Origin of the sequence: Noviherbaspirillum galbum (genome assembly GCF_010974945.1) — a bacterium.
GTDB classification, from domain to species: Bacteria; Pseudomonadota; Gammaproteobacteria; order Burkholderiales; family Burkholderiaceae_D; genus Noviherbaspirillum; species Noviherbaspirillum galbum.
In genome coordinates, this window is record NZ_JAAIVB010000008.1 from 1 (window position 1) to 115343 (window position 115343).

Sequence of the window (115343 nt, forward strand, 5' to 3'; positions counted from 1 at the left end):
CATCGTGATCAGTCCATGGTTCGCCATGGCGGAACTCCTTGAAAGGAAAGGAAGTTCCAGCTTGACCTAGCCAGAAAATGGACATTTGAATCTGGCTAGATTGAGACATTTTAAAATGGCTCCCACACGCAATGTTGCAACCATTTTCAGATGTCCCACCTGCAGCCGTTTTCAAATGTCCCGGTTATGCATCGGGGTTTCCAGCAAGCAGCCGCGACAGCGGAATGGGCGTAAGGGCAGGGTAGGGTTTCCCTACCTCGACCACCAGCAAGATCGCGGCGGACGGTACAATTCAATGCAGCAAGTTGCTATGGAGCGCCCGTTCCAGATCCTCGGCACCGAGCTGCCGTTGCCGCTTCTTTCCCGCCGCTGCTTTCACCCGGGATGACGGCTGCCCGCGGTTCGTCCGTACCGGTACATCGCCGCGACTACGCCGGTCATCACGCTGTTGCTGCACAGCCTCGACCACTTCCAGTACGTGTCCAAGCCGCTTGTTCTCCACGATCGCACCTTGATCAATTTGTGGCAGGCGATCATAGGTTTCATACGGAACCACGACGCCCGCGGCACGGATTTCAATGTGCCCGTCCGGGTATTCATAGAAATCGATGTACTTGCCAATCAGCTTGCGGTTGGCCTTGGAGTCTGCAATCAGATAGATCGTCTTATCGTATTGCAACGTCAGCACGTGCGACACCTTGCGTTGCTCGCGCCAGGTAAAGATCGTGTTCAGGTCTTCGCCTTGCAGCAGTGGCCGATGCGCGTCCCAGTCGTTGCGCGGTGGTTTGGCGAAGCGCTTGTTGTGGTCAGCGACGTAAGAGGGCGCATACGCGTTGGCGGCCTCCATCGACGAGATGCCCTGCAATCGCAATTCCTTCACCAGCCGGTCCTGCAGTGTTAGATTGGCCCGTTCTACGCGCCCCTTGGCCTGGCTGCTGTTGGCGCAAATGCTCTCGATGTTGAGCTCATAAAGCGCGCGTCCGAACTGCGTATGACCATCCCCGGAGGTCGCGTGTTTGGCGTTGCAGCGGAAGACGCTGGCCTGGTCACTGTAGAACGCCTGTGGTTTGCCATGCAGTTCAATGTAGCGCCGCGTCGCTTCGTAATAACTGAACGTGGACTCCGACGGCGTAAAGTGCAGGTGCATCAACCGACTGGTGGCGTCGTCGATATAAACGAGAAGCGTGCAGGCCGGTGCCCGGTCCTCAAACCAGCGATGGTCGCTGCCGTCGATCTGAATCAGCTCGCCAACACAGTTGCGGCGGTTCCTTGGTTGATAGATCGACCCAGAACGCAGAGCACGAGGAATCCAGAGGCCAGCGTCGCTCATCAGCCTGCGCACCGTTTCCTTACCAAGAACGATTCCGTGCACTTCACGCAGCTTCTCGCAAGCCAAGGTCGGTCCAAAATCAGCGTACCGTTCGCGGATAATGTTCAGCGCCATCTGCGCCAGACCTGACGCCAGCTGCCGGTGGCCACGCTGACCGCGCTGTCGGTTCACCAGTCCAACGACGCCATGTTCTCGGTACCGCTGTAAAAGCCGGTTGACTTGGCGTTTGGTGAGCCCGAGTCGCTGCGCAGCCGTCGCTGCCCGAAGATTGCCGTCGATCACTGCCTGCAGTGTCTTGAGCCGGTCGACTTCGCGCATACTCATGGTGATGACTCCGGAACTGGCCATGGCGTCTCCTGGATCGCTGTGGGAACAGCTTCCAGCCTAGGTCGCCAGGCAGGCTATCATTTGTGCCAACCGGGACATTCTGATTGGGCCCGTTCGGGACATTCTAATTCGGGCGCTACACGCAAATTACGCATAATTATTCTTATGTAAAATAGCCAGTGTTATCCAAGCCACTAAAGCAGTTTCCGCCATGTCATGGATCGAACAAAGCTTATCCACTAACCTGTATATTATTTTTACCTTCTGGCCTTGCAGTTGCCACCCGCCGGCGAACCGGACAAACCTCCGGCTGTGTAGGCCGGAAGGTTTGGAAGACATTGTCGCTTCAGGTTCGATCCATGAAAGGAGCGCGAGATGAAACTGCAGGATACGGATGCCAGGCTGAAACTCATGCTGGAGGCATTGAGCCTGGACTTGCAAGGTGAACTCGAACAGATCGATGCTCGGCTCAGGACAGCCGCCTGCCCGCTGGCCGAGTTGACAAGGCGCGACGCGATGAAGCGCGCCTACATACAAGGATTCGCATGTCTTGCCCTCGGGCGCTGCGACGTCGATGAGGTGATGGAATGGCTTCGCGGCCTGCATGAATCGTTTCCCGCCCCACCTCCACGGCATCTTCACTAGAACCCATATTCAACCTGTTCTCAGCCCGGCTGTTTCGGCACGTCGATCCTGGTAACGCCGCCTGTCACTGCAAGCGGATCGCTAGCGGGAAAGGTCAGCTCGACTGCATCGTCGAGCGAGTCTTCCTGCCTCTGGTCCGGGTCGCCCGATGCGAGGTCGCGCTGGGTGAGATCCCGGTAGGCCGCGTCGTCAGGCGTAAGATCCTTCGGCGTTTCCACCACCGGATTGTCGCCCGGTGATGATGTCTCTGGCGCCTGGTCCTGGCCGGCGCGGCGCGTGTGACTGGACATGGTTTCTGCTCCTTGGTTGATCATTCCACGTAGGCCGGCGCCGCGATCCGCTTGCCGACGAGGAAGGCGTCGGCCACGATGCGCAGCGGCGAGAAGTCCGCGTCCGAACGCCCCTGAACCACCAGTTCGCGGAAGTGCGCGTAGAGTCCGGGATATTCGGCTTCCTTCTCCTGGCGCACCACCTTGCCATCCACCTCGAGAATGGTGCCGCCCATGTGCAGGGCCAGTCGTTCGCCTTTTGCCGATTCGACGGCGATGCTCCAGGTCTGCTGGTTCTCCTGCAGGAAATCGTATTCGGCGCGGATCGGCACGCCCTCTTCCGTAACCATGTCAAGTTCCGCCTGGATCGGCGCATCGCGGTTCTCGGGAACATGCAGGTCGGCCTTGCTGACGATGATGGTGCCGCCGAGGATACGGGTCAGGATGGAGAGCGAGTTGATTCCCGGATCGAACACGCCCATGCCGCCCGGCGCAAAGATCCAGTTCTGGCCGGGATGCCATTGCCGCACGTTTTCCTTCCAGGTGATCGTTACCTGGCGAAGCTGCCGGTGCATGATCCAGTCGCGGGCGGCTTCGACGACCGGCGCGAAGCGCGAATGCCAGCTTGCCAGCAGGCTTACCCCATGCCGCTCCGCGAGCAGACGGATGGACTCGGCTTCGCCCAGCGTGGCGGCCGGCGGCTTTTCGAGAAAGACGTGCCGGCCCGCCGCGATCGCTTCGCAGGCGATCTCCCGCCGGACTTGCGGCGGCGTGCAGATCGAGATCGCCTCGATTTCCGGATGGGCGGTCAGCATCTCGCCCAGGCTTGGATAAGCCTCGATGCCTTCGGGCCTGCCGCGCGGCGAACTGCCGGCGACGAGTTCGAGGCCCGGGTTGGCCCGCACGGCGGGAATGTGCTGGTCAATGGCAATCTTGCCGAGGCCGACGATGCCTATCTTCAGCGGTTGATCGGGGTTTCTGCGCGCTTGGCGCGTCGTTGTCGTTGCCATGATGGTTGGATTGCGGCCCTGGTTGATGTCGCGATGGAAGGAACAGGCGTGCCAGTGAGACGAGCATGCCGATTTGACAGTTCCCTTGATCGGCTCGATGCCGCCGACCGTACGACCAGATCAGCTTTCCGGGAGATGGCTGTATTGCGCCGAGAACTAAACGCGCTTTCATTGTCGAACCAACCAGAAGCAATCTTAACGAAATGCATATCCGAGGGGATGGCGATGGCAATCATCCGGCTTTATCCTGCGCTGGCCTTGCTGTTCGGCGCCATGTTGCTGTGCAATTCCGCCGGGGCGGCGCTCGGGGAAAGGCTGTCGCCGGAGGCGCGAGGATCGACGGTACAGCGCGCCGTCCAGCCTGGGTTGCGGTCGTCGTCGGGTGCTTATTCCTTGAATGAATACGTGAACGCGGCCGGCACCACCATCCGTGAATACGCCGGCGCCGACGGCACGGTCTTCGCGGTGAGCTGGGACGGACCGGCAAAACCCAACCTGCGGACCCTGCTGGGCGCGCACTTCGCGGAATTCACCAAAGCGGCGAGCAGTGGCGGCGGACATCACCGCGCCAGCGTGGACAATGACCGCCTGGTCGTTCGTTCCACCGCGCATGCGCGCAATTTCTCCGGGCTGGCTTATCTTCCTTCGGCGGTTCCCGAAGGCATCACCGTGGAGGACCTGCAATGAGGCCGATGGATCTGGCAATGCGCGCCCTGGCGCGTGCTTGGCGTGTCTTGCTTGGCGGCGTGCTGGCGGCCAGCCTTCTTGCCGGTTGCGGCGGGGGCGGCTCGTCCAATCCGGCGCCATCGGCCCCGGCGGCGGGAACCACGCCGGCTGCCACTGGCGGCAATGGCGCCGCCGCGACCCAGGCCGCGGGCGGCAACGTTGTTCCGGTCACGATCAGCAGCAGCCTCAGTTCCAGCCCCAACCTTCCCTTCGTGAACGTCACCATCTGCGTTCCCGGCACCGCGACATGCCAGACCATTGACAGGATCCTGGTCGATACCGGCTCGATCGGACTGCGGGTATTCGCCTCTGCGCTCAACCCTGCCCTCGCCTTGCCCGCGCAGCTCAGCGCGAACGGCCTGGCGCTGGGCGAATGCACGCAGTTCGCGGACGGCTTCACCTGGGGACCGGTGCGCCAGGCGGACTTCCGCATCGGCGGCGAACAGGCGTCCAACCTGCCGGTGAACATCCTTGCCGACCCGGCCTTCAACGAGGTCCCCGTCGCCTGCTCATCGGGCGGCAGCGACATCAACAGCGTGTCTAGCTTCGGCGCGAACGGCGTGCTGGGCGTGGGTTTGTTTGTTGAGGATTGCGGCCCGGGCTGCGAGCGCAGCGCCGATTTCGAGACCTACTACGCGTGTGGCACGAATTGCGAATCGGTGGCTCTCGCGCTCGCGAATCAGGTCCGCAACCCGGTGGCCTCGTTCGCGCGCAACAACAACGGCGTGATCCTGAGCTTTCCCTCCGTGCCCTACCCCGGCACCGCGTCGGTCACCGGGGCGATGACCTTCGGCATCGGGACGCAGCCCAACAACGGACTCGGGGCCGCCACGGTGATCACCGTGAGTCCGAATACCGGGTACTTCACGACCGTTTACAAGGGGCGCAGCTTCTCGCGCGGCTTCATCGACAGCGGTTCCAATGGGATCTTCTTCCGCGATACGACCATCGCTCGCTGCCGCACCAGCTTCTACTGTCCACCGCAGACGCTGAACCTCAGCGCCGTCAACCAGGGGACCAACGGACAGCAGAGCACGGTCACCTTCGACGTGGTCAATACCGATGCGGTATTCAGCCAGGATGCAAGCATCGGCGTGGTGCCGGGACTGGCGAGTTCCCTGTCGAGCACGACGACCTTCGACTGGGGCCTCCCCTTCTTCCTCGGACGGAACGTTACCACGGCGATCGATGGCCGCGCCACGCCGGCAGGGAACGGTCCGTACTACGCCTACTGAGAGGCGATCCGGCAGCGAGTGTGCAACTGTCAGGTACGGAAAGTCTGCGCCATGTCGGCCAGCTTGCCGGCCTGTTCGCGCAGCGCCTGCGCGGTTGCCGCGGCCTCCTCGACCAGCGCGGCGTTCTGCTGGGTAGCCTGCTCCATCTGCGACACCGCCTGGTTCACCTGTTCGATGCCGGACGCCTGCTCCTGGCTGGCATTGGCGATGTCGCCGATCAGGTCGCGCACCTGCTGCACGCTGTTCACCACCTCCTGCATCGTGGCGCCGGCATTGGAAACCAGCTTGGTGCCGGCATCCACCTTGTCGACCGAATCCGAGATCAGCGCCTTGATTTCCTTGGCAGCGCCCGCGGAACGCTGGGCGAGGTTGCGGACCTCGGCCGCCACCACCGCGAAACCACGTCCCTGCTCTCCTGCCCGGGCCGCTTCCACCGCGGCATTCAGGGCGAGGATGTTGGTCTGGAAGGCGATGCCGTCGATCACGCTGATGATGTCCACCACCTTGCGAGACGATTCATTGATCGAATCCATGGTCAGTACCACGTCGCCGACCACCTCCCCGCCCCTGCGCGCCACGTCGGACGCTTCCGACGCCAGGTTATTGGCCGACATGGCGTGTTCGGCATTGTTGCGGACGGTGGAAATGAGTTCTTCCATCGACGAGGCCGTTTCCTCGAGGGCGCTGGCTTGCTGTTCGGTGCGGGAGGAAAGATCGAGATTGCCGTCGGCGATCTGGGTCGCCTCGGAAACGATGGTCGTGGAGGCGGTCTTGATCTCGCCGATGATCTTGTGCAGGCTCTGCGTCATGTCGCTCAGGGCGCGCATGAGTTCGGCCGTCTCGTCCTTGCCGCGCGGGATGATCTTGCGCGACAGGTCGCCGCTGGCGACTTCCTGGGCGAAGCGTACCGCGTGCCCCAGCGGATGCGTGATGCCGAAGACCATGAACCGGGTCAGCAAGCCGCCGATGACCAGGGCCGCGACGGCGACGATCACCAGGATGGTGCTCGCACGGGAGTAGTTGGCATCGTCGTCGGCCATTTGCGCGGCGCTCGCGGCGCGGGCATGGTCGGCGACCGACTGCACGATGTCATCGAGCTGCTTCGTGGGTTCGCGGTCCATGCCTTTCACGAGCTTGTCGACGACCTGGGCGCTGTCCGGCTTGGCCGGGTCGAACTGTCTTAGTGCCTCGAGGTATTTCGCCTGGAGATCGGTCAGCGATTTTTGCGCCGCGACGATAGCCTTGGGATCGAAACCGCCTGCCACGGCCTGTTCCTGGAGTTTCGCGAGGCTTTGCTGCGCCACCTTGCCTTCGGCGACGAAAGCGTCCTGGTATTTCTTGAACTGCGCCTCGTCATTGCCGCGCAGGAGGATGTTCTTCCATTCCTGGATCTGCACCTTGAATTGCACTTGCGCGTGGCGCGACGTGTCGATCATTCCGGTGAGGGTGCCGGCCTGCGCCAGCGACTTGCCCATGCCCTCGTGGGAATGGCGCAAGGCTATCCAGCCGACGCTGCCGATGATGATCATGAAGACGAACAGGATCGATGAAAGGAACGCGAGACGCGTCCCGATGCGGTAATTGGTCAAGGCAGGCCCCCCGGCGATTTTTCTCGTGTATGACAACCATCATCAATACCGAATTTATAGCACGGTGGCAACTGATTCCGAAGATTTTTCTGTGATTGTTATGGGCGGCTAATTGTTATTCCGCCGCCAGGCACGTATTCGCACCCTGCGAGGTTGCCGGGATGCGATGAGGCTCAAGCACGGCGGATGAGCCGAAGCAGGAGTACGAGAAGGATGGCGCCGACAGTGGCGACGACGATGCTGCCAAGCATCCCGCCGTCCGCGGAAAAGCCGACGGCCCGGAACAGGAAGCCGCCGATGAAGGCGCCGACCACGCCCACGACGATGTCGCCGACGACCCCGAAGCCGCCGCCCACGATGGCGCCGGCCAGCCAGCCGGCAATCAAGCCCACGAGGATGAACCAGGCGAATTCCATCTTCCCTCCTTGAGTCCTGAATTGTGAAGCGAGCCAATCCGGCGGAATGGTGCTCGCCGCTTCAGGTTGGGATGCGGAAGATGGCGTGTGGTTCTTGCATTGTTACTACGAATTGCGACGTCGCAATCCGAGCCATGTCACTGATCAAATTCCACCGGGACACAGGCAAGGCGTCCCGGATGTGCCTGCCTGTCGGCTTCCTCGCGGCTGGAATGCTGGGTCAGGATGAACCGTTCGCGCCCCATGGGATCGGGGTTCCGATAGACGTTCACGTACAGCCGCTGCTGGTGCGGAACATTCTCGAGGAAAGGCAGGCCATGCTCGGATATGCGGCCGTCCACCGTGAACAAGGTCACGACCTGGTCGTCGCCGATGTAGCCGTGCACCTTGTACACCGGATGGCGCGCGCGGATGGTGATGATTTCCACCGGTTGCTTCGTCGTGATGGTGCGGACCGGCTTGCTGAGGTCCAGCGCGGGCAGGTCGGACTCGCCATGCTCCTCGGCCGGCGCATCGGAAAAATGGGGGCGGGGATGGCGCGGCGCGTCTTCTCGCACCGCCTCGTGCCCACCATCGAAAGCCGGTTCGATGTCGGGTGCGGGCCGTCTCTCGGTGGCGCGCAGGGTCGGCGTCTCGTCCAGGCCGGGATCCGGATCCGCGGCGAATTCCATGCGGAAGGCGTCATCGAGGCGCGGTTCGGCGCGCGTACGCGTCGCGTCATTGCGCATCGTGGCCGGTTCCTGCGGCGGGATCTCGATCCGGCGCCCGCCGCTGGGCCGCATGCGCTCCCGTTCCCGTGCCGGGCGTGCCGACACCGGGGGCTTGTCGAAAGTGCGTTTCTGGACGCCGAAAGCCACTTCGTAGTTGTAGAGCTGTGCGTCCGTCATGTCCGGGTAGGGCGCGGGATGCCCGCCATCGATCGTTTTGTATTTCATCGTTGGTTCGCGCCGTCCCAGGACCGAATCAAGAATGCCCACGGCAACCTCCTGAATGCGTTCAATCTCTTGCCAGCAATTTGACCCTGCGGCCTGGGCACGGTTCGTGCGGTAGTGGGTGGGTTTGTGGCTGAGGGTTGATCAATAGCGATAAGCGGCGTTGTTGTCGACGCGCACGCGGCTGCCGACCTGCAAGCCGGCGATGTCCGACTGGCGCAGCGTGCGGTATCCGCCGTTATCGAGGCGGACGTCGAGCAGGTAGGCGCCCGCCTGCTGGCCGTTGCGCTGTTCCATCTGCGCCCCGAGCATGGCGCCGCCGGCAACGCCGGCCACCGTCGCCGCCGCGCGGCCCCGGCCATTGCCGACCTGGTTGCCCAGCAGTCCGCCGACGACGGCGCCAAGGATCGCGCCGCCTGCGCCGTTGCTGGCGCTCGGCTGGTCCATGCGTATCGCCTCCACCGTGCCGAGGGTGGCATAGGCGGAAGAGGCGTTATAGACGGGAATGGAAGATGGGACGGTAGCGGCGCTGCCCTGGGTGGCGGGATAGCCGTAAGGCTGGGTGGCGCAGGCGCTCAGGACGAGCGCGGAAACGAGAATCGGGATGAAGAAAGTCGGCGTTTTCATGGGAGCCTCGTGGTGTAAAGGTGTCCATGTAACGCCTCTATCGCAAGCCCGTCGACGGCGATTTGGTAAGGGATGAAACAAGGTGTTTCATCCCTCCGCCATTTTATTGAGCCTCGGCAATGCGTTGCTTGATGTGGGCAAGCGCCTCTTCCACCTGATCCACCAGGATGAGGCAAAGGTCGCCCGGCTGCAGGGCGGCCAGCGCGGTGTCGATCGCCAGGAACTCGCCCATGATTTCATGGATGTCGGCGGCTCGCTTCGCGCCGTTCAAGCCTTGGCGCAGCAAGGACAGGACCTCGCCGTCCGCGCGTCCGCGCTGGCAGGCATCCTCGTACAGCACCACCTGGTCGAAGGCGCCGCCGAGGATCTCGGTCTGCCGGCGGATGTCTTCGTCGCGCCGGTCGCCGGCGCCGCTGATGACGACCGAGCGGCGCTTGGCGGGAATGCTGTCGACCGCGTTCACCAGCGCCTGGATGGCGTCGGGATTGTGGCCGTAGTCGGCGATCAGGGTCGCGCCCTTGTAGTTGAAGAGGTTGAAGCGTCCGGGCGCGGTATCGGCATCGCTGACGAAGCTCGCGAGGCCTTGCCGGATGATTTCCCAGTCGATGCCCAGGGCCCAGACCGCGCCGATGGCGGCCATCGCGTTTTCCACCTGGAAGCCGATGAGTCCCTGGCGCGTCAGCGGAATGCCGGCCAGGGGCAGGCGCTGCTGGAACGTGCCCTCGAGCGCGACGATGTCGTTGCCGTCGCGGTAAACCACGCGTCGGCCCTTGGCGCGATGCGTCGCCATGATGGGCAGGTGCCGGTCGTTGGCGAAGAAGGTGACCGAGCCCGGGCAGGTCTTGGCCATCCTGGATACGTGCGGATCGGCCGCGTTCAGCACCGCGGTGCCGTGCTTCGCGACGTTCTGCACGATCACGCGCTTGACCACGGCGAGGTCCTCGACGGTGCTGATGAAGCTCAGGCCGAGGTGGTCGCCGACGCCGATGTTGGTCACCACCGCGACGTCGCAGCGGTCGAAGCCGAGACCTTCGCGCAGGATGCCGCCGCGTGCGGTTTCGAACACGGCAGCGTCGACGTCCGGGTGCATCAGCACGTTGCGCGCGCTGCGCGGGCCGCTGCAATCGCCGGTATCGATGCGGCGATGCTGGATGTACACGCCATCGGTCCCGGTCATGCCGACGCGCAGCTTGTTGCAGGTGAGGATGTGGGCGATCAGGCGGGTGGTGGTGGTCTTCCCGTTGGTGCCGGACACGGCGACCACCGGGATGCGGCCGTCGTCGCCTTCCGCATACATGTTTGAAATGATGGCGTCGCCGACCGCGCGGCCCTTGCCGAAGGATGGCTGCAGGTGCATGCGCAGGCCGGGCGCGGCGTTGACCTCGACGATGCCGCCGCCCTGCTCTTCCAGCGGCTGGATGACGTTGTCGCACACCACGTCGACGCCGCAGATGTCGAGCCCGACCATCTGCGCCGCCTCGACGGCGCGCGCCGCGACTTCGGGATGAACGTCGTCGGTGACGTCGGTGGCGGTGCCGCCGGTGCTCAGGTTGGCATTGTTGCGCAGGATGACGTGGGCGCCCTTGTGCGGCACGCTGTCGGCATCGAAGCCGTGCCTGGCGAGCACCGACAAGGCGATCGCGTCGAGGCGGATCTTGGTCAGGGAGGTGGCATGGCCGTCGCCGCGCAGCGGGTCGCGGTTGACCTGCTCGACCAGTTCGCGCACGGTATGCACGCCGTCGCCGATCACTTGCGGCGGCGCGCGGCGCGCGGCCGCGACCAGCTTGTCGCCGACTACCAGCATGCGGAAGTCATGGCCCGGCAGGTAGCGTTCCACGATCACGTCGGAGCTGATGTCGGACGCGGCGGCGTAGGCGGTCAGCACTTCGTCGCGCGTGCTGATGTTGACCGCGACGCCCTTGCCCTGGTTGCCGTCGCGAGGCTTGACGACGACGCGTCCGCCAAGCTCGCTCGCGACCTTCCAGGCGTCTTCCGCGCTGGTGACGGAACGGCCCTTCGGCACGGGCACGCCGGCCGCGTCCAGCAAGGCCTTGGTGAGTTCCTTGTCCTGCGCGATGGCTTCGGAAATGGCGCTGGTCATGTCGGTTTCGGCGGCCTGGATGCGGCGCTGCTTGCTGCCCCATCCGAACTGCACCATGCTGCCTTCCGTGAGGCGGCGGTACGGGATGCCGCGCTTGACGGCGGCGTCCACGATGGAGCCGGTGCTCGGGCCGAGGCGGATGTCCTCGTCGAGTTCGCGCAGTTCCGCCAGGGCGGCCTGCAGGTCGAAGGGGGTGTCTTCGAGCGCGCTGCGGCACAGGGCTTCGGCGGTCTCGAAGGCGAGGCGGCCGACGGCTTCCTCTGTGTATTCGACGATCACCTGGTAGACGCCGTCCTCGACGGTCTTGACCGTGCGGCTGAAGGCGACCTTGCAGCCGGCCTGGGCCTGCAGGCCGAGGGCCGCGCTTTCCAGCACGTGCGCCAGGGTGATGCCGGCCGGATCCTGCGCCGGCTGCAGGAATTCGATTTCCGGGAAGCGGGCGCGCAGCCGGGCTTCGAAGCCGGGGAGCTGCGCGATCGATCGCTCTTCCGGCGTACAGGCAACGATGCCTTCAATGGCGGTGTGGCGGCTCCACAGATTGGGGCCGCGCAGGGCGCGGATGCGCGAAATTTCCATTGGCGATTTCCTCTGTTCCCGTTGCGTGCCGCGACCCTTCGGCGGGCCTGCGTGCCAAGGCGCAACGGGTTATCCCGTGATGATTGTTATTATCTGGCCGTTGCCGGCGCAAAGTCGTCGTCGAAGGTCTCCAGCCCGGTCCGGATGAGATCGGGCGGAACGCCGGCGGCCCACGCGGCGCCAACCGCCGCGAGGATGTTTTCGAGCCGGTCCGGCCAGACGTTGGACGCCGCCAGCGGAATGTCCGCCAGCTCGCAGATCGCGGATTCTTCCGCGCCCACCGACAGCACCACCTGCTCGCCGCGCACGTACACCGCGCGTCCGCCCTGCTCGCGCTGCGCGGCGAGCACAGGCAACTCCGGATCCATCGCGAAATACACGACCTCGCCGTCGCACAGCGGGGCCAGCGCAACCACGTTGGGGTCGGCGGCATTCAGCACCGCCGCGCCTTCGGGCAGCACCACGTCCACTTGCGTGCGCATGACCTTGATCAGGCGCTCGAGGTCGTCGACATGGAACTCCGGCAGCAATTCGGCGGTATCGATGTTGGTGACCACGCCGACGAGGCAGCGGTCGTAGGCCAGGCCTTCGGCCAGGATGGAGCGCGGCCCGTTCTCGAACACGCCGCCCTCGACCGCGCGGTTGATCAGCACGCGGTGGCCCGATTCCCAGTTGGCGCAGTCGTTCCTGTCGATCAGGCGTTCGTTGAAGTACAGGCCGTCGCTGCAGGCCACGCCGGCGTAGAGGCCATGCAGGTTCATCAGGCGCCCGACGAGGCGCGCCACCATGGTCTTGCCGCGGCTGCCGCCGACGCCGACCACCGGGATGCGGCCGCTCTCGCTGGCGTCGAACAGGTGGTTGACAATGGCCCGGCCGACAGGGCGCGGCTCGCCGCTCGCCGGCTTGAGGTGCATGAGCAATCCGGGGCCGGCATTGATTTCCACGATCGCGCCCTGCTGTTCATCCAGCGGACGCGAAATGTCGCGCGCGACGAGGTCGACGCCGGCGATGTCCAGGCCGACGATGCGCGCGGCCAGCGAGACCAGCGCCGCGACCTCGGGGTGCACCCGGTCGGTAACGTCGAAGGCGACGTTGCCGTTGCGCTGGATGAGCACTGTGCGGCCCTTCTCGGGAACGGCATCGCCGGTCAATCCCTGGCGGCCCAATTCGAGCACCACGGCGGGATCATCCTCGAGGCGAATGACGTTGAGCGGAAAATCCTCGGTCGTGCCGCGGCGCGGATCGGTATTGATCTGGGAATCGATGAGCTGGACGATAGTGGAGACGCCGTCGCCGGTGACGGTCGCGAGTTCCCCTTTCGCGGCGGCAACCACTTCGCCGCCCACCACCAGGAGTCGATGCTCGTCGCCGGGAATGAAACGCTCGACCAGCACGTCGCTGCCCTCGGCATCGGCCAGATGGTAGGCGGCTTCGATTTCCGCGCGTACGCGCAGGTCGGTCGAGACGCCACGCCCGTGGTTGCCGTCGGAAGGCTTCACCACCACCGGCAGGCCGATGTCTTCGGCGGCGTCCCAGGCGTCTTCCGGGCTGTTCACCATGCGGCCCTCGGGCACCGGTACGCCGCAGGAGGCCAGCAGGCGCTTCGTCAGGTCCTTGTCGCTGGAAATGCTTTCGGCGATGGCCGGGGTGCGGTCGGTCTCGGCGGTCCAGATGCGGCGCTGGCAGGCGCCGTAGCCAAGCTGGACGAGGTTGCCGTCATTGAGGCGGATGGAGGGAATGCGGCGATCGGTCGCAGCATCGACGATGCAGGCGGTGCTGGGACCGAGGCAGAGGGAATCGACCATGTCGCGCAGGGCGGCGACCGCGGCGTCGACGTCGAAGGGCGTATCGTCGATTGCCGCCATGACGAGGTCGCGGGCCGACTGGAGCGCGGTGCGGCTGACCTGTTCGTGGCGGGCGCGGACCGCCATCTTGTACACGCCGCGGGTGCTGGTGCTGCGGGTCTGGCCGAATCCGGTCTGCATGCCGGCCAGGTTCTGCAGCTCGATCATGACGTGTTCCATGACATGCCCGGCCCACGTGCCCTCGCGCAGGCGCTGCAGGAAGCCGCCGCGCTCGCCGACGCCGCAATGGTGTTCCATCAAGCCGGGCAGCCAGGCGGTGAGTCGTTCGTAGAATCCGGGAATGGTGTTGGACGGGGCATCTTCGAGTTCGCCGATGTCGAGCCAGGCTTCGATGACCGGCCTGTACGTCCAGATGTTGGGGCCCCGCAGCGGTATCACATTGATAATGTCAATGTTTCGTTTATTCATGGTTGGTGCATGCAGCGTCGTGGGCGCCTGAGAAAATCACAAGTCCAGATAACGCAATGCAAGGTGATTGGTTTACGTGGAGCCGAAAGAAAATGCCAGTCGGTAATATACTACGGCCACCGTGTTTCAGTTGTTGACAGTCATGGGCAAACGCCCCTATAAGTCTCCGTTTGTCCACACTTGCCGCGCCAGGCCGGCGGCAGTTGCGCAACGAGCCACATTATCCGCCACATCGATCAACCGGCCAACGCCGGCCGGCGTTGTTGTCGGGTCACGCCTGACACTCCTGTCGAATCGAGAAAGAACACAACCGCATGTCGTCACCCAGCATTATCCTTCCCGATCCCTGGAATTCCGAGATCCGTGCCCGCCTCGGGGACGGTGAGCAGCTCCTCGGGTTCGTCGAGATCGACCTCGACGCCCACCTGCACTTCAGGCAGGGGCTGGTCGCCGCCACCAACCGGCGCCTGATGGCGAAGGCTCCCGGCGCCGCCCAGTGGGAGGACTGGCCCTACCGCAAGGGGCTGGAGCTGGTCCATCATGACCATGCCGGTGTCGGCACCCTCGAACTTCATGACGAGCATGCGCGCCTGGGCACCTGGCGCTACACGCTGGGACACAATCCGTCCGCCCTGCGCCTCATCGAACACGTCGAATCGCACCGCGACGCGCTGGTCGCGGGCCAGGCCGTCAGGCCGCCGGAAAAGCCGGTGTGCGCGAGCTGCAAGGCGACGCTGCCCGACGACTCCGACGACTGCCCGGTGTGCACCAAGGAAATCTACACGCCGCCTTCGACCTGGACCCTGTTTCGCCTGTGGCGCTTCGCCCGGCCCTATCGCGGCCAGCTGCTGGCCGGATTCCTGCTCACCCTGATCAGTACCGCCGCCCACCTGATTCCGCCCTACCTGACCATGCCGCTGATGGACAACGTGCTGATTCCTTACCAGAACGGCCAGCCCATCAACGTCCAGCTCGCCGGCCTCTATCTTTCCGGCCTTCTTGGATCCTCCCTGCTGGCCTGGGCCCTGGGATGGGCCAAGACCTACATCCTCGCCTTGGTCAGCGAACGCATCGGCGCCGACCTGCGCACCAGCACCTACGATCACCTGCTGCGCCTCTCGCTGGAATATTTCGGCGGCAAGCGCACCGGCGACCTCATGGCCCGCATCGGCTCGGAGTCCGACCGCATCTGCGTCTTCCTCTCGCTCCACCTGCTGGACTTCGCCACCGACGTGCTCATGATCTTCATGACCGCGGCCATCCTGGTGTCGATCAATCCCTGGCTGGCGCTGGTCACCCTGCTGCCCCTGCCCTTCATCGCCTGGATGATCCACGTCGTGCGCGACAAGCTGCGGCATGGCTTCGAAAAGATCGACCGCATCTGGGGCGAAGTGACCAACGTGCTCGCCGACACCATTCCCGGCATCCGCGTGGTGAAGGCTTTCGCCCAGGAAAAACGCGAGTCGGCCCGCTTCAAGGAAGCCAACGCCCACAACCTCGCTGTGAACGACCGGGTAAACAAGGTCTGGTCGCTGTTCTCGCCGACAGTGAGCCTGCTGACCGAGATCGGCTTGCTGGTGGTGTGGGGCGTGGGCATCTTCCAGGTGTCGCGCGGCGAGATCACGGTCGGCGTGCTGACCGCCTTCATCGCCTACATCAGCCGCTTCTACACGCGGCTCGATTCCATGAGCCGGATCGTTTCCGTCACGCAAAAGGCGGCGGCAGGCGCGAAGCGCATCTTCGACATCCTCGACCACGTCTCGAACGTGCCCGAGCCCGCCAATCCGGTGAAGCTTGAAAAGATCGAAGGCCGCATTGAACTGCGCAGCGTCGGCTTCCGCTACGGCAACCGCGCGGTGATCCGCGGCGTGGACCTGGCGATCGAGCCGGGCGAAATGATCGGCCTGGTGGGCCACAGCGGTTCCGGCAAGAGCACCCTGGTCAACCTGATCTGCCGCTTCTACGACGTTTCGGAGGGATCGATCCGCGTCGACGGCGTCGATACCCGCTCGTTCGCGGTGTCGGATTACCGCCGCAACATCGGCATGGTGCTGCAGGAGCCCTTCCTGTTCTTCGGCACCATCGCGGAAAACATCGCCTACGGCAAGCCGCACGCGACCAGAGAGGAAATCGTTGCCGCCGCGCGGGCCGCGCACGCCCATGAATTCATCCTGCGCCTGCCGCATGGCTACGATTCCCTGGTGGGCGAACGCGGCCAGACGCTGTCCGGCGGCGAGCGCCAGCGCATCTCGATTGCCCGCGCACTGCTGATCGATCCGCACATCCTCATCCTCGACGAGGCGACCTCGTCGGTCGATACCACCACCGAGCGCGAGATCCAGAAGGCGCTGGACAACCTCGTCCGGGGCAGGACCACCATCGCCATCGCGCACCGCCTGTCCACCCTGCGGCGGGCAAGCCGGCTGGTGGTGCTGGACAAGGGCCAGATCGTGGAGGTCGGGCAGCATGAGGATCTCCTGGAGCGCAAGGGCCATTACTATCGGCTGCACCAGGCGCAGGCGAGGCTGGCGGAGAACGAAGCCGCCGGCCAGGAAACCATGTCCGACGAGGTGGCAGCATGAGCGCATTCACGCTTTACCGGAACAGCTTCGGCCGCCTGGTGCTGGAAACGCCGGATGGCGAACGCCACGAAGGCGTGGTGCCGGTGCGCGCCTTCCCGATCGCCGCGCCGCACGAGGGCCTGTCGCTGGTCAATGCCGACGGCAGTGAACTGGCCTGGCTGAATTCCCTGCAAGATCTCGGCCCCGAGGCGCGCGCGCTGGTGGAAGAAGAACTCGCCAGCCGCGAGTTCCTGCCCCAGATCTCGCGCATCGCACACGTGTCGAGCTTCGCGACGCCCAGCACCTGGGACGTGGAGACCGATCGCGGCCCCGCGCGCTTCGTGCTGAAGGGTGAGGAAGACATCCGCCGCGTCGGCCAAGGCAGCCTGCTCATCGCCGACAACCATGGCGTGCAGTTCCTGATCAAAGACCTGACCGCGCTCGACAAGGGCAGCCGGAAAATCCTCGACCGTTTCCTCTGACAGGACAAGGCCGCTGGCCGGCCTGCCCTTGCCTCAGGACTTCTGCGCGAGCGCCTTCTCGATCGCGCCGAGCAGCTTCTTGTCGTCCGGCGTGACCAGGCTGGAGTAGCTGTCGACCACCTTGCCGTTGCGGTCGATCAGGTACTTGTAGAAATTCCACTTCGGCGCGGTCCCGGTGATCTGGGCAAGGCGGGCGTGCAGCGGGTTGGCGGCCTTGCCGGCGACCGATGACTTGGAGAACATCGGAAACTTCACGCCATAGGTGTTGTAGCAGAAGTCCGCGATCTGCTTGCTGTCGCCCGGCTCCTGGCCACCAAAGTCATTCGACGGAAATCCCAGCACCACCAAACCCTTGGGGGCGTAGTCCGCGTAGAGTTTTTCCAGCCCCTCGTACTGGCTGGTGAAGCCGCAATAGCTCGCGGTATTCACGACCAGCACCACCTTTCCGGCGTAGTTGCACAGGTTTTGCGGCGCATCATCCTGCAGCCGATTGAAACGGTAATTCAGGATGGCCGGGCAAGCATTGCTCGTGCCGCCGCCCGCTGCCGCTGGTGCAGGCGTCGGCGCGGGCGATGCCCCCTGGGGGGCGTTCCCCTGGGCCTGGGCCGCATGGAATGACAGGGTGCATGACAGGGCTGCCGCCAGCAGGATCGGTCGCATCGATGGCTCCATGGTGAATGAAAGGGAATGACTGGATTGTAGGTCAGCCCCGGCCATCCTGCAGGGGCCGCCCAATCCGGAATCACACAGCCCGCCGCCCGCATCCTGCAAACGGGTTGCTTGATTTGCCCTAACGCCGGGCCGGGCGCTTCATGCGAGAGTTGCAAGATGCGGCGACCTTGCGCATCATGCACGCATTTTCACCAGCCCAGCAACGGATACGGATGGCACCGCCTGTACGACGCCAGCATCTCGCAACCCCAGACACCCCGCCTGCCCCGGACTCCCGGCGTTCCAGCCAGGCGCGGCATGCGCTGGCGGCGTTCCTGCTGACCCTCCTTTTCCTGCAGGCCGGTCCGGCGCTCGGCGCGGCCTACCAGGTGGAGCTGGAAGGACTGGATGGCTTCCGCGCCCTGTCCAGCCTCCTGAACCAGCACGTCGCCCTGCTCCGCCGCCAGGAAGACGCCATCATCTCCGACGAGGAACTGACGCGACTCATGAACGCGGCGCCCGACGACGTGCGCGAACTCCTGGCGACCCAGGGCTATTTTTCGCCGGCCATCACCTCCAGCCTCGACCTTTCCGGCGGCGAGCGTGTGGCCCGGCTGAAGGTGGATCCGGGGCCGCCCACTACCATCACCCGCGTCGACCTGCGCTTCAAGGGAGAGATCGTCGACGGGCCGCGCGCCGACCCGCGGCGCGTCGAGCGCCTCAAGCGGCGCTGGAGTCTCGACCCCGGCGACCGGTTCACCCAGCAAGCCTGGGTGAACGCCAAGAACGAGCTGCTGAAGGGACTGCTGGCCGCGGATTTCGCGGCCGCCGGGATCGTGCACAGCGAAGCCCTGATCCAGCGCGAAAACCATGGCGCGGTGCTCAGCATCGATGTTGATTCCGGCCCTGCCTTCACCTTCGGCACCCTCGAGGTCCATGGCTTGCAGCGCTATTCACGCGACCTCATCGACCTGCTCAACCCGATCAGCCCCGGCGATGCCTATTCGCTGGAAAAGCTCAACGAATTCCAGTCGCGCCTGGAAGACACCGGTTATTTCCGCACCGCGTTCACCACCGTCGAAGCCGACGTCAACCACCCTAAAAACTCCCCGGTGCGGGTCGACCTCGTCGAAAACACCAGCAAGCGGCTGTCCTTCGGCGTGGGCTACTCCACCGATACCGGCGCCCGCCTGCAAGCCAAGTGGCTGGACCGCAACTTTCTCATGCGAAACTGGCGCCTGGAATCCGAGCTTCGCATCGACCGCGACACCCGCCTGCTCGGCTCGGAACTGTTCTTCCCGGCAATCCAGAACGGCTGGCAGCCCAGCGTCGGCGCCCATCTCGAACGCACCGTCGCCGCCGGCGAGACCGACGACAAGCTGCGCCTCGTCAGCCGGCTGTCGAGCGCCAACAAGGCGGATGAAAAGGTCTGGTCGGTGGGCTATTACGGCGACCAGCAGCGCATCGGCGATTTCGAGGCCACGCGGCAGGCGGTGCTCCTGTCCTTCAACTACACCCAGCGCCGGCTGGACCATCCGCTGACGCCCCGGCGCGGTTATCTGCTGGCCGCCGAAATCGGCGCGGGCCCGAAAGGGCTGGTCAATGAAACCAACATCCTGCGCACCGTCGTTCGCGGCACCACGCTGATTCCGTTCGCGCCGCGATGGCAAGCCATCTTCCGCGGCTTCGCCGGCCAGGTTTTCGGCGGCAGCCGGCTCACGGTGCCGGGCGACCTGCTGTTCCGCGCGGGCGGCGACCAGAGCGTGCGAGGCTACGGCTACAACACACTGGGTCCGGCGCAGAACGACGCGATCGTCGGCGGCCCGGTCAGCGCCGTCCTGAGCGCGGAAGTGGTGTACTTCTTCAAGCCGCCCTGGGGTGTGGCCGCGTTCACCGACGCCGGAAATGCCGCCGATTCGTGGCGCGAATTCCGTTTCGCCCATGGCACGGGCGTGGGCGCGCGCTGGCGCAGCCCGATCGGCCCGGTCAACGTCGACCTCGCGTACAACCACGAGACGCATCGGCCGCGCCTGCATTTCTCGGTGGGCTATGGATTCTGAACGCGGCCAGTCGGTCCGGGACACGTCGACGGCGCCGTCCGGCAAACCCGTTCGCCGGCACAGCCGCACGGCGGCGACGGTCATTGCGATTCTCTTGTTGCTCCTGCTACTGCTCGCGCTTGCCGGCTACTGGCTGGTCGGCACATCGTCCGGCGCGCGTTTCGTGCTGCGGCAGGCCGCTCCCGGCGTGCAGGCGGAAGGCGTCGAGGGCAGCCTCCTCGGACCGCTCAAGCTCGCGCAATTGTCCATCGTCCAGCCGGATCGGCGCGTCGTACTGAAGGATGTTCGCCTCGACTGGGATCCCGCCGCGCTTTTGCAGCGCCGGCTGCATGTGCGCAGCGCCGGCGCGGCGCGGATCGACATCGTCAACCAGCCGGACGCGATTCCCAAGCCGCCCAGCCTGCCCGATCGTATCGGCCTGCCCCTGCAACTGCAGATCGACGCCCTGAACGTCGGCCAAGGCGTGGTGTCGCGCGGACCGGTGCCGCTGGCAACGTTCGGGCCGCTGGCCGCCGCCCTCTCCTTCGATGGCCGGCAGTACCGCCTGCGTCTCGACAAGGCCCAGGCCGGCAGCCCCGAGGCGCAAAGCGGCGCGCGCGCGCTCCTGCAGGGCGACGCCGACCTCGGCGTGGAAAAGCCTTACGCGCTGCGCGGCCGCTTCGTGGCGGACGTCAGCGGCAAGCTCGACGACCAGCTCATCCAGGGCAACGGCGAACTCGTGCTCGGCGGCTCGCTCGCCGTTGCGAGCGCCGGATTGCAATTCCGTTCCGGCGAGGCGGTCATCAATGGCAGCGCGCTGCTCCATCCGTTTTCGATGCAGCCGCTGGCCAATGCCGACGTCGTCGCCGACAAGCTCGACCTGCGCGAATTCAACCCGCGCCTGCCGCATACCGTCCTGCATCTCGACCTCAAGTCCGGAGCCGACAGCACGGGCACGCTGCGTGTGCAGAACCAGGAGGCGGGACCGCTCGGCAAGCAGCTCTTGCCGCTGCGCGCGCTTTCGCTCGCGTTCGCGCAGAAGAAAGACGGCGTGGATATCGACGACATCATCGCCGAGCCCGGCACCGCGACTGCAGCGGCCGGCCGCATCGAGGGCAAGGGACGCGTGGCACCTGCCGAGGCCAGCCTGCATCTCGACATCCGCGGCCTCAACCTCAAGCTTCTCGATCCGGCCTGGCGCCGGACGGCGCTGAGCGGCAGCGCGGACCTGCGCCAGGCAGGCAGCCGGCGCAAGGTCGACCTCTCCCTGCGGGAACCCGACGGCGTCGCGCCCGGCGGACAACCGCTCGAACTCGCGGCAAGCGCCGAACTGGCCGGCCAGGAGGTGCGCGTGACCGCGGCCACGGTACGCACCGGCACCAGCCGCCTCGATGCCAGCGGAACCCTGTCCTTTGCTGGAGAGCAGCCATTCCAGCTGCAGGGGAAGATGCAAGCCTTCCGGCTGCAAGACCTCGGCAAGTTCGCGCAATGGCCGGAGCTGACGCTCAATGGCGAGATCGGGCTGCGCGGCAAGCGCGCGCCTAGGCTGGAGGCGGATCTCAAGCTTGACATCGCCGACAGCCGCCTGGCCGGCCAGCCGCTGGCCGGCCAGGGACAAGTCCGGCTGCGCGGCGACAAGCTCGAGATTCCGGTGCTGCGCCTCGCCTCAGGCCTGAACCGCCTCGATGCCAGCGGCAGCCTGACGGAGAGCGGCGGCGAAGTGCAGTTCCAGCTTGCCGCAAACCAGCTGGCGCAGCTCGGCCCTGCCTTCGGCGGCAGCCTGCAGGCCAGCGGCACCGCGCGCGGGACGCTGGACCTGCCGCGCATCGATGCGACCTGGACAGCCTCGCAGCTCAAGCTCCCGGGCGGCGTGCGCGCCGACAGCATGCAGGGCAAGGCCGACGTGCAGGTCGACCGGCGCCAGCCGGTGCCGCTCAGGGAGGGCAACGTCACCCTCGACGCCAGCCGCGTGGCATGGGCCGAGTACCGGCTCAATACGGCGTCGGTCCAGGCGCGGATCGGCACCGCGGCCGATGCCCCTCTTTCGCTTGCCCTGCGCATGGAAGGCATCGAAACGCCTCAGCTTCGCGCGAACAAGCTCGACGCCGACGCCAATGGCACCACCGGCCGCCACGTCGTGAATTTGCGCCTCGAGGAAGCCAGGCAGGTGTGGATGGCCACCGCGAACGGCGGCTTGAGCAATGCGGCTTCCGCGCCGCGCTGGGAAGGAGAGATCAGCCGCTTTGACAGCGACGGCCGGTTCAAGTCGCATCTTGCGGCGCCGGCGTCGCTCGCGCTGGATGCGCGCAACCTCCGCCTCGAGCGCTTCGTCCTGGAAACACCGGCGGGCCGGGTGGCGGTCGACGAATTCCGGCGCGATCCCGACGGCGTCAGCAGCAAGGGCCATGCGGACAACATCCAGGTGGCGGAACTGATTCGCCAGCTGCAGCCTTCCGCGCCGGTACGCACCGACCTGCAGCTCGCGGCAGACTGGGATTTCCGCATGCAGGATACCGTCGACGGCCGCCTGTCGGTCCGGCGCGAACGCGGCGACATGACCATCGTAGCCGGCAGCCCGGTCGCGCTCGGGATCGGCACCCTGGCCGCCAGCGCACGCGCGGAAAACGGCCGGCTGGAGCTGGAACTCGAGGCGGAAGGATCCCGCCTCGGCAAGATACAGGTCTCCGGGCGCGGCGCGACCGGGCGCGGCGCGGAAAAGCTGCTGATCCCTGCCGACGCGCCGGTATCGGCCACCGCCCGCATCGACGTGCCTTCCATCGCCTGGGCCGCCAGCCTGCTCTCGCCGGCATGGACGCTCGAGGGCCGCCTGCGCGGCGACGTGGCGCTGGCGGGCACGCGCGCCGATCCCCAGCTTTCGGGCAAGGTGGAAGGCGCCGACCTGCGGGTGGCGATGTCGAACCTCGGACTCGACCTGCGCCAAGGCGTCCTTCAGGGTGAATTCCGTGACAACCTGCTGCAGCTGAAGCAGCTGACATTCCGCGGCGGCGACGGCGAGGTCGCCCTGTCGGGACCGATCGAGCTGGGCACCGCGCTGTCGGCGAAGCTCCAGCTGGACGCGAAGCGGTTCACGGCGGTCAACCGCAGCGACCGGCGGATCGTGGTCAGCGGCGGCACCGCCATCGTCCTGGCCGAGAAACGGCTCACGGTCAATGGCGGATTCCGGGTGGATGAGGGCTTCGTCGACCTCGGCCTGCCCGACCGGCCGCGGCTTTCGGAGGACGTGGTCATCGACGGCCAGCCGCGCCGGCAGCCCACGGCGGTGCCGGCCGCGCTCGACGTCAACGTCGACCTCGGCAAGGGCGTCAAGGTCACGGGCCGCGGACTCGACGGTTTGGTGGTCGGCGCGGTCCACGTGACCAACGATCCGGGTGGGAGCCTGCAGGGCACGGGAACCTTCAACATCGCAGAGGGCAGCTTCAGCGCCTATGGACGCACCCTCAAGATCGAGCAGGGCGTGCTGCGTTTCGCGGGGCCGATCGGCAATCCCTCGCTCGACATCCTCGCGATGCGGCGCGGCCAGGAGGTGGAGGCCGGCGTGTCGGTGCGCGGCAACGTGCTCGCACCGCGCGTGACCCTCGTGTCGGAGCCGACCGTTCCGGATGCGGAGAAGCTGTCCTGGCTGGTGCTGGGACGCGGCCTTTCCAGCGCCGGGGAAGGAGACATCAGCGCCCTGCAGAGCGCGGCCGGCACGCTGCTGTCCAAGGGCGCGGCTGCGGGCGTGGAGTCGCGCCTCGCCAGCGCTTTCGGGCTGGACACCTTCAGCGTGGGCAAGAGCGCGGATAATTTGCAGCAGCGAATCATTACCATCGGCAAGCAGATCAATTCCCGGCTCTACGTCAGCTACCAGCAAGGCTTGGAAAACGCGGGCAGCGTGCTGCAACTCCGGTTCACGCTGACGCCGCGCCTGTCGCTGGAGGCGGAAGCCGGTAGCCGCAGCGCCATCTCCCTGTTCTACAACATCGCCTTCGACTGACACCCTCACCGCAGCGGTATCCGGTCTCGACGGCATGGAAGAAGACGGGAGGCAACGGGAACGATCCGCTGCCGCCCGTACCAAACTCCCTCGAACCACTTCTCCGCTCCTCTCATGTCCTCCGTCAATACCACGCCGGAACTTTCCATGGCGTCTTACTTCAGCAGCGTCCGCTGGTGCTTCGAAGCCATGGACCAGGCTCGCCGCCGCCGCGGCATCGCGATGGAACGCGCCGGACTCGGGCCGGCGCAAACCCCTGGCACCGTGGTGCTCGAACAACCCGGCGCACGCCTGCACCGCTTCGCCGCCGCGAAGTCGGCAAGCGGCGCGCCGGCCGCGCTCATCGTCCCGGCACCGATCAAGCGGCATTACATCTGGGACCTCTCGCCCGGACGCAGCGTAGTGCAGCGCCTGATGCAGCATGGCATGCAGGTCTATCTCGTCGAATGGACCGATCCGCCGTCCGGCCCGCTGCTCGGCCTGGACGACTACGGTTTTCGCCTGCTCGATGCCTGCGTGCAGGCCATCGGCGGCAAGGTGGCCCTGTTCGGGCATTCGCTCGGCGGGATCTTCGCGGCCATTTATGCCGCGATGCGTCCGGACAAGGTGCGCGCGCTGGTCACCGTCGAGTCGCCGCTGCACTTTGGCACCTCCTCCGGATCTTTCCAGCCGCTGCTTGCCTTCGGTCCGCAGGCCCGGCAGGTGACGCGCAGCCATGCGACCGTGCCGGGCTCGGTGCTCAACCTTGCCAGCATGTCCGCTTCGCCGACCTCGTTCGGCGCGGAACGGATCGCGGACTTCTTCAACAGCCTGCGTTCGCCGGACGACATGCTGGGACACCTGCTGGTGGAGCGCTGGACGCTGGACGAGGCGCCGATGTCATCGCGCCTGTTCGAGGAAGTGGTGGAACTGCTTTACCGGCAGGACCGCCTGATGCTCGGGCAACTCGACATCCAGGGCAAGACCATCGGACCAGCCAGCATCGTGTCTCCGTTTCTCACGGTGATCGACCCGCGCAGCCTCATCATCCCGCCGGAATCGGTCACCGTCTTCCAGGACGCGGCAAGCAGCCGGGACAAGCACCGGCTGGCGTATGACGGCGACACCGGCATCGGCCTCGCGCACGTTGGGGCGCTGGTCGGCAGCAACGCGCATCGCCTGCTCTGGCCCGCCATTCTCGGCTGGCTGGACAGCATCCCGGCCCGTTAACTGAAAATCCCGGCGCGGCTTGCGCCGGACCGGGATGGCGGCAGGACAGGATTGCAGGAAAAGCCGTGTTACTTCGACTCGGTGGCCGCGCCGTCCTGGGTTTTCGCGGGCTGGTTGCGGTTCTTCATCATCTTGCCGTGATGGCGGCGGTGATGCTTGCCCGAGGCGCTGCTGCCCTGGGTACTGCTCGCGCCGGACGTATCGCCGTTCATCTGCTGGGCGGCGGCGATGTCACGTGCGCGCTGTTCAACCGCGGCAGCCTTGTCGGGATCGGTGCTTTCGCGGATTTCCGACGAGGGATCGGCTGCCAGCGCTGCGCCGGATACCAGCAGCAGCGATGCCAGCGAAGCCATTAAGCGTTTTTTCATCAAGACCTCCATGGGTGTTTTGGGAATGATGCGGCACGCCTGCGTTCCTGGCGACAAGACCGTCCGGCGTTGCCTCGTTCGATAGACATGCCAGATTCTCAACGGGTTCAATGCTGTCCAGGCATTGGAGATATCTCAATAGTTGTTCGCGTCGAGCGAGGAGGTGCCGGTGACACGGCGGGTATCGATGTCGAAATGCACGTTGAACAGGCGCGGCTCGGTGCCGCTCAGGTAGCGCCAGTCCCAGACTTCTTCGTTCTTGCGCTTGAATTGCACCACCGACCGCGGACGGCCCAGCAGGTCGCGCACCTCTTCCTGGGTCATGCCCTGGGTGATGCGCGCGAAATTCTTTTCGTTCAGCACCTGCTGGTAATCAACCAGCTTGCCATCGCTGCCAATCAGGAAGAACCACGTCCGCGCGCCTTCCGGTCCCTTCGGATATTCGAGGATCTTCGCGCCCTGCGGGTCGGTGCGCACATGGTCGGGTTCGCCCATCACCATGCGCACCTCCGATTCGGTCGATACGCCCTTGGCCAGCTTGTCGAGGCCGAATTCTTCGACCGGCCTGCCCTGCCGGTCGCAGCCGACGAGGGCAAGCAGGGAAAACAGCAAGGTTAGCAAGCGTCGCACGTGAGCCGTCTCCTTTCGTGTTGTCAGAAGCCGATCTTCCGGCGCGCCGGTTCATGCTTGATGCGGATGTCTTCCGGCACGAGCGCCTGCCGTCCGGCGGCGACGGCGAAACCGAGCCCGTCGAGCAGCGCCTTGCGCATTTCGCGCGGCGACACGCCGGCCAGCTTGTCGAGCACGTTCTGCGCCAGCTCGGCGTCCACCTGGGTCAGCTTGAGCTCGCGCACCAGGCCCGCGTAGACGCGCTGCGCAATGCCGGCAGCCTGTTCCTGTGTCGGGGCCGGCACTTCGTACACCGCCATCCGGCTGAGCAGCGCCGCCGGAATGCCTTCCAGGCTGTTGGCGGTCAGCACCCAGAACACCTGGCTCGCATCGAGGTCGATGTCGATGAATTCATCATGGAAGGCGCGGGAAGTTTCGGGTTCGAGCAACTGGTAGAGCGCGGCCATCGGATCCGACTGGGTCGAGCCGCTCGCCTTCTCGACTTCATCGAGCAGCACCACCGGATTGGCGAACTTGCCGCGCACGAGACGCTCCGCAACCTTGCCGCATTTCGCCCCCTTCCAGGTAGACGAACTGCCGGTGATGACGAAGCCGGCGGACAGCGCATTCATGCTGATGAATTCGAATTCGGTGCCGAGCGACGCGGCGAGGCGCTTGCCGAAATGCGTCTTGCCCACGCCGGGGTCGCCGAGCAGCAGCACCGGCATCATGTTGACGCCGGAACCGCCGGCCAGCGCGAGTCCGAGATAACGCGACAGGTCATCCAGCACTTCATCGAAATTGGGGCAGTCTTCATACAGGGGATCGAGCGCGTCGCGCGAGGACGGCGTCGTCACGAAGCGCTCGCCGCCCAATGCGAGCATGTTGTCGTAAAAGGCTTCGAGTTCAGGCGACTTGAGCGTCCGCGCCCTCTCCTGCGCGGCTTCCACGTCGCGGGTCGAATACACGGCATGCGGACGGGCAAGGGTAATCGTCATCGATCGGGCTCCTTCAACTAACACTACTGCGCAGCCGAGGCTGCGCGGACGGTACTGCGCGAACGGTAATGTGAATACGCAATGTAACTTTCACCAAGCCGATGCACGTATCTACCGATGGTGCACGGCGATGCGGCAAAAACCACTTTCGAAGATGCAAGCCACGCTTCACTCATGCAAGCTTTGTTCCATCCGCTAAATGATTCTTCGTTGAAACCAGTGTAACGCAGGCCGCCATCGCGTGTGCCATGTCGAAATAACGTGTCGCGCAAAGGAAACGCGTACATGAAAGTTCCATGCATTTGTGTTGCCTCGCTTGCGTGATCTCAATGCCGCAAGACATTCATTCCATGGCAGCAGAAGGCCGCTCCGAGTGCCAGCGACAAGCACCTTTTTGCACCGCATTGCGATGCAACCGGCACCGCGCATGGGCGTCTCATTCAAGAGCGGGTACTGCGCGCGCCGCAGCGCGCAATGTGCTTGCATGCATCTTGCTAACTCGTGTTGTAGGGATTGCCGGAAACGTGATGAGGTCGGACCCTTCATTGATACTGGTCACGATTGGCTGTTTCCGATGCGCCCTATACTTGAATCGAAGCGAGAGCGACTGCAACGTAAACCACCCTTCGGCCGTTGTATAGACGGATCGGACACCTGACGGGGAGAACATGCGATGACCACGCAACAGGACACCACCCATACCGGCAGGCAAGACGACTTTATCCAAAGCCTGATTGCCTTCACCAAGGACCACCGCGCGACCTATTGGTCCGGAACGCTCTCCCAGTTTCTTGAAACTGTGCTGCCCAACGATCCGAAGGCGGCGGCCCGCACTTCGCACCAGTACATGTGGGACATGATCCGCTGGATGGGCGGCGAAAAGGAAGACGGCAATTTCCGCTGCAAGCTCTTCGAGCAGGAATTGTTCGGCGTCGATGAATCCATCGAGCGCGTCGTGGATTACTTCAAGGCCGCGGCTGCCGGGTCCGAGGTCGGACGGCGCTTGCTGCTGCTGCTCGGCCCGCCTTCCGGCGGCAAGTCCACCCTCGTGATCCTGCTCAAGCGCGGCCTCGAGGAATACAGCCTCACGGAAGAAGGCGCGATCTATGCCATCCAGGGTTGCCCGGTGCATGAATCGCCGCTCCATCTCGTGCCGCATTCGCTGCGCGGCCAGTTCCGCGAAACCTACGGCGTGGATATTTCCGGCGAGATGTGCCCGCACTGCCGCTCGCGCCTGGACAACGATTACGCCGGCGACTTCCTGCGCATGCCGGTCGAGCGCGTCTTCATTTCGGAAGCGGGCCGCGTTGGCATCGGCACCTACGCGCCGCACGACCCGACGACCGCCGACCTGGCCGACCTCGTCGGCTCGGTGGACCTGTCCAAGGTCGCGGAATATGGCGATGAAGGCGATCCGCGGGCCTGGTCGTGGTCCGGCGCGGTGTATGCCGCCAGCCGAGGCATGCTCGAGATGATCGAGATTCTGAAGGTGAAGCGGGAATTCCTTTACCTCCTGCTCACGCTGACCCAGGAAAAGAACGTCAAGGTGTCGCGCTTCCCGCTGATCTACCTCGACGAAACCATTCTGGCGCACACCAACCTCGCCGAGTTCCGCAAGTTCCTGCAGGAGAGCGAGAACGAGGCGCTGCTGGACCGCATGGTGATCATCCAGGTGCCCTACACACTGAATTACAAGGATGAAGCCCGGATTTACAAGAAACTCATTTCCTCCGCCGCGCCCGCCTTCCGCGAAGTGCACCTCGATCCCCACGTGCTGCATGCCGCCGCGGTGTTCGCCATCCTCACCCGCCTGCACGAGGGCGAGGAGAAGGAACTTGAACTAAGCAAGAAGGTGCGCCTCTACGCCAATGAAGAGGTCGAAGGCCATGCGCAGGCGGAAACCGAGCGTCTGCGCCAGCGCATGCCGGATGAGGGCCTGGCCGGCATTTCGCCGCGCTTCGTGATAAACGCGCTGTCGAACGCCATCATCCAGTCCAACGCCAGGAGCCTGACGACCATGGATGTGTTGCTGGCCCTGAAGGATGCCATCGACAATGACGCCCGCATCGACCCGAAGCGCAAGCGCAAGTGGATCGACTACCTCGTGCTCGCACGCAAGGATTTCTATAACCGTTGGGTCAAGGAAGACGTGCACAAGGCGCTGTTCGTGTCCTTCGAACAGGAGGCCCAGGACTTGCTCGACAAATATCTCGACGAGGTCGAGGCTTCGCTGGACAACCGCCATATCCGCGATCCGATCACCAACGAGGAGCGCAAGCCGGACGAACGTTTCCTGCGCTCGGTCGAGGAAAAGATCCATATCTCCGATTCCGGCAAGCAGTCCTTCCGGCAGGAGGTGGTGCGCAAGGCGATGGGCGCATTCAAGCGCGGCGAGAAGTTTACGCTCGACAGCCATATGCAATTGCACAACGCCGTGCAGCAATATCTCTTCGAACAGCGCCGCGAGGTGCTGCGCATGGTCAGCTCCACGACCCGGCCCGACGAAGAGGTGCGCAACAAGATCTCCGTCGTGGAACGGCGCCTGGTGGACGAGTACGGTTACGACAGCCACAGCGCGCGCGAGGCTCTCAACTATGTGACGACGCTCATGGCACAGGAGTGAGAGGGATGATGGACGAACGAAGGCTTCTCTATGATTGACCACAACACGATCTCCGCGCAGACCCCGTGGTACGACCTGTTCTCCCGGGGTTCGCGGGACTGGTTGCGCCACAACCAGAAGGTGCGCGAGGCGGTGCAGCAGAACCTGCCGAACCTGGTTGCCGGACCGGACGTCATCACCGGCTCGCAGGACCGCACGGTGCAGGTTCCCGTCAAGATGCTGGAACATGCCCGCTTCCGCCTCAACGATTCGCATTCCCATACCCAGTCGAGCGCCGGCCAGGGCAAGGGCAAGCCGGGCGACGTGCTGCGGCAGGCCCAGCCCGAGATGGGCGACGAAAGCGGCGAAGGCGGCAACAACGAAGGCGAAGTGAAGTTGCTGCTGGAATTCAAGGTCGATGATATCGTCGACTGGCTCTGGGAAGAATTGCAGCTTCCAGACCTGCAACCCAAGCGCAATACCGCCGTCGACGACGACGAGTACGTGCGCGAAGGCTGGGACAAGCATGGCGCTCGCGCCCGGCTCGACCGCCGCCGCACGGTCAAGGAAGCCATAAAGCGCCGGGCCACCCAGGAAAACCCGGTGCCGTTCACCAACGACGACCTGCGCTTCAAGCAACTGGTACTGCGGCGCAAGCCCGCGACCAATGCCGTCGTCATCTTCGCCCTTGACGTGTCCGCCAGCATGACCGACGCCGAGCGCAAGCTGGCGAAGAGTTTCTTCTTCTTCGTCCTGCAAGGCATCCGGCGCCGCTACGGCAAGGTCGAGACCCGCTTCATCGCCCATACCACCCAAGCCTGGGAATTCGCCGAAAGCGAGTTCTTCAACGTCAGCGGCACCGGCGGCACCGGCGCGTCCACCGCCTTCAAGCTGGCACTGGAAATGGTCGAGGCGGAATATGACCCGTCGCGCTACAACAGCTACCTGTTCTATGCGTCGGACGGCGAGAACTTCACCGAGGACAGGCCGGCGGCGATGGAATACCTGGAGCGGCTCGGCAAACTGGTGAACTTCATGGGCTACGTCGAGACCGTGCCCGGTTCGCCGCGCAGCACCGAGACCGAAATGAAGATGCTCTGCGGCGAGATCGAGCGCAGCGGCGCGCCCATCGGCAGCAGCATCCTGTCGCGGCACGACGACGTGTGGAAGGCAATCCGCAAGTTCTTCGTGCAGCAGGAAACCGAATAAGGAAGGCGAATGTGCACCACGACGTCGGCTGAAGCCATCGAGCAGCTCAGGAAATATTCCTCCCAGATCGAAGACCTGGCCCGCAAGCTCGGACTCGACTATTACCCGGTCGACTTCGAGATGGTCCCGAACAACTTCATGATGGAAATCGCCGTCTACGGCCTGCCGGTGCGCATGCATCACTGGTCGTTCGGCGTGCGTTACATCCACCAGCTGATACGCCAGGGCATGGGGCATTCGCGCATCTTCGAGGTGATGTTCCCCGGCGACCCCTGCCATGCCTACCTGGTGAACGGCAACACCTTGCCCGAAAACACGCTGGTCACCGCGCACGTGCTCGGCCATGCGGACTTCGCGAAGAACAATCACCTGTTCGCGCGTTTCATGGAGCAGGCCGGCGGACACATCCTGGAACAGGCCGCGGCGCGGGCCCACCGCATCGAGCAAGCCATCCAGGAACACGGCCAGGAACGGGTGGAAGCGGTGCTCGACGCCGCCCTGGCCCTGGAACCGCACATCGACGTCAACCGCGACCTGCACCGGGCGCTCTATCCCACGCCCAAGGAACAGGAAGCCGCCTCGCACCAGCGCCACGAAGCACCCCCGGATCCCTTCCTGCAGCGCTTCCGTTCGCTGCCCGGCGAAACGCCGATGCCGGAGGCCTCGCACAACCTGCGCCGCGCCGCCATCCCGCCGCAACCGGAATACGACTTGCTGTGGTTCATTGCGCACTACGCCCCCGAGCTCGAGGATTGGGAGCGCGACATCTTCATGGCGGTGCGCGAGGAATCCTTCTATTTCTATCCGGTGTTCGCCTGCCAGATCATGAACGAGGGATGGGCTTCCTACTGGCACGCCCGGCTGCTCCGTGAGGCCGAATTCCTGCCGCAGGATCTGTATCTCTCAGCCATCAAGGCCCATTCCGACGTCGTGCGGCCATATGCCGCGGAACGCCAGCTTGCGCTCGCGGTGAATCCTTACCACCTCGGATTTTCGATGTGGGAAGACATCATCGAAAAGCATGGCCTAAGCAATGCGCGGCGCATCATGAAGGAAGAAGATGACTTTGGCTTCGTGCGGAATTACCTGACGAAGGATCTGATCGAGAAGCTCGAGCTTTTCGTCTATGAGCAGCGCGGCGATGGCGATATTCGTATCGCCAACACGGATGTGCATGCAGTGCATGAGGCTATTCTGTCGCCCAAGTTCAATTATGGAGCGCCCAGGATTGCCGCGAACCATCTGCATGTCGATGGGAGCCTGCAGCTGGTGCATGACAACCAGAGCGACGGGCGCGGGCTGGATCTGGGGCGGGCCGAGCGGGTGCTGGAATATATCGGAAGGGTTTGGCGGCGGCCGGTTACCTTGCATACGACGGGGGAGCGCGGGGAGGCCCGGGTGGTGACGAGCAAGCGGGTATAGGGGGCATTCGCACAAGCCGAGGTCATCCGCACCCACCTCCGCCGTCAGCGCCTGCCTCTGTCATTCCCGCGGAGGCGGGAATCCCATTCCGGCGTTCGCCGCCCCGGCCTCAAACCAGCTCACACCGTATCGTCGCCGGCTCCGCCCGCAGCTTCTGCAGCAATGCCGGCGGAATCGGCGCATCCACGTCCGTCAACACATAGCCGATAGCGCCCTTGGTCTGCAAGTGCTGGGCGACAATGTTCAGCCCGGCCTGCGCGAAATCCGCATTCATGCGGGCGATCACGCCAGGTTCGTTGCGGTGCACGTTGAGCACCCTGCTCTGCGCCTCTTTCTCCACGTGCCGGATTTCCGGAAAATTCACTGCCCACCGTGTCGTGCCGGCTTTCAGGAAACGCACCAGCTTTTCCGCGACTTCCCGGCCGATGTTTTCCTGGGCTTCCTCGGTGCTGCCGCCGATGTGCGGGGTAAGGATGACGTTGTCCAGCCCGCGCAGCGGCGAAATGAATTCTTCCTTGTCGTTGTTGGGTTCCTTGGGAAAGACGTCGAGGGCGGCGCCGGCGATGCGCTTTTCCCGCAGGGCGGCGTCGAGCGCGTCGATGTCGACCACGCCGCCGCGCGAGGCATTGATCAGCACTGCCGACGGCTTCATGACCGCGAGGCGCGGCGCGGTGATCATGTTTTCGGTGGAACTCCCGCCGGGCACGTGCAAGGTCACGACGTCGGCGGACGCCAGCAGTTCGTCGAGGCTGGCGGCCGGCCGTGCGTTCCCCAGCGGCAGCTTGCTTTCCACGTCGTAGTAGTTCACCCGCATGCCCACGGCTTCCGCAAGAATGCCGACCTGCGCGCCGATGTTGCCGTAGCCGATGATGCCGAGGGTCTTGTTGCGTACTTCATAGGCGCCGGCGGCGCTCTTGTCCCATTGCCCGCGGTGGGTCCGCATGTTTTTCTCGGGAATGCGGCGCAGCAGGAGGATGGCTTGGGCGATGACGAGTTCGGCTACCGAACGCGTATTGGAAAACGGCGCGTTGAACACCGGGACACCCTTCGCTGCGGCCGCGGTCAAATCAACTTGATTGGTGCCGATGCAGAAGCAGCCGATCGCCTTTAGCCGGGACAGTTTTTCCAGCGATGCGGCACGGATCTGGGTCGCGGAACGGATGCCGACGGCGTCCGCGCCGTCGAGCGCGGCCGGCAATTCCTCGGGCTTGAGGGCGGTCGGCAATTGCACGATGTCGGTGAAACCCGCCGCCTTCAGGTGGTCGGCGGCGCTGCGGTGGATTTTTTCAAGCAAGACGATTCGGCTCATGAAGTTTCCTTAAACATGTATTTAAAGTATAGCTTAAAATAACCACCAGGCATTTCATGAAAGGAGTCCGCATGCTCGACGAAGTTCTCGCCAAGGGCAAATCCACGCTGCAAACCGTGACCCAGGTGCGCTGGTGGACGGACCGCCTGCTGACATTCACCACCACCCGCCCCGCAGAATATTCCTTTGTCGCCGGCCAGTACGCCCGGCTTGGCCTGCCCGACAGGAATGACGTGATCTGGCGCGCCTACTCCATGACTTCGGCGCCCGGGACGGACAGCCTGGAGTTCTACGGCATCCTCGTGGAAGGCGGACGTTTCACTTCGCTGCTGAAGCACATCCAGCCCGGCAGCCCGCTGCTGATCGAGAAGCAACCCTTTGGCTTCATGACGCCGGACAGGTTCACCGGCGGCGATGACTTGTGGATGCTGTCGACCGGTACCGGCGTCGGGCCGTTCATCGCCCTGCTGCGCGACGGCGAGGTCTGGACACGGTTCAAGCGGCTCATACTGGTGCATTGCGTGCGCCACAAAGAGGAGTTGTGCTACACCGAGGAGCTCGAGGCCATGGCCCGCCAGGACGCGCAGGCGGGACGTGCCCGGCTGCAGTTGTTGCGTCTCGTGACGCGGGAATCCACGCTGGCACCTCCCGCCGATCTCCAGGGGCGGATTACCGACCTGCTGCGAAACGGCGAACTCGAACGCACCGCCGGCGTTGCCCTGTCCGACGAGGCGTCCCGCATCATGTTGTGCGGCAATCCGGACATGATCGAGGACACGCGCCGCCTCCTGCACGAACGTGGGCTGCGGCCGGTCAGGCGAGCCCTGCCGGGCCATTTCCTGACCGAGAACTATTGGTGAATTACTGGTGAAGGGGCGCTGACACCGGCGGAGCCGTCTCCCGGAACGGCAGCCAGAAGGCGAATTCCGAGCCCTTGCCCGGTGCGCTGCGCAACGCCAGCACGCCGCGCTTCAATTCCACGAACTGCTTGACGAGCGCGAGCCCGAGGCCGGTGCCTTCGAAGCGCCGGTTCGCGCCCGAGTCGAGCTGCACGAACGGCTGGAACAGCTTGTCGAGATCGAATTCATGTATGCCGATGCCGGTATCCAGCACGCGGATTTCCAGCATGTCCTGCAGGTTGCCCGGCTCGCCGGCGATCAGCCGCATGCCGTCGAGCTCGCAGTGGGAGACGCGGCAGGCGCGCAGCGTCACGGTGCCGCCGTCCGGCGTGAACTTGACCGCGTTGGACAGCAGGTTGTAGAGAATCTGCCGTACCTTGCGCTGGTCGAGCCTGGCCCATCCCATGGATTCCATTTCGAGGCGCAGGTGCAGGCCGGCGCGGATCGCCTTTTCCTTGAACAGCATCAGGCTGCTGTGCAGCAGCTGGCGCAGGTCGGTCGGCTCGGGATGCACCGTCATCTTGCCCGCCTCGATCTTCGACATGTCGAGGATGTCGTTGATCAGCGCCAGCAGGTGCTTGCCGCTGTCGTAGATGTCGCCGAGGTATTCCTCCTGCTGCGACGAGACCGCGCCCAGCATGCCCTGCCGCATCGCCTCGGAAAATCCGATGATGGCATTGAGCGGGGTCCGCAGTTCATGCGACATGTTCGCGAGGAATTCGGATTTCAGGCGGCTCGCGCGTTCGAGCTCGACATTTTTTCGCGCGATCTCGGCATTGGTCGCTTCGAGTTGCGCCGCGTGGTGCGCAAGCTGCGCATTGAGCGTGTTGACCTGCCGTTCGCGCGCGATCAGCGCGTCGTTCACGAACACGGCCTGCTCGTAGGTGGAAATCAGGAGGTCGAGGATCTGCTGGCGCTCGGCATGGATGACGTGCCGCTCGCCGTCGAGGTAAAGCGCGATGCCGCCGTCCCCTGGCGCTTCGTGGCGCAGCCGCTGATTCAGCAGGACCTGCTCGATGCGCGACAGCAGATACTGGTCGTCGTAAGGCTTGCGGATGAAATTGTCGGCGCCCGATTCGAGGCCGCGCACGATGTCCTTGGGATCGATCAGGGAAGTGACGAGGATGACTGGCACAGAACGCGCGTCCGGGCTAGCCTTGATGGCGCGGCACAGGTCGTAGCCATCCATCTCCGGCATGATGATGTCGGACACGACGAGCGATGGCAGGGCGCGGGCGATCTCCTCCAGCGCGATCCGGCCGTTGGGCGCGATGGCGACCGCGTAGCCCTCGCTCCGCAGCAGTTGCCGCAGCTTCTCCGCCTGGGTCGGACTGTCCTCGACCACGAGGACCGTTCCCTTTTGTTCCGTGTTGCCCCCTTCCTTCACCCTCACCCCTCTCCATCATCCGAAGCCCGTATCATGAGCCTAAACTCTCCGGCGGGATATCCGCAAGCCTTCTTGCAAAGTTGACCGAAATCAAGCCGGTTGCCGATGTCTTTCAGCGGTGCCGGCCGGCTTGCGCTCGTTGCGACAACTCCTTGCTTTTCTTGTTTCGGGACCTTGCCTTGGTCATATGGCCATGCCGCCACGATTTCGTATCCCGGGCTAAACACTTGCTTCCAGGTGTAACCGATGATGGCAAGACCCGCTCAAGTCACGACAATGCAGGTTGATTTCTTGGGGGGTACATGAAAAAGATTCCGACACGCCGGTTCTCCCGGCCCTTGCTCGGCTGCGCATCCGCGCTCGTTCTTCTCGCCGGCTGCGGCGGTGGCGGCTCGCTAAACGCCGAAGGCACTGCGGCGGCCCAGGCCGACACCACGGCAGGCGCGGTGGGCGTGGACACCGTGCAGGCCGCCGCATCCGGCGCCGCCCAGGCTCCCGGCAAAGCCAACACGCCGCAAAAGACTTCGCCGGCGCCGGCACCCGCGCCAAGCCCGACCTCCGCGCCGGCCCCTTCGCCGACATCTTCACCCGCTCCCGCACCGTCGCCCACGCCCGCGCCAGCCACGGCCACCCTGTCGGTCGGACCCGGCAAGCCCTATGCGACGCCCTGCCAGGCACTCGCCGTGGCGCCTGACGGCGCGGCGATCGAGATCGACGCCTCCGTCACCTATTCCGGCGACGTCTGCGCCTTCTATGCGAACAACCTGCAGATCCGCGGCATCAATGGCCGGGCGAAGATCGACGCCGCCGGACGGAATGCGAATGGCAAGGGAACCTGGGTCGTCGGCGGCAGCGGCACGCTCATCGAGAACGTCGAGATGTTCGGCGCGAAGGTGCCCGATGAAAACGGCGCGGCGATCCGCCTCGATGGCAAGCACCTCACGCTGCGCAACAGCTTCCTGCACGACAATGAGAACGGCATCCTCACGAACAATGACGGCGTCAGCAATATCGTCATCGAGTATTCCGAATTCGGCCACAACGGCTTTGGCGACGGCTACAGCCACAACCTCTACATCGGCAACGTCAACAGCCTGGTCTTCCGGTACAACAGTTCGCACGACGCGAACGTCGGGCATAACCTGAAGTCGCGCGCCAAGACCAATACGATCGCCTACAACCGCTTTTCCAGCACGCCTCCGGGCCAGACCGGCTCGACGGCCAGCGGCCAGCCCAGCTACGAGATCGACCTGCCCAATGGCGGCACCAGCTACGTCATCGGGAATGTCATCCAGCAACCGGCGCTCAACCAGAATCCCTACCTGCTGTCGTATGCGGAAGAAGGCGCGGTCAATCCTGGAACCGATCTCTACGTGGTCAACAATACTTTCCTCAACGATGCCGCCGGCGGAACCTTCATCGTGATCGGCGGCGGCGTGTCCACGCCCGCGCTGATCCAGAACAACGTGTTTGCCGGTCCGGGAACGGTGACCAGCCAGGCGGGCGCCACGCTGCGGACGAATTACCAGGCAAGCGCCCCGGCCTTCGTGAACCGGCAGGCGTTCGACCTGCAGCCTGCGGCCGGCGCGCCGTTCATCGACGCGGGCAGCCAGCCGGGCATCGCTGCGACGGGGGTATCGCTGGTGCCGATGAATGAATATGTGGATGTTGCCAGGACGCGGACGCGAACCGTGGCGGGAGGAATCGATATCGGTGCTTACGAGGCGGCGGTGAATTGATGGGCCGACGTTGACCGAAATGCGCTCCCTCCCCCAGAAGGGAGGGAACGGATGTGAGGCTTCGGGCCGCTGTCATCCCCGCGCAGGCGGGGATCCCATTTTGCATCAAGCTGGATGATGGGGCGGAAACGCCCTGCCCCATCAAGCCAAGCCCTTAGCCGTGATGCCCGTGCCGCATGCCCATCTTGAACTCCGCATCGAAGGTCTTCTTCTGCTCGGGCGTCAGCGTCGCATAGAAATCCTTCGTCGCCGCGAGGCGGTCCGACATCATCCCTTCATGCTCCTTCATGCGGGCCAGCATGCGTTCCATGCGTTCGGGCGCGGTCAGCTGGCTCATGTCCGCCTGGGCGGGACGCTGTGCGGGCGCGGCGGGACGCATGCGCGAGATCCAGGTATTCCAGGCCGCTTCCTGTCCGGGGGAAAGGTTGAGCTTGGCATGGAGATCGGCGGCGCGCTGTTCCATGCGCTGCCGCATCTTTTCCATGTGGTCCGCCCTCGCGCTGGCGGCATTGCCGGTTCCGCTCGCGCCGCTGGCATCCTGGGCGAGCGCGGCCAGAGGCGCGGCGCCGAATGACAGGGCGGCGAGTCCAATCATCAAACCGTTGCGAATCGTGATCATGATGTCTCCTTTCAAGTGACATGTGACGAAGGCTGGGGGCCTTCCACGGTGGTCATCATGCGCGTCAAATGTAAGAACCGCATGTCGGCGCGTAACGCGTGGCGCCGGATTTGTATCGCGCTATGTCAAGCCGCCGGGGCGAAACAGCGCGATACAATTCCAGCATACATCGCACGATGAAATTGCCATAATGCCGACATGGAAAATACGCCCCGCATCCTGGTGGTCGACGACGACCGCGATATCAGTTCGCTCCTGGCCGATTACCTGGAGAAAAACGGCTACCGCGCCCTGACGGCGGCGGACGGCAAGGCCATGTGGAAAGCCCTGGATGAAAATCCGGTCGACCTGATCGTGCTGGACCTGAACCTGCCGGGCGACGACGGCCTCACCCTGTGCCGCAACCTGCGGGCGCGCTCGCAGGTGCCGGTCATCATGCTTACCGCCCGGGGCGAGCCGCTGGACCGGATCCTCGGCCTGGAGATGGGCGCGGACGACTACCTGGCCAAGCCTTTCGAGCCGCGCGAACTGTATGCGCGCATCCGCAGCGTCCTGCGCCGCACCCACGCCCTGCCGCCTAACCTGCAGGCGAGCGAGGCGCAGCAGGTGCATTTCGCCGGGTGGACCATGGACTTCACCGCGCGCCATCTCGTGAACGCGCAGGGCACCATCGTCTCGCTGTCGGGCGCGGAATACCGGCTGCTGAAGGTCTTCCTCGACCATGCCAACCGCGTCCTGAGCCGCGACCAGCTACTCAACTTCACCCAGGGCCGGGACGCCGATCCCTTCGACCGTTCCATCGACCTGCAGATCAGCCGGCTGCGCCAGAAGCTCGGCGACGACGCGCGCTCGCCGCAGATCATCAAGACGGTACGCAACGAAGGCTACGTCCTGGCCACCACCGTCGCCAAGGAATGATGCGCCAGGTATTCCAATCCATGACCGGCCGGGTGGTGCTGATCCTGGTGGCCGGGGTCGTGGCCAGCGCCCTTCTGACCCTGAGCCTCGGCATGAGCGAGCGTGAACGCATGATTTCGCAGTTCCGCGAGTTTCATTCCGTCGAGCGGGTGTCGCAGTTCATCCAGTCGCTGGACACGATGGAGCCCGAGCTTCGGTCGCACTACCTCAAGGCGGCCAGCCGCCTCGGCATGCGCGCCGAGCTGGCGAGCGGACTCGAAGACATCCTGGACGAGCCGTCGCGCATGGCGACCCGCCTGTCGAACCGCTTACCCGAGGGCTATACCGTCTCCTCGGTGCGGCCGCGGGATACCGATTGCGCGCCGCCCGGGCCGCGCCAGCCCCAGGGACGCATCGACCGCCGCAGCTGCGAAGCCTTGATGGTGACGCTGCAGGACGGCTCCGAAGTGAAGCTCACCGTCAGCGCGCCGCGGCCGGTACCGGTGACTCCGAACGGGGAAATCCTTACCTACGGCGCGATGTTCGTGCTGTTCGTCGGTCTGCTGGCCTCCATCGTGGCCCGGATGACGATACAGCCGCTGAAACATCTGGCGCAGGCCGCCACCGAACTGGGAAACAACATCGAACGCCCACCCCTGCCGGAACGCGGCTCCACCGAGATCAGGCAGGCCGCCGCCGCATTCAATGCCATGCAGACCCGCATCCGCCACCACATCAAGCAGCGCTCGCACATCCTGGGGGCGATCACCCATGATCTGCAGACGCCCATGACCCGCCTGCGCCTGCGCCTCGAAAAGGTCGACGACGAGGAACTGCGCGGCAGGCTGATCGCCGACCTGAGCGCGATGCAGACCATGGTACGCGAAGGCCTCGACCTCGCGCGCAGCATGGAATCCGCCGAACCCCTGCAGCGGCTCGACCTCGATTCGCTGGTGGAAAGCCTGTGCGAGGATGCGCGCGACGCCGGCCAGAGCGTGGCGCTGCATGGCAATACCGGCGCATCCCTGATGGCGCGTCCGGTGGCCTTGCGCCGCTGCCTCACCAACCTGCTCGACAATGCCGTCAAGTACGGCCATGCCGCCAAGGTGGAAACCTCGCTCGAAAACGGGTTCGCGATGATCCGCATCCGCGACCAGGGGCCGGGCATTCCCGACGCGTTCATGGAAAAGGTCTTCGACCCGTTCTATCGCATGGAAGACTCGCGTTCCCGCGAGACCGGCGGCACCGGCTTGGGACTGACGATCGCGCGCAGCATTGCCGAGCAGCATGGCGGCACGATTTCCCTGCGCAATCATCCCGCCGGTGGCCTGCAGGTGACGCTTGCCCTGCCGGCGTCACGCTGACCGCTGCAGCGCACCAGTCTTTTCCGGTGCCCTGCCTAAAGCTTGCCGGCCTTGCGCAGCCGGGCGGTCAGGCCTTCGGCAATATCCTTGAAATTGTTCTTTTCCGCGAAATCGATGGCGGTCATGCCGAGATCGTTCTTGAGCGTGGCGTCGGCGCCCTCGTCCAGCAGCAGCTTGACGGTGTAGATCTTGCCGGCGCGGGCCGCCATCATGATCGGCGTGGTCTTGTTGGGGGACTCCGCATCGATGTAGGCATGCTGCTCGAGCAGCAGGCTCACGATGTCGTTGTTGCCGATCGCGGCGGCATAATGCAGCGCGGTCCAACCGGGGCGGTTCACCTGTGCGCCCTTGTCCAGCAGCGCTTTCACCGCCGGCAGGTTGCCGAGGAAGCTGGCAATCATCAGCGCGGTATCGCCGTTGCGGGCGCGGGTTTCGAGATTGATGTCGGGCGCATTCAGCAAGACCTGGAAAGTCTCCATCGATCCCTCGCGCAGCGCGACCATGAGCCCGGTCTCGCCGCGTGCCTCGTCCTGGGTGTTCGGGTCGAAGCCGCGCGCGATCAGCGTCTGGACTTCCTTGGCGTCGTTGAGCTTTGCGGCGCGGAAAAAATCATCGTAGGCGCCGGCCAGCGCCACCGGCGCGGATGCCGCCAGGGCAAGCGCGAGCACCAGGGTGCGCGCAACGGAAGAAGAAGGTGTCATGTCGTTTCCGGGTGAGTGGACTGGCCGGCGGGCACCTTGAACAGCGCATGGAAATTGGCGCTCGTCTGGCGCGCAAGTTCATCCAGAGGCACTTCCTTCAAGGTGGCGAGGAACTCCCCGACATGCCGCACGAAGCCCGGTTCGTTCATCTTGCCGCGGTAAGGCACGGGGGCAAGGTAAGGCGAATCGGTTTCGATCAGCATGCGCTCCAGCGGGACCGCCCGGGCAACCGCCTGCAACTCCCTGGCGCTCTTGAAGGTGACGATGCCCGAAAAGGAAATATAAAAGCCCATGTCCATCGCGGCTTGCGCGACTTCAAGGCTTTCGGTGAAACAGTGCATGACGCCGCCGGCGCCGCCCGCATCCGGACCGGCACCCTCCTCGCGCATGATGCGTATCGTGTCTTCGGAGGCGGAACGGGTGTGGATGATCAAGGGCTTGCCGGTCTCGCGCGAGGCCCGGATGTGCGTGCGGAAACGGGCGCGCTGCCATTCGAGGTCGCCTTCCAGGCGGTAGTAATCCAGGCCGGTTTCACCAATGGCGACGATCTTCGGATGGTCCGACAGGCGCACCAGCTCTTCGACCGTCGGTTCGGGCGTCTCGGGGTAATCGGGATGCACCCCGACCGAGGCGTAGATGTGAGGATATTGCTCCGCCAGGGCGCGGACGCGCGGAAAGTCGGGCAGGTCGACCGAGACGCACAGGGCATGGCTGACCTGGTTGTCCCGCATCTTGTCGAGGATTTCCGGAAGCCGGGCGGAGAGCTCGGGGAAATCGATGTGGCAATGGGAATCGATGAACATCCCGGCATTTTACGCCGATGCCGCGGTGGCCGCCGCCTGGCAAGCCGGCCCGCCGGCGGGCGAAACCGGGAAAATTCAGGCGACGCGCTTGCCCATGATCACCAGGTCGCGCTCAATGCCATCGAGCGTGGCCACCCGCGGCATGTCGGCCCAGCGCTCGAAGCCGAAGGCTTCGAACAGCCGCAAGCTGGGCTGGTTATGGCCGAAGATGAAGCCGAGCAAGGTATGGACCTTGATTTGCGGCGCGAAGGCGATTGCCTGTTCCAGGAAATAGCGGCCCAGGCCCTTGCCGCGTGCCGCTTCATGGATGTAGATCGACAATTCCGCGGTGCCCGAATAGGCGGGCCGGCCATAGAAGTTCGAGTAGGACAGCCAGCCCAGTACCTTTCCTTCCTCTTCCACCACCCACAGCGGGCGCCGGTCGGGCACATGGTCGTGGAACCACGCATGGCGCGATTCGACGGAGATCGGTTCGGTATCGGCGGTCACCTCGCGCGAGGCGACCGTGCTGTTGTAGATGGCGACGATCTCTGGCAGGTCGTCGAAGCGGGCGATGCGATGCGAATACGTCATGAAAGCCAGGAAAGAGAATCAGAGGGTATGGGTGGCGCGGGAGGAGCGAAGCGCGGCGCCGAGCAATTCCTCGATGCGGTGCTTGACGCGCTGGCCGCTTTCATCGGACGAGAAATGCACGCCGATGCCCTGCGCCTTGTTGTTGTTGGCCCCGGCGGGCGTCACCCAGACGATCTTGCCGGCGATCGGATATTTCGTCGGGTCATCCATCAGGGTGAGAATGAGGTAGATCTCGTCGCCGATGCCGTAGGCCTTGGTGGTCGGGACGAAGATGCCGCCGTTGGCGAGGAAGGGCATGTAGGCGGCATAGAGTGCGGCCTTTTCCTTGATCGGCAGGGACAGGACGGAGGGACGGGCAATCACCGGATTGCTGGTGTTGGGTACGGTCGCGGTCAGGTCTGTCATGTCGTGTGTCGTTTCACGGTCTTGGTACGCTCGGATCGCCGGAGGCCGGCCTCATGCCGCCGGCAGCGGCGTCATGTTCACCTGCGACGTCATGCTTGTCGGGCCTGCGCCGGAAAGATCCGCGCATAGTCCAGCAGCATGTCTTCGATCACCAGGCGCGGCGCAAGCGGATGTTCGGCGACGGCGCGCCTGTCGTTCAGGCTCTTCTGCATGCGCAGCAGGCCGGCGGTGTCCACCTTGTCCGCCAGCGCGGCGAGTTGCTGGCGGTACCGGGGATAATACCGGATTCTGCCCGAAAGTTTCAGTGAGATAACATCATGGACCCAGCGTTGCAGCCACGCCACGAGCTGCGGCACCGGGGTCTTCTGCAGCTTTTCCGCACCCTTGAGCGCGCTGTCCGTGCCGGGCTTGAGCAAGAGATGGAGGAATTCGTCCAGGACTTCGCGCATGCCGGATTCGGAGGCGGCCAGGGCGTTCAGCGGCGCGCCGCCCTGTTCTGCCAGCCAGACGTCCGCCTCATTCACGCCCTGGCCTTCGAGCCAGGCCATCGCCTCGGCGGCGGGCGGCATGGCCAGCGCAAACTTGCGGCAGCGCGACAGGATGGTCGGCAGCAGGCGGTCCAGGCTGTGCGACACCAGCAGGAATACCGTTCCCGGCGGCGGCTCTTCCAGGGTCTTGAGCAAGGCGTTCGCCGAGGCGGTATTCAACGCCTCGGCCGGATACAGCACCACCACCCGCAAGCCCTGGCGGTGCGTGGAAATGTTCATGAAATCGGCCAGGGCCCGGACCTGGTCAATCTTGATTTCCTTCGATGGCGTCTTGCTCGCCTTGGACTTTCCGCCTTTCGTTTCCTTGGCATCTTCGGCGTTCGCGTCACCATCTCCGCCCTCACCGCCATCCTCGTCGAGGACCTCCGGACGCACGCGGCGGTAGTCAGGATGGCTGTACTGGCTGAACCAGCCGCAGGAATCGCAGCGCCCGCAGGGCCGGCCATCCGGCGCGGGAGCCTGGCACAGCAAGGCCTGGGCAAAGAGTTCGGCAAAGGCGGTCTTGCCGATGCCTTCCGGGCCATGGAACAGCAGGGCATGGGGCAGGCGTTCCCGCAAGGCTTGCAGGCGATGCCAAGGTCCGGCCAGCCAGGGATAAGCGAAATCGGTCATGAGAAATGACTTTAATACGGTATGAAATTCCCTTGAAAATCAAAGCCCTGCGATGATATTTTCAAGTTCCTTGTGAATGTCGGGAATGGGCCGCGTGGAATCGATGATGCGGAAGCGGGCCTTGAATTCCTCGGCCCGGCGCAGGTACTCGGCGCGGGTCGCGGCGAAGAAATCCGCCTTTTCCTGTTCGAACTTGTCGAGTTCGCGGGTGGCGTCGAGGCGCGCGCGGGCGACCTCGAGCGGCACGTCGAACAGCAGGGTCAGATCGGGCTGGCGGTGCGGATGGACCCAGCGCTCCAGGATTTCCAGCTTTTCCCGAGAAAGCCGCCTTCCGCCTCCCTGGTAGGCAAAGGACGCGTCCGTGAACCGGTCGGAGATCACCCAGTCGCCACGCGCGAGCGCCGGCTCGATGACCTGGGCGAGATGCTCACGCCGCGCGGCGAACATCAGCAAGGCTTCGGTTTCGAGGTGCATCGGCTGGTGCAGGACCATCTCGCGCAGCGCCTCGCCGAGCGGCGTGCCGCCCGGCTCCCGCGTCACGACGACGGGAATGCCGCGCTGCCCGAGCAGCCCGGCGACGAATTGCAGGTGGGTCGACTTCCCTGCCCCGTCGATGCCTTCGAAAGTGATGAACTTGCCAACTGTCATGGTGTAGCCCGTGGTGCGATGTCAGCCGGCATTATCGCCCGGTTTCCCGCCCCGCCGCTATTGCTGGCGCTGATACTTGTTCACCGCGCGGTTGTGGTCGTTCAGGTTGTTCGAGAAGTGGCTGGTGCCGTCCCCGCGCGACACGAAGTACAGCACGTCGGTCTTCGTCGGATTGACCGCGGCCGCCATCGAGGCTGCGCCGGGCAGCGAGATCGGCGTGGGCGGCAATCCGGGGCGGGTGTAGGTGTTGTAGGGCGTGTCGGTCTCCAGGTCGCGCTTGCGGATGTTGCCCTGGAATTTGTCGCCCATGCCATAGATGACCGTCGGGTCGGTCTGCAGCAGCATGCCGCGCTTTAGCCGGTTCACGAACACCGCGGCGATCATGTCGCGCTCCCCGGCCTGCCCGGTTTCCTTTTCGATGATTGAGGCCATGATCAGCGCCTCGTAGCGGTTTTTGTAGGGAACCGCGGGATCGCGCCGCGCCCATTCGTCATCCATGTGCTTGAGCATCAGGGCATGCGCGCGCTTGAAGATCTGCAGGTCGCTCGAGCCCTTGGCGAACAGATAGGTGTCTGGGAAGAACATGCCTTCCGGGACCTTGTAGTCGCTGCTGACCTTGGCCATGAGCTCGTTGTCGCCGAGATTCACCGTATCGTGGCGCAGCGCCGGATGCGCGTTGACCGCCTGGCGCATCTGCCTGAAAGTCCAGCCCTCGATGACCACCAGGGATTCCTGCGCCAGTTCGCCGCGCACCAGCTGCTCGATCAGGCCGAGCGGCGTGGTCTCGGGCTTGAGCGTGTAGTTGCCGGCCTTGAGCCGTCCGCTCTTGCCGCTGAACCGCGCCAGCAGCGCGAACATCAGCGGATTGACCGGGATGCCGGAAGCCTCGATCTGCTGTCCGGTGCCGCGCACGCTGCTGCCGGGCTTGACCGCGAAATCGATCGGCTGGCCGCCGGCGGGAATGAGGGGATGATGCACCCAGAAGTAGCCGTAGCCGGCGGCGCCCAGCGCCACCAGGAGAACGAATGCCAGAAATTTCTTCAACTAAATAAATCCTCATGGGGAAAGATCAAGCGCGACGCCGGCAGTCCGCCGACGCGCGAAGGCAGACATCACTATAATCGAGACGTCATCATACGTTGTTGAGCCAACAAGAGGGTAAGACTGAAATGAGCAATGCCTGGTTGCATTTTCTGATGGAACACGGCGCCACGCTGGCGACCGACAATCCTGCCATCGCGTCCTTCGGCGACATCGCCAGCTTCGGCAAGCAGGTTGCCGACACACAGATCGCCGAGGGCTTCGTCGCGCCGCTGACGGATCTCGGCCTGATCGAGGCAACCGGCGAGGAGGCGGCGGGCTTCCTCCACAACCAGCTGACGAACGACGTCGAGCACCTCGGGCCGGGCACGGCGCGGCTGGCGGGTTACTGCTCGCCCAAGGGCCGGCTGATGGCGACCTTCCTGACCTGGAAACAGGGCGAGTCGATCTTCCTCCAGCTTCCACATCATCTCCAGCCGGCAATCCAGCGCCGCCTGCAGATGTTCATCCTGCGCTCCAAGGTGAAACTGGCCGATGCCTCCGATCGTTTCGTGGCGCTGGGCCTAGGCGGAGCCAAGGCCGGCGCCGCGCTGCGCGGCCATTTCCCCAACCTGCCGGGCGCGCCCTTCCTCGCGGCGTCTTCTGAAGCGGGCACCTTGATCCGCCTCGCGGACGCCGGCGGCCAGCCGCGTTACCAGTGGATCGCGCCGGTCGAAACGGCGCAGGCGGCATGGCCCGCGCTTTGCGCCGCCCTCACACCCGCCGGAACGAGCACCTGGCGGCTGACCGAGATCCGCGCCGGCATGCCGGTCATTACCCAGGGAACGCAGGAGCAGTTCGTGCCGCAGATGATCAACTTCGAACTCGTCGGCGGCGTCAACTTCAAGAAAGGCTGCTACCCCGGCCAGGAAATCGTCGCACGCAGCCAGTACCTCGGCAAGCTCAAGCGCCGCATGCAGCTGGCCACGATCGCGTCGGAGTCGGAGGACGTGCCGGTGGGCGGCGAGCTGTTCTCCAGCGAGGATCCGGGCCAGCCTTGCGGCATGGTGGTCAATGCCGAGCGCAACGCCAGCGGCGAGACCGAATGCCTGGTCGAGATCAAGCTGGCGGCGCTGGACGCCGGCACCATCCACCTCGGCGCGCCGGACGGCCCGGCGCTGCGATTCGGCGAATTGCCCTACCCGCTCACCGATCCCGCCTGAGCATGGATCTGTACGTGTACTACCGCGTCGATCCGCGGCACGCGGACGCGCTGCGCGACCGCGTGCTCGCGATGCAAAGCGGACTGACGCGGGAATATGGTATCGTCACCGGACTGAAGCGCCGCCCCGAAGAAAAAGACGGCAGACAGACCTGGATGGAAACCTACGCCGGCGTGACCGCCGGCGCCAGGCAAGGGATCGACCGCGCGGTCGAGCAAGCCGGCCTGGCCTCGTTCATCGACGGCCAGCGCCATGTCGAGTGTTTTGTGGATGTTGCACCATGTGCTTGATCGTATTTGCGTGGCAGGTCGTACCGGGAATGCCCTTGCTCGCCGCGGGAAACCGCGACGAGTTCTTCGAGCGCCCCACCGAGCCCGCCCACTGGTGGGAAGACCACCCTGACATTTATGCCGGACGCGACCGGCGGGATGGCGGAACCTGGATGGGCATCAACCGCGATGGCCGCTTTGCCTGCATCACCAACGTGCGCGCGCCGAACGAAAAGCGCAGCGATGCGCCGAGCCGCGGCAAGCTGGTGCGCGATTACCTCGCCGGATCGCTCAGCCCGGAAGACTACATCCGCGAAATAGCCGCGGGCGCGCACCGCTACAACGGTTTCAACCTGCTGATTGGCCATCACCGCAGCCTCGTCTGGTTCTCCAACAAGGCGGAAGACGATCCGCGCAACGGCAAGCCGCTTGCGCCGGGCGTCTATGGCTTGTCGAACGCCTCCCTCGATTCCCCCTGGCCCAAGGTGGTACGCACCAAGGCGCAGTTCGCCAGCCTGCTGTGCCAGGGCGCGCCGCGCGAAGCCTACATCGAGATGCTGAGCGATACCACGCGCGCCTCCGACTGCCGACTGCCACATACCGGCGTCAGCAAGGAATGGGAACGCGTGCTGTCGGCGGCGTTCATCGAGTCGCCGGAATACGGCACGCGCTCGTCGACGGTGGTTCAGCTAGCCGGGGAGCGCGACGCGGCCTTGTACGAGCATGTCGTGCGCTGATTGAAGGCGGGAACGAAGGACGTGGGCGGAGAAGCCAGCATGGCGGACAGCCCCCGTCAATTCAGCAAAGCTCCCGGCGCATCGTCACATGCGCAATCCCCGCCTCCATGAACTCTTCCCCCTCGCGCGCGAACCCATGCCGCTGGTAGAACCGTTCTGCCTGGGTCTGGGCATGCAGCACCACCGTCTGGTCGCCGCGCTCGCGCGCCTTGTCCATCAATGCCTGCAGCATGCGTCCGCCGAGACCGCTATTGCGTGCCTCGGGGCGCACCGCCATGCGGCCGATATGTCCGTCGGGCAGCAACCGGCCCGTGCCGATCGCCTTCCCCGCGTCGTCATACGCGACGACATGCAGGCTGAGAGCGTCCATCTCGTCCCACTCCATCTCCAGCGGCACATGCTGCTCCACCACGAAGACGTCGTAGCGCACGGCCTGGGCACCTTCCTTGATGCTTTCCCAGTCGCCGGTGACGAGGCGCGCCGCCGTCTCACGCCTCATGCCGCCTCCGGCACCGTCTTCTCGAATGCCGACAGCCTATCGCGCCACTCCTCGGGAAACGGCACGCCCTTGCGCACCGTCGTGTCGGCATAGACGTACACCAGTTCGCCGGAAATCAGGTGTTCATCGCCCTTGTGGATTTCCAGCACGAAGCGCACCGATGTCCGGCCGAAGGCGGCGCAGCGCACGCCGATGTCCAGCACGTCGTCGAAGCGCGCCGGCGCCAGGTATTCGATTGTCGACTTGCGTGCGAAGAGTTCCTTGCCCTCTTCCGCCTGCTGCACTACCGTCGGCAGGCCGGTGGCGCGCCAGTATTCGGTGAACGCGACGTCGAAGTAGGTCAGGTAGTGTCCGTTGAAGACGATGGCTTGCATGTCCACTTCGGCCCAGCGGACGCGAAGCGAATGGAAAAAAGAGAAATCGGCGCGTGACATGATGTTTCGTTGAACAGGGAATGAAGGTCGAGCGGGGCATTATCGCCGATCGGCGACATGCCCGCCTGACCGCTCATGGGCGAGCGGACTTCAATCCGCGAGGAAGCCGCGCAGCAAGCGGTTCACACGCTCGGGCTGCTCGTGCACGATCCAGTGCGACCCTTCGGGAATGCGCTCGATGCGCAGGTCGTCGATGAACGCATCCAGGCCATGCGACAGTGACACCGGCAAGGCGATGTCGCTTTCGCCCCAGATGACGCGCACGGGCACCTTGATCCGGAAATCCTCAGGATCGAGCTGCAGTTTCAGCGGGCCGGGATGATCGTCTGTTGGAGGATGCAGCGGCGAGGCGCGATAGTAATTCACGCCGCCGCGCAATCCGCGCGCCCAGCATTCATGGTATCGCGCACGCGTTTTCTGGTCGAACCATGGCGTGGGCGATTGACCCATGCCGTTCAGCAGGCGCTCGAGCAAGGCGAAGTCGTCCTTCGCCAGCGCTTCTTCCGATCCTTCCGCGCGCAGCCAGTTCATGTAATCGCTTGCCTTGCGCTGCGCAGGATCTTCGGCAAGCGCCTTCATGAACAGGTAAGGATGCGGCGAGTTGATGATGATCAGCTTGTGCAGCAGTTCCGGCAGCGCGATCGCGAGATTCCAGGCGATCGCCCCGCCCCAGTCGTGGGCGACCAGCGTGAACTTGTCATAGCCGAGATGTTTCGCCAGCAGACGCAGGTCATCGACGATGTGCTTCGCCTTGTAGGCGCTCAGCTCCTGCGGCATGTCGGACAGGTTGAAGCCCCGCAGGTCGGGAGCGACGGCAAAGTAGTCGCCGCCAAATTCCTTCAGCTGGGCTTCCCACTCGTACCAGAACTCGGGAAAGCCGTGCACGAACAGCAGCAGCGGCTTGCCTCGCTCGCCGGCGCTGGCATAGTGCAGGCGCGTTCCATTGGACAACGCCGCGTATTGCCCTTCCAGGATCGGGGCCGTCATGTCACTGTCCGCGAAGCTTCGATTGCAGCATCTCCCGGATCTGCGGCGCGGCAACGAACGGGTCGCTGGGGTTGCGCAGCGTCATGATGTCTTCCATGCGCGTCTGCACGTTGCCAAGCGCATGGGGATGCGAGAAGACGTAGAACTGGTTGTCGCGGATAGCGTCGAAGGTGCGCTTCGCCACATCGGCAGCCGTTACCTTGCCGGAAGAGACTGCCTTGTCGGACACCGCCTGCGCTACGAGCTGGCTGGTAGTTGGGCCTGTCTCGTCCTTGAGATCCTCGGGACGGTTGCGGTGCGACTGGCTGATCCCGGTCGGCACGAAATACGGGCACAGCACCGAGGCGCCGATGGGCGCGCCGATCAGGTCGAGATCCTGGTACAGCGTTTCGGTGAGCGACACAACCGCGTGCTTGGACACGTTGTAGATGCCCATGTTCGGCGCATTCAGCATGCCCGCCATCGACGCGGTGTTGACGATGTGACCCTGGTAGCCCGCTTCCTTCTTCGCGCATTCCAGCATCAGCGGCGTGAAGGTGCGCACGCCGTGGATGACGCCCCAGAGGTTCACGCCGAGCACCCATTCCCAGTCGGCGATGGAATTTTCCCAGACCAGCCCGCCCGAGCCCACGCCCGCATTGTTGAATACCAGGTGGACCGCGCCGAAGCGCTGCATGGTCGCATCGGCCAGGGCCTGCACTTCCTCCGCCTTACGCACGTCGCAACGCATCGCCAGCACTTCCGCGCCTTGCGCTTCGAGTTCGGCGCGTGTCTTGTCGAGCGCATCCTGCTGCACGTCCGCCAGCACCAGCTTCATGCCGAGGTCCTTGCCGATGTTGGCGAACTCGCGTCCGAAACCGCTCGCGCCGCCGGTGATGACGGCGACTTTATCCTTGAAATTTTGCATGTGAGGTCTCCTAAATATCTGCGAATGGTTGCTATGGTCGAGGTCGGTTCTGGTCTTCTCTGTCATTCCCGCGCAGGCGGGAATCCCATTGCGCGGCGCACCGGACTGCCGAAATGGGATCCCCGCCTTCCCGGGGATAATTAAGGGAGTCGGGAATGACCGGGCTAGCCCTACGCCTTCTTCATCTGAAAGCCGATGCGCGGGAAATGCACCACCACCGTGCCGGCAAGCTCATCGTGTCGCCGGACCGCGAGTTCGGTGCCTGTCGCCAGTACCAGTTCCCCTTCCACCGGGTCGATGCCGTAGTCCGTCGGCATGATCGCCACCTTGTCGCCAGGCTGCACGCCATGATGATCGACGAAAGGCGCATCGTAGGCCGCGCCGCTGCTCTCGCGCGCCACTTCCAGGGCACGGTCGGCGTTCATCTTCTCGAGGTCGCCATGGCCGAATGCCGCCATGCGGTCCGCCCATGCGAGCAGGCGCGGCGCCGCATCCAGGATGCCGGCCACCGGCGGCGCGGCGCGCAGGAACCACACCGAGTGATAGACCGAAAAGTCGGCGATGCTCGGCGCGCTGCCAAAGAGGTAATCCTGCCCGCCGGCCAGCATGTTTTCCAGGCGCTGCAGGTAGAGCGACAGGCTGGCGGTCGCTTCGGGGAGCGTCATGCGGGGCATGCTGCCGCGGAAGGCGGCGCGGTCGGCGCCGAAGGCCTTGACCTGTTCCGGCGACATGTTGCCGAGCGCGCTCTGCACGCCCGCCGGCTGGAACAGATAGGTGATCATGGTCCAGAACAAGGTGGAATCGGCCCATTGCGCCAGGATGCGCGAGGCGCCCTCCACCGCGGCCGGGTACAGGGTCGGCGTGGGCGCGATGCGTTCCAGCACGTCGGCGATCAGCGCGGAATCGCAATAGATGTCCGCGCCGATCTGCATGACCGGCGTGCGGCGGTAGCCGCCGGTCAGGGGCATGAGCTTGGGCTTGGGCATGATCGCGGGAATCACGACCGATTGCCAGGCCAGCTTCTTGAAGCCGAAGATCAGCCTGATCTTTTCCGAGAACGGCGAGTTGGGATAGTGATGGAAGATGATTTCTGCCATGGCATCCTCAGATCAGCTTCACGATCTGCTTGCCGAAGTTGCGTCCCTTCAGCATGCCCATGAAGGCTTCCGGCGCGGCGGCCAGGCCGCCGGCGACGGTCTCGCGGTATTTCAGCTTGCCGGTCGCCACCAGACCGCCGAGTTCCTTCAAGCCCTGCGGCCACAGGTCCATGTGCTCGGACACGATGAAGCCGCGCAGCGTCAGCCGCATGGTCAGAAGGTAACGCACGTTGTTGAGCGGCATGGGCTGGCCATCGTAGCCAGCGATCAGGCCGCAGAGCGCAATGCGTCCGAACGGGTTCATGCGCGCCAGGCAGGCATCGAAGCCTTCGCCGCCGACGTTCTCGAACACGGCATCAATGCCGTTCGGCGTCGCTTGCGCAAGATCGGCCGCGAGATTGCCCGCCTTGTAGTCGATGCAGGCATCGAAGCCCAGCTCATTGACCACGTAGTCGCATTTTTCCTTGCCGCCGGCAATGCCGACCGCGCGGCAGCCGCGCTGCTTCGCGAGCTGGCCGACCGCGCTGCCCACCGCGCCGCTGGCGGCGGACACCACGATGGTCTCGCCTTCCTTGGGCTGCATGATCTGCGTCAGGCCATACCAGGCGGTCATTCCCGGCATGCCGACCGCGCCCAGGTAGGCGGAAAGCGGAATGTGGGTGGTGTCGAGCTTGCGCAGCAGCGCGCCGTCGGAGACGCCCATCTCCGCCCAGCCGAGCATGCCCTGCACCTTGTCACCCACCGCGAACTTCGGATTCTTCGAGTCGACGACTTCGCCCACCGTGCCACCGACCATGGTGTCGCCGATCGCCTGCGGCGCGGCGTAGCTCTTCACGTCTTCCATGCGCATGCGCATGTAGGGATCGAGCGACAGGTAATGATTGCGGACCAGCAGCTCGCCGTCCTTGAGCGAGGGAACCGGCACCTCTTCCAGCCGGAAATTGTCTGGCGCGACCTGTCCTTGCGGACGCGATGCGAGAACGATGCGCTTGAATGTGGACATCTTGTCTCCTTGTCTTCAATCTTGGTTTAGTCCCGCAGGCTGACGCTGCGGACATTGCTACATGCTTGCGCCTGGCGGGCCGGGCTCATGCGGTCATGCGCTCAGGTGGACAGCGCTTCGTCGCTGCCCGGACTCGGGCGGCTGCCCGGGTCCTTCCTCTTCGCGGCATCGACGCGCTTCAGGTACTTGAACGTGCCCATGGACTTGGCCACGAGCTTGTCGCCGCTCCACAATTCGCCTTCGCAGAAACACAGGGTCATCGACTTGTGGAATGCGCGACCCTTGGCGACCACGCGCCCGCCGGGCTGGCCGGCAGGCTGCAGGAAGCTGGTCTTCATTTCCACCGTCACGCCCCCGCGCGCGTCCGGGTCGAGGGAACGCCCGGCCATCGACATCACCACGTCCAGCAAGGTCATCACGATGCCGCCATGGGTGACGTTCCAGCTGTTGGTGTGCCGGTGCTCGAGGTTAAGCGCGACCTGTGCCTCGCCGTTCCCCATGCCCAGGAATTCCACGCCGAGATCGTGCAGGAACGGAATCTCGACGGGAAACGCCTGCGCCGGGCTGCCGGGCTGGATGACCATCAGTGCACCGCCGACACGCCGCCGTCTACCGCCATCACCTGGCCGGTGATGTGCTTGGATGCATCGGTGGCGAACAGGGCGGCAATGCCCTTGAGGTCTTCGTCATCGCCGATGCGCTGCAGCGGAGCGCGCTGGGCGATCGCGCCCTCGCCCGCCTTTTCCAGCAGGCCCTTGGTCATCTTCGAGGGGAAGAAGCCGGGAGCGATCGCGTTCACTGTGATGCCATGCACGCCCCATTCGCCGGCGAGCGTGCGGGTGAAGTTGATGACTGCCGCCTTGGAAGTGTTGTAGGCCACCGTCTTCATCGGCGAGGACGGGCTGTTGCCCGAGAAGCCGGCGATCGATGCCACATTGATGATCTTTCCATATTGGCGGGGAATCATGGAACGCTTGCCGACCGCCTGCGACAGCAGGAAGATGCTGCGGACGTTGAGGTTCATGACCTTGTCCCAGGCATCGACCGGGTAGTCCTCGGCGGGCGCGCCCCAGGTGGCGCCTGCATTGTTGACCAGGATGTCGATGTGGCCGAGGCGCTTGAGGGCTTCTTCCACCAGCGGTTCGACGCTGGATTCCTGGCTGAGGTCGGCCGCGATGGCGCTGGCTTCGATGCCGCGCGTCTTGAGGTGTGCCACCGCCTCGTCGAGGTCGGACTGCTTGCGGGACGAGAGCACGATCTTCGCGCCGAGTTCGCCGAGCGCCTCGGCGATCTGCAGGCCGAGGCCGCGAGAGCCGCCGGTGACGAGGGCGGTGCGTCCGGTGAGGTCGAACAATTCCTTGGTAGTGCGCATCTGGGTCTCCTGTTATGGTGTGCTTATGGTGTATCGTCGGGATGGTTCAGTACCACGCGTCCTGCATGTCGAGCGTGGTGGTGTCGAGGCTTTCCAGCAGGTCGAGCTGGGGCTGGATGCGCGGCAGTTCCCACTTGAAGAAATAGGCGCAGGCCTGCAGCTTGCCGCGATAGAAATCGGCATCGTGGCTGCCTTCCTTGCCGACCGCGAGCAAGGCCTGCTCCAGCCAGGTCCAGGCCACGACCGTGTGGCCGAAGGCTTCGAGGTAGGCGGAGGCATTGGCCAGGGTCTTGTTGAGGTCGCCGGCCGCGTACAGCGCCTGCGTGACCTTGCCGATGCGGTCCAGCGCCGCGCCGAGCGCCCGTCCGTAGCCCGCGAGCGCCGGCACTTCGCTGGCGCGCGCCATGGTCTTCATCATTTCCGCGCCGAGCGCCTTGAGCGCAGCGCCGTTCTGCATGACCACCTTGCGGCCGAGCAGGTCGAGCCCCTGGATGCCGTGCGTTCCCTCATGGATGGGATTGAGGCGGTTGTCGCGGTAGAACTGCTCGACGTTGTACTCGCGGGTGTAGCCGTAGCCGCCGTGCACCTGGATGGCGAGGTTGTTGGCTTCCAGGCACCACTGCGACGGCCAGGACTTGGCGATCGGCGTCAGGATGTCGAGCATCAGCGTGGCGTGGCGGCGCGCTTCTTCCGATTCGGCGGTGCGCTCCTCATCCACCAGGCGCGCGCAATACAGGTTGAGCGCGAGCCCGCCTTCGACATAGGCCTTCTGCGCGAGCAGCATGCGCTTGACGTCGGTATGCTGGATGATGGGGATCTGCGGCTGCGCCGGATCCTTGGCCTGGGGATGACGGCCTTGCGGGCGCTCCCGCGCGTATTCGAGCGCGTGCAGGTAACCGGTATAGCCGAGCATGACCGCGCCCAGGCCCACGCCGATGCGCGCTTCGTTCATCATGTGGAACATGTTGGCGAGACCCTTGTGCTTTTCGCCCACGAGGTAGCCAATCGCGCCAGCCTTGCCGCCCGGCTTGAACTTGCCTTCGCCGAAGTTCAGCAGGCAGTTCGTGGTGCCGCGGTAGCCCATCTTGTGGTTCAGTCCGGCCAGCACGACGTCATTGCGTTCGCCGATGGAACCGTCGGCATTGACCAGCTTCTTCGGCACGATGAACAGGGAAATGCCCTTCACGCCGGGAATCAGCTTGCCGTTCTCGTCGGGCACCTTGGCCAGCACGAGGTGTACGATGTTCTCGGAGAGCTCGTGCTCGCCGGCGGAAATCCACATCTTGTTGCCCTTGAGCCGGTAGCTGCCGTCTTCCTGCGGCTCGGCGCGGGTCACGATGTCGGACAGCGACGACCCGGCCTGCGGCTCGGACAGGCACATGGTGCCGAAGAACCGGCCTTCCAGCATGGGCTTGACGAAGGTGTCGATCTGCTCGGGCGTGCCGCACTTGAGCAGGGTGTTGGCATTGCCGATCGTCAGGAAGGGATAGGACGAGGTGCCGACGTTGGCGCCCTTGAAATACGCAAGGCCGGCCTTTTCGATCAGGCAGGGCAGTTGCATGCCGCCGAACTCGTAGTCCTGGCCGGCCGCCATCAGGCCGGATTCGCAGAACGCCTTCAAGGCGGTCTTGACCTCGGGGATGATGTGCACTTTTTCGCCGTCGAAATGCGGCTCTTCCTGGTCATTCTTCTTGTTGTGCGGCGCGAACAGGTCGGTGGCGATCTTTTCGCAGGTATCGAGCGCGGCGTCGAAGGTTTCACGCGAATGGTCGGCGTAGCGGGCGCGGGAGGTCAGCGCCTCGGCATTGAGCCATTCGTAAAGCAGAAATTCGAAATCACGGCGGGAAACGATCTTGGATTGCATGTTGGATCTCCGGGCGTGCGCGCCACGCGGCGGCACGCAATGCATGTTCTGGATGCGATCAGCTGACGTCCCCGTTGCGGGAACGCCCAATGCAAGCATGGGCGCCGCAGCGCCCATGCATTACCGATGTCAGACGACTTCGAACAGGCCGGCCGCGCCCTGGCCGCCGCCGATGCACATGGTAACGACCACGTACTTGGCGCCGCGGCGCTTGCCCTCGATCAGCGCATGGCCGGTCAGGCGGGCGCCGGAAACGCCGTAGGGATGGCCGACGGCGATCGCGCCGCCGTTGACATTCAGGCGGTCATCCGGAATGCCGAGCTTGTCGCGGCAGTACAGCACCTGCACCGCGAATGCTTCGTTCAACTCCCACAGGCCGATGTCGCTGACCGACAGGCCGGTCTTCTTCAGCAGCTTGGGAATGGCGAAAACCGGGCCGATGCCCATTTCATCCGGCTCGCAGCCGGCGATGGCGAAGCCGCGGAAGATGCCCAGCGGCTGCAGGCCGCGTTGCTCGGCGAGCTTGCTGTTCATCAGGATCGCCACCGAGGCGCCGTCGGAAAACTGCGAGGCATTGCCCGCGCTGATCACGCCGCCGGGCAGCGCGGTGCGGATCTTGGACACGCCTTCGAAGGTGGTGTCGGCGCGGATGCCTTCGTCGGCGGAGATCGTGACCTCGCGGGTCGTGAGCATGCCGCTTTCCTTGTCGGCCACGCCCATGATGGTGGTCATCGGAACGATTTCATCGTTGAACTTGCCGGCAGCCTGCGCGGCGGCGGCACGCTGCTGGCTGCGCGCGCCGTATTCGTCCTGGGCTTCCTTGCTGATGTTGTAGCGCTTGGCGACGGTTTCCGCGGTCTGCAGCATCGGCCAGTAAACTTCCGGCTTGTTCTGCTTGAGCCAGGCTTCCACGATCATGTGGCGGTTGGCTTCGTTCTGCACGCAGGAGATCGACTCGACGCCGCCGGCGGCATAGACGTCGCCCTCGCCGGCAATGATGCGCTGTGCGGCGGTGGCGATGGTCTGCAGGCCGGAGGAGCAGAAACGGTTGATGGTCATGCCGGCGGTCGTGACCGGGCAGCCGGCGCGCAGGGCGATCTGGCGGGCGATGTTGCTGCCGGTCGCGCCTTCCGGCGTGGCGCAGCCGATCAGCACGTCCTCGACTTCCGCCGGATCGATCTTGGCGCGCTCGATCGCCGCCTTGAGCGCATGGCCGCCCATGGTCGCGCCATGGGTCATGTTGAATGCGCCCTTCCAGGATTTGGCCAGGCCGGTACGGGCTGTGGAAACGATGACGGCGTCAGTCATTTGTAGCTCCTTGTCTTGGTGAGTTGGTCGTGATGCTTGTCGGTGTTATGGATTTTCCTGCCCGGCCGATCATTCCGGAGCATCGCTGGACGAGGCCGGGCGCGATGTCTGAATGGCAGAATAACATAGTTTTAGCACGATCGTTCGTAAAAAATAACGCGGCTGCGGAGGCGGGCGGGAAGGCCGCCGGGAAGCAGCCCTCACTGCCATCATTACCATCGTTGCTGTAAGGTTTTGTAAGTTTCAAGAAAGGCAGCCGTAAGTTTCGCGTCGCACACTCCACCCTATTCCAGTCCAGTGGAAATCCGCCGCCCCTTTGTCCTGTGCCGGAGCATTTCCGTTGGAATGGAAAAACCATGCGCAAGCGCCTGCAGGCAATGCAGGTGCGCGCAAACAGACTAATCATTGAGGAGACAAGCATGGCGACAGTTCAAACAGCGTCACGCGGAATCACGGCGGAAGAGCGGAAAGTCATTTTCGCATCGTCGCTGGGCACCGTGTTCGAGTGGTACGACTTTTATCTCTACGGTTCCCTTGCGGCAATCATCGCGAAGCAGTTCTTCGCGGGCACCGATCCGAACACCGCCTTCATCTTCGCGCTGCTGGCGTTCGCTGCCGGCTTCATCGTGCGCCCCTTCGGCGCGCTGGTCTTCGGCCGCCTCGGCGACATGATCGGCCGCAAATATACCTTCCTGGTAACGATCCTCATCATGGGCGTCTCGACCTTCGTGGTCGGCCTGCTGCCCAACTACGCATCCATCGGCATCGCCGCCCCTGTCATCCTCATCAGCCTGCGCATCCTGCAGGGCCTGGCGCTGGGCGGCGAGTATGGCGGCGCGGCAACCTACGTCGCCGAGCATGCCCCGCATGACCGGCGCGGCGCCTTCACTGCCTGGATCCAGACCACCGCGACCCTGGGCCTGTTCCTGTCGCTGATGGTGATCCTAGGCACGCGTACCGCCGTGGGCGAAGCAGCCTTCGCCGACTGGGGCTGGCGCGTTCCCTTCCTGGTCTCCGTCTTCCTGCTCGCCGTCTCGGTCTGGATCCGCCTGTCGATGAATGAATCGCCGGCATTCGCCAAGATGAAGGCAGAGGGCAAGACCTCGAAGGCTCCGCTGTCCGAGTCCTTCGGCCAGTGGAAGAACCTGAAGATCGTCATCCTGGCGCTGATCGGCCTGACCGCCGGCCAGGCCGTGGTCTGGTACACCGGCCAGTTCTACGCCCTGTTCTTCCTGACGCAGACCCTGAAGGTGGATGGCGCGACCGCCAACCTGCTGATCGCTGCATCGCTCGTGATCGGCACGCCGTTCTTCATCATCTTCGGCTCCCTGTCCGACCGCATCGGCCGCAAGGTCATCATCCTCGGCGGCTGCCTGATCGCCGCGCTGACCTACTTCCCGATCTTCCACGCGCTGACCCACTACGCCAACCCGGCGCTGGAAACCGCGATCAAGAACGCACCCGTGGTCGTGAACGCCGATCCCAAGGACTGCCAGTTCCAGTTCAACCCGACCGGCACCAAGAAATTCACGTCTTCCTGCGACATCGTGAAGGCCAAGCTGGCTGCCGCCTCGGTGAACTACTCCAATGCCGAAGCGCCTGCAGGCTCCGTGGCAACGGTGAAGATCGGCGAAAGCGTGATCGAGTCCTATGACGCATCCAAGCTGTCCAAGGAAGAAGCCGCTGCCAAGGAAAAGGCATTCAGCGCCGCCGTTGCCGATGCCATCAAGAAAGCCGGCTATCCCACCAAGGCTGATCCTGCCCAGATGAACAAGGGCATGGTCCTGCTGCTGCTGACGATCCTGGTGCTCTACGTGACCATGGTCTACGGCCCGATCGCGGCGATGCTGGTGGAAATGTTCCCGACGCGCATCCGCTACACCTCGATGTCCCTGCCCTACCACATCGGCAACGGCTGGTTCGGCGGCCTGCTGCCCACCACCGCCTTCGCGCTGGTGGCCTTCAAGGGCGACATCTACTACGGCCTCTGGTATCCGATCGTGATCGCCCTGGTCACCGTCGTGGTCGGCATGCTGTTCGTCCGCGAAACCAAGGACAACGACATCTACGCCAACGACTAAGCAAGTGCTAATCGTCCCGGGCGACCCGCGAGGGAAGCCCGGATTGATACCGCCGGCCCGTCCGGCGGTTTTTTTTCGCCTGTTTTCCGGCGGGCTTCCTGGCTCGCTTTAGTGGGCATCCGGCCGCGGCGGCTGGTCGCGTCCCGCGTCGGGCGCAGGCATGCCGGGCTGCTCCACCGCGACCGCCAGCAAGGGCGTCGCTGCCGGACCGTGCAGGACCTGGCCGTCGGTGCCGAAACGCGATCCGTGGCAGGGGCAGTCCCAGGATTTTTCGCCGCCGTTCCAGTGCACCACGCAACCGAGGTGGGTGCAGGTAGCGTCAAGGGCATGCAAGCCGCCCTGCTCGTCGCGGTACACCGCCAGCTTGCCGCTGCCCATCTGCATGATCCGACCTTCGCCGGGCGGAATTTCCTCGACGAATTCCGCTTCGCCATGCCTGGCCCAGTCGGCATAGCGGACCAGCGTGTCGGCCTGTTCCTTCATGAAATCGGTCAGGCCATGCTTCACCTTGCGGGAGGGGTCGTAGAGCGCCGCCCAGGGATTGTCGCGACCCATCAGCATGTCGGTGATTACCATGGCGCCGATCGTTGCGTGCGTCATGCCATTGCCCGAGTCGCCGGTAATGATGTAGACGTTGTCGTCGTCCATGGGATTGCGGCCGAGGTAGGCCGGTCCGTCGGCGGGTTCCATCACTTCTCCCGACCAGCGGTATTCGACTTGCTGCGCCATGGGGAATCGTTGCCGCACCCAGCGCTCGATCTCGTCGTAGCGATGTTCCGGATGGTCATCCTCGCCCACCTTGTGATCGGCGCCGCCGACGATCAGGTATTCGTGCTGCGCCGCCGCGTCCGGTGTTTCCAGCCTGACATAATAGTACGGGTCTCCGGTGTCCCACAGCAGGATGCGCGGCACCGCGCCGCGCGGCACGCGCAACGCGACGGCGTAGGTGCGATAGGCCGCCTGCTTGGTATGCATGACCATGCGGTTGTTGAAGGGCGTGTTGGTCGCCACCACGACGGCCTGCGCGCGGATCGACGACCACTGCGTACGCACTGTCTGCATGATCGGATCCCCGCTGACATCCAGCGCCTGGGTGCCGCCGTGGATTTCCCCGCCCAGCCTGACGATGGCATGCGCCAGGCCGGCCAGGTACTTCACCGGATGGAATTGCGCCTGGTTGCGGTAGCGCACGCAGCTTCCGGTGCCGAAGGACAAGCCGGGCACCTTGTCGAGCTTTTCCGCGTCGACGCCCGCCCTGACCGCGGCGGCGACTTCCTTGTCGAAATCCTTGAAGCCGTCGCCCGGCAGCGCATACAGGTATCCATCCAGGCGCTCGAATCCGCAATCGATGTTTTCCGTGCGGATGATGGCCTCGACCAAGTCGATGGCGCCGGCGAAGCTGGCGGCAACCTGGCGCGCTCCCTTCTCGCCGAATCCCTCCTCGACGCCCGCGTACCACTCGTCCGGCGGGAAGAAATGGGCTGTCGTGCGGCCGGTTTCGCCGGCGCCAATGCCCATCGCATCGATGAGCAGGACCTGCCTGCCCTCCCTGGCGAGCAGGTAGGCGGCGGTCATTCCTGCAATGCCGGCGCCGATCACGCACACGTCGGTCTGCTTGTCGGTGGTAAGGGGAGGAAAGCGCGGCACGCTTGCCGTATCCAGCCACAGCGGCATGGAAGCGCCATTGGTGAGGTTCGTCATGGAATGATCCTTTCCGGAATGCGTTGCATGGGGGTGATGCCAGTATTGACATCGTTTCCGCCGCATTGTTTTGCACGGCATTCATCTTGACGCCGGGAACGGATGCCACGTCGCATCGCCAGGCCTTACTCCCGTGCTTCAATCCTCGGCAAGCCGCCGGTCCACCCACATGACGCCATCGCCTGTGCGTATGCCGGAGGGTCCTTCATGGAAGCGCACGCCGGTGTGGATCGCGGCCGCGCGCCGTTCAATCGCTTCGGACGCATCGAGAAGGCAGTTTCCCAGCCCCGGGAGCGCACGCAGGTCGCATTCGGCCAGCGTGACCGGATTGCCTCTCAGGTCGAGCCGGCGCAGGTTGCGCAGGCGCAGCATCTCGCGGGGAATGACGGCGAGCCGATTGCCTGAGAGGTCAAGGTCTTCCAGGTGGTCCATTTCCCACAGGGCCGGCGGCAGCCTCGTCAGTCCCAGCCCGGAAAGAATGAGGGAAGTGACGCGCGGATCGGCTGCCACCGCGATCCTCTCCCCGGCGATCTGGTATCCGCTCAGCAATGTCGTCTTGCCGGAATCCGGCGACCCGGGCGGCATGGCGCCCCAGCTGGCAAAGACGGCGCGTAGTGCGTTCATGGCTTCCTTCCATGGCGGATGATTGCCGTCCACCATACTCCGCGCCGGGCAAAGCGCGGTCCTCTGTTAAGATAATTTTTTTCCCAACTTCACTATCGCCATGAACACTCCCGCCCGCCTTGGTACCCCGCTGTCTTCCTCCGCTTTCAAGGTCATGCTGCTCGGCTCGGGCGAACTTGGCAAGGAAGTCATCATCGCCCTGCAACGCCTCGGCGTGGAGGTGATCGCGGTCGACCGCTATGCCAACGCGCCGGGCCACCAGGTAGCACATCGTTCCCACGTGATCGACATGACCGACGGCGCTGCCCTTGCCGCCCTGATCGAACGCGAACGCCCGCACCTCGTCGTCCCGGAAATCGAGGCGATCGCCACGCCGACGCTGATGGAACTCGAAAAGGCGGGCAAGGCAAGCGTGATCCCGACGGCGCGCGCCGCGTGGCTGACGATGAACCGCGAAGGCATACGCCGCCTCGCCGCCGAGGAACTCGGCTTGCCGACCTCGCCCTACCGCTTCGCGGACAGCCTCGAGGAACTGCGCGCCGCCTGCCAGGAGATCGGCTTCCCCTGCGTGGTGAAGCCGGTCATGTCTTCGTCGGGCAAGGGACAGTCCAAGCTCGACGGATCGGGCGACGTGGACGCGGCCTGGCAGTATGCCGCGGCGGGCGGACGGGTGGACGCAGGCCGCGTGATCGTGGAAGGCTTCATCGATTTCGACTATGAAATCACGCAGCTGACCGTGCGCGCGCTGGACGCCGCCGGCAAGCCGGCAACGCATTTTTGCGAACCCATCGGGCATGTGCAGGTCAAGGGCGACTACGTCGAGTCATGGCAGCCGCATCCGATGTCAGACGAGGCATTGCGACGCTCGCGCGACATCGCCGCCAAGGTGACCGGCAACCTCGGCGGGCTTGGCATCTTCGGCGTCGAACTGTTCGTCAAGGGCGATATGGTCTGGTTCTCCGAAGTCAGCCCCCGTCCGCATGACACTGGCATGGTAACGATGGCCAGCCAGGTGCAGAGCGAGTTCGAACTGCATGCCAAGGCGATCCTCGGCCTGCCCGTCGATACCAGCCTGGCCTCGCCCGGCGCCTCCGCCGTCATCTACGGCGGGATGGAAGCGCAAGGCGTCGCTTTCGAAGGCCTGTCGGAGGCCCTGTCGGTGCCGGGCGTGGACCTTCGCCTGTTTGGCAAGCCGGAGGCCTTCGAGCGCCGCCGCATGGGCGTGGCACTGGCGCGGGCGGAGGACGTGGAGCTTGCCCGCACCCGGGCAAAGCAAGCCGCAGGCAAGGTCAAGGTGGTCTCCGGCGGACAGGGATGACATCGCCCGGCCCAATGATGAACGCACATGAGCACGCATGAACAAGTATCTGGTTGAAGCACAGGCGCTGGCCCGCATGGGCCAGTTCGTGGAGGCCGGCGAGCGTTGCAGGAAGTCGATCAGCCTCGGCAAGGACCTCGTCGTCGCGAAGCGGATCCTGGCGGCCTGCCTCTACGACCAGGGAACGATGCTGGCTACGGCCGGCGGCCTGTTCGACGAAGCGGAGCAATGCTTCCGGCAGGCGCTGGCCGCGAAGCCGGATCACGTCGACGCCCTGTCGAATCTCGGCGTGATCCTGCACACCCACAAGAACCGGCCGGACGAAGCCATCGTCCTTTACAGGAAGGCGCTCGCGCTCGATCCCTCCAGCGTGCGCATCGCCGAAAACCTGGCGAAAGCGGAGTACCAGGCCGGCGAATTCGACGCCTGTTCCGCCACCTTGCTCAAGCTTGCGCGACGAAACCCGTCCGAGGCGGCGGGCTATCTCATCCGCGAGGCGCTGCTGGTGCGCAAGGTCGTGCCGGACGATGCCTATCCGCTGCAGATCCGTGCCAGCATCGCAAGCAAGCTGGACGCGCTCGAAAGCGGCGACGCGCGCATGGCGTCGCCGCTGCGGTTTCCTTCGACTTACTTTCCGCTGTCCTATCACGGCATCGGCAACAAGGAAATGAACAGCCGCCTGGCAAATATCCACCTGAAGGCGGCCCCTTCCCTTTCCTGGACGGCGCCCTTCATCGCGAACTGGAAAGGCCCGGGCACCCGGATCAGGCTCGGCCTCGCATCGGCTTTCTTCCATGCGCACAGCATCGGCAATACCTCGCGCGGTTTGGTGGAACGGCTAGACAGGTCTAGGTTCGAGGTCATCCTGGTGCGCCTCGGTGCTTCGCCGCGGGATGCGATGGCCGACGCCATCGACGCGAGCGCGGACCGGGTCGTCACCGTGCCGGCCGATGACCTGCAAGCGGCGCGGGAAACGATCGCCTCTCTGGAACTCGACCTGCTCTTTTACCAGGACATCGGCATGGAACCGCTCGGCTACCTGCTGTCCTTCGCCAGGCTCGCCCCGGTTCAATGCACCTCGTTCGGTCATCCCGACACGGCCGGCGTTCCCAACCTGGACTATTTCATTTCTTCCGATTTTTACGAGGTCGAGAACGCGCAAGACGACTACGCCGAGCGACTCGTCATGATCCCCGGCGCCGGCACGCTCTCCTACTATCATCGTCCGCCGGCGGTCAAGCCAGGCGACCGTGCCGCATTCGGATTCGGCGGCGAGGATCGCCTCTACCTGTGTCCGCAGACCTTGTTCAAGATCCAGCCGGTGATGGATCGCATCTTCGGCCAGATCCTGGAGCGCGACGCGAATGCGAGGATCGTCCTGATCGACCCAGCCAGGGAGGACCTGCGCCCGGCGCTTGAACGCCGGCTGCGTGGCGTGCTTGGCGACAGGATGGACCGCGTCAGCTTCATCCAGTCGCTTGCCTATCTCGACTATCTGCGGCTGGTCTCCTGCGCCGATGTCATCCTCGACACCATTCATTTCAACGGCCAGAACACCAATCTGGAAGCCTTTCACCTTGGCGTTCCCGTCGTCACCCTGCCCGGTCGGATGCAGCGTGAACGCCATACCTGCGGCATCTACCGGGCGATGGGCTTCATGGACCTCGTCGCCGATTCCGTCGAGGATTACGTCGGGCTCGCCCTTCGGCTGGCCAATGACACGGAATTCCGCGGACGATGCAGCGAAAGAATCCTTCGGGAGAATGCGGTGCTGTTTGAGAACGAGGCATTCGTGCGCCAGGTGGAAACGGCGCTTGGGACGATGCTTGGCGAGCGCCTCGCCGAGAAGTCCGCGGGACACCGGGATGGGGCGGCTTAATACAAACTAATTTTCCGGGAAGCACAGGAACACGAGGTTGCGCCCGTCCACTGATGGCATGCACGCCAGTCATGCCATCAGTCATGTCATTCCTTTCTGCAGGGCCGTTTCTCCGGCATGTGGTGCGTGTTTCCTGCGTCGACCGCAGGGAGCCATTCACCTATTGAAGGAGCATCATGTCCCCGACTTCCCCGTCTTCGCTGCCGTCTTCGCTGCCAGCCACATTACCCTCGCACCTCCCGGAGGGCATGGAGGTTGAACCTGCGTTTCGTCATTCGCGAACGCAGAGCCTGGCGCCGCCTGCTCCCCCGCGGCCTCGGCCGCAGCCTGCACCGGCCCTTGACATGCCTGCGTTATCTCTTGATGGAGCGCCCGCAGGCCAGCGGCAGGACCGCATGAACGTTGAACTCTAAGCGGGTGCTTAAAGGACCTTTGAATTAACTTAAACACCATTGATCGTGCTCTGTCATCCCCGCGCAGCCGGGAATGACAGAGGCTTGGGCGTTGTCGCCAGCACGTTGGTTCGCGCCTCTGCCGCACGCCAGATCAACCTCAAGGCGCCAGCACCAGCCTCTCCGCCACACCCTTCTCCACGTTCTCCCGCCGCATCTGCATCGGCAGATACTTCACCTCCACCCAGCGCTGCGCGAGATCACGGTACAGCGGCGAAAACACATTCCCCGACTGCCCGGTCGAATGCATGAATACCGACCGTTCGAGATCGGCAAGGTCATAGATCGCCCGCAGGCTGGCCGCATGCCGGTTCACGAAGGGTTCCTTCTCGTCGCGCAGCGAAAACCGCCCGACGTTCACGGTGTAGGTATCGCCCGGCGACGGGACACGGATGTCGAACAAAGGCGCGAGCGCGCCGACCTTGGAGAACGGCCGGTGTTCGGAGCGCGCTTCGTGCGCCTTGCCCCATTTCCAGGCTCCCATGTCGCTGCCGTAGCGGCGGGAAAGATCGTCCAGCGCGCTCTCCAGCGAGGCGGAAAGCAAGGCACCGCAGGCACCGGGTGAAGGGGCCTCGCCGCGCGGCACGCACCAGCCTGCCTGCGGCATCTTGCCGGTAAGCGCAGCCACCATCGGCGCGTGCACGTTGCGCTGCTCCCAGTAATCCTTCATCAGGGCATCGCCCAGCCTGTCCTCGAACATCCGTCGCGAGGCCATGCGCATCCAGGCATTGTAGATCAGCGGTTCGGGCCGGTCGGCGGCCATCGTTCCATCCCAGGCCGAGATTAGGGACATCGCTTGCCTGCCCCTGTCGGACGACGCCTGCGTGCGCTTCAGCACGGGAAGGATTTCCTGTGCGGCGAGCGACACCACGTCCTGCTGGATGCGCATGAAGCTTTCCACCGTATGGCGCGGCAAGCCGTCGAGCAACTGGCCGATGCGGTCGGCGCGGTAGGACGGAGACCATTCGCTGGTCAGGAAATGCGGATAATCCGGACCGACGATCTTCTGGTTGGCGGTAACGACGCGATGCGAGGCAGGATTGAACTGGCGCGGCAGTTCCTCGAAGGGAAGAAAGCCATTCCAGTCGTAGCGCGCGTCCCATCCCGGCGCGGGGGCAAGGCCATGGAGATCGTTTTCCGGCTTGCGCAGCGGGATGCGCGCCGGCGCGATGAAACCGATGTTGCCGTCCACGTCGGCGTACACCATGTTTTGCTGCGGAGCGGTGAAGTCGCGCGCCGCGGCAAGGAACTGTTCCCAGTTGCCGGCGCGGTTGAGCTTGATGCCGGCCTGGACGGTGAGGTCGTCCGGCCGCAGTGCGGTCCAGGCAAAGGAAACGACATGCGACCTGGCATCGAGCGCCAGCTTGTCGGCCACCGCGATCGCGCCGCTGATCACCGGACCGTGCCGGGTCTCGCGCACCGGCAGGCTGACATCGGGCTGGCCCTTGACCTTGATGATCTCGGTGCGCACCTGGAAATCCGCCCATCCGTCCGGCGTCTGGTAGCGGCCCGGATTCGACGGGTCGATCTTTTCGATGTAGAGGTCCTGCACGTCGGGCGCGGTATTCGTGAATCCCCAGGCAATGCGGTCGTTGCGGCCGAGCACCACGCCGGGAACGCCCGGCAGCGTGGCGCCGATCACGTTCAATCCCGGCGCGGACAGGTGGGCGAAATACCAGAGCGCCGGCGCGGAGAGGCCGAGGTGCGGATCATTGGCCAGCAAGGGCTTGCCGGATTGCGTGGCCGCGCCTGAGACCACCCAATTGTTCGAGCCCATGCCCGGCAGGTAGGACGGCGGCGCGATGGCCGCCACTGCCTCTAGCTGCGCCACGGTTCCCTTCAGGCCGCGATACAGGCCGGTGTAGTCCATGGTCTGGAGGACCGCGTCGCCGGGATACGGCGGCAGGAAGGCATTGATCTCGTCCAGCGACATGGTCTGGGCGAGGCGCATTCGCAGCAGTTCCTGCGTCCAGTTACCGCCGAGGTCCCAGGCCATCATGGTCTGCCAGCCGATCGAGTCGGCCGCTTCCCAGTGCGCCGGCGCGGGCGCGCCCGTCAGCAGGAACTCGGGCGGCAAGGGACCGGTGCGATTGTCGAGGAAGGCATTGACCCCACGTGCGTAGGCATCGAGCACGGCGCGGGTATCCCCCGGCAGCCTGGCCGCGATCGCCTCGGCATTGTGGCGCACGCCGAGGGTGCGCAGGAAGCGGTCGATGTCGAGGGCATTGGGCCCGAGAATTTCCGCCATGCGGCCGGCGGCGATGCGCCGGTTGATTTCCATCTGCCACAACCTGTCCTGCGCGTGCGAATAGCCGAGGGCGAAGTACGCGTCTTCGATGGCGGCGGCGTAGATGTGGGGAATGCCTTCCGCATCGCGCAGTACCTCCACCTGCTGGCGAAGTCCCGGCAGGCGGGTCTTGCCCGCGTGGCTGGGCTGGCTGGCGCATGCATACCAGGCGATCGTTCCCGCCAGGACGATCAGGATGAGGGCAAAGGCAAGCGCGAAACGTCGGAACAATCGGGTCATGGAAGGAACTGGATCGGTTTTGTCGTGTTGGTCGGTGCGGTGACGGTCCTTGCCGGGCGATTCCGGGCATTTCCGGGCCGGGCAACCTCGGCAATGACTGCGTCAATGGCAGACCGCATTGGAACCGAAGATCATCATTATGCCAAGTGGTAAGATGTCGCATCGCGTCATGTCACACCATTTCGGATACCACCTCCCATGAAATTCGATGTCGCCATCGTTGGCAGCGGACTGGCCGGCCTCTCGGTCGCCCTCCACCTCGCCGAGACCCGCAAGGTCGTCGTCATTTCAAAGCGCACCCTCCTCGACGGCGCCAGCAACTGGGCCCAGGGCGGCATTGCCGCCGTGCTCGATTCCGCCGACAGCCATGAACAGCACATCGCCGACACGCTGGTCGCCGGCGCCGGCCTGTGCGACGAAAGCGCCACCCGCTTCATCGTGGAGAACAGCCGCCCTGCCATCGACTGGCTGATCAGCCAGGGCGTGCCTTTCACCCGCGACGCCACCGCCGAACTCGGCTACCACCTCACCCGGGAAGGCGGCCACAGTCAGCGGCGCATCATCCATGCGGCCGATGCCACCGGGCACGCCGTCCAGGTAACCCTGGAACAGAAGGCGCGCGCCCATCCGAACATCACGATTCTCGAGCACCACTTCGCCATCGACCTGATCAAGTCGGACAAGATCGAGCCGGGCGTGCGAAACCCCCGCTGCCTCGGTCTCTACGTCCAGGACGTCAACAGCGGCCACGTGCTGACCGTGTCGGCCGACAACACGGTGCTGGCGACCGGGGGCGCGGGCAAGGTATACCTGTACACCACCAATCCAGACACCGCCACCGGCGACGGCATCGCGATGGCCTGGCGCGCGGGCTGCCGCGTGGCCAACATGGAGTTCATCCAGTTCCATCCGACCTGCCTGTATCACCCCTTTGCGAAATCCTTCCTGATCAGCGAAGCTGTGCGCGGCGAAGGCGGCTTGCTGAAGCTGCCGGCGGAAGCCGGTCCGGCGGCCGGCCGCCGCTTCATGCCTGCGCACGATCCGCGCGGCGAACTCGCGCCGCGCGACGTGGTGGCGCGCGCCATCGACTTCGAGATGAAGAAGCGCGGCCTCGACTACGTCGACCTCGACATTTCCCACCAGCCGGTAGCCTTCCTGGAAGAACATTTCCCGACGATCTACGCCCGCTGCCTAGAGCTGGGCATCGACATCAGCAAGCAGCCCATTCCCGTCGTCCCCGCGGTGCACTTCACCTGCGGCGGCGTGGTGACCGACCTGGCCGGCCGCACCGACCTGCCGGGCCTGTATGCGGTCGGAGAGACCGGCTACACCGGCCTGCACGGAGCCAATCGACTCGCCAGCAACTCCCTGCTGGAGTGCGTGGTGGTCGGACGCGCGGCGGCGCAGGACATCGAGCGCCAGCCGGCGCAGCCGGCGCCCGAGCTGCCTGCCTGGGACGAGAGCCGGGTGACCGACGCCGACGAAGAAGTGGTCATCGCCCACAACTGGGACGAGCTGCGGCGCTTCATGTGGAATTACGTCGGCATCGTGCGCACCACCAAGCGGCTGGAGCGCGCCCAGCACCGGATTCGCCTGCTGCGCGAGGAAATCTACGAGTATTACTCCCATTTCCGCATCACGCGCGACCTGCTTGAGCTGCGCAACCTGGTCGACGTTGCTTCGATGATCGTCGACAGCGCCCTGTCGCGCCGGGAAAGCCGAGGCTTGCATTTCAGTCAAGATTTCCCGGAAACGCTGCCGAAAGCATTACCGACAGTATTGGAACCGCCGCGCCGTTAGACCTGCGTCAAATATTTCTCGAAAACAGCATTTCTTTTTACTATTGCGAAAGCCATAAGTCAGGCAGAATAATGCCGTACGACAATAAATCGCCACTTTAGAACAGGCGAGATAGTGAGGAGATCTGCCGATGAGCCATTCCATGCAGGAAGCGGTGATGCAAAGCCCGCGCGCCAAGGATTTTTTCTTGGCGCGGCAACCGATCCTCAACCGCGACCAGGGGCTCGTCGCCTACGAGTTGCTCTTCCGGCGTGCCGACACCAGTACCGCCGGCGTGATCGATGACCTCTCGGCGACGGCCGCCGTGATCTCGCATGCCGCCGAGCTCGGCATCGAAAACGTCATCGGGGACTCTCTCGGTTTCGTCAACATCGATTCCACCGTGCTGATGAGCGACTTCGTCGGCATTTTGCCCGCGAAGTACGTCGTTCTCGAAATCCTGGAGACCGTGGAGGTAACCGATGCGGTGGTTGCCCGGGTGGCGGAACTCAAGGACGCCGGCTATTCCTTCGCGCTCGACGACGTGATCGGCGAAACCGCGGGCATGGAGCGCCTCCTGCCTTATGTCGACATCATCAAGGTCGACCTGATGGGCATGAGCGATTCCGAACTGATCAGCCTCAGCAAGCGCTTTCGCGCTTTCAACAAGAAGCTGCTCGCCGAAAAAGTGGAAACGGTCGAGCAGTTCAATCTCTGCCTCGAGCTCGGCTTCGAATTCTTCCAGGGCTATTACTTCGCCAAGCCGGTTGTCCTGACCGGCAAGAAGCTATCGCCTTCCCAGCTCGCCCTGCTGCGGGTGATGGGAATGATTAACTCCGACAGTGAAAACGTCGACATCGAGCGCGCCATCAAGCAGGATGCCGCGCTGGGCCTGAACCTGTTGAAGATGGTGAATTCGCCGGCATTCTGCTCCACCCAGCGCATCGGCACCGTCGGCCAGGCGCTGATCCTGATGGGGCGCCGCCAGCTGCAGCGATGGCTGCAGATCCTGCTCTACACCGACGCCTACACCAAGCCCGGGGTCAAGTCGCCGCTGCTGGTGCTGGCGACCACGCGCGGCAAGCTGCTCGAACTGCTCGCGCAGAAGCTCAAGCAAGGCAGCCGCGGCATATCCGAAGTCGCCTTCACCGTCGGCATCATGTCGCTCATGGATACCCTGTTCGGCATGCCCATGCCCAAGATCCTGGAACAGATGCCGGTGAACGAGAATGTCGCCTGCGCCCTGCTGGACCGCAGCGGCTGGCTGGGTGAATTGTTGAACTTCGCCGAGCAGCTGGAACGCGCCGACAGCGGCATGCTCGCGCTGCTGTCGGAACTCGAGGCATTCGCCCTGTCGATCGACGACCTGCGGGAAATCCAGATGCAGGCGTTCGAGTGGAGCGACCAGGTGGTCAGGGAGACCTGAGCCGGGAAGCGGTTGCTGGGGCGGCCATGTCGGCCGCCCTCGCTTTTGTGATCAGATGACCCGCATGGAGTAATCCGTCGCGCGCACGTCCTTCGTGAGGCTGCCGATCGAGATCCGGTCGACGCCGGTTTCCGCGATGTCCCGCACCGTCTTCATGTTGATGCCGCCCGAGGCTTCGAGCAGCGCGCGGCCGGCCGTGATGCCGACCGCTTCGCGCATCATGGCCAGGGAAAAATTGTCCAGCAGGATGGACGTGGCACCCGCCGCCAATGCCTCGCGCAATTCATCCAGGCTTTCCACCTCGATCTGGATCGGCACGCCGGACTCCAGGCCCAACGCGGCGCGCATCGCAGCGGTGACGCCGCCAGCCGCTGCGATATGGTTTTCCTTGATGAGGATGCCGTCATACAGCGCCAGGCGCTGGTTCTTGCCGCCGCCGACCCGGACCGCGTATTTCTGCGCCAGGCGCAAGCCGGGCAAGGTCTTGCGCGTGTCGAGGATCGCCGCGCGCGTGCCCTGGATCAGGTCGACGTAGACCCGGGTGGCCGTGGCGACGCCCGACAGCAGCTGGAGGAAGTTCAGGGCCGTGCGCTCCGCCGTCAGCAAGGCGCGGGCCGGCGCTTCGATCGTGCACACTTCGCTGTCCGCCTGCATCTGGTCGCCCTCGGCATGGCGCCAGTCGATCCGGATTCCGGGGTCGAGCCGCAGCATCACCGCCTCGAACCAGGACGCGCCGCAGAGGATGGCTTGCTCGCGCACGATCACGCGTGCCTGCACGCGCTCGGCGGCAGGCACCAGGAGGCCGGTCACGTCTCCTGTGCCGACATCCTCGGCCAGCGCGGCGGCAATGTTTTGCTCGAAGGCGGCGGCCAGCGCCGCGTCGAAGGGAGCGAAGGGGTTGCGCAGAGTGCTCATGCCGGTCCCACTCCCGAAAACAGTTGCTGTTCTTTCGCCAGGTCGCCCGACGGCCGCACGTTCGCCTTGGCCTTCGCCGCGAAATCGAGCATGCGGTCGATGCAGACGTAGGCCTTGCGGCCGATCTCCGGATCGACATGGATTTCGTTGGCGCCGGTTTCGAGCACCCGCGCGAGGTTCTCGAGGCCGTTCATCGCCATCCAGGGGCAATGCGCGCAGCTCTTGCAGGTGGCGCTATTGCCCGCGGTCGGCGCATCGATGAAGCGCTTGCCGGGCGCCGCCATGCGCATCTTGTGCAGGATGCCGTTGTCGGTGGCAACGATGAACTCATCGGCATCGAGCGATTGCGCGGCGGCGATCAGTTGGGAGGTGGAGCCGACGACGTCGGCCTGGGCCACGACCGCTTCCGGAGATTCCGGGTGCACCAGGATCTTCGCCTTGGGATGTTCCTTGCGCAGCAGTTCGAGCTCGATGCCCTTGAACTCGTCATGCACCAGGCAGGATCCCTGCCACAGCAGCATGTCCGCGCCGGTCTTCTTCTGGATGTAGCCGCCGAGATGCTTGTCCGGCGCCCACAGGATTTTCTTGCCCTGCGCATGCAGGTGTTCGACGATCTGCAGGCCGATCGACGAGGTGACCATCCAGTCGGCGCGCGCCTTTACGGCGGCGCTGGTGTTCGCATAGACCACCACGGTGCGGTCGGGATGCTGGTCGCAGAACGCGGCGAACTCGTCCGCCGGGCAGCCGAGATCGAGCGAACAGGTCGCGTCGAGGTCGGGCATGAGGATGGTCTTGTCCGGGCTGAGGATCTTCGCGGTCTCGCCCATGAACTTGACGCCGGCGACCACGAGGGTCTTGGCCGGATGGTCGCGCCCGAAGCGCGCCATCTCCAGGGAATCGGAAACGCAGCCGCCCGTTTCCTCGGCCAAATCCTGCAGGTCGGCATCGACGTAGTAATGCGCCACGAGAACCGCCTGCTTTTCCTGCAACAGCCGCTTGATGCGCGCCTTCAGCGCGGCTTTTTCCTCCGGGCCGGGGTTGGCCGGCACACGTGCCCAGGCGTTCGCGACGCAACTGGTGCCGGATTGCATTTGCGGACGCTCGAATTCAACGGTCTTGATAGGGAGAATTTGCATGGTCGACAGCCAAGGTAGCGATACGGTGGCGGCAAAAGCCGAAAGTATGCCTGAGATTCCAATATTGAGCTGCGGGAAGTTTTATCAACATGGCTTGCATGCTTTCACCACAATACGTACAGGATCGAGACAGATTTTTACAAAACCGCATGGGCAGCCGGCCGAATCATGACTAAAATCAAGAGACCACACGCTGAAAAAGTGACTAATAGCGCTACAACAACGAGATTGCTGCCAGGAACACCCTCCAACAACAGCTCACGCACTGGCGAGCACACGACGAGATAGGCATGAATACAGTCTATGACAAGACAGAAAAAGGGCGCGATGAAATCGCTACGCGCAAGTACCGCCTTACCCCCCGCCTTCGCACCCTCCTGGTCCTGATCGACGGCAAGCACACCGCGGGCGACCTGTTGAAAACCGTAGGCGGACTCGGATTGACCGACGCCAGTTTTACCGAACTGCTGGCGGAGGGGTACATCGAATCCACCGCCGCAGCCGCTCCCGCGCCTGTCATCCACATCACCACGCCGGAGGGCGACACCCTTCCGCCTCTCGCCGAAGACACCACGCTTTCCATCGCCGACCTGCCAGTTGAATCGCAGCCGGTGGTGACCGATGCGGAACGCTTTCAGCGCGTCTACGCGTTCTTCAACGAAACCATCAAGAGCAACATGGGCCTGCGCGGCTATGCGCTGCAGCTGAAGGTGGAAAAGGCGGGCACACTGGAAGAACTGCGTGCCTTGCGGCGGCCTTACCTGGAAGGCGTGCTGAAGGCGAAGGGGAACGAAGTGGCGCGCGCCCTGCGCGACCGCCTCGACAAACTGCTGGGAGAAGGTGAATCTGAGGGAATGGGCAGCACCTTGCTGGCGGAGTTCGGCGACGCGGATTGAGCGACGCCGTGCAGGCAAGATGGGATTGCCGCCTTCGCGGGAATCACGAGGCGAAGCATTCGACGCCGGCTGCCGATCCTCCAGGTCATTTCGCCTCAGCCGCTCTCATTCCCGCGAAGGCGGCAATCCCGTTTCGAAGCCACGCCGCCGCAGGTTCTTACTCGATGCCCTGGCTGGTCAGATAATCCTCATATCCGCCCTGGAAGTCGATCACCTCGCCCTCGCGCACCTCGAGGATGCGAGTCGCCAGCGATGACACGAACTCGCGGTCGTGCGAGACGAAGATCAGCGTGCCGGCGTATTTGTCCAGCGCGATGTTGAGCGACTCGATGGACTCCATGTCCATGTGGTTGGTCGGCTCATCCATCAGCAGCACGTTGTGCCGGCCCAGCATCAGCTTGCCGTACATCATGCGGCCCTTCTCGCCGCCGGACAGCACCTTCACCGATTTCCTCACGTCGTCGCCGGAAAACAGCAGGCGGCCGAGGATGGAACGAATCGCCTGGTCGTCGTCGCCTTCCTTGGTCCACTGCGTCATCCAGTCGGTGAGGTTCTTGTCGACCGCGAATTCCTCGGTGGGGTCCTGGGGCATGTAGCCGATGTTCGCATGCTCGGCCCATTTCGCCACGCCGTGGTCGGGCCGCATGCCGCAGACCTCGCCGCCGAGGCAGCGCAACAGCGTGGTCTTGCCCGCGCCGTTGGCGCCGATGATGGCGATCTTTTCGCCGGCCTCGACCAGCAGGTTAAGGTCGTTGAAGATGCGGCGGTCATAGGACTTCGAGAGGTTTTCCACTTCCACCGCCTGGCGGTGCAGCTTCTTCTCGCCCTCGAAGCGGATGAAGGGTTCCTGGCGGCTCGAAGGCTTGACGTCCTCCACCTTGATCTTCTCGATCTGCTTCGCACGCGAGGTCGCCTGGCGCGCCTTGGACTTGTTGGCCGAGAAGCGGCGCACGAATTCCTGCAGTTCGGCGACGCGTTCCTTCGCCTTGGCGTTGGTCGCCAGCTGCTGGGCGCGCGCCTGCGACGACGCCAGCATGTAGTCGTCGTAGTTGCCGGGATAGATCTTGAGCGTGCCGTAGTCCATGTCCGCCATGTGGGTGCAGACCTGGTTCAGGAAGTGGCGGTCGTGGGAAATGATGATCATGGTGGAGTTGCGCTCGTTGAGCACGGTCTCCAGCCAGCGGATGGTGTTGATGTCGAGGTTGTTGGTCGGCTCGTCCAGCAGCAGGATGTCGGGATTGGAGAACAGCGCCTGCGCCAGCAGCACCCGCAGCTTCCAGCCGGGGGCGATGTTGCTCATCGGGCCGTTGTGCTGGTCGGTCGGAACGCCCACGCCCAGCAGCAGTTCGCCGGCGCGCGCCTCGGCGGTGTAGCCGTCGTACTCGGCGAACCTCGCTTCCAGTTCGGCCGCGCGCATGTAGTCGTCGTCGGTTGCCTCGAGGTTGGCGTAAATGGCGTCGCGTTCCTGCATCGCCGCCCACATCTCTGTGTGGCCCATCATCACCACGTCCAGCACCCGCATTTCCTCGAAGGCGAACTGGTCCTGGCGCAGCTTGCCCAGCCTTTCGTTCGCATCGAGCATCACCTGGCCGCCGCTGGGTTCGAGGTCTCCGCCCAGGATCTTCATGAAGGTCGACTTGCCGCAGCCGTTCGCGCCGATCAGGCCGTAGCGGTTGCCGTCGCCGAATTTGACGGAGATGTTTTCGAACAGCGGCTTGGGGCCGAACTGCATGGTGATGTTTGCGGTGGAAAGCACGGTGAAGCCTTTGGGAAGAATGCGGAAAATCGTTTGCGCCGTGTTGCGGAAGCATGGCGTTCAAATGGGATTCCCGCCCGGCCGGGAATGACAGGACCGTGGCAGGCGGCTGCCTGCAAGTCGTCATCCTCGCGCAGGCGGGAATCTTATTTCAGTCCGGCCAAACGGAAAACCCGGTATTTTAACAGATGATGGGACCCGCACGCCCTGCCGGACGCCCGCGTCAAGCCCCCTGCAGCAGCTTTTCCCGCGCGCTCATGAAGGCCTCGGCGGATCGCCGGAAGGCGCCCTCCTCGATGTTCGGCTGGTACAGCGCGCCACCGATACCGAATCCGGCCGCACCCGCCGCCACGTAGGGCGCCATGTTCTGCGGATGGATGCCCCCCACCGGAAACAGCGGCGTCCCGGCAGGCAGGATGGAGAGGATGGACTTGAGCGCGCCGGGCGGCAACATTTCGGCGGGAAACAGCTTCAGTCCCTGGGCGCCGGCGTTCAGCGCCTGGAAGGCTTCGGTCGGCGTCGCCACGCCCGGCATGGCGATCATGCCCGACTTCACGGCATGCGATATGACGTCGACCGCGCAATGCGGCGACACGATGAGGCGGCCGCCGGCCTGCTTCACTTCGTCGACCTGCTGCACCGTCAGCACCGTGCCGGCGCCGATCAGCGCGTCGGCCGGCGCATTCTGCATCAGGATGCGCATCGCTTCGATCGCGCCGGGCCGGTTCAGCGGCACTTCAAGGATGCGAAAACCGGTGTCGAACAGGACGTGGCCGACCATCGGCGCTTCGGCCGGGGTCAGGCCGCGCAGGATCGCTACCAGGGGCAGCGGCGAGGGCTGGAACAAGGACATGGACTACCTTTCGAGTTGGAACAGATGGCGCAGCGCGGCGACGTACACGCCGTCAGGCTGCCAGGCGCGCGCGGGAGTGCCGAGCAGTTCCAGCGCGTTGAGATAGCGGGCCGAGAGCCCCGGGCTGCCGACGACCTGCACCGGCACGTTGAAATCGCCGCCGCTGCGGCGCCGGATGTCGTCGAGCTCGCTGCCGATCAGCAGGCCGGACAGATAGGAAGCGGTATGGTCCGGCGGCATCATGTCGGTCACGACCAGGGCGCGGCAGCAGAAGGCCATGTGCGTGAAAGCGCCGTGCGGCGCTGCCCGCAAGCCGGCTTCGAAGGCGGCGGGAATCGACTGTTCGGCGGTGATCACCTTCGACAGCGTGCCATGCTGGGACATCAGCGCGAAGAGCTCGCCGGTCATGAAGGTGAGCAGCGCCCGGACGGTGCCATCCTCGACATGCACCCACTTGCTGTGGGTGCCGGGCAGCAGGAACCAGCCGCTGGAGGCGCTCAGCGCCAGCGCGCCGAGAACCTGCGCCTCTTCTCCGCGCATCACGTCCGGCAGCCCCTGGGGATCGAGATAGCGGTAGCCCGGCACGATGCGGCATCGCACGCCGGGCAGTCCGCTGTCGACCTCGAGCAGGTGATTCTTCAGTTCGGTGATCGGCTGGCTGATATCGAGGTAAGGCGCCTCCACCCAGCCGTTGCGGCTGCCGACCATGCCGGACAGGATGATGTCGGCGCTGCCGACCTGCAGCGTCTGCAGCAGATCGCGAAGCGAATCGCCGAACCTGCCCTGCACGTTCAGGATGCCGGCGTCGTCCTCGTGCTTGCGAACCAGTTCGCCGCGCTCGTCGAGCAGATAGGCTCGGCGGTTGCTGGTACCCCAGTCGATGCCCAGCAAGGGCGCTGCTGTCGTGCCCGGCGTGGTTGATGCGGTCATGGCGTCCTCCTCGGTAAAGCCTGTTATGTGAACGATGGCATGGAAAGCCCGGAGTCATCATGCCTTTCTCCTGAACTTTCAAACATCGGCCTAATCAATATTGATGCTGAGAGACTACCCCGGCGCCACGCCGGCGGACTCAGACCCAATCCTCGCCTCGCAGCATGAATTCCCCCACGAGAACCCTATGACTACAGAAAAGCCAAAACGTCGCAGTCAGGCCTGGTTCGGCGGGCAAGACCGCGATGCCTTCGTGCACCGCAGCTGGACACAGAAAATGGGTCACCCGGCCGACGAGTTCGACGGCCGCCCGGTGATCGGCATCTGCAATACCTGGTCGGAGTTAACTCCCTGCAACAGCCACTTCCGCGAACTCGCCGAGTTCGTCAAGCGCGGTGTCCTTGAGGCAGGCGGATTCCCCCTTGAGTTCCCTGTCATGTCGCTGGGCGAAACCCAGCTCCGGCCGACCGCCATGCTGTTCCGCAACCTCGCCAGCATGGACGTGGAAGAGTCGATCCGCGGCAATCCCATCGATGGCGTGTTGCTGCTGATGGGCTGCGACAAGACCACTCCCGCGCTGATGATGGGCGCGGCGAGCTGCAACCTGCCGACCATCGGGGTGTCGGGCGGTCCGATGCTCAACGGCAAGTTCCGAGGCAAGGACATCGGCTCCGGCACCGGCGTCTGGATGATGTCGGAAATGGTCCGCGCCGGCCAGATGACCCAGGCGGAATTCACCGACGCCGAGGCCTGCATGAACCGTTCGGCCGGCACATGCATGACCATGGGCACCGCGTCCACCATGGCGAGCATGGTGGAGTCGCTGGGCATGTCGCTGCCGGGCAATGCGGCCATCCCGGCGCCGGACACCCGGCGCAACCGCCTCGCCCAGCTCAGCGGCCGGCGCATCGTCGAGATGGTCAAGGAAGAGCTGACCATGGACAAGATCATGACCCGCGAAGCTTTCGAGAACGCGATCCGCGTGAATGCGGCGATCGGCGGCTCGACCAATGCGGTCGTGCACCTGCTGGCCATCGCCGGGCGCATGGGAATCGAGCTGAAGCTGGAAGACTGGGACAGGCTGGGCAGCGAGATGCCCTGCCTGGTGAACGTCCAGCCGTCGGGCCACTACCTGATGGAAGACTTCTACTATGCCGGCGGCGTGCCGGCGGTCATGCGCGAGATCAGCAGCATGCTGCACCTGAACGCGCTGACGGCAAATGGCCGCAGCCTCGGTCAGAACATCGAGGACGCGCCCTGCTACAACCGGGAAGTCATCAAGACGGTCGAAGATCCCTTTAAGCCGCACGCCGGCATCGCCATCCTCAAGGGCAACCTCGCGCCGGACGGCGCGGTGATCAAGCCCTCCGCCGCCACGCCCGCGCTGCTCAAGCACCGCGGACGCGCGGTGGTGTTCGAGGACATCGAGGACTTCCGGGCGCGCATCGACGACCCGGCGCTCGACATCGACGAAAACTGCGTGATGGTGCTGAAGAACTGCGGTCCCAAGGGCTATCCCGGCATGGCCGAGGTCGGCAACATGCCGCTGCCGAAGAAGGTGCTGGAGAAAGGCGTGACCGACATGGTGCGCATTTCGGATGCGCGCATGAGCGGCACCGCCTACGGCACGGTGGTGCTGCATACCTCGCCCGAAGCGGCGGCCGGCGGACCGCTGGCGCTGGTGAAGAGCGGCGACATGATCATGCTCGACGTCGGCGAACGCAGCCTGCATCTCGAGGTGAGCGACGAGGAACTCGCGCGCCGGCGCGCCGCATGGACGCCGCCGCCCATGCCGGACCGTGGCTACGCAAAGCTCTACGTCGAGCACGTGCAGCAGGCCCATCTCGGCGCCGACCTCGACTTCCTGGTGGGTAGCAGCGGCGCGCCCGTGCCGCGCGAATCCCATTAGCGCCATTAAACAATCGACAGGGAAGAAGACAATGAAAACACCGGAATGCGTCTGGGACGCGCATGCCCTGCTGGGCGAAGGTCCCCTCTGGTCAGACAAGGAACAGGCGCTGTACTGGGTCGACATTCTGGGCCACCGGCTGCATCGCTACTCCATGCAGGCTGGCCAGAAGACCTGGGACTTCGACCAGGAGATTTCCGCCATCGCCGAACGCGAGCAGGCCGCCGGCCTGGTGATCACCCAGCGCCACGGCTTCGCCTTCTTCGATCCCGCAAGCAGCGAACTGCGGCAGGCCGTGCGGGTGGAACCCGACATGCCCGGCAACCGCTTCAATGACGGCAAGGTCGACCGCATGGGCCGCTTCTGGGCAGGCACCATGGATTTCGCCTGCAAGTCGCCCACCGGCTCGCTCTACCGCCTGACGCCCGACCTCGAGGTGAAGCGCATGGACACCGGCTACCCGGTGACGAACGGCCCGGCCTGGTCCGCGGACTACCGCACCATGTATCACAACGACAGCGTGAATGGCAGGGTCTTCGCCTTCGATTTCGACCTCGAGTCCGGCGAGGTCGCCAACAAGCGCCTGTTCCTGCAATTCGAGAAAAGCGAAGGATCGCCCGATGGCATGACCACCGATGCGGAAGGCGGGCTGTGGATCGCGCATTGGGGCGCGAGCAAGGTCACCCGGCACGATCCGCACGGCAAGATCACGCATGCCATCACCCTGCCCTGCTCCCAGATCACGAGCGTCGCCTTCGGCGGCCCGCATTTCCGCACCCTCTTCATCACCTCGGCGGCAGATGGCCTCGGCCCACGGGAATTGGAACGAGAACCGCTGGCAGGCGGTCTCTTCGCTGTCGATCTCGACATCGCCGGCGCGCCGGCCAACAAATTCAAGGGATGATTCATGACCGCCAGCATCATCACGCTCGACAACGACAGGCAGCGCCTCCAGCTCGCGCCGAACATGGGGGGAAGCGTCACCGCCTGGGAATGGAAAAACGATAACGGCACGATCCCCCTGTTCCGCCCGTGGAGCGGCGCGTCGGAAGACCGCTACACCACGGCCTGCTTCCCGCTGATTCCGTGGTCGAACCGGATCACGGGCGGCGGCTTCGAGCACGAAGGCAGGTTCTACCCGATCCATGCCAACCGCATGCAGGAGCATTACCCGATCCATGGCGACGGCTGGCTGCAGAGCTGGGCCGTCGCCGATCAGCAGCCCGACCGCATCAAGCTGACGCTCGATTCCAAGCATTTCGACGACGATCCGTATCACTACCGGGGTTCGCAAACCTTCACCCTGCTTAATGACGGCTTGCAGATCGACCTCACCGTGACCCACCTCGGCGACGGCACCCTGCCCTACGGGCTCGGACTGCACCCCTACTTTCCGTCGAACGCGCAGACCCGCTTCATGGCCCGCGCCGAAGGCGTCTTCCTGTCAGGCGACGATCCGATACCGACGGGGCATTCCAACACCTTGCCCGAGACCTGGAACTACAACCAGCCCGCCGCGCTGGATGGTCCGCTGATCGACAATTGCTTCACCGGCTGGAACGGCAAGGCCGTCATCAGCTATCCCGACCGCGGTTACCAGCTAAGCATGGTCATGCCCGACTGCAACGGCTACAGCCTCATGTATCGCCCGCCCGGCGGGGACTGCTTCTGCTTCGAGCCGATCACCCATCCCATCGACGCCTTCCACATGCCCAACCGGCCAGGCCTGGCCATCCTCGGCCATGGCGACAGCCTCGCCCTGCGCGCCAAGTTCTTGATCGCGCCGATAGGCTGACGGCGCCGCGCCGGTGTCCGGCACTTCCGCCGGCAAGCCTTGCAGGAAGGTCCGCAAGGCCGCCGCATGGCGCGGCACCGCGCGCCCCGGCCTTTCCATGCATGCGGCGAGCCAGGCGGGCGACACCGCCAGGCCATCATTGACGATGCCCTCGATCATGGCGCAATAGGCCCTGCCGCCCCTGGCGAAGCTCTTCCGCATGGCCGGCGTCATCGGCGTATGCCCGCGCGAGCCATGGGTCAGGATGTCCGTGACCGTGTCGCCGTCAAGATGCAGCGCGCCGTGCAGCGTGCGCAGCAGGTCGCCGAATGCTGCCACTGTGGCGGCGTCGTTGTTCACGATCGCCTGGTAGAGCCCGGAACGCCCCTTGGGACCGGACGCGCACAGCAATTCGATCAGGTCATCACGCTCCTTGATCCCGCAGGCAAGGAACAGCTTCCCTGCGGCGCGGACCGCCGTAGCGCATCCGTCCTGCATCGCCACGCGCAAGCCGTCATGCCCGCCGTCGCCGCGGGCACTGGCCAGCCGCCTGAGCAGCGCCGTGTCCTGGATGTCGACATGGTCCAGCATGTCGGCGAAGGATGCGATCACGTCGCCGCTGTCCGCCTCGAAGGCGGTGAGCAAGGCCCGCGAGAGGTGGGTCTCCTGCCGCGCGAGCGCCTGCTGGAATTCCGCGCCATGCTGCCAGCTTTGCCGGGCGAGGAGCGGCCCGATGAAGCGCATGCCTTCGTTGTCTCCCATTTCCATCGACAGCAGCAAGGCATGCAGGGCGGAATCGATGTCGCGCTCATCGAAGAGGCGTCCCGCATGATCCTTGCAAACGGCTTCGTCCACGTTGGCGACATGAAGCAGGCGGCTTTCCACGCAAAGCCGGTCCAGGCGGTCCTTGCCCAGCCAGGCGTCCAGTCCGAGCGTGTCGAGCGCCTCGGGTCGGTCCAGCGGCCTCGACAGACGGAAGGCATTCGCGCTCACCTCCGGCAGGTAGACGCGGCAATCGACCATCCGCCCCTTGCGGGCCAGGTTGAGGCAAAGGCAGCCTTCGCGGCCGCGCTCGAGAAACCGCGGGATGAACATTACCCAGCTTTGCTCGGCATGGTCCTGCATTTGCCTGCCGAGGGCGCGCACGAGCTTGCCGAATTGGCGGACGTCGAGATGAATGCCGCCCTGGGCCAGCTCTTCCAGGAAATAGGCGTCGAGGGCATCGGCGCCTACCGAGCGCAACCTCGCCCTGGCCTGGGCTGGCTTCCGGATCGTTGCGAGGCGCCGTTCGAAGCCGCGAACTCCCGTTTCATCCATGGCGGCATACGCGGCGAGATGCATGGGAGAGAAGGCCCGGCGGCCGCCCCTGGTGATGGGCAGGCTGTTGGCATGGTTGGCCAGGCCGGCGCCGGGACGCGGCTCCCCGTGGTCGAAGCCGTGCGGACGCAGGATGCGGCGCAGCTTCACGATCTCCCTTTCGAAGGCGGCCGCCTGGCGCCGGCAGTATGGACGGCTGGCGAAGGGCATGAAGATTTTCCGGTATTGCCGCGCCACGCCCGACAGCAAGGCATTTCCTTCCGCCCGGTTCATCCCGGCGCGGCGCAGCACGGCATCGAGGAATCCGAGATCCTGGCGTTCGACGAAATTCCTTGCGGCTGCCCGCGTTACGAGTTCATGCTGCTGGACGAGATCGCGGTGCACCGTCGCGCCGCTCGACTTCAGCAGGTAACCGGCGATCCAGTCGACGTCGCCGCGCGCAATGGCCCAGGACAGCGTGTCGGCGATCAGCGGCAGCGACCTGCATGGCGGGAAGATTCTCGGATTGAAGCCATCGTCTTCGCCCGCCCCGACTTCCGCAAGCTGGCTGGCAGGCTGTCGATGCGTGATGCATGGAGAGTCGGATGACCGGGCGGGCTGGGCAGGTACGGCAGGCACGGCGGAAACGTCGGCCGCCTCGGCGGCAAGGCTGGGGGATGGGAAGGCGACAGGATGCATGAGGCACGCGGAGTGGCGGAAAGACTCGTGAGTGCCGCATGGCCGATGCCGGTTCCTGCCGGGTGGAAACCCCTAATGCAAATTAAGCGCTCTCTCCAAGCAACCTCGTCCCCATCTTGTCCAGCGCGGGATAGCCAGACATGCTCAGCACCGCCTCGCCGCCGCTGCACCGCAGGCGCGCATGGCTGCCGACGGCCAGCGTGGTCTTGTCGCGGATGTGGCCGAAAGGCAGGCCGCGCACGATGGGCACGTCGATCGCTTCCCGCAAGTAGGCCAGCATGCGGTCGAAATCATAGCCATTGTCGTAGGGGCTCAGCCGGTAGCCGGAAAAATCGCCAAGCACGATGGCCTTCTGGTCGAGCAAGCCGGCATGGAAAAGCTGCAGCAGCATGCGTTCCACGCGGTAGGGATGTTCGTTGATGTCTTCGAGGAACAGGATGCCGCCGTCGATGCGCGGCAGGTAAGGCGTGCCCGCGAGATGGCAGAGCATCGCGAGGTTGCCGCCCCACAGGATGCCGCTCAGGTCGAGGTCCGGGCTGTCGCCCGCATCGAAGCGGACGTCATGGGTATCGCTGGCGAGGCAGGACCAGAATTCGCCGAGCGTGAATTCGCTCGGATCTTCCCGGCCGAAGTCGTCGCAGATCATGGGGCCGGCAAATGAAGCCGCGCCCTGGCGCGCGAGCAGCGCCATCTGAAGCGCGGTGATGTCGCTATGGCCGACGATGCGCTTGCCCGACTCGGCAAGCAGCTGCAGGTCGATGTCGCCGAGCAGGCGCGACAGGCCATAGCCGCCGCGCAGGGCGACGATGACATCGACTTCCGGATTGCGGGCGGCCGCATGCAACTGGGCCACGCGGGCGGCGTCGTCGCCGCCGAAGCGTTCATGCTTGCCAGACGGATCGTAGTAATTCCATACGCGGCAGCCGCTTGACTCGAAGCGGGCGATGGCGCGCGCGACCGCTTGCTCGTCGGGCGCATAGCCGCTGGTGGCAACGATGGCGATGCCGCAGGAAACCGGATCGGTCGAATGGGTCATGGGCGCTCCGCGAGATGTTCCGCCGGCAACGTTGAGATGGCGGCGGGATGACGGCGCCGGGGCGGCGCAGAACGCGAGATTAGCATACTCCCGCCCCGCCGCGACCCGCGCGGCATTCATCAATTCTTCACGTGCTTACCAGCGGAAGAGCGAACTGCGGTGCGGATCCATGTAAAGCAGCCGCTTCATTCCCTGCAGGCCCTCGCGGTCGAAACGCTGCCACGCGCCTTCCGGCTGGGCCAGCCGGTCCGCGATCGCATACAGCGCGGTCGGATTCAGGCCCATGCCGATGTGGCTCGCATGGACTTCGACGTTCTCAGAGCGCTCGGTCTCGCGCTCGAGGCAGGCCTGCCAGGCGACCACGCCGTCGGTACGGCTCAGGATGGAGGTCGTCGGCACGGGCGGCGACTCACGCAGGCTGGCGATCAGGTCGGGATTGGCGTCGATCTGCATGCCGCTGGCAAGTTCGAACAGCCGCCATGCATTCGTGAGCTTGGGCGACCCGGCGAAGGGCGTGCCGAGCGTGACCACCACGCGCACGTGCTCGGGCAGCGACTTGGCGATCTCCCGCGCATAGATGCCGCCGAGGCTCCAGCCGATCAGGCTGACCTTGCGGTCGTGCCGCGCGTGCAATTCCTTGACGCGCTCGTGGCAGGCTTCGATCACGCCGGGACGCGGCCCCCGGTTGAGGCCCTGCTCCCAGGCATAGGCCTCATAGCCGCGGTCGCGCAGAAACTGGCGCAGGAACAGCGTGGTGAAATCGCCCGTGGCGAGGCCGGGAAAGACCAGCACCGGGTGGCCGTCGCCCTGCGGCGCCTTGCGCAGCACCGGCAGCGTCAGGACCGAGGCCCATAGCTCCCATGGCGCGCGTCCGCCTTCCAGCGCCAGCAGCAGCCAGCTCGGCGGGGCAATGTCTTCGTCATTGACCGCCTTCGCGCCGATCTGGTCGAGCGTGGTTCTCGCGGTTTGCATCAGTTTTGCAAGCATGGAGTGCTCCAGGAAGTAAGCATGATATCGATGATGGCGTGCCCGGTCACGCCCGGTGCGCGGCGGGAGCCGAAGCGGCGGCGCAGTGCGCCGCGATCAGCGCGGCGATCTGTTCCGACAGGCCCGGCGGCAGGTCGTGGCCCATGCCTTCGATCTCGTGCAGGACCGCGCCGGGAACGAGGAAGGCGGTATCCCTTCCGCCCGCGATCGGCACCAGCGGATCGGCGCTGCCGTGCACGACCAGCGTGGGCGCCTCGACCGTGCGCAACAAGGCGACGCGGTCGCCCGATCCTGCCACCGCCATGATTTGCCGCGCCGTGCCGCGCCACGACGGATTGCGCCGGACGCTGGCTTCCACCATGCGCCTGAGCTCTTCGTCGGGCGTGGGATATTTTGGGCTGCCGATCACCTTGAAGAGCCGGACGAAATGATCGACCACGCTGTCGAGGTCGCGCGGATTGGCGGGACGCGAAAACATCGCCTGGTTCGCTGCCATGGTCGGTCCCGGCAAGCCGGGGCGGCCGCTGGTCGACATGATGGAGGTCAGGCTGCTGACGCGCCCGGCATGGCTTGCCGCCATGATTTGCGCGATCATGCCGCCCATGGATGCGCCAACCACATGGGCGCGCGCGATGCCGAGCGCGTCCAGCACGCCGATCGCATCCTGCGCCATGTCATGCAAGGTATAGCCGCTGCTCACCGGCATGTGGAACATCGAGCGGAAGAAGGCGCCGGCGAGGTCCGGCTTGCCGTATTCATCCATCTTGCTCGAGAGTCCGCTGTCGCGGTTGTCGAAACGGATCAGGCGATAGCCCTGCTCGACCAGGGTGCGGCAGAACGGCTCGGGCCAGGAAATCAGTTGCAGGCCGAGCCCGGCAATGAGCAGGACTGGCTCTCCAGAGGCATCCCCCTGCGTTTCGTAGGCAATCGTGATGCCATTGCTTTGAAGTGTCGGCACGGCATTCCCCTTTTGAAATAAGGCAGTTTGTTATGCGGCGGCATCCGGTCGAGGCGCGCCGCCGCGCGTTCTCCGTGCCGTTTGCAAGCGTTGTGCCATGCACAATGAAGCACATCGGATGCTGACGAATGAGCCAATACCGCCCGAAGTGGATGCTTTTGCGCGCGTCGTGCGTGCAAAGGCACCTCAAATGTGCACCTTTGCTTTTCCGACTTTACACGGTCGTGCGCGATTTTTCCGATGTTACGCGCAACGGCAAGGGGTTTAATTTACATCAGGCAAGGATGGGAGCGACAGGGAGGCAATGCCGGCGGTGTTTGCCGCATCGCGGGAACCGAGGGCGCGCCGCCGTTCCGCGAAGAATTCCTTGAGCAGGCCGCCGCACTGCTCGGCGAGCACGCCGCCGGTGACGAGGGTATGGTGGTTCAGCTTCTGCTGTTCGAACAGGTTGACCACGGAACCGCAGGCGCCGGTCTTGGGGTCGGCCGCGCCGAAGACCACGCGCGCCAGCCGCGCATGCATCATCGCACCGGAACACATGGCGCAAGGTTCGAGGGTGACGAACAATTCGCAGCCCGGCAGCCGGTAATTGCCGAGGATCGCGGACGCCGCGCGCAAGGCCATGATTTCAGCATGGGCCGTCGGATCATGTGTTCCGATGGGCTGGTTGAAGCCGGTGGCGATGACTTCGCCATCCTTGACGACGACCGCCCCGACCGGAACCTCGCCCAGCGCCCAGGCATTGTGGGCCTGGGAGATGGCTTGCTGCATGTAGACGGCGTCGTCCATGGTCAGGCATCCGCCGTGATTTCCGCCCAGCAGTTCGGCGTTTCGTGGAGTACCAGCTTCTGCAGGCGCAGCCCGGTGCCGTAGCGGTCCTGGTAGGCGGCCTTGAGTATGTCGAAGGCAGTCTTCGCCAGATTTTCGACGGTGGGGATGCTGGCGATGATCACGGTCTTGTGTCCGGGCAGGCTGTCGAGGAATTCGCGCACGGCGGTATCCTTTTCATAGGCCAGGAAAGCGTGGTCCCAGACATCGACGAGATGGCTCTTGGCGATGGCCTTGACGTCGGAAAAGTCCATGATCATGCCCTGGTCGGAGCTGCCCTCTTCCCGGATGATGTCGCCGGCCAGGGTGATTTCCAGGGTGTAGCGATGGCCGTGCAAATTGCGGCACTGGCTCTTGTGATCCGGAATGCGGTGGCCGGCGTCGAATTCGAGTTTGCGGGTGATGGTGAGCATGCGTTTGGTTGGTTCAGGGAATCTGCAGCAGCTTGTGGGTTTGCAGGCTCAGCTTCCATTGCGGCCGGGCCTTGCAGAGTTCGATGGCCAGCGCGGTGTTGCGCTGGGCGTCGGGCCCGTCCATGGGTTGCAGGTAATGGTGGTCGAACTCGAGCGCCTCGTACTCGCCGAGGTCCTGCCCTTGCTGCGGAATCACGACCTTCAGTTCGTTGCCCTTGCGGACCTTCAGCGGCGCGCCCATCTTCGGGCTGATGCAGATCCAGTCGACGCCGGGCGGCACGTCGATGGTGCCGTTGCTTTCGATGGCGATCATGAAGCCGCGCGCATGCATGGCATCGATCAGCGGCGCGTCCAGTTGGAGCAAGGGTTCGCCGCCGGTGAAGACGACGAACTTGGCATGCGCGTGCGACGACGGCCAGAGCGAATCGATGAGCGCGGCGAGTTGATCCGCATCGTATTTGCCGCCGCGCTCGCCGTCGGTGCCGACGAAATCGGTGTCGCAGAACTGGCAGATGGCTTTCGAACGGTCGGCTTCGCGGCCGGTCCAGAGGTTGCAGCCGGAAAAACGGCAAAATACAGCGGGGCGTCCGGCATGCGTGCCTTCGCCCTGCAGCGTGTAGAAAATTTCCTTGACGGTGTAAGTCACAGTATTGCTTCGATCACGGCGTGCCCGCCGTCATTCCCACTCAATGGTCGCCGGCGGCTTGCCGGAGATGTCGTAAACCACGCGGTTGATGCCGCGCACTTCGTTGATGATGCGGTTCGACACCTTGCCCAGCAACTCATGCGGCAGGTGCGCCCAGTGCGCTGTCATGAAGTCCTGGGTCTGCACCGCGCGCAGCGCAACCACGTATTCATAGGTGCGGCCATCGCCCATCACGCCGACCGACTTGACCGGCAGGAAGACGGCGAAGGCCTGGCTGGTCTTGTCGTACCAGGAACGGCCTTCCTCGTCGACGCAGTTGCGCAGTTCCTCGATGAAGATGGCATCGGCGCGGCGCAGCAGGTCGGCAAATTCCTTCTTGACTTCGCCGAGGATGCGCACGCCGAGACCGGGTCCCGGGAAGGGATGGCGGTAGACCATGTCGTGCGGCAGGCCGAGCGCCACGCCGAGTTCGCGCACTTCGTCCTTGAACAGTTCGCGCAGCGGTTCGAGCAGCTTGAGGTTGAGCGTCTCGGGCAGGCCGCCGACGTTATGGTGGCTCTTGATGGTGTGTGCGCCCTTCTTGCCCTTGCCGGCGCTTTCGATGACGTCGGGATAGATCGTGCCCTGCGCCAGCCATTTCGCGTTCTTCAGCTTGTCGGATTCGGCGTGGAAGACCTCGACGAACTCGGCGCCGATGATCTTGCGCTTGGCCTCGGGGTCGGTCACGCCGGCCAGCTTGCCCATGAACTGCGAGGTGGCGTCGACATGGATCACCTTCACGCCGAGGTTCTTGGCAAACATGTTCATGACCATCTTGCCTTCGTCGAGGCGCAGCAGGCCGTGGTCGACGAAGACGCAGGTGAGCTGGTCGCCGATGGCGCGGTGAATCAGTGCCGCGGCCACGCTGCTGTCGACGCCGCCGGAGAGGCCGAGGATCACTTCCTGGTCGCCGACCTGCTTGCGGATGGCTTCCACCGCTTCGGAAATGTAGTCGGGCATGTTCCAGTCCGACTTGCAGCCGCAGATTTCATGCACGAAGCGGCTGAGCATGGCCTTGCCCTGCGCGGTGTGGGTCACCTCGGGGTGGAACTGCACCGCGTAGAAGCGACGCTCCTCGTCGGCCATGCCGGCGATCGGGCAATTGCCGGTGGACGCCATCAGCTTGAAGCCGGGCGGCAGCTCGTTGACCTTGTCCCCGTGGCTCATCCAGACCTTGAGCATGCCGTGGCCTTCGGCGGTGACGAAGTCGGCGATGCCGTTCAGGAGCTTCGTATGGCCCCGGGCCCGGACCTCGGCGTAGCCGAACTCGCGCACGAGGCCGTTCTCCACCTTGCCGCCGAGCTGGGCCGCCATGGTCTGCATGCCATAGCAGATGCCGAGCACCGGCACGCCGGCCTCGAACACGGCTTGCGGCGCGCGCGGCGTGTCGCCCTCGGTCACCGAATTAGGACCGCCGGAAAGAATGATGCCGGCCGCGCCGTAGTTGCGGATGAATTCGTCGCTGACGTCGTAGGGAAACACTTCGGAAAACACGCCGGCTTCGCGCACGCGGCGCGCGATCAGCTGGGTGACCTGGGAGCCGAAATCGAGGATGAGGATCTTGGAGTGCATGGGAATGTGAAGGGAAAGATCAGGGGGAGGATCAGGTTGATTCGGGAGTCGCCAGCACGACGCGGTTGCGTCCGCCATCCTTGGCGGCATACAGCGCGATGTCGGCCCGGCTGATGAGTTCTTCCGTGGTCGCGGTGGTGAACAGGTCGGTGGATGCCACGCCTGCGCTGATGCTCAGGTTGAGCGTGGCGTCGTTGATCAGCTCGGGCTGCGCGGCGATCGTGGCGCGCATCCTGTCGGCGACGGCGGCGGCCGTCTGGGACGACGACCCGGGCAGGACGATGAGGAATTCCTCGCCGCCATAGCGCCCGAGCGCTTCCTGCGGCCGGATGCAAGCGCGCAGCCTGCTCGCGATGCGCACCAGCACCTGGTCGCCTGCCGGATGTCCGTAGGTATCGTTGATCTTCTTGAAGTGATCGAGGTCGACCACGATCAGGGACAGCGGCAGGCTGGCCTTGTCGCAGCGCACCGCTTCGATGTTCAGGATGCGCATGATGGCGCCCCGGTTCCAGGTGCCGAGCAAGGGATCGACCAGCGACTTGCGGCGCAGGCTCTTGTTCTTTTTTTCCAGGTCGCTCTGGTAGGCATTTACCGCGCGCAGCTGAAGTTCGCGCTCGACCAGCGCCGCGATGTCGGACAGCAGGCAGCGGTCGCTTTCGCTGAAGCCGGAGCGCGCGGCGTAGTCCACCAGGTGGACCGACCCGAGCAGCTCGCGCGCGTGGTTGAAGATGGGATGCGAGGCATAGAAGCGGACCTGCGGCGCGCCGGTGACGCCCGGGTGTTCGCCAAGCAGCGGATGCGCGCGCGCATCCAGCGCGACGACCGGCTCGGCGGACGGGGGCAGCTCATAGCAGAAACGGCTTTCGGCGGAACCGGTCGTGCGCTGCCCTGCCTTGGCACGCAGCGCCTCGAAGGTGATCACGCAGTTCGCCACGCCGAACAGGCGCCGACCCACCCGGCGGATACGCAGCAGCTGCGAATCCGCTCTGGTGTGGGTGCCGTCCGCGGCGTCGGTTGACAATGCGGGTGCGGCGCCCGGTCGTGGGCTGTCGGGTTGGCTCATGGTCTCTGCGGCGATGCCGCCAAAGCGCGCTGACTCAGTCGGCGCGGTAGTTCGGCGCTTCCTTGGTGATCTGCACGTCATGCACGTGCGATTCGCGCATGCCGGCCGCCGTGATCTCGACGAACTCGGCCTTCTCGCGCAGTTCGTCGATGGTCGCGCAGCCGCAGTAACCCATGGAGGAACGCACGCCGCCCACCAGCTGGTACAGGATGGTCAGCACGCTTCCCTTGTAGGGCACCCGGCCTTCGATGCCTTCCGGCACCAGCTTGTCGGCGTTGTTCGCGGGATCCTGGAAGTAACGGTCGGCCGAGCCCTCGGACATCGCCCCGAGGCTGCCCATGCCGCGGTAGGACTTGTAGCTGCGTCCCTGGAACAGGATGACTTCGCCCGGCGCTTCTTCGGTGCCGGCGAACATGCTGCCCATCATGACGCTGGACGCGCCGGCTGCCAGCGCCTTGGAGATGTCCCCCGAGAAGCGGATGCCGCCGTCGGCGATGCAGGGCACGCCTGTGCCCTTGAGTGCGTCGGCCACGTTGGAAATGGCGGTGATCTGGGGCACGCCCACGCCGGCGACGATGCGGGTGGTGCAGATGGAGCCGGGGCCGATGCCGACCTTGACGCCGTCGGCGCCGTGTTCGACGAGGGCCAGCGCGGCGGCCGCGGTGGCGATGTTGCCGCCGATGACGTCCACGTGCGGGTAGCGGGTCTTGACCCATTTCACCCGGTCCAGCACGCCCTTGGAATGGCCGTGCGCGGTATCGACCACGATCACGTCGACGCCGGCCTTCACCAGCAGCTCGATGCGTTCGTCGTTGTCCGGGCCCACGCCGACTGCCGCGCCGACGCGCAGCTTGCCGTGCTCATCCTTGCAGGCGTTCGGGTGTTCGGTGGATTTCTGGATGTCCTTGACGGTGATGAGGCCGCGCAGCTCGAAGTCGTCGTTGACGACAATAACGCGCTCGAGGCGGTGCTTGTTCATGAGGCGCTTGGCCTCGGAGAGCTCGGCGCCCTCCTTCACGACCACCAGCTTTTCGCGCGGCGTCATCTTGGCGCGCACTTCCGCATCGAGCTCTTCCTCGAAGCGCAGGTCGCGGTTGGTGATGATGCCCACGACCGTCTTGCCCTCGACGACGGGGAAGCCGCTGATGCCATGCTGCTCGGAGAGCGCCATGACGTCGCGGATGCGGGTGGTGGGGGGAATGGTGATCGGGTCGCGCACGACGCCGGATTCGAAACGCTTGACCTTGGAAACTTCGCGCGCCTGGTCCTTGGGCTTCAGGTTCTTGTGGATGATGCCGATGCCGCCTTCCTGCGCCATGGCGATTGCGAGGCGCGCTTCCGTGACGGTGTCCATCGCCGCCGACAGCAAGGGAATGTTCAGCGAGATGTTGCGCGAGAGGCGCGTCTTGAGGGAAGTGTCTTTGGGAAGGATGTCCGAGTGGGCCGGAACGAGGAGCACGTCATCGAACGTGAGTGCTTTCTGGAGTAGACGCATAGTGTTTCCTATAGGCGCAAAGCGGCATTATACAGAAAAGGCGGATGCGCCGTTGTTTTTGCATGAAATCAAACCGTAATTCGCGGTTTCATGCGTTGACACGTTTGGTAAAGCATGGCGAAATCGGCATGTTGCCCCGCGGACTTCCCGCCTTGCCACCTCGACGAAGATCATGCCGACGCCTCTTTCCTTCTTCCGCGCCCTGCCATTCGCCATTGCGCTCGCAGCCGCCTTTCCCGCGACGGGCCTGGCCCAATATCTCTGGCTCGACGAACGCGGCGTCAAGCAATTCTCCGATCGTCCGCCGCCGACCGACGTGCCGGCATCGCGCATCCTCAAGCAGCCAGGCCGTCCCGCCGCTTCCCCGGAGCCATCCGCGGACGCCGCGCCCGCCGGCGATGCACCCAAAGGACCGCCCTCCACCGCCGAGCGCAATGCCGACTACAAGAAGCGCATGACGGAACGTCAGGAACGCGAGCGGCAGACGGCGGAAAAGGATCAATTCGCCCAGGACATGAGCCGCAACTGCGAACGCGCCAGGGACTACCAGCGTTCGCTCGAGTCAGGCGAGCGCATCAGCAGGCTTTCCAGTAATGGCGAGCGTATCTACCTCGATGAGGCGCAGCGCAGCCGCGAAAGCGCGGACAACCGCCGCATCCTGGACAAGTGCAAGTGAGTGGCAAAGGGAAGGTGAGCCAAGTGGGTTAAACCCGGCCGATTTGCGAGAATTTTTCAATGAAATGGAGATGCCGCATCACATCACTGTCATTCCCGCGCTGGCAGAAATCTCATTTCCGTCGTCCGGAGAGGCGCAACATGGGATTCCCGCCTGCGCGGGAATGACACCGCATATTGGCCCGCACATCGGTTTATCCGAAAGACCTTCTTAAATCTGCGCAGCCGATCAGTCCCTCTTCTTCTCCGCGCGCCGCCGCCGCGATTCCATCGGATCGGCGATCAGGGGACGGTAGATTTCCACGCGATCTCCTTCGCGCAGCACGGTGTCGAGCGTCTTCACCTTGCCGTGGATGCCGACGCGGGCCTGGTCCAGATCGATTTCCGGCGCCTCAGCCAGCATCCCGCTCGCGTCGATCGCCTGACGCAAGGTCGAGCCCTGCGCGACCATGATGTCCATCAGGATCTGCCGCTCAGGCCGGGCGTAGCATACCTGGACGCGCAACTCAGCCATAGACTGCCTCGGCGCGCTTGCAGAACGAATCGACGAAACTGTTGGCGATCATGTTGAATACCGGGCCGATCAACTGCTCCAGCACGCGGCTGGAAAACTCGTAGTTCAGGTCGAACTCGATCTTGCAGGCGTCGGCGCGCAAGGCCTTGAAACGCCATTGCCCGTTCAATTGCCGGAACGGTCCTTCGACGAGGGTCATCTCGATCAGCTCGGGCGGGGTATTGAGGTTGCGGGTGGTGAAGCTCTGTCGCACGCCATGGTAGTTGATGGCGACCGACGCCACCACCTTGTCTTCGCTTCGCTCCCTGACCTCCGCGCCGCCGCACCAGGGCAGGAATTTCGGGTAATCCTCCACCCGTTCCACGAGCGCATACATCTGTTCCGCGCTGTATGCCAGCAATACCGACTTGTGCACGACCGCCATCGAGAAAAGACCGTTTTGATAGAATAGAAGGTTCGAATTTTAACCGACCCGCCCGTTTCCCACACTCATGAGCATTGTCGACAATAAAAAAGCCTTCCACGACTATTTCATCGAAGAACGCTTCGAAGCGGGAATGGTGCTGGAAGGGTGGGAAGTCAAGTCGATCCGTGCCGGCCGCGTGCAGCTCAAGGAAGCCTACGTGATCGTGCGCAGCGGCGAGGTCTTCCTGTTCGGCGCGCACATCAGTCCGCTGCCGACCGCTTCCACCCACATTTCCCCCGACCCGGTCCGCACCCGCAAGCTGCTGCTGAATGGCGACGAGATCAAGAAACTGATCGGCAAGGTGGAGCGTGCCGGCTACACCCTGGTGCCGATCAACCTGCACTATGGCAAGGGCCGGATCAAGTGCGAGATCGGCCTCGCCAAGGGCAAGAAGCAGCACGACAAGCGCGATACCGAGCGCGAGCGCGACTGGCAGCGGGAACAGCAGAAGATCATGAAGCAGAACCGGCGCTAGTCGCCGCCGCAACCGCCGCTGCATCCGGAATCGCCGCCGCTATCGCTGCCGCCATCGCCGTCGCCGTCAGTGTCCGATCCGCCATCCCCGCCGCAGGAAGACGAGCCGCCGAAATCTCCGGCGCAATACACCGTCGCGGCCGAGGCGTCCGCCTGGATGAGTCCCTTGCAATCCGGGTGGTAGAAGAATCCGCCCGGTATCTGCAGCATGCCGTCGAGCGCAAACAAGAGCGGCAGGCGCGCCGGCCGCGACGGCTGTATGCCCTCCTGGCGGCAAGTCTCGTGCCAGATGCGGTGCAATCCTCCATTGCCCTGCCGTCTCTTTTCGAGTGCGACCGCCGGCGTATGGTGCATGAAGCGGCCGAAGGCTTGCCGGCAGAATACCTCGTAGGCGCGGGTGTAGAGGATGAATTCATGCCACAGGGCGTCCGCGGACTGGGAAGGCATCGAGACGAATTTCCCGGTGCGGGCATAGGCAAGGAAGAACTGTTTCAAGCCATGGCCGACCTGCGCGCGCTCCGCCGCGGAAAGATGCGGATAGCGTTCGCCCAGCCTCTCGTACAAGCCCTTCGGGAAAGCATACCCGCGGATGAAGGCTTCGCGCACGGAGAGGCGCTGCCGGCGGTGGCGGGCGACGACCCACCAGAGAAGCAGAATCAGGGCGCCGGCGGCAAGGATGCGCATCATGGCGGCCTCCCGGCTTACACGCGATCAGGTCTTGCCTTGCGACTTGACCACTTGCAGCGCGCTTGCAATGAGGCCGCTCATGTCGCCGAGGTTGGCGGGAACGATGATGGAGTTGTTGGTCTTGGCGAGCTGGCCGAAGGCATTGACGTACTGCTCGGCCACCTTGAGGTTGACCGCGTCGATGCCGCCCGGCTCGCGGATGGCGTTGGCCGTCTTGCGCAACGCTTCCGCGGTGGCTTCGGCGATCGCCAGGATGCCCGCCGCCTGGCCCTGGGCGCGATTGATGGCAGCCTGTTTTTCGCCTTCGGACCGCGCGATCGCGGCCTCGCGTTCGCCGCTGGCGATGTTGATCTGCTCCTGGCGGCGCCCTTCCGAGGCGGCGATCAGGGCCCGCTTCTCGCGCTCGGCGGTGATCTGGGCCTGCATCGCGTGCAGGATCTCCTTGGGCGGCGTGAGATCCTTGATCTCGTAGCGGAGTACCTTCACGCCCCAGTTCGCGGCGGACTCGTCGATCGCGCTGACGATGCTCTTGTTGATGTGTTCCCGTTCCTCGAAGGTCTTGTCGAGCTCCATGCGGCCGATGACCGAGCGCAGCGTGGTCTGGGCCAGCTGGGTGATGGCGGCGACGTAATTCGAGGAACCGTAGGAAGCGCGCATGGCGTCCGTGACCTGGAAATACAGGATGCCGTCGACCTGGAGCTGGGTGTTGTCCTTGGTGATGCATACCTGGCTGGGCACGTCGAGGGGAATCTCCTTCAGCGAATGCCGGTAGGCGATGCGGTCGATGAAGGGCAGGACGATGTTGAGCCCGGGGCCCAGCGTCGCATGGTATTTTCCCAGCCGCTCCACGACCCAGGCATGCTGCTGCGGCACGACCTGGATGGTCTTGATGACGATGACGATGGCGATGATGAGCAGCAGCAGCGTGAGGTTTCCGAACGTGAACATCGCTGATCCTTTCTAGGCGTGATGAACGGCGGGGACCACAATGAGGCGGCTGCCTCGGATTTCCCTGATGACATAGTGGCCGGGAAGCGGAATGCGGTTTTCCGGGAAGCTGTCGTCGAGTTCGACATCCCACTCCGCGCCGCGGTAGGAGGCGCGCGCGCTGCGTTCCGACCAGCTGTCGATTCGCAGCTGCTGCCCGATGTCGAGCAGTACGTCGGGGTTGCGCGAGGCCGCATGCCGGGTCTGCTTGCCGAGGCGGGTGCGGTGCAAGATGGATGTCGCGGCGACGCCAACAATGGCCGCCGCCACGAACTGGGCCGCCTCTCCTGCCCCGACCAGCGCCACGAGCCCGCCGGCCGCCAGTCCGAGCGCAATCATCAACAGGTAGAAGGTGCCGGTGAACAGTTCGAGCACCACGAGCACGCCAGCCAGCAGTATCCAGACGATCCAGTTTGCCATGGGCCACCTCCTTTGCAGATATTCAAGCCATCTGCCGCCAGAACGCAAGCGCGCCGCGAACGGTTTATCGACGGCGGCAATAAAAAACCCCGCGGCCGAAGGCGACGGGGTTCAAGATACCAAGGTACAGCTGTTTTTGTTGGTGGTATTGAATGTTCAAGTTGCCCAAAGTCTAGTCGAAATTTCCATAGGCTCCAAGGCCCCGGCAGCCGGCATTGCAAATTTACAACGCCGCTGCCGGGCTTGCACTTCGGCGTCTTTAGCCCGCCGAGGCCAGTTTCTGCCAGGTGTCGAGGACGGTGTCCGGGTTCAGGGAGATCGAGGCGATGCCTTCCTTCATCAGCCATTCCGCGAAATCCGGATGGTCCGACGGGCCCTGGCCGCAGATGCCGATGTACTTGCCCTGAGCGAGGCAGGCGGAGATCGCCTTCGTCAGCAAGGCGCGCACCGCCGGGTCGCGCTCGTCGAAATCGGCGGCGAGCAATTCCATGCCGGAGTCGCGGTCCAGGCCCAGGGTGAGCTGGGTCAGGTCGTTCGAACCGATCGAGAAGCCGTCGAAAAATTCGAGGAACTGCTCCGCGAGAATGGCATTGGACGGCACTTCGCACATCATGATCAGGCGCAAGCCGTTCTCGCCGCGCCGGAGGCCATTTTTGCCGAGCAGGTCGACGACCTTGGATGCCTGCCCGAGGGTACGGACGAAGGGCACCATGATCTCGACGTTGGTGAGCCCCATGTCGTTGCGCACCCGCTTCATCGCTTCGCATTCCATCTGGAAGGACTCGGCGAAGTCTTCGGCAATATAGCGCGAGGCGCCGCGGAAGCCGAGCATCGGGTTTTCCTCGTCCGGCTCGTAGCGCGAACCGCCGATCAGCTTCTTGTACTCGTTAGACTTGAAGTCGGACAGGCGCACGATCACCGGCTTCGGCCAGAAGGCGGCGGCGATGGTGGCCACGCCTTCCGCGAGCTTGTCGACGTAGAAGGCGCGCGGGGACGCGTGGCCGCGGGCCACCGATTCGACCGCCTTCTTCAGGTCGGCGTCGATGCCGGGATACTCGAGGATGGCCTTCGGGTGCACGCCGATGTTGTTGTTGATGATGAACTCGAGGCGCGCCAGGCCGACGCCGCCATTCGGAATCGACTGGAAATCGAAGGCGAGCTGCGGGTTGCCGACGTTCATCATGATCTTCACCGGGATCTCTGGCAGTTCGCCGCGCGTCACTTCGGTGATTTCGGTCTCGAGCAGGCCGTCGTAGATCTTGCCTTCGTCACCCTCGGCGCAGGAAACGGTCACCAGGGTGCCGTCCTTGAGCGCATCGGTCGCGTTGCCGCAACCCACCACTGCCGGCACGCCGAGCTCGCGGGCGATGATCGCCGCATGGCAGGTGCGGCCGCCGCGGTTGGTCACGATGGCGGAAGCGCGCTTCATCACCGGCTCCCAGTTGGGATCGGTCATGTCGGCCACCAGGACGTCGCCGGGCTGGACGCGCTCCATCTCGGAGGGGTCGTGGATCACACGCACCGGGCCGGCGCCGATCTTCTGGCCGATCGCGCGGCCGGAAGCGAGCACCGTGCCGGTGGACTTCAGCTTGAAGCGCTGCTGGGCATCGGTGGCCTTTTGCTGCGACTTCACGGTTTCCGGGCGGGCCTGCAGGATGTACAGCCTGCCGTCGCGCCCATCCTTGCCCCATTCGATATCCATCGGACGGCCGTAGTGCTTCTCGATGATGACGGCGTACTTCGCCAGTTCGACGATTTCCTGCTCGTTGAGGGAATAGCGGTTGCGCATCTCGATGGGCACGTCGACGGTGCGGACCGAACGGCCGGCCTTGGCTTCGCCGGTGAATTCCATCTTGATCAGCTTGGAGCCGATGTTGCGCCGGATGATGGGAAGCTTGCCCTGCTCGAGCATCGGCTTGTGGACGTAGAACTCGTCGGGATTGACCGCGCCCTGCACCACCGTCTCGCCGAGTCCGTAACTGGAAGTGATGAAGACCACGTCCTTGAACCCGGACTCGGTGTCGATGGTGAACATCACGCCCGCGGCGCCGAGGTCGGAACGGACCATGCGCTGCACGCCTGCCGACAGCGCGACCTCGGCGTGGGTAAAGCCCTTGTGCACGCGGTAGGAAATCGCCCGGTCGTTGTAGAGCGAGGCAAAGACATGCTTGATGGCTTCCAGCACGTTGTCGATCCCGACCACGTTGAGGAAGGTTTCCTGCTGGCCGGCAAAGGACGCGTCCGGCAGGTCTTCCGCGGTGGCGGAAGAACGCACGGCAAACGACACCTCGGCCGCGGAGTCGGCCACCAGCTTCGAATAGAACTCGCGGATTTCCTGTTCCAGGCGGGGCTGGAACGGGGTGTCGACGATCCACTGGCGGATTTCCGCGCCGGCCGAGGCGAGCGCGCGCACGTCGTCGATGTTGAGCGACGCGAGGCGATCCTCGATGCGCTTGGCGAGCGTGGGTCCGCCATTGGCGCTGTGAGACAGGAAATCACGGAATGCAAGCGCCGTGGTGGCGAAACCGCCAGGCACGCGCACACCGGCGCCCGCAAGCTGGCTGATCATTTCGCCAAGCGACGCGTTCTTTCCGCCGACGGATTCAACATCCGTCATCCGCAAGTGTTCAAACGATGCTACGTAGGTAGCCTCCTGGGATTTCCCCATTGCTGCGTTGGACATAACAACCTCGGTTTTTGATGATAAGAAATCTGCATGTGCGCCTTCTCCGCGGAGCTTTTCTTGGTATTCTTCTCTGGAAGCATCCGGACAGGAGGTCGTTGACGGTTGGCGAAATAAATTAGAAGCCATTTTACAGTGTGCAACCGGATTTTGCCGTGCACAATATTCAATTTTTCTTGCACCCTTTTTCATCCAGATCATGCCATCGCTGCCCCCGCCATTTCAGACCTCCACCGACCGCACCGTGTTCTTCGTTTCCGACGGCACCGGCATCACCGCAGAAACTTTTGGTCACTCCGTGCTGACGCAGTTCGAACTCCGTTTCAAGGAAGTGCGCCTGCCTTTCGTGGACACGCTGGACAAGGCCTATGATGCGGTGCGAGAAATCAATGACGCGTATGAGGTCGACGGCAAGCGCCCGATCGTGTTCTCTACCCTGGTCAAGGCGGAATTGTCCACGGTGGTGCGCCAGTCGAAGGGCATGCACATGGACCTGATCCAGACTTTCGTCGAACCGCTTGAGCAGGAACTGGGCGTGAAGTCCACCCATACCATCGGCCGCAGCCACAACATCGCCGATTCGGAAGACTACAAGCAGCGCATCGAAGCCATCAATTTTTCGCTCGCGCATGACGACGGCCAGTCGAACCAGAACCTCGTCGCCGCCGATGTGATCTTGGTCGGCGTGTCGCGCTCGGGCAAGACCCCGACCAGCCTCTACCTCGCCATGCAGTATGGCGTGAAAGCCGCCAACTACCCCTTGATCCCGGACGACTTCGAGCGCGGCAAACTGCCGAGCGGCTTGATTCCGTACAAGAAAAAGCTGTTCGGCCTGTCGATCGCTCCCGACCGCCTGGCCGAGGTCAGGAACGAGCGCCGTCCGGGCAGCAAGTACGCCTCCCCGGAAAACTGCCGCTACGAAGTCAACGAGGCGGAAAAGATGATGCGGAGGGAAGGCATCCGCTGCGTCTCCTCGACGGCAAAATCCATTGAAGAAATCGCCGCGATGATATTGCAGGAAATTAAATCGGATAAGCGCTCGTATTGATTTACTTCTTTTTGATTCGCGTCCGATTCTGTCGCAGAACCGGGAACAAAACTTACGGCCAGCTTACAAAACCCTTATGGATAACGAACGCTCGACGATAACGGCGTAGCGGGAGACATTGAGGGACAGATCATGGACCTGGTATTGATTGAGCTGTTGCTTTGGGGCGGCCTGATCTTCTTTTTCTGGGCATTGAAGGATGGCCTGGGCAGCGTCGAATCGGACATAGAAAAACTTGGCGTGCTGAACGGCAGCAAGCCGGAGGGCCTTGCCACGAGGCGGGCTCGTTTCATCGTTGCCGAACAACTCGTCGAACCGATCGGCAGCTACATGGGTGCCCAGATCCATCGTTATGCGATCATCTCCGGCAAGCGCTACCGCTTCGACCGGGTGCAGCCTCCCGGCATGGCAATTGCCCTCGACGCCGACGAACGTTATCTCGAACCCGGACTGGTCTACCAGGAATGCGTGGAAATGCCCGATGGACTGCAAGCCACCGGGAGCGCCGGCTAGGTCTTTTCAGGTCTTCCCGTCCGGGCTTGCCATGGTTTGCCTGACCTGCTCGAACAGGCATACCGCCACGCTGGCCGCGACGTTCAGCGACTCGATCTTGCCGATGTGGGGAATGCCCACCGTAACGCTCGCCTTGCGCAGCAGGTTTTCCGACACCCCCTGCCCTTCATGGCCGAACATCCAGGCCACCGGCCGCGACAAATCCACGTCGTAGACGGTTTTCGCGGCATGCGAACTCGTCGCCAGGACCGGCACCCGGGCTGCTGAAACGACCGTTTCGAGGTCGATGCCTTCCACGATGTTCAAGAGAAAATGCGCACCCATTCCGGCGCGCAGGACCTTCGGCGACCAGGCGAACACGGTGCCCGGACCGCACAGGACATGGCGGACGCCTGCCGCCGCCGCGCTGCGCAGGATGGAACCCATGTTGCCTGGATCCTGGAGATTGTCGAGCAGCACCGCGGATTCCGCGAGCGCGCCGGGATCGCTCGGCTCGGGCGTATCCACCACGAACAGGATTCCGATGCCGTTTTCCACCTGGCTGATCGCCTTGTAGAGGGAATCCGGCAAGCTGATGGCCTGCACGCGGCGGCGTTCGCATTCGGCGACGAGCGCGGCCACCTCTGGATGGGCGCTGGCGGCATCGTTGACGATGGCCAGCACCGGATGCCCGACCTGCCGGAGATAGACGTCGCAGAGATGGATGCCGTCGAGCAGCGTGCGCCTTGCCTTGCGGCGCGCCTGCGAACTCGTCGCGAGCAGCTTGATTTCCTTGTAGAGCGGATTGTCGCGCGAGGTGATCGGCTTCATGCCTCGTTCTCCCCAACACGTGACCTGCCCATCCCAGCCTCGAGCAGCGCCCGCACCGGGCCAAAGGACCGGCGGTGCACCGGCGACACGCCATGCAGGCGCATGCGCTCGAGGTGCATCGCCGTCGGATAGCCCTTGTGCCGGTCGAAGCCGTACAGCGGGTAATCGGCATGCAGGGCCAGCAGGGACGCGTCGCGCGCCGTCTTGGCAAGGATGGACGCCGCCGAGATCGCCGCCACCTTGTCGTCGCCTTGCACGATGGCTTGCGAACGGTAAGGCATGACCGGGCAGCGGTTGCCGTCGATCAGCGCCAGTGTCGGCTGCACGCTCAGGCCTTCGACCGCGCGCCGCATTGCCAGCATGGATGCCTGGAGAATGTTTATTTCGTCGATCTCGGCTTCGCTGCAGGACGCAATGGACCAAGCAAGCGCGTGGCGCCGGATCTGTTCCGCGAGCTGGTCGCGCTTCGCCTCGGAGAGTTTCTTGGAATCGCGCAAGCCTTCGATGGGCCTGGCGGGATCGAGGATGACGGCCGCGGCAAAGACCGCGCCGGCGAGCGGCCCGCGTCCAGCTTCGTCAACGCCGCAGATGATGTCTTGCGCGTCGTCGAAGAACGGCAGGCCGGCATCCTGGACGGATGCGCGCCGCGGTGCCCGGCGGCCGGAAGAACCAGAGCTCATGCTGCCTCCCTGCCGATGAGTTTGAGCACGGCCTGCGCGCTTTCACGGGCCGTGTCGCGCAGGAGCGCATGGTGCATCTCGTTGAAGCGGTGCCTGATGCGCGCGCGCAAGACTTCGTCTTCCAGCTGGATCCAGATCGCATCGGCTAGCGCATCCGGCGTGGCCGCGTGCTGCAGGAACTCAGGCACCACGAATTCTTGCGCAAGGATGTTCGGCAGGCCGACCCAGGGCTGGTAACCCATGTGCTTGAGAATGGCCCAGGACGCCGGCAGCATCTTGTACCCGATCACCATCGGTTTCTTGAACAGGGCAACCTCCAGCGTGGCGGTGCCGGAAGCGACCAGGACCGCATCGGCGGCTGCCATGGCTTCGTGCGAGCGGCCCTGCAGGATGCGCACCGGGACGTCGGCCAGGCCGGCTTCGCGCATCAGGTTCCTGAACAGCGCTTCCTGCGCTTCGCCAGCCATGGGCGCGACGAAGCGCAGCGAAGGGTCGCGTTGCTGGAGGCGCTGGGCCGCGCCGACGAATGCCGCGGTGTTGTACTTGATTTCCGACATCCGGCTGCCGGGCAGGATGGCCACGATCCGATCGCGCGGCGCCAGGCCCAGTGTCAGCCGCGCGGCGGTCACGTCTGGTTCCATGGGAATGACTTCCGCGAGCGGATAGCCGACGTAGGTGACCGGGATGCCTGCCTTGCGGTAGATCTCTTCTTCAAAGGGGAAAACCACCAGCATGTGGGACACGGCCTTCGCAATCTTCTTGATGCGCCCGGCCCGCCATGCCCAGATCGAGGGGCTGATGAAGTGCATGGTCGGAATGCCGGCGGCGCGCAGCGGCGTTTCCAGTCCGAAATTGAAGTCGGGCGCGTCGACGCCGATGAAGGCCGCCGGCCGTTCGGCCAGCAAGCGGTCGCGCAAGGCATTCTGGATGCCCTTGATCTCGCGGTAATGCGCCAGCACTTCGAACAGGCCGCGCACCGACAGTTTCTCCATTGGCCAGTCGCTGCGAAAACCGTAGGCGGCCATGCGAGCGCCGCCGATGCCGTGGAAGTCGGCATGCGGTAGATGCGGGCGCAGGCCGGAAAGCAGGCGGCTGGCCAGCAGATCGCCCGAACTTTCCCCCGCGACCATGGCAATGGCGAGGTTATCGGACGATGCCACGATGCGAGTTGCCGAGGAATTCGCGCATCAGACGCAGGTGCGGCGCGGACGCGGGCTGGCCGGACTCCGCCTGCAGGATCGCGTCCCTGGCCTGCTCCAGCGTCAGTCCCGATTTGTATATCTGCTTGTAGGCATCGCGCAGGTGGCCGATCTGTTCGCGCGTGAATCCGCGCCGCTTCAGCCCCTCGATGTTGATGCCGTGGGGTTCGGCCGGATTGCCGGAAACCAGCACGAAGGGCGGCACGTCCTGCGTCAGGCTGGTGTTCATGCCGACGAATGCATGCTCGCCGATCTTGCAGAACTGGTGTACCGCGCTGAAGCCGCTCATGATGGCCCAGTCGCCGACATGCACGTGGCCGGCGAGCGCCGCATTGTTGGAAAAAATGGTGTTGTTCCCGACCACGCAGTCATGGGCCACGTGGACGTAGGCGAGCAGCCAGTTGTCGCTGCCAATGCGGGTCACGCCCTCGTCCTGCGCAGTGCCGCAATTGAAGGTGCAGAATTCGCGCACCAGGTTGCGGTCGCCGATCTCGAGACGGGTGGGTTCGCCGGCGTATTTCTTGTCCTGCGGCGCCCCGCCGATCGAGGAAAACTGGAAGAAGGTGTTGTCGCAGCCGATGGTCGTATGGCCTTCGATCACGACGTGCGGCCCGACCTTCGTGCGGGCGCCGATGCGGACGTGCGGCCCGATGATGGAATACGGCCCGACCTCGACCGTGGGATCGAGCTCGGCTTTCGGATCGACGACCGCCGTAGGATGGACGTTGCTCATTGCGCGTTATTGTTCGGCCGGTTGCGCGGCTTCCGCACCCTGCGGTGCCGGCGTCCCCTGGCCGGCCCGGGCGGGCTGGCTGGCGTCGCTGGCGCTGCGCATGGTGCACATCAGTTCGGCTTCGACTGCGACCTGGCCATCGACCGTGGCCTGTGCCTTGTACTTCCAGATGCCGCGGGCGACGCGCAGGATCTCGACCTGCATCTTGAGCTGGTCGCCGGGTTCGACCGGGCGCTTGAAGCGCGCGCCGTCGATGCCGACGAAGTAGACCACGCTGTTCGAGTCGGGTTTCGTGCCCATGGTCAGGAAAGACAGGAGCGCCGCGGTCTGTGCCAGCGCCTCGATCATCAGCACGCCGGGCATCACCGGCTTGTGCGGAAAGTGTCCGTTGAAGAACTCTTCGTTGACGGTCACGTTCTTGATCGCGGTGATGGTCTTGCCGGATTCCCAGTCGAGGACCCTGTCCACGAGGAGCAGCGGATAGCGATGCGGCAGGTATTCCTTGATTTGATTGATGTCGAGGGTTTTCATTGCGTGCTTACTTGGTGTCTGACGGTTTTTCAGTCAAGCGTTTTACGGTTTTTTCGAGTTCGCGGATTTTCTCACGCATCGTGGCCAGATTGCGCACGATCACGGCGCTTTTTTCCCAGTCCGCGTTTTTTGCCAGCGGGTAAAAGCCGGTGTACTGCCCCGGTTCGAGGATGGAGCGGGAAACCATGCTGCCCGAGGAAATATGGACGTTGTCGGCGATGGTCAGGTGCCCGAGCACCATCGCGGCGCCGCCGAAGGTGCAGTATTTGCCGATCTTCGCGCTTCCGGCCACGCCGACGCAGCCAGCCATGGCGGTATGGGCGCCGATATGGCAATTGTGGCCGATCTGGATCTGGTTATCGAGCTTGACGCCTTCCTCGATGATGGTGTCGGCCAGGGCGCCGCGGTCGATGGTGGTATTGGCGCCGATCTCCACGTCGTCGGCGATCACGACACGCCCGGTCTGGGGAATCTTGATGTAGGCGCCCTTCTCGCGCGCGAATCCGAAACCGTCCGCGCCGATCACCGCGCCGGAGTGGATGATGCCGCGCCTTCCGATTTCGCAGCCGGCATGGAAGCTGACGTTGGCGAAGAAATGCGACTGGTCGCCGACCCTGGCGCCGCGGCCGATGAAGCAGCCGGCATCGATCAGTACGTGTTCACCGATCACCGCGCCTGCCTCGATGGTGACGTTCGGGCCGATGCAGGCCGACGCAGCCACCCGCGCGCCGGCATCGACGCAGGCAGACGGATGGATGCCCGGCACCGCCCGGAACGCATGCTGCTCCATGAAATGCTGGGCGACGCGGGCGAAATAGGCGTAGGGGTTGTCGGCTACGATGCGAGCGCCGGCGTATTCCGGCCCGATCTCAGCGTCGTCCGCCGGCGCAAGGATGAGCGCGGCGGCCTTGCTGCGCGCGGCGTTGCTGCGAAAACGGGGATTGGAGAGGAACGTGATCTGCGACCCATCTGCGTCGTCGATGGGGGCGATGGCGTTCACTTCGATGGCGCCATCGCCGACAAGCCGGCCTCCGAAGCGTTCGACCAATTTTTCCAGCCGGGTGCCCATAGGCCTTCCTTTGCTGGGCGCCGCGAAAATGCGGACGCCCGATTCGATGCTTTACTTGTTGAGCGCCTTCAACACCTTGTCGGTGATGTCGATGCGCGGGCTGGCATACACCGCTTCCTGGAAGACGATGTCGTACTTTTCGGTTTCGGCGATCTGCTTGATGACCTTGTTCGTGCGCTCGAGCACGACGGCGAGTTCTTCGTTGCGGCGCTGGTTGAGGTCTTCGCGAAACTCACGCTGCTTGCGCTGGAAATCCTTGTCGAGGTCGGCCAGCTCGCGCTGGCGCTTGACGCGGTCCCCTTCGGACAGCAGGGCTGCATCCTTGTCGAGCTTGTCCGACATGCCCTTCAGGCGCGCGGCCATGTCCTGGAGTTCCTTGTCGCGACGGGAGAATTCCTGTTCGATCTTGGCCTGTGCTGCCTTGGCAGGCGCCGCTTCGCGGAAGATGCGCTCGGTGCTTACGAAACCGATGCGCGACCCTTCCTGCGCCTGCGTGATGCCGGGCAGCATCGCGCTGCCAACAAGGAGGGCCAGCGCGGCCAGCGAAGAAACGGAAAAATTGTGTCGGGACTTCAAGTTCATTCTCCGCAAATCAAATTGCTATTATGCCATTGCATCCAGTGACTGTCCTGCCGGGCGGCTATCAGAAGCCGGTGCCGAGCTGGAACTGGAAGGTTTGTGTCCGGTCGCCGGGCTTGCTGTTGAGCGGACGTCCGTAACTGAGCTTCAGCGGGCCGATCGGCGAGACCCAGCTGATACCTGCGCCATACGAATAGCGCAGCTGCGACAACTCCACCTTCTGCCCTTCGGCATAGACGTTGCCGCCATCGACGAAGGTGAACCAGCGCAGGGTGCGGTCCGCGCCCGAACCCGGGAACGGGAACTGCAGCTCGGCATTCGCGATCACGCGTGTGGTGCCGCCGAGCGGGTCGCCGTTGGCCGCGCGCGGTCCCAGCGACGAGCCTTCATAGCCGCGCACCGAGCCGATGCCGCCGGCGTAGAAATTCTTGAAGATGGGGTAAGGCTTGCCGCCGAAGCCATGGCCATAGTCCCACTCGCCGTTGAGCGCCAGCGTGATCGAGCGCGACAGGGGCTTGAACCACTGGTGCTGGTAGACCGCCCGGTAGTATTTCAGGTCGCCGAACGGCGCAAGCTCCAGGTTCACGCGCTGGTAGCGGCCGACCGTCGGCACCAGGGCGCTGTCCCGGCTGTCCCGCTGCCAGGCGACGGTGAGCGGGAAGCTGTTGGTCTTGGCGATGGTGCCGTCGCCGAAGTCGGTGACGTACTTTTTGTAGAGTTCCGGGCTGTCGTTGTAGCCGGCGACGCCGGTGAAGGTCTCCACGCGGGTCTGCTCCACGCCGAGGCCGAAGAAGACGGTATCGACCTCGGAGAACGGCACGCCGAAACGCACGTTCGCACCGACGGTGCGCACGATGTAGTCGCCGGTATTGACTTCGGGCGGCCGCGAGGTCCGCAGGAACATCTCGTAGCTGCGGCTGACGCCGTCGTCCGTGAAATACGGGTTGGTCTGGGAGACCGCGATGGTCCGGTTGCGGCGGCTGGTATTGACGTCGATGCCCAGCGTATTGCCGCTGCCGAAGGCGTTGGCCTGCTGGATCGAGCCCGTCAGGGTGAGCTTTTCGCTGCTGGAGAAACCGGCGCCGAGCAGAATGTTGCCGGTCGGCTTTTCGACCACCGACATGTTGACGTCGACCTGGTCGTTGTTGCCGACGACTTCCGGCGTCTCGATGTTGACTTCCTTGAAATACCCCAGGCGGTCGACGCGGTCGCGCGAGAGCTTGATTTTTGACCCGTCGTACCAGGAGTCCTCGAACTGGCGGAATTCGCGGCGCACCACTTCGTCGCGCGTCTTGTTGTTGCCGGTGACGTTGATGCGCCTGACGTAGACCCGCTTGCCCGGATCGATGAGCACCGAGAAGGAGACTTCGCGCTTCTCGCGGTTGATGTCGGGGTTGGCGTTAACGTTGGCGAAGGCATAGCCGAAGTTGCCTAGGCGCTCGGAAATGCGCTTGACGCTGTCTGCCAGCTTCTCGCCGCTGTACACGTCGCCGGCCTTCAGCGAAACGAGGGATTTCAGCTCGTCCTCGCGTCCGAGCATCTGGCCTTCCAGCTTGACGCCCGCGACGGTGAACTTCTCGCCTTCGCTGATGTTGATGGTGATGTAGATGTCCTTCTTGTCCGGGCTGATGGAAACCTGGGTGGAATCGACCTGCATTTCCAGGTAGCCGCGGTTGAGGTAGAAGGAGCGCAGCGTCTCGATGTCGCCGGTGAGCTTCTGCTTGGAATACTGGTCGGCCTTGGTGTACCAGGTGAACCAGCCCGGCGTGGTCAGGCTGACGAGGTCGCGCAGCTCCTTGTCGGAGAAGGCGCGGTTGCCGACGAAGTTGATCTGGCGGATGCGGGCGACGTCGCCTTCATCCACGGAAAAGCTGACGTTGACGCGATTGCGTTCCAGCGGCGTGACGGTGGTGGTGACCTGCACGCCATACAGGCCGCGCGACAGGTACTGGCGCTTCAGTTCCTGCTCGGCGCGGTCGACCAGCGCCTTGTCATAGATGCGTCCTTCGCCGAGGCCGATTTCCTTGAGGGCCTTGTTGAGCTGGTCCTTGTCGAATTCCTTGATGCCCGAAAAATCGACGGCGGCGATCGCGGGCCTTTCCTCGATCTGGACCACCAGCACGTCGCCTTCGACTTCCAGGCGCACGTCCTTGAAGAATCCGGTTGCATACAGCGCCTTGATCGCGGCCACGCCCTTTTCATCGGTATAGGTATCGCCGACACGCACCGGCAGATAGCTGAACACCGTGCCGGCCTCGGTACGCTGGATGCCTTCGACCCGGATGTCTTTCACGACGAAGGGATTGACGGCCATGGCATGGCCGGCGCAAAGGACGAATGCGGCGGCGGCGGCGAGACGGCGGGAGAAAACGAGCTGACTGAGACGCTGGGTTTGTAATTTCATCGGTTCTTCGTGGTCTGGGAGCGCCCGGCAAAATGCCGCCGGCGACTTGCGTCACCCCGGCGGCATGCTTCCCGGCACCCGGTGTTCCCGTTTCAACGTCAGGACATGAGTCGCATGATGTCGTTGAAGACGGCGACGGCCATTAATGTCATTAGAATGCCGACGCCGGCCCGCTGGGCGATCTCGCCGACGCGTTCCGGAATGGCACGGCCTGTCAAAACTTCCAGCGAATAATACAGTAAAAGGCCACCATCTAAAACCGGAATAGGAAGCAGATTCATCACACCCAGACTGATGCTGATGAAGGCGATGAAGGACAAATAGCTGATCAGGCCGATCCTGGCGGTCTGGCCGGCGTAGTCCGCGATGGTGATCGGGCCGGTGATGTTTTTCCAGGAAATGTCGCCGACGATCATTTTTCCGATCATCTGCAGGCTGAGCACGCTGGTGTCCCAGGTCTTGCGTGCGCCCTTGGCGATGGCGGTCGGCAGGCTGCTGCGAACGGTGGTCATTTCCGGCGCGAGGGCAACCTCCACCTTGATGCGCCCGATTTCCTGTTTTCCGCTGGTGGTCGCTTCCGGCGTAACCGCAAGGGCGAGGGTGTCTTCGCCGCGGCGCACGCTGAGCTCGAGGCGCTTGCCGGGCGATCCGCGCACCAGCGTGACGAAGGCGAGACCATCCAGCATGGGGCGCCCGTCGACTGCGAGGATGCGGTCGCCCGCCTTCAGCCCGGCGCGTTCGGCCGGCCCCCCCTCGACCACCTTGCCGAGCTCCGCCGGCGGCCGCGCCAGGTCGAGCCCGAGCTTGCCGAGGAAGTCGCCCTCCAGGTCGGACGCCTGCAGGCTGTCGAGGGGAAGGCGGACGGTGTCGATCAATTGGCCCTGCGCCGCCGGGTTCGCCTTGGTGACGTCGATCCTGGCGGGCACGCCGTCGACGGCGAGCTGCATCAGCTTCCAGCGCAGGTCAGACCAGGACGGGACTTCCTCGCCGTTGATGGCGGTGATCAGCTCGCCGCCCCGCAGGCCAGACTGGTAGGCCACGCTCTGTTCTGGGACCGCGCGCAGCCGCGGTGTCGGTTCGGGAATGCCATTGCTGTAGAGGCCGGCAAAGACCGCGATGGCGAGCAGGAAGTTGGCGATCGGGCCGGCCGCCACGATGGCGATCCGCTTCCAGACGTTCTGCCGGGTGAACTCGCGCTCCAGGTCTTCCGGCGGCAGGTTGCCGACATCCTGTTCCCGCGCGTCGAGCATCTTGACGTAGCCGCCGAACGGCAAGGCGGAGATTGCCCATTCCGTCTTGTCCGGCCCGAACCGGCGGGACCAGACGACGCGCCCCATCCCCACGGAGAAGCGCAATACCTTGACGCCGCACCAGCGCGCGACCCAGTAATGGCCAAGCTCATGGACGACGATCAGGACGCCAAGCGCAACGATGAAAGCGATCAGGGTCTGGAGGAAGGACATGGGGCACCCTTTCAGGAAATGAGGACGGCGGCGGCATCGCGCGCGCGCCGGTCCTGCTCGAGGACCGCCTCGATCGAACCTGCGGCGCCGGACGGCAGGCGGTTCAGGACCTTGTCGATCAGCTGGTCGATCATGCGGAAACCGATCTTGCCACACAGAAATGCATCGACGGCCACCTCGTTGGCGGCATTCAGTATGGTGGGGGCGGTGCCGCCGGCCGACAAGGCCTGGTACGCAAGTTTCAGGCAGGGAAAGCGGTCGAAATTAGGCTCGAAGAAGGCCAGCTGACCCATCTTGGTCAGGGAGATCTGGGCGACGCCGGAAGCGATCCGTTCCGGATAAGCCAGTGCGTGCGCTATCGGCGTGCGCATGTCCGGGTTACCGAGCTGCGCGAGCACCGAGCCGTCGACATAGGACACCATCGAATGGATGATGCTTTGCGGGTGGATGACGACCTCGATCTGTTCCGCCGGGGCGCCGAACAGCCAGTGCGCCTCGATGACTTCCAGCCCCTTGTTCATCATGGTGGCGGAATCGACGGAGATCTTGCGGCCCATGACCCACTTGGGATGCGCGACCGCTTCTTCCGGCGTGACCTCCGCCAGCGTGGCGACGTCGCGGTTAAGGAACGGCCCGCCAGAGGCGGTCAGCAGGATGCGTGCGATGCCATGCTCGGCAGGATCGCGGCCGTAGCCTTGCGGCAGGCACTGGAAGATCGCATTGTGTTCGCTGTCGATCGGCAAAAGCACGGCATTGCTTTCCGCGACCGCATCCATGAAGAGCTGGCCGGACATGACCAGCGCCTCCTTGTTGGCCAGAAGGACCTTCTTGCCGGCGCGCGCGGCGGCCAGGGTGGGCGGCAACCCGGCCGCACCGACGATGGCGGCCATGACCGTGTCGCACCCGGGACCGCTGGCCGCGTCGCAGAGCGCCTTCTCGCCGCAGGCCACCTGCGTGTCCAGGCCTTTTTCCCTGAGCAGGCCGCGCAAGGCATCGGCGCCCTCCTCCGTCCCGACGACCGCGACGTCCGGGCGAAAGCGTTCGCACTGGGCAGCCAGTGCCTCGACCTGGCGGTGGGCGGTCAATGCATGGACGCGATATTTGTCCGGATGCCTTGCGATCACATCCAGGGTGGAGACGCCGATCGAACCCGTGGCGCCAAGTATGGTGATGTTCTGCATCCTGTTCCGGAGCGCGTCGTCGGCGGGACGCGCGCTCAATCAATCATGAAGACGTGAGCCAGCCGCCCAGCAGGACGGCGAGCGGAAGGCTGGGGATCAGCGCGTCTATGCGGTCGAGCACGCCGCCGTGGCCGGGCAAGAGGTTGCTGCTGTCCTTCATCGACGCCCGGCGCTTCAGCTGGGATTCGAAGAGATCGCCAACGATGCTTGCCGCGACCATGAGCGTCATGACCGGGATGTATCCGGCCCAGCCCCAGCTGGCAAGCACCCTTGCCGCGAAGGTGTCCGAGAGGGCGGGAACCATGGTCGAGAGCGCGCCGATGACCAGCACGGCGAGCCATCCGCCGATCGCGCCTTCCCAGGACTTCCCAGGCGAAATGGAGGGCGCAAGCTTTCGCTTGCCGAAGGCCTTGCCTGCGAAATAGGCGCCGATGTCCGCAATCCAGACGATCGCCATCACCGACAGCAGGTAGAGCGCGGACCGCTGCAGCAAGGCGAGGATGGCGACGAAGCATCCCAGGATGGCGACGCCGTAGATGCCATTTAGGAGACGGTTGCCGAGGCTGTCCACCGGCGGCAGGCCGATCTTCAGGGAGGGGGTGAGGCGTACCGCCCAGATCGCGGCGCACAGGGCGAACAGGATGAAGGATTTGTCGGCCTGCCCCTGGTAGGCGACGAAAAGGAAAGCGATCGTCCAGATGCCTGCGCCGATCATCGGATGGCGGTTGCCGAAGAGCCGGAAGCTTTCCCAGGCCGCGGCCGCGAAAAAGGCAGCCGCCACCACGGTGAACAGCAGGTTGGACTTGGAGAGCAGAACCGCGACCAAAACGGCCAGGAGCACGACGGCAGTAATGACGCGGGTGCGCAGCATCAGGAGGCTTTCTTCCGCTCGACGAGCTGCTCGCTGGTGCGTCCGAAGCGGCGTTCGCGGTTTCGGTAGGAGGTGATCGCGAGGTCGAGCTGGGAGCCGTCGAAATCGGGCCAGTAGGTTTCGGTGAAATAGAACTCGCTGTAGGCGAGCTGCCAGAGGAGGAAGTTCGAGATCCGTTCCTCGCCGCCGGTGCGGATGAAGAGATCGGGCTCGGGGGCGTAGGCCATGGCGAGATGCGGAGCCAGTTGCTCTTCGCTGAAGTCGCTGGTGCCGGGATGCAGCTTCACCATCTTGCCGACAGCCTGCATGATGTCCCAGCGGCCGCCATAGTTGGCGCAGATGGTCACCGTCAGGCGGGTATTGTTCGCGGTCCTGCGTTCGGCGCTGGCGATGAGCGCCTGCAGGTTGGCATCGAAGCGGGACAGGTCGCCCACCACCTTCAGGCGGATGTCGTTGGCGTGCATCTTCGCCACTTCGCGCTCCAGCGCCGTCACGAACAGGCGCATGAGCAAGGACACTTCCTCCGCAGGCCGGCGCCAGTTTTCCGAACTGAAGGCGAAGAGGGTCAGGTATTCGATGCCGCGGTCGATGCAGGCTTCGACGACAGCCCTCACCGCTTCGACGCCCTTGGCATGCCCCGCTACCCGGGGAAGGTAGCGCTTTGTCGCCCATCTGCCGTTACCATCCATGATGATCGCGACATGGCGCGGGACGATGGCAACGTCGGGAATGGCTTGCGTAGAGCTGATATGGGTCATGTGGTACTCGCGCCCCTTGGAATGACGATATGGAAACAGGGTGTGGATCCCGGAAAAGCCTAGCTTACCGTATAGAAACAGGTTTGGGTTTGCGCCTGATCTAAAAGATCATACGCCGCCCACGCAATTCTGCTGGAACCAGGTGGTTCGCGCCAGGATGCCATGGGCCGGACCGAAACCGGACGTCCATGTTGCCTCTTTGAGCGGCACCCCGACATCGTGGGCTTGGGCGAGGAAAAGTTGCATTTCGGCTCGACGGCAAAGCGGGTTTCCGCTGCGTGCTGCCAGCCTGCCATGCAGGCGGCAGCATCGGAGACACCCTTGGTGCACTGCCGGCAGGATGCCGCCGCACCCGGCCCGCGTCAGACCGTCATGAGTTCCTTTTCCTTGTCGGCAATCATCTTGTCGACTTCGGCGACGAACTTGTCCGTCAGCTTCTGGACATCGTCCTGCGCGCGGCGCTCATCGTCCTCGGAGCAGGCCTTGTCCTTGAGCATTTTCTTGAGGGCTTCATTGGCATCGCGGCGGATATTGCGGATCGCCACCTTGGCGTCCTCGCCCTCGCCTTTCACGACCTTGACGATCTCCTTGCGGCGCTCTTCGGTCAGCGGCGGCGTCGGCACGCGGATGAGTTCGCCCTGGCTGGACGGATTCAGGCCGAGGTCGGATTCGCGGATCGCTTTTTCGATCACGCCGACCATCTTCTTTTCCCAGGGCTGGACGCCGATGGTGCGGGCATCGATCAGGGTAACGTTGGCGACCTGGCTGATCTGGGTCGGCGTACCGTAGTAATCCACCTGGATGTGGTCGAGAATGCCCACGTGGGCGCGTCCGGTGCGCACCTTGGCAAGGTCGGCCTTGAGCGTCTCGATCGACTTCTGCATCTTCTGATCGGCGTTTTTCTTGACGTCAGCGACGGTCATCATTTTCTCCTCTGTGTCAGGGGCGAGATTGCATTAAACATGAACCAAGGTACCTTCGTCCTCACCCATGATGACATTCTTCAGGGCGCCGGGTTTGACAATGGAGAACACTTTAATCGGCAGCTTCTGGTCGCGGCAGAGCGCGAAGGCGGTCGCGTCCATGACCTGCAGGTGCTTGGCGATCGCCTCGTCGAAGGTGATCGTGGAGTAGCGGGTGGCGTTGCGGTCCTTGTTGGGATCGGCGGTATAGACGCCATCGACCTTGGTCGCCTTGAGGACGATTTCGGCGCCGATTTCCGAGCCGCGCAGGGCCGCCGCGGTGTCCGTGGTGAAGAACGGATTGCCGGTGCCGGCGGCGAAGACGACGATCTTGCCTTCCTCGAGGTATTGCAGCGCCTTCGGGCGCACATAGGGCTCGACCACCTGCTCGATGCCGATCGCCGACATGACGCGCGCGGTCAGGCCGGCGCGGCGCATGGCATCGGCCAGGGCCAGCGAATTCATGACCGTGGCCAGCATGCCCATGTAGTCGGCGGTGGCGCGGTCCATGCCCTGCGCACCCGGCGCGACGCCGCGAAAAATGTTGCCGCCGCCAATGACGATGGCAAGCTCCACGCCCAGCCGTGCGACTTCCGCCACGTCCTCGACCATGCGCTCGATGGTGCCGCGATTGATGCCATAGGCATCGTCGCCCATCAATGCTTCGCCGGAGAGTTTGAGAAGGACACGCTTGTACGCAGGTTTCGACATGTGGCTGGACTCCAAAAAGTGTTCCGGACGAAGGTCATCGTCCGCAGTGCTGCTGCGCGGCCAGGCGTTCCTGTTGGGAGCGCCGGCCGCCGGGTTGTTGCTTGAATGAACCGAGGGCATCCCTCAGTCTTGCTGGAACGCAAGCGGCGCCTTCAGAGTGGCGCCGATCGGCAAGGGGTTCCACCAAGACTCAGGCATCCCCGCGTGACATCCGGCATGCGCGCACGCCGGACGCCCGCGACAAAACGGGCCTTGCGGCCCGTTTGTCATTATGCCTGACGCGCGGCTGCAACCTGGGCTGCAACCTCGGCGGCGAAATCGTCCTGCTTCTTCTCGATGCCTTCGCCGACGACGAACATGGTGAAGCTCTTGACGGTCGTGTTCGCGGCCTTGAGCATCTGTTCCACGGTCTGCTTGTCGTTCTTCACGAAAGGCTGGTTGAGCAAGGAGACTTCCTTCAGGTACTTCTGCACCGTGCCTTCGACCATCTTGGCGACGATATCGGCAGGCTTG

Annotated in this window: 103 protein-coding genes (1 of these 103 running past the window's edge); 32 read left to right on the forward strand and 71 right to left on the reverse strand. The window is 64.3% G+C overall.

Features of this window, described 5'->3' with window-relative positions; genetic code table 11:
• Positions 1-292: 292 nt before the first annotated feature.
• The gene (locus tag G3574_RS01130; protein WP_163960411.1) at positions 293-1654 is read right to left on the reverse strand and encodes an ISNCY family transposase; all 1362 of its coding nucleotides are present in this window, start codon (positions 1652-1654) and stop codon (positions 293-295) included.
• Positions 1655-2032: 378 nt separating this feature from the next.
• On the opposite strand from G3574_RS01130, the gene G3574_RS01135 reads away from it, so the two are divergent.
• Positions 2033-2302 carry a hypothetical protein gene (locus G3574_RS01135; protein WP_163960054.1) on the forward strand — a complete coding sequence of 90 codons (270 nt, stop codon included), beginning with the start codon at positions 2033-2035 and terminating at the stop codon, positions 2300-2302.
• 20 nt (positions 2303-2322) lie between these two features.
• Here the strand turns inward: G3574_RS01135 and G3574_RS01140 are convergent, their stop codons facing one another.
• Complete coding sequence (locus G3574_RS01140) at positions 2323-2592, reverse strand: hypothetical protein (protein WP_163960047.1); 270 nt, start codon at positions 2590-2592, stop codon at positions 2323-2325.
• A gap of 20 nt (positions 2593-2612) precedes the next feature.
• On the reverse strand, positions 2613-3581 hold the full coding sequence (locus G3574_RS01145) for a Gfo/Idh/MocA family protein (RefSeq protein WP_163960056.1): 969 nt from the start codon (positions 3579-3581) through the stop codon (positions 2613-2615).
• 225 nt (positions 3582-3806) lie between these two features.
• Between G3574_RS01145 and G3574_RS01150 the strand changes: the two genes are divergently transcribed.
• Both G3574_RS01150 and G3574_RS01155 read left to right on the forward strand, forming a co-directional pair.
• Positions 3807-4268, forward strand: coding sequence for a DUF2844 domain-containing protein (locus tag G3574_RS01150; protein WP_163960058.1), 462 nt, complete (start codon positions 3807-3809; stop codon positions 4266-4268).
• Entirely contained in the window at positions 4265-5542 is a 1278-nt protein-coding gene (locus G3574_RS01155) for a DUF3443 domain-containing protein (RefSeq protein ID WP_163960059.1), read from the forward strand. Before G3574_RS01150 ends, G3574_RS01155 begins: the two co-directional genes overlap by 4 nt.
• Positions 5543-5571: 29 nt before the next feature.
• Here G3574_RS01155 and G3574_RS28745 read toward each other — a convergent pair whose 3' ends face one another.
• The 6 genes from G3574_RS28745 to G3574_RS01185 all read right to left on the reverse strand — a co-directional run bounded on the left by G3574_RS28745 (position 5572) and on the right by G3574_RS01185 (position 14056).
• Complete coding sequence (locus G3574_RS28745; RefSeq protein WP_328804683.1) at positions 5572-7131, reverse strand: methyl-accepting chemotaxis protein; 1560 nt, start codon at positions 7129-7131, stop codon at positions 5572-5574.
• A gap of 173 nt (positions 7132-7304) precedes the next feature.
• On the reverse strand, positions 7305-7547 hold the full coding sequence (locus G3574_RS01165; RefSeq protein ID WP_163960061.1) for a GlsB/YeaQ/YmgE family stress response membrane protein: 243 nt from the start codon (positions 7545-7547) through the stop codon (positions 7305-7307).
• 137 nt (positions 7548-7684) lie between these two features.
• Positions 7685-8482 (reverse strand): hypothetical protein, encoded by a 798-nt coding sequence (locus G3574_RS01170; protein WP_163960063.1) that lies wholly within the window; start codon positions 8480-8482, stop codon positions 7685-7687.
• Positions 8483-8623: 141 nt separating this feature from the next.
• The gene (locus G3574_RS01175) at positions 8624-9106 is read right to left on the reverse strand and encodes an outer membrane lipoprotein (protein ID WP_163960065.1); all 483 of its coding nucleotides are present in this window, start codon (positions 9104-9106) and stop codon (positions 8624-8626) included.
• Positions 9107-9209: 103 nt separating this feature from the next.
• Entirely contained in the window at positions 9210-11783 is a 2574-nt protein-coding gene (gene cphA / locus G3574_RS01180; RefSeq protein WP_163960066.1) for a cyanophycin synthetase, read from the reverse strand.
• 89 nt (positions 11784-11872) lie between these two features.
• On the reverse strand, positions 11873-14056 hold the full coding sequence (locus G3574_RS01185; protein ID WP_163960068.1) for a cyanophycin synthetase: 2184 nt from the start codon (positions 14054-14056) through the stop codon (positions 11873-11875).
• 314 nt (positions 14057-14370) lie between these two features.
• Between G3574_RS01185 and G3574_RS01190 the strand changes: the two genes are divergently transcribed.
• Together G3574_RS01190 and G3574_RS01195 are read left to right on the forward strand one after the other, a co-directional pair.
• Positions 14371-16638, forward strand: a complete 2268-nt coding sequence (locus G3574_RS01190) for a cyanophycin metabolism-associated ABC transporter (protein WP_163960070.1) — start codon at positions 14371-14373, stop codon at positions 16636-16638.
• A complete protein-coding gene (locus G3574_RS01195) occupies positions 16635-17099 on the forward strand; it encodes a cyanophycin metabolism-associated DUF1854 family protein (RefSeq protein ID WP_163960072.1) in 465 nt (154 codons plus the stop codon). Before G3574_RS01190 ends, G3574_RS01195 begins: the two co-directional genes overlap by 4 nt.
• A 33-nt stretch (positions 17100-17132) precedes the next feature.
• Here the strand turns inward: G3574_RS01195 and G3574_RS01200 are convergent, their stop codons facing one another.
• A complete protein-coding gene (locus G3574_RS01200) occupies positions 17133-17759 on the reverse strand; it encodes a glutathione peroxidase (RefSeq protein ID WP_163960074.1) in 627 nt (208 codons plus the stop codon).
• Positions 17760-17983: 224 nt separating this feature from the next.
• Between G3574_RS01200 and G3574_RS01205 the strand changes: the two genes are divergently transcribed.
• The 3 genes from G3574_RS01205 to G3574_RS01215 all read left to right on the forward strand — a co-directional run bounded on the left by G3574_RS01205 (position 17984) and on the right by G3574_RS01215 (position 24992).
• Positions 17984-19810: an autotransporter assembly complex protein TamA gene (locus tag G3574_RS01205; RefSeq protein ID WP_163960076.1), complete on the forward strand. Its 1827-nt coding sequence runs from the start codon at positions 17984-17986 to the stop codon at positions 19808-19810.
• Positions 19800-23783 carry a translocation/assembly module TamB domain-containing protein gene (locus G3574_RS01210; RefSeq protein WP_163960077.1) on the forward strand — a complete coding sequence of 1328 codons (3984 nt, stop codon included), beginning with the start codon at positions 19800-19802 and terminating at the stop codon, positions 23781-23783. The genes G3574_RS01205 and G3574_RS01210 overlap by 11 nt, the downstream gene beginning before the upstream one ends.
• Before the next feature lie 114 nt (positions 23784-23897).
• Complete coding sequence (locus tag G3574_RS01215) at positions 23898-24992, forward strand: alpha/beta fold hydrolase (protein ID WP_163960079.1); 1095 nt, start codon at positions 23898-23900, stop codon at positions 24990-24992.
• A gap of 68 nt (positions 24993-25060) precedes the next feature.
• Here the strand turns inward: G3574_RS01215 and G3574_RS01220 are convergent, their stop codons facing one another.
• The 3 genes from G3574_RS01220 to G3574_RS01230 all read right to left on the reverse strand — a co-directional run bounded on the left by G3574_RS01220 (position 25061) and on the right by G3574_RS01230 (position 26967).
• Positions 25061-25360 (reverse strand): hypothetical protein, encoded by a 300-nt coding sequence (locus G3574_RS01220; RefSeq protein ID WP_163960081.1) that lies wholly within the window; start codon positions 25358-25360, stop codon positions 25061-25063.
• Positions 25361-25495: 135 nt separating this feature from the next.
• The gene (gene bamE, locus G3574_RS01225; RefSeq protein ID WP_328804684.1) at positions 25496-25990 is read right to left on the reverse strand and encodes an outer membrane protein assembly factor BamE domain-containing protein; all 495 of its coding nucleotides are present in this window, start codon (positions 25988-25990) and stop codon (positions 25496-25498) included.
• Positions 25991-26013: 23 nt separating this feature from the next.
• The gene (locus G3574_RS01230; protein WP_163960083.1) at positions 26014-26967 is read right to left on the reverse strand and encodes an AAA family ATPase; all 954 of its coding nucleotides are present in this window, start codon (positions 26965-26967) and stop codon (positions 26014-26016) included.
• 673 nt (positions 26968-27640) lie between these two features.
• Here G3574_RS01230 and G3574_RS01235 point away from each other — a divergent pair.
• Genes G3574_RS01235 through G3574_RS01245 form a run of 3 tightly spaced genes read left to right on the forward strand, consistent with a single transcriptional unit; the run spans position 27641 to position 32200 of the window.
• Positions 27641-29590, forward strand: coding sequence for a serine protein kinase (locus G3574_RS01235; RefSeq protein ID WP_163960085.1), 1950 nt, complete (start codon positions 27641-27643; stop codon positions 29588-29590).
• 30 nt (positions 29591-29620) lie between these two features.
• Entirely contained in the window at positions 29621-30778 is a 1158-nt protein-coding gene (locus G3574_RS01240; RefSeq protein ID WP_163960087.1) for a DUF444 family protein, read from the forward strand.
• A 9-nt stretch (positions 30779-30787) separates the two neighbouring features.
• Entirely contained in the window at positions 30788-32200 is a 1413-nt protein-coding gene (locus G3574_RS01245) for a SpoVR family protein (protein ID WP_163960089.1), read from the forward strand.
• A 109-nt stretch (positions 32201-32309) separates the two neighbouring features.
• Here G3574_RS01245 and serA read toward each other — a convergent pair whose 3' ends face one another.
• On the reverse strand, positions 32310-33509 hold the full coding sequence (gene serA / locus G3574_RS01250; protein WP_163960091.1) for a phosphoglycerate dehydrogenase: 1200 nt from the start codon (positions 33507-33509) through the stop codon (positions 32310-32312).
• Positions 33510-33580: 71 nt separating this feature from the next.
• On the opposite strand from serA, the gene G3574_RS01255 reads away from it, so the two are divergent.
• Positions 33581-34369 (forward strand): ferredoxin--NADP reductase, encoded by a 789-nt coding sequence (locus G3574_RS01255; protein ID WP_163960093.1) that lies wholly within the window; start codon positions 33581-33583, stop codon positions 34367-34369.
• A gap of 1 nt (position 34370) precedes the next feature.
• On the opposite strand, the gene G3574_RS28750 is transcribed toward G3574_RS01255, so the two are convergent.
• Positions 34371-35801, reverse strand: a complete 1431-nt coding sequence (locus G3574_RS28750; RefSeq protein WP_163960096.1) for a hybrid sensor histidine kinase/response regulator — start codon at positions 35799-35801, stop codon at positions 34371-34373.
• Positions 35802-36097: 296 nt separating this feature from the next.
• Between G3574_RS28750 and G3574_RS01270 the strand changes: the two genes are divergently transcribed.
• A complete protein-coding gene (locus G3574_RS01270; protein ID WP_235952877.1) occupies positions 36098-37534 on the forward strand; it encodes a right-handed parallel beta-helix repeat-containing protein in 1437 nt (478 codons plus the stop codon).
• 154 nt (positions 37535-37688) lie between these two features.
• Here G3574_RS01270 and G3574_RS01275 read toward each other — a convergent pair whose 3' ends face one another.
• Positions 37689-38153, reverse strand: coding sequence for a Spy/CpxP family protein refolding chaperone (locus G3574_RS01275; RefSeq protein ID WP_163960098.1), 465 nt, complete (start codon positions 38151-38153; stop codon positions 37689-37691).
• A gap of 198 nt (positions 38154-38351) precedes the next feature.
• Here G3574_RS01275 and G3574_RS01280 point away from each other — a divergent pair, with 198 nt between their 5' ends.
• Together G3574_RS01280 and G3574_RS01285 are read left to right on the forward strand one after the other, a co-directional pair.
• Positions 38352-39071, forward strand: coding sequence for a response regulator (locus tag G3574_RS01280; protein WP_163960100.1), 720 nt, complete (start codon positions 38352-38354; stop codon positions 39069-39071).
• A complete protein-coding gene (locus G3574_RS01285) occupies positions 39068-40414 on the forward strand; it encodes a sensor histidine kinase (RefSeq protein ID WP_328804686.1) in 1347 nt (448 codons plus the stop codon). Before G3574_RS01280 ends, G3574_RS01285 begins: the two co-directional genes overlap by 4 nt.
• 35 nt (positions 40415-40449) lie before the next feature.
• Here G3574_RS01285 and G3574_RS01290 read toward each other — a convergent pair whose 3' ends face one another.
• The 7 genes from G3574_RS01290 to mltG all read right to left on the reverse strand — a co-directional run bounded on the left by G3574_RS01290 (position 40450) and on the right by mltG (position 45748).
• Positions 40450-41115: an ankyrin repeat domain-containing protein gene (locus G3574_RS01290; protein ID WP_163960102.1), complete on the reverse strand. Its 666-nt coding sequence runs from the start codon at positions 41113-41115 to the stop codon at positions 40450-40452.
• Positions 41112-41918 (reverse strand): TatD family hydrolase, encoded by an 807-nt coding sequence (locus G3574_RS01295; RefSeq protein WP_163960104.1) that lies wholly within the window; start codon positions 41916-41918, stop codon positions 41112-41114. The genes G3574_RS01290 and G3574_RS01295 overlap by 4 nt, the downstream gene beginning before the upstream one ends.
• A gap of 75 nt (positions 41919-41993) precedes the next feature.
• A complete protein-coding gene (locus G3574_RS01300) occupies positions 41994-42491 on the reverse strand; it encodes a GNAT family N-acetyltransferase (RefSeq protein ID WP_163960107.1) in 498 nt (165 codons plus the stop codon).
• Between the two features lie 18 nt (positions 42492-42509).
• On the reverse strand, positions 42510-42896 hold the full coding sequence (locus G3574_RS01305) for a PilZ domain-containing protein (RefSeq protein ID WP_163960109.1): 387 nt from the start codon (positions 42894-42896) through the stop codon (positions 42510-42512).
• Positions 42897-42985: 89 nt separating this feature from the next.
• On the reverse strand, positions 42986-44056 hold the full coding sequence (locus G3574_RS01310) for a DNA polymerase III subunit delta' (RefSeq protein ID WP_163960111.1): 1071 nt from the start codon (positions 44054-44056) through the stop codon (positions 42986-42988).
• Between the two features lie 39 nt (positions 44057-44095).
• Entirely contained in the window at positions 44096-44704 is a 609-nt protein-coding gene (gene tmk / locus G3574_RS01315) for a dTMP kinase (RefSeq protein ID WP_163960113.1), read from the reverse strand.
• A 57-nt stretch (positions 44705-44761) separates the two neighbouring features.
• Positions 44762-45748 (reverse strand): endolytic transglycosylase MltG, encoded by a 987-nt coding sequence (mltG, locus tag G3574_RS01320; protein ID WP_235952879.1) that lies wholly within the window; start codon positions 45746-45748, stop codon positions 44762-44764.
• A 152-nt stretch (positions 45749-45900) separates the two neighbouring features.
• Here mltG and ygfZ point away from each other — a divergent pair, with 152 nt between their 5' ends.
• The 3 genes from ygfZ to G3574_RS01335 are packed head-to-tail and all read left to right on the forward strand — an operon-like array spanning position 45901 to position 47953.
• A complete protein-coding gene (gene ygfZ / locus G3574_RS01325) occupies positions 45901-46947 on the forward strand; it encodes a CAF17-like 4Fe-4S cluster assembly/insertion protein YgfZ (RefSeq protein ID WP_235952882.1) in 1047 nt (348 codons plus the stop codon).
• 2 nt (positions 46948-46949) lie between these two features.
• A complete protein-coding gene (locus tag G3574_RS01330; RefSeq protein WP_163960117.1) occupies positions 46950-47237 on the forward strand; it encodes a DUF4936 family protein in 288 nt (95 codons plus the stop codon).
• Positions 47228-47953, forward strand: a complete 726-nt coding sequence (locus G3574_RS01335) for an NRDE family protein (RefSeq protein ID WP_163960119.1) — start codon at positions 47228-47230, stop codon at positions 47951-47953. The genes G3574_RS01330 and G3574_RS01335 overlap by 10 nt, the downstream gene beginning before the upstream one ends.
• A 61-nt stretch (positions 47954-48014) precedes the next feature.
• Here the strand turns inward: G3574_RS01335 and G3574_RS01340 are convergent, their stop codons facing one another.
• From G3574_RS01340 to G3574_RS01385, 10 genes are all read right to left on the reverse strand, one after another.
• The gene (locus tag G3574_RS01340; RefSeq protein ID WP_163960120.1) at positions 48015-48452 is read right to left on the reverse strand and encodes a GNAT family N-acetyltransferase; all 438 of its coding nucleotides are present in this window, start codon (positions 48450-48452) and stop codon (positions 48015-48017) included.
• Complete coding sequence (locus tag G3574_RS01345; RefSeq protein WP_163960122.1) at positions 48449-48886, reverse strand: acyl-CoA thioesterase; 438 nt, start codon at positions 48884-48886, stop codon at positions 48449-48451. The genes G3574_RS01340 and G3574_RS01345 overlap by 4 nt, the downstream gene beginning before the upstream one ends.
• Before the next feature lie 90 nt (positions 48887-48976).
• Positions 48977-49873, reverse strand: coding sequence for an alpha/beta fold hydrolase (locus tag G3574_RS01350; protein ID WP_163960124.1), 897 nt, complete (start codon positions 49871-49873; stop codon positions 48977-48979).
• 1 nt (position 49874) lies between these two features.
• Complete coding sequence (locus G3574_RS01355) at positions 49875-50780, reverse strand: SDR family oxidoreductase (RefSeq protein ID WP_163960126.1); 906 nt, start codon at positions 50778-50780, stop codon at positions 49875-49877.
• A 170-nt stretch (positions 50781-50950) separates the two neighbouring features.
• A complete protein-coding gene (locus G3574_RS01360) occupies positions 50951-51877 on the reverse strand; it encodes a glutathione S-transferase family protein (RefSeq protein ID WP_163960128.1) in 927 nt (308 codons plus the stop codon).
• A 7-nt stretch (positions 51878-51884) separates the two neighbouring features.
• Complete coding sequence (locus G3574_RS01365) at positions 51885-52880, reverse strand: NADP-dependent oxidoreductase (RefSeq protein ID WP_163960130.1); 996 nt, start codon at positions 52878-52880, stop codon at positions 51885-51887.
• Positions 52881-52981: 101 nt separating this feature from the next.
• Entirely contained in the window at positions 52982-53464 is a 483-nt protein-coding gene (locus G3574_RS01370) for a PaaI family thioesterase (protein ID WP_163960132.1), read from the reverse strand.
• Entirely contained in the window at positions 53464-54252 is a 789-nt protein-coding gene (locus G3574_RS01375; RefSeq protein ID WP_163960135.1) for an SDR family oxidoreductase, read from the reverse strand. Before G3574_RS01375 ends, G3574_RS01370 begins: the two co-directional genes overlap by 1 nt.
• Positions 54253-54298: 46 nt before the next feature.
• Positions 54299-56116, reverse strand: coding sequence for an acyl-CoA dehydrogenase (locus tag G3574_RS01380; RefSeq protein WP_163960137.1), 1818 nt, complete (start codon positions 56114-56116; stop codon positions 54299-54301).
• Positions 56117-56245: 129 nt separating this feature from the next.
• A complete protein-coding gene (locus G3574_RS01385; protein ID WP_163960139.1) occupies positions 56246-57424 on the reverse strand; it encodes an acetyl-CoA C-acyltransferase in 1179 nt (392 codons plus the stop codon).
• Positions 57425-57843: 419 nt separating this feature from the next.
• Between G3574_RS01385 and G3574_RS01390 the strand changes: the two genes are divergently transcribed.
• Complete coding sequence (locus G3574_RS01390) at positions 57844-59505, forward strand: MFS transporter (protein WP_163960141.1); 1662 nt, start codon at positions 57844-57846, stop codon at positions 59503-59505.
• A gap of 108 nt (positions 59506-59613) precedes the next feature.
• Here G3574_RS01390 and G3574_RS01395 read toward each other — a convergent pair whose 3' ends face one another.
• Entirely contained in the window at positions 59614-61206 is a 1593-nt protein-coding gene (locus G3574_RS01395; RefSeq protein ID WP_163960143.1) for an FAD-dependent oxidoreductase, read from the reverse strand.
• Positions 61207-61344: 138 nt separating this feature from the next.
• Positions 61345-61830: a leucine-rich repeat domain-containing protein gene (locus G3574_RS01400; protein WP_163960145.1), complete on the reverse strand. Its 486-nt coding sequence runs from the start codon at positions 61828-61830 to the stop codon at positions 61345-61347.
• Between the two features lie 100 nt (positions 61831-61930).
• Here G3574_RS01400 and purT point away from each other — a divergent pair, with 100 nt between their 5' ends.
• On the forward strand, positions 61931-63148 hold the full coding sequence (gene purT, locus G3574_RS01405; protein WP_163960146.1) for a formate-dependent phosphoribosylglycinamide formyltransferase: 1218 nt from the start codon (positions 61931-61933) through the stop codon (positions 63146-63148).
• A gap of 37 nt (positions 63149-63185) precedes the next feature.
• On the forward strand, positions 63186-65027 hold the full coding sequence (locus G3574_RS01410) for an O-linked N-acetylglucosamine transferase, SPINDLY family protein (protein WP_163960148.1): 1842 nt from the start codon (positions 63186-63188) through the stop codon (positions 65025-65027).
• A 552-nt stretch (positions 65028-65579) separates the two neighbouring features.
• Here the strand turns inward: G3574_RS01410 and G3574_RS01415 are convergent.
• Entirely contained in the window at positions 65580-68006 is a 2427-nt protein-coding gene (locus tag G3574_RS01415) for a penicillin acylase family protein (protein ID WP_163960149.1), read from the reverse strand.
• 198 nt (positions 68007-68204) lie between these two features.
• Here G3574_RS01415 and nadB point away from each other — a divergent pair, with 198 nt between their 5' ends.
• Positions 68205-69806: an L-aspartate oxidase gene (gene nadB, locus G3574_RS01420; protein ID WP_163960150.1), complete on the forward strand. Its 1602-nt coding sequence runs from the start codon at positions 68205-68207 to the stop codon at positions 69804-69806.
• A gap of 130 nt (positions 69807-69936) precedes the next feature.
• Positions 69937-71211 carry an EAL and HDOD domain-containing protein gene (locus G3574_RS01425; protein WP_163960151.1) on the forward strand — a complete coding sequence of 425 codons (1275 nt, stop codon included), beginning with the start codon at positions 69937-69939 and terminating at the stop codon, positions 71209-71211.
• Positions 71212-71262: 51 nt separating this feature from the next.
• Here the strand turns inward: G3574_RS01425 and nadC are convergent, their stop codons facing one another.
• Both nadC and nadA read right to left on the reverse strand, forming a co-directional pair.
• A complete protein-coding gene (gene nadC / locus G3574_RS01430) occupies positions 71263-72126 on the reverse strand; it encodes a carboxylating nicotinate-nucleotide diphosphorylase (protein ID WP_163960152.1) in 864 nt (287 codons plus the stop codon).
• Positions 72123-73262 (reverse strand): quinolinate synthase NadA, encoded by a 1140-nt coding sequence (gene nadA / locus G3574_RS01435; RefSeq protein ID WP_205609617.1) that lies wholly within the window; start codon positions 73260-73262, stop codon positions 72123-72125. Before nadA ends, nadC begins: the two co-directional genes overlap by 4 nt.
• Here nadA and G3574_RS01440 point away from each other — a divergent pair.
• Positions 73261-73434 (forward strand): hypothetical protein, encoded by a 174-nt coding sequence (locus G3574_RS01440; protein ID WP_163960153.1) that lies wholly within the window; start codon positions 73261-73263, stop codon positions 73432-73434. The two genes, nadA and G3574_RS01440, sit on opposite strands and share 2 nt — an antisense overlap.
• 118 nt (positions 73435-73552) lie before the next feature.
• Positions 73553-74158, forward strand: coding sequence for a hypothetical protein (locus G3574_RS01445; protein WP_163960154.1), 606 nt, complete (start codon positions 73553-73555; stop codon positions 74156-74158).
• Between the two features lie 157 nt (positions 74159-74315).
• On the opposite strand, the gene G3574_RS01450 is transcribed toward G3574_RS01445, so the two are convergent.
• From G3574_RS01450 to G3574_RS01460, 3 genes are all read right to left on the reverse strand, one after another.
• Positions 74316-75914, reverse strand: a complete 1599-nt coding sequence (locus G3574_RS01450; protein ID WP_163960155.1) for an ABC-F family ATPase — start codon at positions 75912-75914, stop codon at positions 74316-74318.
• A gap of 223 nt (positions 75915-76137) precedes the next feature.
• Entirely contained in the window at positions 76138-76767 is a 630-nt protein-coding gene (locus G3574_RS01455) for a 2-dehydro-3-deoxy-6-phosphogalactonate aldolase (protein WP_163960157.1), read from the reverse strand.
• A gap of 3 nt (positions 76768-76770) precedes the next feature.
• On the reverse strand, positions 76771-77697 hold the full coding sequence (locus G3574_RS01460) for a 2-dehydro-3-deoxygalactonokinase (RefSeq protein ID WP_163960158.1): 927 nt from the start codon (positions 77695-77697) through the stop codon (positions 76771-76773).
• Positions 77698-77884: 187 nt separating this feature from the next.
• On the opposite strand from G3574_RS01460, the gene araD reads away from it, so the two are divergent.
• From araD to G3574_RS01475, 3 genes are read left to right on the forward strand one after another with little or no spacing between them, the layout of a single operon-like run.
• Positions 77885-79606 (forward strand): L-arabinonate dehydratase, encoded by a 1722-nt coding sequence (araD, locus tag G3574_RS01465; RefSeq protein WP_163960160.1) that lies wholly within the window; start codon positions 77885-77887, stop codon positions 79604-79606.
• 31 nt (positions 79607-79637) lie between these two features.
• On the forward strand, positions 79638-80510 hold the full coding sequence (locus tag G3574_RS01470; protein ID WP_163960161.1) for an SMP-30/gluconolactonase/LRE family protein: 873 nt from the start codon (positions 79638-79640) through the stop codon (positions 80508-80510).
• A gap of 3 nt (positions 80511-80513) precedes the next feature.
• Complete coding sequence (locus G3574_RS01475; protein WP_163960163.1) at positions 80514-81401, forward strand: aldose 1-epimerase; 888 nt, start codon at positions 80514-80516, stop codon at positions 81399-81401.
• Between the two features lie 2056 nt (positions 81402-83457).
• Here the strand turns inward: G3574_RS01475 and ldcA are convergent.
• The 9 genes from ldcA to guaB form a co-directional block, all read right to left on the reverse strand.
• Complete coding sequence (ldcA, locus tag G3574_RS01480; protein ID WP_163960165.1) at positions 83458-84411, reverse strand: muramoyltetrapeptide carboxypeptidase; 954 nt, start codon at positions 84409-84411, stop codon at positions 83458-83460.
• A gap of 135 nt (positions 84412-84546) precedes the next feature.
• Positions 84547-85398 carry a lipase family alpha/beta hydrolase gene (locus G3574_RS01485; protein WP_235952884.1) on the reverse strand — a complete coding sequence of 284 codons (852 nt, stop codon included), beginning with the start codon at positions 85396-85398 and terminating at the stop codon, positions 84547-84549.
• Between the two features lie 46 nt (positions 85399-85444).
• Positions 85445-86356 carry an alpha/beta fold hydrolase gene (locus G3574_RS01490; RefSeq protein ID WP_163960167.1) on the reverse strand — a complete coding sequence of 304 codons (912 nt, stop codon included), beginning with the start codon at positions 86354-86356 and terminating at the stop codon, positions 85445-85447.
• A 264-nt stretch (positions 86357-86620) separates the two neighbouring features.
• Entirely contained in the window at positions 86621-87145 is a 525-nt protein-coding gene (tadA, locus tag G3574_RS01495; RefSeq protein ID WP_163960169.1) for a tRNA adenosine(34) deaminase TadA, read from the reverse strand.
• A 2-nt stretch (positions 87146-87147) separates the two neighbouring features.
• Positions 87148-87597 carry a 6-carboxytetrahydropterin synthase QueD gene (queD, locus tag G3574_RS01500; RefSeq protein WP_163960171.1) on the reverse strand — a complete coding sequence of 150 codons (450 nt, stop codon included), beginning with the start codon at positions 87595-87597 and terminating at the stop codon, positions 87148-87150.
• Positions 87598-87610: 13 nt separating this feature from the next.
• Entirely contained in the window at positions 87611-88243 is a 633-nt protein-coding gene (queE, locus tag G3574_RS01505; RefSeq protein ID WP_163960173.1) for a 7-carboxy-7-deazaguanine synthase, read from the reverse strand.
• A gap of 30 nt (positions 88244-88273) precedes the next feature.
• Positions 88274-89854: a glutamine-hydrolyzing GMP synthase gene (gene guaA / locus G3574_RS01510; RefSeq protein WP_163960174.1), complete on the reverse strand. Its 1581-nt coding sequence runs from the start codon at positions 89852-89854 to the stop codon at positions 88274-88276.
• Positions 89855-89885: 31 nt separating this feature from the next.
• Complete coding sequence (locus G3574_RS01515) at positions 89886-90917, reverse strand: GGDEF domain-containing protein (protein ID WP_163960176.1); 1032 nt, start codon at positions 90915-90917, stop codon at positions 89886-89888.
• A 34-nt stretch (positions 90918-90951) separates the two neighbouring features.
• On the reverse strand, positions 90952-92412 hold the full coding sequence (guaB, locus tag G3574_RS01520) for an IMP dehydrogenase (RefSeq protein WP_163960178.1): 1461 nt from the start codon (positions 92410-92412) through the stop codon (positions 90952-90954).
• Between the two features lie 172 nt (positions 92413-92584).
• Here guaB and G3574_RS01525 point away from each other — a divergent pair, with 172 nt between their 5' ends.
• Positions 92585-93088 carry a DUF4124 domain-containing protein gene (locus G3574_RS01525; protein WP_163960180.1) on the forward strand — a complete coding sequence of 168 codons (504 nt, stop codon included), beginning with the start codon at positions 92585-92587 and terminating at the stop codon, positions 93086-93088.
• 228 nt (positions 93089-93316) lie between these two features.
• On the opposite strand, the gene G3574_RS01530 is transcribed toward G3574_RS01525, so the two are convergent.
• Entirely contained in the window at positions 93317-93601 is a 285-nt protein-coding gene (locus G3574_RS01530) for an RnfH family protein (RefSeq protein WP_163960183.1), read from the reverse strand.
• Complete coding sequence (locus G3574_RS01535) at positions 93594-94025, reverse strand: type II toxin-antitoxin system RatA family toxin (RefSeq protein WP_163960185.1); 432 nt, start codon at positions 94023-94025, stop codon at positions 93594-93596. The genes G3574_RS01530 and G3574_RS01535 overlap by 8 nt, the downstream gene beginning before the upstream one ends.
• Before the next feature lie 67 nt (positions 94026-94092).
• Between G3574_RS01535 and smpB the strand changes: the two genes are divergently transcribed.
• On the forward strand, positions 94093-94542 hold the full coding sequence (smpB, locus tag G3574_RS01540) for an SsrA-binding protein SmpB (RefSeq protein ID WP_163960187.1): 450 nt from the start codon (positions 94093-94095) through the stop codon (positions 94540-94542).
• Here smpB and G3574_RS01545 read toward each other — a convergent pair.
• The 4 genes from G3574_RS01545 to ppsA form a co-directional block, all read right to left on the reverse strand.
• Positions 94539-95228 (reverse strand): glycine-rich domain-containing protein, encoded by a 690-nt coding sequence (locus G3574_RS01545; RefSeq protein WP_163960189.1) that lies wholly within the window; start codon positions 95226-95228, stop codon positions 94539-94541. The genes smpB and G3574_RS01545 overlap by 4 nt on opposite strands.
• 24 nt (positions 95229-95252) lie before the next feature.
• Entirely contained in the window at positions 95253-96176 is a 924-nt protein-coding gene (locus G3574_RS01550; protein ID WP_163960191.1) for an SPFH domain-containing protein, read from the reverse strand.
• Between the two features lie 12 nt (positions 96177-96188).
• Complete coding sequence (locus tag G3574_RS01555) at positions 96189-96635, reverse strand: NfeD family protein (RefSeq protein ID WP_163960194.1); 447 nt, start codon at positions 96633-96635, stop codon at positions 96189-96191.
• Between the two features lie 259 nt (positions 96636-96894).
• Positions 96895-99252: a phosphoenolpyruvate synthase gene (ppsA, locus tag G3574_RS01560; protein WP_235952886.1), complete on the reverse strand. Its 2358-nt coding sequence runs from the start codon at positions 99250-99252 to the stop codon at positions 96895-96897.
• Between the two features lie 265 nt (positions 99253-99517).
• On the opposite strand from ppsA, the gene ppsR reads away from it, so the two are divergent.
• Complete coding sequence (gene ppsR / locus G3574_RS01565) at positions 99518-100366, forward strand: posphoenolpyruvate synthetase regulatory kinase/phosphorylase PpsR (protein ID WP_163960196.1); 849 nt, start codon at positions 99518-99520, stop codon at positions 100364-100366.
• A 132-nt stretch (positions 100367-100498) separates the two neighbouring features.
• Complete coding sequence (locus tag G3574_RS01570) at positions 100499-100879, forward strand: hypothetical protein (protein WP_163960198.1); 381 nt, start codon at positions 100499-100501, stop codon at positions 100877-100879.
• A gap of 6 nt (positions 100880-100885) precedes the next feature.
• On the opposite strand, the gene G3574_RS01575 is transcribed toward G3574_RS01570, so the two are convergent.
• The 15 genes from G3574_RS01575 to tsf all read right to left on the reverse strand — a co-directional run.
• Positions 100886-101689 (reverse strand): TrmH family RNA methyltransferase, encoded by an 804-nt coding sequence (locus G3574_RS01575; RefSeq protein ID WP_163960212.1) that lies wholly within the window; start codon positions 101687-101689, stop codon positions 100886-100888.
• Positions 101686-102369: a ribonuclease HII gene (gene rnhB / locus G3574_RS01580; protein ID WP_163960214.1), complete on the reverse strand. Its 684-nt coding sequence runs from the start codon at positions 102367-102369 to the stop codon at positions 101686-101688. The genes G3574_RS01575 and rnhB overlap by 4 nt, the downstream gene beginning before the upstream one ends.
• Positions 102366-103499 (reverse strand): lipid-A-disaccharide synthase, encoded by a 1134-nt coding sequence (gene lpxB / locus G3574_RS01585; RefSeq protein ID WP_163960420.1) that lies wholly within the window; start codon positions 103497-103499, stop codon positions 102366-102368. Before lpxB ends, rnhB begins: the two co-directional genes overlap by 4 nt.
• A 13-nt stretch (positions 103500-103512) precedes the next feature.
• On the reverse strand, positions 103513-104301 hold the full coding sequence (gene lpxA / locus G3574_RS01590) for an acyl-ACP--UDP-N-acetylglucosamine O-acyltransferase (protein WP_163960216.1): 789 nt from the start codon (positions 104299-104301) through the stop codon (positions 103513-103515).
• A gap of 6 nt (positions 104302-104307) precedes the next feature.
• Complete coding sequence (gene fabZ, locus G3574_RS01595; RefSeq protein WP_163960218.1) at positions 104308-104832, reverse strand: 3-hydroxyacyl-ACP dehydratase FabZ; 525 nt, start codon at positions 104830-104832, stop codon at positions 104308-104310.
• 7 nt (positions 104833-104839) lie between these two features.
• Complete coding sequence (gene lpxD / locus G3574_RS01600) at positions 104840-105901, reverse strand: UDP-3-O-(3-hydroxymyristoyl)glucosamine N-acyltransferase (protein ID WP_163960220.1); 1062 nt, start codon at positions 105899-105901, stop codon at positions 104840-104842.
• A 51-nt stretch (positions 105902-105952) separates the two neighbouring features.
• Positions 105953-106411 carry an OmpH family outer membrane protein gene (locus G3574_RS01605; RefSeq protein ID WP_163960421.1) on the reverse strand — a complete coding sequence of 153 codons (459 nt, stop codon included), beginning with the start codon at positions 106409-106411 and terminating at the stop codon, positions 105953-105955.
• 133 nt (positions 106412-106544) lie between these two features.
• On the reverse strand, positions 106545-108884 hold the full coding sequence (gene bamA, locus G3574_RS01610) for an outer membrane protein assembly factor BamA (protein ID WP_163960222.1): 2340 nt from the start codon (positions 108882-108884) through the stop codon (positions 106545-106547).
• Positions 108885-108982: 98 nt separating this feature from the next.
• Entirely contained in the window at positions 108983-110347 is a 1365-nt protein-coding gene (rseP, locus tag G3574_RS01615) for an RIP metalloprotease RseP (protein WP_163960224.1), read from the reverse strand.
• Positions 110348-110358: 11 nt separating this feature from the next.
• Positions 110359-111528 (reverse strand): 1-deoxy-D-xylulose-5-phosphate reductoisomerase, encoded by a 1170-nt coding sequence (gene ispC / locus G3574_RS01620; protein ID WP_163960226.1) that lies wholly within the window; start codon positions 111526-111528, stop codon positions 110359-110361.
• A 43-nt stretch (positions 111529-111571) separates the two neighbouring features.
• Positions 111572-112399, reverse strand: coding sequence for a phosphatidate cytidylyltransferase (locus G3574_RS01625; protein WP_163960227.1), 828 nt, complete (start codon positions 112397-112399; stop codon positions 111572-111574).
• The gene (uppS, locus tag G3574_RS01630; protein WP_163960228.1) at positions 112399-113157 is read right to left on the reverse strand and encodes a polyprenyl diphosphate synthase; all 759 of its coding nucleotides are present in this window, start codon (positions 113155-113157) and stop codon (positions 112399-112401) included. Before uppS ends, G3574_RS01625 begins: the two co-directional genes overlap by 1 nt.
• Before the next feature lie 362 nt (positions 113158-113519).
• Positions 113520-114080 (reverse strand): ribosome recycling factor, encoded by a 561-nt coding sequence (gene frr, locus G3574_RS01635; protein WP_163960422.1) that lies wholly within the window; start codon positions 114078-114080, stop codon positions 113520-113522.
• Between the two features lie 33 nt (positions 114081-114113).
• A complete protein-coding gene (gene pyrH / locus G3574_RS01640) occupies positions 114114-114830 on the reverse strand; it encodes a UMP kinase (protein WP_163960229.1) in 717 nt (238 codons plus the stop codon).
• A gap of 269 nt (positions 114831-115099) precedes the next feature.
• A protein-coding gene (gene tsf / locus G3574_RS01645) for a translation elongation factor Ts (protein ID WP_163960230.1) crosses the window boundary here: on the reverse strand, positions 115100-115343 show its final stretch. The gene runs 638 nt beyond the window's last position; 244 of the gene's 882 nt are visible here — the last part of the coding sequence; the start codon falls outside the window, past its right edge; its stop codon occupies positions 115100-115102.

Bases quoted from the DNA above. Each gene is read 5' to 3' on its own strand.
- G3574_RS01400 (WP_163960145.1), bottom strand. From the start codon at position 61,830: ATGAACGCACTACGCGCCGTCTTTGCCAGCTGGGGCGCCATGCCGCCC.
- queD (WP_163960171.1), bottom strand. From the start codon at position 87,597: ATGCTCACCATCACCCGCAAACTCGAATTCGACGCCGGCCACCGCATT.
- G3574_RS01555 (WP_163960194.1), bottom strand. From the start codon at position 96,635: ATGGCAAACTGGATCGTCTGGATACTGCTGGCTGGCGTGCTCGTGGTG.
- G3574_RS01275 (WP_163960098.1), bottom strand. From the start codon at position 38,153: ATGATCACGATTCGCAACGGTTTGATGATTGGACTCGCCGCCCTGTCA.
- G3574_RS01340 (WP_163960120.1), bottom strand. From the start codon at position 48,452: ATGAGGCGTGAGACGGCGGCGCGCCTCGTCACCGGCGACTGGGAAAGC.
- G3574_RS01185 (WP_163960068.1), bottom strand. From the start codon at position 14,056: ATGAATAAACGAAACATTGACATTATCAATGTGATACCGCTGCGGGGC.
- lpxD (WP_163960220.1), bottom strand. From the start codon at position 105,901: ATGGGCACCCGGCTGGAAAAATTGGTCGAACGCTTCGGAGGCCGGCTT.
- serA (WP_163960091.1), bottom strand. From the start codon at position 33,509: ATGAGCCGAATCGTCTTGCTTGAAAAAATCCACCGCAGCGCCGCCGAC.
- cphA (WP_163960066.1), bottom strand. From the start codon at position 11,783: ATGGAAATTTCGCGCATCCGCGCCCTGCGCGGCCCCAATCTGTGGAGC.
- G3574_RS01365 (WP_163960130.1), bottom strand. From the start codon at position 52,880: ATGTCCACATTCAAGCGCATCGTTCTCGCATCGCGTCCGCAAGGACAG.
- G3574_RS01425 (WP_163960151.1), top strand. From the start codon at position 69,937: ATGAGCCATTCCATGCAGGAAGCGGTGATGCAAAGCCCGCGCGCCAAG.
- G3574_RS01330 (WP_163960117.1), top strand. From the start codon at position 46,950: ATGGATCTGTACGTGTACTACCGCGTCGATCCGCGGCACGCGGACGCG.
- G3574_RS01150 (WP_163960058.1), top strand. From the start codon at position 3,807: ATGGCAATCATCCGGCTTTATCCTGCGCTGGCCTTGCTGTTCGGCGCC.
- G3574_RS01575 (WP_163960212.1), bottom strand. From the start codon at position 101,689: ATGAAGCCGATCACCTCGCGCGACAATCCGCTCTACAAGGAAATCAAG.
- nadC (WP_163960152.1), bottom strand. From the start codon at position 72,126: ATGAGCACTCTGCGCAACCCCTTCGCTCCCTTCGACGCGGCGCTGGCC.
- G3574_RS01155 (WP_163960059.1), top strand. From the start codon at position 4,265: ATGAGGCCGATGGATCTGGCAATGCGCGCCCTGGCGCGTGCTTGGCGT.
- lpxB (WP_163960420.1), bottom strand. From the start codon at position 103,499: ATGGTCGCGGGGGAAAGTTCGGGCGATCTGCTGGCCAGCCGCCTGCTT.
- rnhB (WP_163960214.1), bottom strand. From the start codon at position 102,369: ATGAGCTCTGGTTCTTCCGGCCGCCGGGCACCGCGGCGCGCATCCGTC.
- G3574_RS01230 (WP_163960083.1), bottom strand. From the start codon at position 26,967: ATGACGATTACCCTTGCCCGTCCGCATGCCGTGTATTCGACCCGCGAC.
- ppsR (WP_163960196.1), top strand. From the start codon at position 99,518: ATGCCATCGCTGCCCCCGCCATTTCAGACCTCCACCGACCGCACCGTG.
- G3574_RS01200 (WP_163960074.1), bottom strand. From the start codon at position 17,759: ATGCGACCGATCCTGCTGGCGGCAGCCCTGTCATGCACCCTGTCATTC.
- G3574_RS01295 (WP_163960104.1), bottom strand. From the start codon at position 41,918: ATGTTCATCGATTCCCATTGCCACATCGATTTCCCCGAGCTCTCCGCC.
- G3574_RS01140 (WP_163960047.1), bottom strand. From the start codon at position 2,592: ATGTCCAGTCACACGCGCCGCGCCGGCCAGGACCAGGCGCCAGAGACA.
- fabZ (WP_163960218.1), bottom strand. From the start codon at position 104,832: ATGAAAACCCTCGACATCAATCAAATCAAGGAATACCTGCCGCATCGC.
- frr (WP_163960422.1), bottom strand. From the start codon at position 114,080: ATGACCGTCGCTGACGTCAAGAAAAACGCCGATCAGAAGATGCAGAAG.
- G3574_RS01280 (WP_163960100.1), top strand. From the start codon at position 38,352: ATGGAAAATACGCCCCGCATCCTGGTGGTCGACGACGACCGCGATATC.
- G3574_RS01345 (WP_163960122.1), bottom strand. From the start codon at position 48,886: ATGTCACGCGCCGATTTCTCTTTTTTCCATTCGCTTCGCGTCCGCTGG.
- G3574_RS01240 (WP_163960087.1), top strand. From the start codon at position 29,621: ATGATTGACCACAACACGATCTCCGCGCAGACCCCGTGGTACGACCTG.
- purT (WP_163960146.1), top strand. From the start codon at position 61,931: ATGAACACTCCCGCCCGCCTTGGTACCCCGCTGTCTTCCTCCGCTTTC.
- G3574_RS01135 (WP_163960054.1), top strand. From the start codon at position 2,033: ATGAAACTGCAGGATACGGATGCCAGGCTGAAACTCATGCTGGAGGCA.
- guaB (WP_163960178.1), bottom strand. From the start codon at position 92,412: ATGCGTCTACTCCAGAAAGCACTCACGTTCGATGACGTGCTCCTCGTT.
- G3574_RS01290 (WP_163960102.1), bottom strand. From the start codon at position 41,115: ATGACACCTTCTTCTTCCGTTGCGCGCACCCTGGTGCTCGCGCTTGCC.
- G3574_RS01385 (WP_163960139.1), bottom strand. From the start codon at position 57,424: ATGACTGACGCCGTCATCGTTTCCACAGCCCGTACCGGCCTGGCCAAA.
- G3574_RS01550 (WP_163960191.1), bottom strand. From the start codon at position 96,176: ATGTTCACGTTCGGAAACCTCACGCTGCTGCTGCTCATCATCGCCATC.
- nadA (WP_205609617.1), bottom strand. From the start codon at position 73,262: ATGCAAATTCTCCCTATCAAGACCGTTGAATTCGAGCGTCCGCAAATG.
- ispC (WP_163960226.1), bottom strand. From the start codon at position 111,528: ATGCAGAACATCACCATACTTGGCGCCACGGGTTCGATCGGCGTCTCC.
- G3574_RS01205 (WP_163960076.1), top strand. From the start codon at position 17,984: ATGGCACCGCCTGTACGACGCCAGCATCTCGCAACCCCAGACACCCCG.
- G3574_RS01475 (WP_163960163.1), top strand. From the start codon at position 80,514: ATGACCGCCAGCATCATCACGCTCGACAACGACAGGCAGCGCCTCCAG.
- G3574_RS01245 (WP_163960089.1), top strand. From the start codon at position 30,788: ATGTGCACCACGACGTCGGCTGAAGCCATCGAGCAGCTCAGGAAATAT.
- G3574_RS01175 (WP_163960065.1), bottom strand. From the start codon at position 9,106: ATGAAAACGCCGACTTTCTTCATCCCGATTCTCGTTTCCGCGCTCGTC.
- G3574_RS01455 (WP_163960157.1), bottom strand. From the start codon at position 76,767: ATGTCCTTGTTCCAGCCCTCGCCGCTGCCCCTGGTAGCGATCCTGCGC.
- G3574_RS01220 (WP_163960081.1), bottom strand. From the start codon at position 25,360: ATGAAAAAACGCTTAATGGCTTCGCTGGCATCGCTGCTGCTGGTATCC.
- G3574_RS01485 (WP_235952884.1), bottom strand. From the start codon at position 85,398: ATGCTTGCAAAACTGATGCAAACCGCGAGAACCACGCTCGACCAGATC.
- guaA (WP_163960174.1), bottom strand. From the start codon at position 89,854: ATGCACTCCAAGATCCTCATCCTCGATTTCGGCTCCCAGGTCACCCAG.
- araD (WP_163960160.1), top strand. From the start codon at position 77,885: ATGACTACAGAAAAGCCAAAACGTCGCAGTCAGGCCTGGTTCGGCGGG.
- G3574_RS01195 (WP_163960072.1), top strand. From the start codon at position 16,635: ATGAGCGCATTCACGCTTTACCGGAACAGCTTCGGCCGCCTGGTGCTG.
- G3574_RS01235 (WP_163960085.1), top strand. From the start codon at position 27,641: ATGACCACGCAACAGGACACCACCCATACCGGCAGGCAAGACGACTTT.
- G3574_RS01215 (WP_163960079.1), top strand. From the start codon at position 23,898: ATGTCCTCCGTCAATACCACGCCGGAACTTTCCATGGCGTCTTACTTC.
- G3574_RS01380 (WP_163960137.1), bottom strand. From the start codon at position 56,116: ATGCAATCCAAGATCGTTTCCCGCCGTGATTTCGAATTTCTGCTTTAC.
- G3574_RS01625 (WP_163960227.1), bottom strand. From the start codon at position 112,399: ATGCTGCGCACCCGCGTCATTACTGCCGTCGTGCTCCTGGCCGTTTTG.
- G3574_RS01460 (WP_163960158.1), bottom strand. From the start codon at position 77,697: ATGACCGCATCAACCACGCCGGGCACGACAGCAGCGCCCTTGCTGGGC.
- G3574_RS01355 (WP_163960126.1), bottom strand. From the start codon at position 50,780: ATGCAAAATTTCAAGGATAAAGTCGCCGTCATCACCGGCGGCGCGAGC.
- G3574_RS01270 (WP_235952877.1), top strand. From the start codon at position 36,098: ATGAAAAAGATTCCGACACGCCGGTTCTCCCGGCCCTTGCTCGGCTGC.
- ygfZ (WP_235952882.1), top strand. From the start codon at position 45,901: ATGGAACACGGCGCCACGCTGGCGACCGACAATCCTGCCATCGCGTCC.
- tadA (WP_163960169.1), bottom strand. From the start codon at position 87,145: ATGGACGACGCCGTCTACATGCAGCAAGCCATCTCCCAGGCCCACAAT.
- pyrH (WP_163960229.1), bottom strand. From the start codon at position 114,830: ATGTCGAAACCTGCGTACAAGCGTGTCCTTCTCAAACTCTCCGGCGAA.
- G3574_RS01165 (WP_163960061.1), bottom strand. From the start codon at position 7,547: ATGGAATTCGCCTGGTTCATCCTCGTGGGCTTGATTGCCGGCTGGCTG.
- rseP (WP_163960224.1), bottom strand. From the start codon at position 110,347: ATGTCCTTCCTCCAGACCCTGATCGCTTTCATCGTTGCGCTTGGCGTC.
- G3574_RS01255 (WP_163960093.1), top strand. From the start codon at position 33,581: ATGCTCGACGAAGTTCTCGCCAAGGGCAAATCCACGCTGCAAACCGTG.
- G3574_RS01415 (WP_163960149.1), bottom strand. From the start codon at position 68,006: ATGACCCGATTGTTCCGACGTTTCGCGCTTGCCTTTGCCCTCATCCTG.
- G3574_RS01470 (WP_163960161.1), top strand. From the start codon at position 79,638: ATGAAAACACCGGAATGCGTCTGGGACGCGCATGCCCTGCTGGGCGAA.
- G3574_RS01310 (WP_163960111.1), bottom strand. From the start codon at position 44,056: ATGACCGATTTCGCTTATCCCTGGCTGGCCGGACCTTGGCATCGCCTG.
- G3574_RS01605 (WP_163960421.1), bottom strand. From the start codon at position 106,411: ATGCTGCCCGGCATCACGCAGGCGCAGGAAGGGTCGCGCATCGGTTTC.
- G3574_RS01190 (WP_163960070.1), top strand. From the start codon at position 14,371: ATGTCGTCACCCAGCATTATCCTTCCCGATCCCTGGAATTCCGAGATC.
- G3574_RS01545 (WP_163960189.1), bottom strand. From the start codon at position 95,228: ATGATGCGCATCCTTGCCGCCGGCGCCCTGATTCTGCTTCTCTGGTGG.
- G3574_RS01130 (WP_163960411.1), bottom strand. From the start codon at position 1,654: ATGAGTATGCGCGAAGTCGACCGGCTCAAGACACTGCAGGCAGTGATC.
- G3574_RS01285 (WP_328804686.1), top strand. From the start codon at position 39,068: ATGATGCGCCAGGTATTCCAATCCATGACCGGCCGGGTGGTGCTGATC.
- G3574_RS01525 (WP_163960180.1), top strand. From the start codon at position 92,585: ATGCCGACGCCTCTTTCCTTCTTCCGCGCCCTGCCATTCGCCATTGCG.
- G3574_RS01335 (WP_163960119.1), top strand. From the start codon at position 47,228: ATGTGCTTGATCGTATTTGCGTGGCAGGTCGTACCGGGAATGCCCTTG.
- G3574_RS01390 (WP_163960141.1), top strand. From the start codon at position 57,844: ATGGCGACAGTTCAAACAGCGTCACGCGGAATCACGGCGGAAGAGCGG.
- ppsA (WP_235952886.1), bottom strand. From the start codon at position 99,252: ATGACGGATGTTGAATCCGTCGGCGGAAAGAACGCGTCGCTTGGCGAA.
- G3574_RS01375 (WP_163960135.1), bottom strand. From the start codon at position 54,252: ATGCGCACTACCAAGGAATTGTTCGACCTCACCGGACGCACCGCCCTC.
- G3574_RS01515 (WP_163960176.1), bottom strand. From the start codon at position 90,917: ATGAGCCAACCCGACAGCCCACGACCGGGCGCCGCACCCGCATTGTCA.
- lpxA (WP_163960216.1), bottom strand. From the start codon at position 104,301: ATGAGCAACGTCCATCCTACGGCGGTCGTCGATCCGAAAGCCGAGCTC.
- G3574_RS01570 (WP_163960198.1), top strand. From the start codon at position 100,499: ATGGACCTGGTATTGATTGAGCTGTTGCTTTGGGGCGGCCTGATCTTC.
- nadB (WP_163960150.1), top strand. From the start codon at position 68,205: ATGAAATTCGATGTCGCCATCGTTGGCAGCGGACTGGCCGGCCTCTCG.
- G3574_RS01360 (WP_163960128.1), bottom strand. From the start codon at position 51,877: ATGGCAGAAATCATCTTCCATCACTATCCCAACTCGCCGTTCTCGGAA.
- G3574_RS01395 (WP_163960143.1), bottom strand. From the start codon at position 61,206: ATGACGAACCTCACCAATGGCGCTTCCATGCCGCTGTGGCTGGATACG.
- tmk (WP_163960113.1), bottom strand. From the start codon at position 44,704: ATGACAGTTGGCAAGTTCATCACTTTCGAAGGCATCGACGGGGCAGGG.
- uppS (WP_163960228.1), bottom strand. From the start codon at position 113,157: ATGACCCATATCAGCTCTACGCAAGCCATTCCCGACGTTGCCATCGTC.
- bamA (WP_163960222.1), bottom strand. From the start codon at position 108,884: ATGAAATTACAAACCCAGCGTCTCAGTCAGCTCGTTTTCTCCCGCCGT.
- smpB (WP_163960187.1), top strand. From the start codon at position 94,093: ATGAGCATTGTCGACAATAAAAAAGCCTTCCACGACTATTTCATCGAA.
- G3574_RS01210 (WP_163960077.1), top strand. From the start codon at position 19,800: ATGGATTCTGAACGCGGCCAGTCGGTCCGGGACACGTCGACGGCGCCG.
- G3574_RS01305 (WP_163960109.1), bottom strand. From the start codon at position 42,896: ATGACAGACCTGACCGCGACCGTACCCAACACCAGCAATCCGGTGATT.
- G3574_RS01410 (WP_163960148.1), top strand. From the start codon at position 63,186: ATGAACAAGTATCTGGTTGAAGCACAGGCGCTGGCCCGCATGGGCCAG.
- G3574_RS01350 (WP_163960124.1), bottom strand. From the start codon at position 49,873: ATGACGGCCCCGATCCTGGAAGGGCAATACGCGGCGTTGTCCAATGGA.
- G3574_RS01145 (WP_163960056.1), bottom strand. From the start codon at position 3,581: ATGGCAACGACAACGACGCGCCAAGCGCGCAGAAACCCCGATCAACCG.
- G3574_RS01445 (WP_163960154.1), top strand. From the start codon at position 73,553: ATGAATACAGTCTATGACAAGACAGAAAAAGGGCGCGATGAAATCGCT.
- ldcA (WP_163960165.1), bottom strand. From the start codon at position 84,411: ATGACCCATTCGACCGATCCGGTTTCCTGCGGCATCGCCATCGTTGCC.
- G3574_RS01440 (WP_163960153.1), top strand. From the start codon at position 73,261: ATGGTCGACAGCCAAGGTAGCGATACGGTGGCGGCAAAAGCCGAAAGT.
- G3574_RS01530 (WP_163960183.1), bottom strand. From the start codon at position 93,601: ATGGCTGAGTTGCGCGTCCAGGTATGCTACGCCCGGCCTGAGCGGCAG.
- G3574_RS01535 (WP_163960185.1), bottom strand. From the start codon at position 94,025: ATGGCGGTCGTGCACAAGTCGGTATTGCTGGCATACAGCGCGGAACAG.
- G3574_RS01170 (WP_163960063.1), bottom strand. From the start codon at position 8,482: ATGAAATACAAAACGATCGATGGCGGGCATCCCGCGCCCTACCCGGAC.
- G3574_RS01300 (WP_163960107.1), bottom strand. From the start codon at position 42,491: ATGACGTATTCGCATCGCATCGCCCGCTTCGACGACCTGCCAGAGATC.
- G3574_RS01370 (WP_163960132.1), bottom strand. From the start codon at position 53,464: ATGGTCATCCAGCCCGGCAGCCCGGCGCAGGCGTTTCCCGTCGAGATT.